Source organism: Vibrio sp. 10N.222.55.C6 (assembly GCF_041473395.1).
Classification (GTDB): domain Bacteria; phylum Pseudomonadota; class Gammaproteobacteria; order Enterobacterales; family Vibrionaceae; genus Vibrio; species Vibrio crassostreae_C.
In genome coordinates this window covers 1-89,988 of record NZ_JBFRSD010000024.1, presented here as the reverse complement: position 1 = coordinate 89,988, position 89,988 = coordinate 1, and the positions used below count along the sequence as shown (strand labels likewise).

Below are 89,988 nucleotides of genomic sequence, written 5' to 3'. Positions count from 1 at the left end.
GACCCGGTGGGTTTAACTCTTTATGCTGCTCAAATTTCTCCTTAAGCAGCATAGTTTTCATATTCTGTTTGATTGTGTAAAAGCGACCATATAATTCGTGCGTTCTTCGCGGCAAGTGCCACTATCGCTCGTTTCATTTCTCTTCGTTCTAGAGCGCCTCGACACCACTGACTTAACTTATCTTGCTTGTCGCCAAGGTTGGCAATCACGGTCCTTGCGCCGTGAACTAATAGTGTTCGCAAATATTTATCACCGTGTTTGGTTATTCGGACTAACTGGTATTCAGAAGCAGGATTTTTACCATTCGTTTTGTGTAACACTTTATTAATACCTCTTACTCAAAATAAAGGTAATCTTTATAATAAGTACTTCTAACTTATACACATTTAAGATATTTATGATTAAGCGTTTTGGTATTATTTTCGTTGTAGCATCAGTTACTGGTTGTGCTGGCTCTCCCACATATCAACAACCTGTACCTCAGAAGTTCAGCTATCCTCCTTTGGATCGTGAGGTAACGGTTTCTTTAGGGGAGAACTTGCTGCGTCAGGGGTTAAGTAGTGAAGTAAGAGCTATAGATGTATATAACGAGGTCTCGGTTTCATTGGCAACGTTAATGCCTAATAAATATATACAAACAGGTTATGTCGGAAACTCTAAAGACAGAGCCATTTTTGAACCCGTTGATGAAGATAGTGCGTTTTCGGGAGCTTTTTCTTCGGCAATGTTTGTTGTAAATGAAAAATCTGAACTAGCTTGCCTATACGACCCTAGTATGGGGTTGCTGTTAGAGGCAACTGATTGTAGTAGCCTCGACAATGTGAAGGTTCAAGGCCGCATTTACGATAAACAAATGTATGATTCAAGTGCATTTCAGCAAACTTTAATTTATACGGGGAAAATAGATAATCGTATTCGTTTTACCTATCGTGAATTTAGTGGAAACACAGCAAGAATGCCGTTCACCACTGACGTAGAGTACGATCTAAACGAAAGTCATTTTATTAGTTATCAAGGTGCAACGATTGAAGTGTTAGAAGCTAATAATCGCAGTATAACTTATAAAGTTAACAGTAATTTTAGGGATTACGATTAACGGAACTTTTCGAGTGATTCCTCAAGTGTGGCATTCCCAGTTAGTGTTTCCGCTAGATGTCTGCGTAAATCTACCTATAAGCAAAGAGGAATCATGACTAAAATCTATTTCGTATGTGGCTTTATTGGCTCAGGTAAAACTACTTACTCTAAAGCGCTTGCAGAAAAGCATGGCGCCTTTCGTTTCTCTATCGATGAGTGGATGATTCCTTTGTATGGCGAGCATATGGAGCGTGAGGTTTTTAATAGCCGACTGGCTACGTTACAAGGTTTATTCAAGGACTCTGCAATGCAGCTCTTTTCTTTGGGTGTTCCGGTGATTTTTGACTTGGGTTTTTGGCGTGAGTCCGACCGAGATTCTTTTATAAGCTGGGCATCAAACCTAGGCGTGGACAGCGAAATTCACTACCTTGATGTTCCGTTTGAGGCTTGTAAGGAGAGGGCATTTAACCGTAACTCGGAACTCAATGGCAAGTCTTATGAAGTGACACCTGAAATGTTAGATCTGTTTTGGTCTTGGTTTGAGGTTCCCACTTCAAATGAAAATGTTATTTGGGTTCAACAAGAAGCTCAAAAAGGTATGCAGTCAGGCGCGAAGGTGAGTGGCCTTTTTGCTATCTAGCTTATGTTCTAAGTCTCACGTTACATTGGGTTTATGAAAGTCTGAGTTGTCCATCGAATAGTCGTGTAACAAGGGCATTTCTCATGCCGTATTTTTGGTAATTAGTTCTTCCTGTCGATTATCGAATTTGTCCTAAACCCACTATTAAGGCAGGGAACCCCAATGAATAGAACGCTATGGTTCGCACTCATTTCGCTTTTGTTTTCAATGACAATGGTATTTTGTACATACAGTTATGGCATAGAGAGCCACGTTGAAGTAACCACACTCACTTTAGTATTGTCTGGCCCTCTGATTTTTACCTTTGCGCTTGTTGTCATTTTTTGTGGCGCACCAGTCATTAGCAAGTACAAGTTACTTGGAACCATCGCAATTTGTGTGCATGGATTTACAGCCTCACTGCATGTGCTGTGGAACGGTTTTATGTTTGTCGATGTGATTAATAAACAAGGCTTAGGTCCGGGACAAGGTTATTCTGGCTTGATACTTTGGGTTGGTAGTATCAAGGCGATGCTACTTGGTTTGGTTGTGGGAGTATGCCTGCATTACTTACTACGATTATTTAGAAAGGCTGCAGTAAGATAACTGTTGGCTAGTTAGTGGATTGTTCGTTGTCTATAGGAGTTGCCACTGTGTTTTATAGTAAGGAATCCAACAAGGGATTGCTGCTCATCCTTGTTGCGATAAGTGCTTTCATTGTCGTTACCTCGGATAATAACCCCGGGACATTAGTCGCTCACGCCATCAATGGTTTAATTGCTTTGCTCTTTTTTTCCATGACCATTGAGGTCAAAGACAATGTACTAAGTTGGTATTTCGGCTTTGGCTTTTTGCGTAAGAATGTAGAAGTGTCAGACATTACCGAGACATCGTTCTATCAAAGCAAGTGGTATCAAGGTATTGGCATCCGAATGCTGAGCGATGGCTGGTTGTATAATGCATCGATAGGTTCAGCGTTGAAGTTAAGCTTAAGTAATGGAAAGCATGTTTACATTGGTTGTAAGGATACGGACGGTTTAAAGCTGGCCTTGAAACCGCTAACGAACAGATAAACGAAAAATGATTTATTAGGCTTGGCACTTTTCGTTTAAAGTTGGGCTAATGTTTAAGGTTCTATGCTTTAAGTGAGCTGGACTTTAATATCACAACAAATGAATCGGAGGTTGAATGGACAGAGCAATCAAAACACATTTCGACGAGTATCCCGATGATGTTCGAGCTCGGCTTGAAGAGTTGCGTGCATTAATTTTTGAGCTTTGCTCTGATTTGGATTTAGGTGAAGTCGAAGAGTCTCTGAAATGGGGCGAGCCGAGTTACAGCGTTAAGACGGGCAGTCCAATTCGAATCGATTGGAAATTAAAATCGCCAAACAACTATTACTTGTTCTTTAACTGCCAAACGAAGCTAATCGACACATTCAGAGAATTGCACGATGGCACATTGGTATTTCAAGGTAATCGTGCAATCGTCTTGAAACTGACTGAACCACTTCCCAAGGCACCAATCAAGCAGTGCTTGGAGTTAGCCTTAACTTATCAGCAACGAAAACATCTCCCACTTCTTGGCGCGTAGTTCTTATATGTTGTCATTATATTTCTTAAACAGGTTTTCTGTGTTCTAGCTATCACTCTTTAAAGTGCTAAGACTGTACCCTCTTGATTAGTATCAAGAGGCTAGGGAATCTCTATAACCAACGCTGATTGTATTGCTTACCGTTTAAAAAGGTGTTCTAGTCACCTTGTATTTCAAACTTAAAAGGAAGTTGTATGAATTTAGATAAAGCCAAAAAACGTATCGCAAAGCAGGTTAAAAAAGGCGACCACGGATACCCAAAAATCACGTTAGCGTATTACGGGACGACCAAAGATCTCGCAACGGAAGTCGCGGTTCAATTTATGCTGGGTGAGGGCGATGGTGTTCAAGAAGAGCGTTTTTCTTGTGAAACCGAAATCCGAGATAATGAGTTAGTTCAAACGACGTTACTCAAGATAATCGAGCGAGCAAATGTTAACTCAGTGATTGAAGTTGAAGGCGTGGCTGTTCTTTAGTTTGCTTTAGCCTGGAAACGAAGCCAACACGAGAACTCAGGTGTATAATCCACATTTTTATCAAATTGGGCAGGACACATGGCGATCTCGTTTGAAACTCAAAGACTAAAAGTAGAAGAAGTCGCAGGTGAACTTACTGTTCCTGAACGTTCGGCTCTGCTTGAGCGAGTACCTGGCATTCTAATCCCGTCAGTCGTTGAAAACCTTCCACCATACTTTCATGGTATTGTGTCAGGTGAGCTGGCTGAAATTTGGCTCGACCGAATGTTGTCGGAGAGCCGCTTACTTCAAGTGAAATCCAACGATAATCAATTAATTGGTTTTCTGTTCGCTTATGTAGAAGACGAAAGTGATGCTCATATTGGCTACTTGCTTGCAGAAGAGTTCTGGGGCAAGGGTTTAGCGAGTGAGTTACTGAAGAGTTTCATCACAGAAGTCGCAAAAACGGAGTCATGGTCCACACTGATTGGCGGTGTCGATCGTTCAAACATAGCCTCTGCCAACTTACTTAAAAAGCTAGGTTTTGTTGAGCAAGCCTCTGACGAAAGTGCTGTGGTTTTCTATGAATATAAGCTTTCTCGTCTTAACTCTTAATTCTTAACTCTGAGCTCTCAGCTCTTAATTTCTAATCCCTAACTCAAGCCACATCTGCGTTATACATTCATTGCCAATGTTTACGTCAATTGATAGGGAAGAAACCTTATTACACCATTCAACTGAGAACCGAGAGCAGCGAGTCTAGTTAACGTGGGCTAATTCGGCACTATGTGTTTCATTAGCGACTTTCCAATCGCCCCCTAAGGCTTTATAGAAAACAGGCTTTGTATCCACATTAGACCATACTGTTTTAGCGACCTCTACCATCTACCATTACGATGATGGTTTTAGAGATGATGCTCAGATCAGCGGCAATCCAAGACTTAACAGAACATAGGCTTAGTGCGTAACTGTGGTCAAAACCTACTTTACGACGTACATCATCAATACAGGTGTCGTAACCTTGATTCACTTGTGCGAGCCCTGTAATACCAGGCATCACACCGTATGTGCGGTCGGCAAAGTAAGGTATTTCGTTCTCTAGTTTGGTGTAAAAAGTAGGGCGTTCAGGACGTGGGCCAATTAGAGACATTTCACCTTTCAATACATTGATCAGTTGTGGCAGCTCATCAAGACGTGTCTTTCTTAAAAAGCGGCCAACGGGTGTGATTCGTGGGTCATTCGCGGTAGCCCAAACTGCACCAGAGCGAGTTTCTGCATCTTCGTACATGCTACGGAACTTCATGATCTCAAAGATTGCCATTTTCTCCGGTGTCGATTTACCAACACGCAGTTGACGGTAGAAAATAGGACCACGAGACGTAAGTGCAATCGCCATCGCAATCAACGGAAATACGGGCGCTAGCAAAATCAAAGCAATCAGTGAGCTTACAAAATCGAAAGTACGTTTAGCACGTGAGATTTTGTATTGGTATAGGTTTTGGGTAGATAGCTGTTCGATGTTCATCATAATAAGTCCTTAATGATTTGCTCGTGTCCAAGGTGAGTTTTCTAGTCCGATTAGGTAACGAATGCCACCAATGAAGTTGGCGTAGTGTCCAACTATCAAATAAGAGATTAATGAAATAGGTTTGTTTACTAGACGCTTTGGCAAGATGCAGCCAAGGACGCCAATGGTATAAACGGCAACTTGAGCCCATAACAGCGCTTCAAATACCAAGTAGTTGCTAAGTAAGATTGAGCACACTAAGCACACAATCATTAAATATGGAGTGAGTAGGCGAAGCCCTTTTCCTGAAAAGAACGCAAACGCGATGCCTTTAAACTTCGGGCTGAACAAGGCAAATAATCGAATCGCTTGTTGCATGTTGCCCGCTGAAATACGAAGTCTTCTTTTGAAGTCTGTTTCTAGGTTCGATTCTTCTAGCTCTAATGCAACCATTTGGGTTTCGTATTCGGCGATGTAACCTTGTTTAACGATTTGCATCGGTAAGATGAAATCATCATTAATAGTGTTGAGTGGAAGCAGTTCAAACAGGTGTGTTCTAAACAAGTAGAAAGCGCCATGAGAACCCAAGCTAGAACCTAACGAAGCCTCAGACTCTTTAACCGCGGTTTGGTACTGCCAATACGTGTTTTCGCCTTCATTGCCTGTTGGACAAAGTTGATACGTTGCGTTTACCACTCCAACCTTGTCACTTTCAAAATGAGCGGCAGCTATAAGCAAAGCATCCAATGAAATAAGGGCAGAAACATCACTCATCGCCGTGATATCACTGGTTATACGTGTCACTTCTTCATTAACAACCGCGACTTTACCTCGGTTTACTTGATGGTCATGTATCTCAAAATAGACATCACTGCACATCGCTTCTTGTATGGTCATTTGTGCAATGGCGACTGTGTTATCAGTGCAACCATCGCAAGCGATAATGACTTCCAACTTCTTTTTTGGGTAATCGAGTGAAGCAAGGTTACGAATCTTGTCTGCGATCCACTGTTCTTCGTTAAATGCAGGAACAAGAACGGTGATGGTCGGCAACGTGCAATCTTGCTGCTCCTCTTTGTAGCAACGATGACTCTCTTCAACTTTGCGTGCGGGGTGGCTTTTCGCATACCAACGCAGTAACAAAGGGTAGGCTGCGTGATGATAGACAATCAACGCACCTGAAAACAAACAAAGTCCCGCAAGCAACCAATCAATCATGCGTAAGCTCCTTCTGATATATCGTTGTAAGACGAAACCATTTTGATGATGTCGAAGTTTTCGAGTACGTAACGACGAGGTGACAAAAAACGTTCATTTTGCTTTTCTAATAGCGCACTAGCTAACCCCACAATGCTGCCGCTTTTGACGAGGGCGCCGCTGACTGGACATAAGGTTTCATCGACGGCACCAACGTCCATTGCGACGGTTGGAATATTGCATGCTTGAGCTTCAAGTGTAGAAAGCGGTAGCCCTTCGTGGCGTGAAGGTAGGCAGAACGTATCCAACGCTCCGTAAAACGTGGTCATGTCTTCAACTAAGCCAAGAAAGATGACTCGGTCACTCAGATTCAAGCGGCTAGTCAGTTGCTCTAGTTGATTGCGTTTAGTACCGCCGCCAGCCAATGCGACAACCATGTTTGCAGGTAAAAGAGTCAGTGCTTTAATAAGTTGGTCTTGGCCTTTGACATGTTCTAGTCGACCTGCACAACCGATGATGTGTTTGTCTGTCGGCAGGTTTAGTTTTGCTCTCGCGTGTTCTTTCGACATTGGCTTAAACTTCTCACAATCAACGCCATTTTTGATGGTAATGATGTTCTCATAAGAAAAAGCAGTGCGTAGTTGGTTATAAACACGTGTCGCGTCGGCAACTAACGTTGGTTGAGCAGCTTTTAAAGCAAGCGCTTGTAATCGACGACGTTTGTTGTTGTTCAGATGCCAAGCGTCATGTTCGGTATGGATTCGAGTTGGAACCCCGGTTACGCGAGCGGCATAACCAGCGTATAACAGTGGGCCAATATGATGGGTATGAACCACATCAGGGCGAATCGCGTTGAAGGCTTTAATTAGCTTAATAATGATATTGAATTGTACGCCTGGTGCTTTATCCAAAAAGACGATTTGCTTTTTGTATGGCTCTAGCTTCGGCCAGTTGTTTATAGACTCTTGTTTAGTACCCTCTAAACTGACAATCAACACTTGGTCTGTTGGTTTAGCAAGGCGGAGCAAATCCAGAGTTAGGGTTTCTAATCCACCCGGTGCAAGGTGCTGAACAACGTGTATGATCTTTTTGCCATGCTTCGTTAAATGCGTATTCATAGTTTGGACCCTGCCTTTATAATTGTTGTTTCGCCTTTCTGACGTTTCTCTTGAAGTAACTTCTTTAAAACGTTTAACTACACAAGGAGATTGCAGGAGTTGTGCCAATTAAATAACCGTTATTTTTCAGTTGTTTAGATTATTTAATTCTAGGGCAGTTTTCATTTCTCAAAATGGGAATCAAAACAAAATACAATTGAATGGCAGTTTGAATCATAGGGCTTGGGTAAATCGAAAGTAGCATTAGAACTTGGGGCTCTAAATAAACAAAACGCCAACCGAGTGTTGGCGTTTTGCTCTAGGATGCACGAAACTAGAAAGCTAGAAAGCTAGAAAGCTAGAAAGCTAGAAAGCTAGGAAGCACGAAGCTAGGAAATTAGAAAGCTGTGAATCTAGCAAGTCAAAAATGGCTTTGAGGCTGACTAGCTCATTTTAGGGATCACCGTTATCACAGGGACACCCAAGATATCTTCGATTTCGTCTTTGCGTTTGATTGAAGAATCAAACAGTTCAAACAATACCGCTAAACCAATACCCAAACCGATACCTGCAACGAATCCAGCCAGAATAAAAACAAAAGTCGGCATGTTAGATTTGACACTCGGTGTGAAAGGCAAATCGATAATCTTCACACGTTTGTTTTGCTCGAATACACCAAGCGAACCCGTTAGTTGAGCCATTTCATAACGCTCTGTCAGTTCATCATATAGTTGACGTTTGATTTCAACTTGACGTTTAAGGCGGTACATCTCTTTTGCATTTTCGCCGAAGTTATTGGCCTTGTGTTCTAATTCGAAAATCATAGTTCGAAGGCTTTTGGTCTCTTCAGTTAAAGACTCAAAGCGAGCACGAACCAGCTGTAGGCTGTGTAATTGAGTGACCAGAAGAGGTTGGGTATCAGAAAGTTTGTTCAGTGTCGTACTACTTGCGATGTCCCAAAGCTGGTCGCTGTTCATCGTTGGCTGGGTTACCTCGAGCAAACTCTTACGTTCATTCTCTAGTCTGTCTAGCTCACGCACTTTAGCTTGCACAGCACTGTGCTTGTCCGTGTATTTAGCTTGTAACAAGGTAAGGTCGCTACGAATGTCGATGATCTGGTCTTCTAATTTACCGATCACAGGGTTGGTTCTTGAAAGTTGTTGGTCGATTGACCCTAAACTTTTTTCGACACCCGATAACTCGGCCTCTTTTTCTGCCAATGTTTGTTTGAGTGAAGCTAAGCGATTCAAACTTTGGCTCTGTACCTCAGGCGTCGAATGAACATTCTCATTCATGTATGCAGCTAGCGCTTCTTCTGCTTCTGCAAGCTCTGCGCTACGTTTGTCGATATGGATTTTCAAGAAGTTACTTGAATCTTCAATCGATGAACGTTCCGGTGCAAGTAACTGTTCAATGAAATGTTCACTTACCGAGCGCAGCGTCGCTTCCATTCCTTTTGGTGTGTTCGACGTTAGACTTATCTTTAGAAAATCTTTTCCAAGCTGAGTCACCGTTAGACGTTGAGACAGGTCAGTAATGATCTCTTGTTTCTCAATTTCAGGCATATCTGGCGTGGTTAATTGCAGTTCATCAGCGACCGAGTAAAGCACATGTCGACTGTGAAGCAGTGTTCTCAATGCGTTAAGTCGATCTTTGAGCATCGTCGAAACGGCAATGTCTTCCAAGAATGGATTCATCTTGGCCGTTTCTTGAATCAACATACTGGTATGCGCGTCATATTTAGTTGGAGCCAACTTGCTCACACCAAAGCCTACAAAGGGCAAAATAAGCATTGGCAGAACGATAACGTAGCGTTGGCGCCACATCGCATTGATGATGACTAATAACCGCAATTTCAGATTATTCATAATAGCTCCAACATCCAATGTACGAAGTTACCACGGTTCTGCCAGCTCTCTTGTTCGACGACAGAGATAGGTGAGTTGCTTAGCTCGCGTGCATGATCAAGCGCCCAAATCATTTGGTTGGCACTGCCAACCGTGGTTACGTGCCCTTGATATGGAACCAAAGCAGGGAACGGTGTTGTGACAATGGGTGTGCCCGCCGCAAGGTATTCCATTAGTTTGAGTGGGCTACACGCTCGGATCTGCTCGTTATCAACAAACGGCAACAAGCTCACATCCCAGTGTTGAGAATAGCTTGGTAGCGTGTGGTGTGGACGAGGACCAAGGTAATGTACGTTACTCAACTTAGGCAGCATGAGCGTATCAAGCTCGTTTGGACCTATGAAAACAAAGTCCCATTCCGGCATCGCATTCGCAACATGATCAATCATTTCATAATCAAGCCACTTAGAAAGGCTGCCATAAAAACCAGCAATAGGGCGGTGGTTGCTTGGTAAATCTTTTGCTCTTGGTGCGGGTGTTGAAAATAGGTCTACGTCGACACCATGTGGTAGCAAGTGCGCTTTATGCTTTGGAAATTTATCCATCAATTTTTTGCTAGCCGCGAATATAAGCGTTGATTTTTCGATTAGCTCTGATTCGTGCTGTGCAACGGTGTCATGATCAACACCAGCCAGCGCGCTAAAATCATCACCGCAGTAATAGACCACAGATGACTCGCCTAAGTGTCCGCACAAATCAACAGCGGTCGGAAGAGAAGTCCATAGGATAGGCGCGTTAAGATTAAGCTCTGCAATAACCGGTTTTAGTTGGTGCAACATCATTTGCTGAGCCAACTTTCTAGAAAATTTAGAAGCAGGCGCAGGGATTGTCTTTAAGTTAACGATAGTAATGTTGTCGTGTCCCTCAGAGTCGAGCATGTTTTGAGTTACGGCCTTGGTTTTACCAAACAACTTGTTGAACGCTCGGCTAACATCTTTGGCGGACAGCTTCGGTTGTCTTAAGCCAATTGAGTTGACCCATAAGACTTTGTGCTGCTTAGCAAGGTGACGAACTAAATGTTGAGTCGATGAAGGTAGGCCACCAAAGTCTTCACCAAATACGATTAAATCACGCATGGTCACCTCCATGAGTCTCTAACGAATCGAACATATCGGATTCTGTCACTTCAACGGGTTTGATGTGACCGACAACTCGAGCTGGGTTGCCACCTGCGATTGCGAAGGCAGGAATATTCTTTGTTACTACGCTGCCTGCGGCTATTACGGCACCTTCGCCGATGGTTACGCCACCTTTGACCGTCACATTCGTGCCCAACCAAACATCGGGTTCAAGAATGATGTCACCGATTTGCTGAGGGTCGTCACCTTCACCTAGCGCTCGGCGTTTTGCATCAAGCGGGTGTCCAGAGTATCCAAATAGAAAAGCGCCGCCTGCGATTCGTACGTTGTCAGAGATAACGACTTTACCGCCAACAGCGATAGTCGACTGCCAACCAATGTCGACGTTGTTGCCAATCGACAATAGTGGGTGTTCCAAGCCTTCAAGTGGCTGAGTACAACCAGAGAATGTCGTGTGGCCAGAGATACGGCAGTTGTCGCCAATCGTAATTTGCACCGGACCGCTGACGAAAGGCAGTCCACCATACAAATACAGGCGTTTGCCACATTGAGCCACACGACCTTTGAAAGCCGGAGTCCAGTAGAAGAATCGCGTAAAGCCAGAAACCAGATTCACCACTAGCTTGTGCGCTTGATATAGACAGCGATTAAATAGTTTAGGGGTAGGTAGCTCTGCGCTTCTGATGTTTTTCAAAATGAAAAACACATTTCTAATTCGAGAATTAGGATGAAACTTAAGCCAATGTTTGAATTGATGTATAGATACTGACGTCATAATGAAAATCCTCTTTTTTGTTATATAGAAGTACTTTCATATATTGTGCCATCTAATAAATATAATATTTTCAATAGGTTAAAATGTGTCTTTTAGGTTTTCTCATTTTGACAGGCAGTTTGAGATACATTTGAGACGCAAACTGTGAGTGCTGCGAGGATATAAATCGGCCAGTTGAAGCCTTGAGTCAAAAATGTACCCGACACGATTGTTCCAATCAGACCTGCATAGATCGCATAGGCGACCGCATTGAGTTCGGGGGCGATTTCTGTGGCCGAGTTTTTTAACCTCGTTAGCGTAGAGCGAGAGGTTTTGATCAAAGCAACGATAAGGCAGACAAAAATGATCAGACCAATAAAGCCTGTTTCTGCCAACACACCAAACCAGGTACTGTGAACGGCGTGATTCAGTCCGTCCCAATGCGAACTGTAAAAGAAGTAGTTCGAGAAGAAGTTGTTCAACCCTACGCCGGTCAGTGGATTCTCAACTGCCATCTTTATTGCTGCTTCCCAAGCATAGATTCGACCCATTGCAGATTCATCGATACCTTGTTCAGCGGCACCACCAGAAGATCTGTCTGAGATACCAGCAACTAAATAGAGCACCACGGCCGCGACAGTTCCCACTGAGATTAAGAGAACTTTAGAGCGCACTAGCTTCCACGCAAAAATACCAATCACCGCAATACAACCCAGTAATCCGCCACGGCTTTGAGTGGCAATAATGGCGGCGAGCAGTAACAGACAAACTAAGGCACTGATTAAACGTTTGGATCGTGAGATGCCAGTCGTGGTGGCTTGGCTTATTGTAAAGGCGAGTGGGAACATCAGTACCAGTGCTAGGTCGTTCGGGTCACCTAACATAGAGCCAAAATCGCGGCCAATAGTCACGCGTGAGCCCTCGACAAGCCCAATACCATTTACTGAGTTGTACACGGCAATAGAGCTGACTAAAGCGCCAGCGTAGATAATCGTCATCGCGGTTTTTGCGAGATTTTCCGTGGTGTTTACTAGCCAAGTAATCGCAAGCGTCATCACTATAATTTTCCAATAAACGCCCTTGAATTCTGCTAGTGCTATTGGCCTGTTGGACGCGAAGATAATACCAATGAAAACCAATACCCAAAATATGGCGAGCCAATTTAAACAAGGGTGCCAGAAGATTTTAAGTTCTTTACTGATTAATGCATGCCATAGAAGAGCCGACAGAGCGCCTAATGAAAGCATCAGCGGTATTTTTAGAGAATAGAGCTGAGGTATAGCTTCGTGAATTCGGAAAAATGAAAAGACAACGAACAGTAAAACTAACCAGAATGTTTTGTTTAACACGAATAACCCGGCCAATGGCACAAGAGCGAGCGCCACAATGACAGCAGGGTGAGGCACAAAGTACCAAACAACACCAAGCCCAACACACAAGGTGCTGATCGTGATGATGACTGGCAATCTATTGGCTTCAGGGTTGACCATTGTGACCTCTATTGGCAAATAAACTCTTTAGGACTCGGCTCGTAATCTTTTTAAGACGTAGTTACGCCTGATGTTAAAGATTGCAAAGTGAGTGCCAGTTATGCATTTTGTTTAACTTACTGATTTAATGTTGGATTATTAAGTGAGGGCGTAGCCTTGAGGTGAGTTTTGTCATTTTGAGAATCAGTATAAAACTGTCTAAAGTACTTAAATCATCAAGCCAAAATGAACAGTTAACTACAAAGACGAGTATTAACGGTCGAGTTGATAGATTTCCAACAACTGTGGGACAACGGCTTGTGGTGAGTATTGGTTTTTCACGGTTTCTATCGCGTGACTCTTGAGAGAGTCACGTTGTTCGCTCGTCAATGACATCCACAAAGATAAAAACTGTTCTAGCTCAGCTTCTGAATTTGCAAGGTAGCCGTTAACTTGATGCTCGATGAGTTGAGGCAAGTTACCAACTGAGGTGGCGAGAACGGGAATGCCACGAATCATGGCTTCTAATGCCGCCATAGGTAAGCCTTCAAAGCGAGAAGGGATGATTAACAGATCGATTTGGCTCCAGACGTCATCCATATTGGTTTGATGCCCATGAAAGGTCACATTATCAGGCTGCGATTTAACTAAGACGTCCATTTCTGGTCCGTCACCAAAAAGCTCAAACCAAACATCAGGAAACTGTTTGGCTAATGCAACAAATCGATCAGGCGCTTTTTCACGGCTTAATCGCCCCACAAAACCAACATGGAATGGGCTTGATGAACGGGAGTTTGTTAACCCTGTTGGGACTTTAACAAAGTTATTCAATTGATGGGTTTGACTCGGCACTTTCGCTTTAATCTTTTCACTGACCACGAGCGACTGATCAGAAAGAAAACTGCTGTAACGGTCGAGCCAATCATAAAGCCATACTTTGCCTGTTGGGGTTTCACCTGCGTGATAAGTGGTGATTTGCTTTGTGTTGTTGAAACGAGGCGGAAGCTTGATTAACTTGCTGACCAAACTGGCTTTGTAACCATGAGCATGGATAAGCCTTGGTTGATAATGTTGAACTGCACGTTTCAGCTGTGTCGCGCTATTGCCATTTGAATCTACAGAACATGAGGCTAAATCGGAGAGGTAACTAAAAGGGATGTTCAGCGCATTCAACTTTTCAACGATGATCGCTTCAGGATTAAACTTAGTCAAAAGAACGATACGAACAGCCTCTGAATACTGAGCGCTTTCCGATATCAGGCCTTGTGCTAATTCTAAAACATGCGTTTCTATGCCTCCAAAAGTTTGGCTGTCGATCAACAGCCAAATCTCATGAAGGTTTATGTCGAGTACACCTTGGTTAGGCTTGATTGTACTCATCTTCCGATTCCCAAGCCTGTTTCTTACGATAAACAGTAGAAGGGCTAAGTTCTAACAGCACAGCAGCGTTTAACACATTCCCATCGCAATGATTGATGGCATGTTGAATGGCTTCACGTTCTATTTGCCACATTGGACGAATAGCACCTTCGCTTGTGGTAAATGCAGGCGTCATCGGCTCATTGTGAGCTTGAGCAACTGACGATTGTTCCAACTCTTCCGGAGTAATCGGTGGCAACTTAGCTTCTGGTGCTTCAACAACTGCAGGTTGAGGCGCAGTTACTCGAATTGGTGTCACTGATTTAGATGATGGAGCGGCATCTACTTTATTAATCGGTGGCGGTAACATGTCTTTAGTCACGCTCGTTTCATTGTTCAACACCACTATGTTACGGATGATGTTTTGCAACTGACGCACATTGCCTGGCCACGCATAACGTTTAAGTAGATTCTGCGTTTCTTTGTCTATTGATTTAAACTTCTTCTTGTCTTGCTTCGCGTACAGCTTCAAGAAATGATTGCAAAGAGTGACAATGTCACTCCCTCGCTCGCGAAGCGGTGGCATCTCGATAGGCACAACGTGAACACGATAGTAAAGGTCTTCTCTAAAACGTCCTTCTTCTACTTCAACCAGTGGATCGCGGTTGGTCGCACAGATAATTCTGACATCCACTTTAATCTCGCGGTTGCCACCGAGTGGAGTAAACGTACCAGTTTGCAAAAATCTGAGGAGCTTCTTCTGCATCTCCAGTTCCATTTCACAAAGCTCATCGAGAAATAGGGTACCGCCATGCGCTTGCATTGCTGCACCTTTCCGGTCGGTTGTCGCACCGGTAAACGCACCTTTAACGTGACCGAAGATTTCACTCTCCATTAGGTCTCGAGGGATAGCGCCGCAGTTAATGGCCACGAAGGGTTTACCATTACGCTGACTCTCTTGGTGAATCGCTTCCGCACACACTTCTTTACCTGTACCACTTTCGCCGTTAATAAACACGCTGGCAGTGGTTGGTGCTACCGAATCAATGATCTTGTAAACCGCCTGCATGGGTAGGCAAGAGCCAATGAAATTATGAAAACGATCACGATCGAATTTGCTTTGCATGTTATCGACGAGGTTTTCGAGTTTCGCTCTTTTTAGATGCAAGCTAACAGAGGTCTTGAGTCGATCGGCTTGAATGGGTTTCTCTAAGAAGTCTTCTGCACCGCGTTGGATAAGGTCTACCGCGATGTTTACTGAACCATGCGCTGTCGCGATGATGACAGCGGCCGGTATTTCGTTAGCAGTAATCCAATCTAAGACTTCTTCGCCTGGCATGTCAGGAAGCTTAAGGTCGAGAATCACAAGCTGTGGAGAGTGCCTTTCAATGAAGGTCTTAGCTTCCGCGCCGGTTTCGACGTGGAAAATATCATAGGGCTCGTCTTTTACGTACTGCTTGTAGAGTACGGCGAGTGAGGTGGAGTCTTCAACTAACAATACTTTAGGGCGCATTGTGTATTCCTTTTGAAACTTTATCCTAACCAATCAATAACATAGTGATATGCAACCATCAATACGAGTCTTGTGTATTTGTTATCTACCACATGCAATCTTTTAAGAAGCGGCCTGTATAACTTCTCGCATTGCTGTTCATGATGGAGCCCATCTTATGGCGACTATATTAATAACGACTGTTTTGAGTTTTTAATCTGATACCGATAATGAACATGCAAAGCTAGCTGAAGCCTGCCTCTTTCCTTTCAAGCAAGGCTTTTATTGAACGCTCTGCGAGCTCTAGTAATTCATCAACTTGTCGAAATGCCGCATCATGACTCTGTTCTAAACATAGCTTTTCTAAAGCTCGAGCTAATTCACCCAAAGGGCGATTACCTAACGAAAGCGCTGTGCTGCCGAGAGTGTGGACCTCGAACTCAAGTGTTTGAGCGTCTTTCTGCGTGACTGCCTCTTTTATAGCGACCAAGCGTGTTTGTGATTCTTCGACATAATGGTCGATCAAGATAGGGATAATGTCCGCACTTGTATCGCGAATCATTTGCTCCAGAACGCTTTCATCGACAAGCTTGCTCACTTGTTGTGAGTTTAGATTTGTAGCTGCGTCTGACGCTAAAGTAGAATTCATCAAACTAAGTCCTTTTATTGAGCTTAATATCTGTTAATACTATTAAGTTTTAGTCATTTTCTAGAATAATTTCAACTGGTTGCCGTACAAATAGAGCATTTAATTGGCATCTCACTCATCTTGCTATTGGGTTTGTGACAAACCTAACGGACTGATTTTATTTTGTTTTCTCTTATGAAATATAAACTTAGGTGCCTATAAAGCCTAAGGTGCGGGTAGATCTCAGAAGAAAACGAGCCCGATACAAATAAAAAAGACCACTGCAGTGAAATAACAACAGTGGTCTTAGAGCGGTTTATGTAGTTTAGGCTAATCTAAATAGCAATAACTCAAATAACGATAACCCAAACAATGATAATTTAAACAGCCGTGCTTTAAATCACGAAAAGTAGGACTACGAAGCTTTATCAATTTTTGGCTTTGGGTCGGCTTCTACTTCTTCCTCGCTACTTTCTGAGAAGATATCAGCAACAGCGCTTCTCTCGAGTTCACCTTTTAGATTACCGTCTTCATCAACAACTGGAAGAGAGTAGTCACAAGACATAGTGTCCGGTAGCACTTCTTCAATCACCGCATCTGGTAAGATGGCAGGGACTTCTTCGTATATCTCATCACTAAAATCATGTACCGATGAATCTTCAACGGCGTCTTGTAGACTTTCTTGTGTGACTAGGCCTTGATAGCCGTCATCTGTTACGTGATAAGCGTAATCGTTTTTAAGCATCTTCATTTGTGCCAAAGCACCTTCAATTGTTTCTGATGTGATTCGATACAGAGGAGGCTGCATAACGGTTTCAACGGTCAGTGCACGAGCACGGTTTACGTCTTTCACGAACGCTTCCACGTAATCATCGGCTGGATTTAGCAGAATCTCATGTGGTGTGCCTTGTTGTACTAACTCGCCGTCTTTCAAAATTGCGATTCTATCGCCTAGGCGGAGTGCTTCGTCCAGATCATGTGTGATGAAAACAATCGTCTTATGAAGCTTCTCTTGAAGTTCAATAAGCTGGTCTTGCATTTCACTTCGAATCAAAGGGTCGAGTGCCGAAAAGGCTTCATCCATTAACAAGATTTCAGCGTTAGTACACAGAGCGCGCGAAAGCCCAACACGTTGTTGCTGACCACCTGAAAGTTGCGCTGGGTATTGCTTGCCGTAACCTTTTAAGCCCACCGTTTCTAACCATTCGTTGGCTTTCGCTAAACGGTCTTCTTTTTTGATGCCTTGTACTTCCAACCCGTACGCAACGTTTTCAACCACAGTGCGATGAGGCATTAAGCCAAAGCGTTGGAATACCATCGACATTTTATGACGACGGAACTCTTCTAGCTGTTTAGTGTTGAGGCTCATCACATCAATGCCTTCAACCATGATTTTACCTTGAGTCGGGTCAATCAAACGGTTGAAGTGGCGGATCAGCGTCGATTTACCCGAGCCAGAAAGCCCCATGATAACGAAGATTTCACCACGGTTAATCTCAAGGTTGATCTCTTTCAAACCAACGGTATGACCCGTATCCGCAAGAATCTGATCTTTGTGTTCGCCGTTTTGAACTCGATTCATAACAGACATTGGTTTCGGTCCAAACACCTTGTACAGACCACTAATTTCAATCAATGGTTTAGTCATGCTTGAATCCTCCTAAATGCGCATTAGTTCTTCTTGCGTACGCTTGTGAAGCGCGGTCAAAAAGGATTGCGAGGGCAACGATGGCGAAACCATTCATCAAGCCTAATGTGAAGTACTGGTTAGTAATCGATTTGAGAACCGGTTGTCCTAGGCCTTTCACACCAATCATGGATGCGATAACAACCATAGACAGTGCCATCATGATGGTTTGGTTAATACCCGCCATGATCGTTGGCATTGCTAGAGGAAGTTGAACACCCCATAAGCGTTGCTTTTTGCTCGCACCGAAAGCGGTAGCGGCTTCAAGGACTTCTTTATCAACTAAGCGTATGCCTAGGTTAGTTAGACGAATTACAGGTGGAATCGCGTAGATAACCACGGCGATTAGCCCTGGAATCTTACCGATGCCCAGTAGCATTACCACTGGAATCAAATAAACGAACGCAGGCATGGTTTGCATGATATCGAGCATCGGCGTAACAATTGACTGAGCTCGATTTGAACGAGCCATCGCAATACCAATCGGAATGCCCAAGAATATTGAAACCAAGGTACATACAGTGATGATACTGAGCGTCCGCATGGTGTCTTCCCACATTCCAAAGTAACCAATGAGAAGTAGAGAAGCAACACAGCCTAGAGCCAGTTTCCAAGAACGGCTTGCTGCGTAGACAAGGCTGGTACACACAGCCAGGACTATAATCCAAGGTGTTGAGATAAGGAGTTTTTCAAACCAAACGAGGAATGAAAGAAGAGGGTCAAAGAGAGATTCAATCATTTCGCCGTATTCACGGGAAAATTCACGGTATGCGCCATCTAGCGTCTTTTTTATGGTTCGTAAATCACCGCGTTCCATCTCTGGAAAGCTTGATAACCAATTGCTGTCAGCCATTTTATATCCTTATAGTTCGGAGCCACTTGTCCATGCGATAAGAAAATCGCTAATGAAAAGGGCTCCGAATCATGAATAACATCAAGTATAGCGACGTTATTTCTGTTTTATTGTTGAAGCGTAATTACTTGTTATTAAATCAAGCTCTTACAGCTGAGCTTCAACTTTCTTAGCCACTTCTTCAGAAACCCATGGGTGCCATACTTCTGGGAATTCACTTAAGAAATGCAGACTCGCTTCTTCGCCATCAGCTTGGTTGTCTTCCATCCAAGCAAGTAGCGAGTTCATTTTGTCGTTTGTGAAACCACGTTTAGTAAAGTAGTCGTACGCTTCAGGAGCACGTGACGCAAAACTTTCAGTGGTAATCGTGTGGACAGGTGAAGGCGGGTACATGGTTGCTTTTGGCGATTCACAATCTTCTTTGGTGGTACAGTTAAGGAACTCTTCCTCATTAACGCCACTGCCAAAGTCGACTTTAACCATGTCGTATTTACCTAGAACAGCGGTCGGTGCCCAGTAGTAACCAAACCAAGCTTCTTCACGTTCATAAGCTTTTGCGATAGAGCCAGATAAGCCGGCACTCGAGCCTGGATCAACAATCGTGAAACCGCTGTTTTCTAGCTCAAGAGCATTAAACAAGTTTCCGGCGCTGATCTGACAGTTCCAGCCTGCAGGGCAGCTGTAGAATGCAGATGTATCTGGGTCTTCAGGGTGTTTAAATAAGCTTGCGTTTTTGCGTACGCCTTCGATGGTTGCCATTTCAGGGTACTGTTTTACTAGGTAAGCTGGAACCCAAAAGCCTTCTTCGCCGCCGTTCACAAGTGCTTTACCTGCGTAGCGAAGACGTTTTTCTTCAACACCTTTATCTAATGCGTCTTTTAAGCTGTTGCTCCAAAGTTCAGGTGCAACATCAGGCTGGCCTTTTTCGATCATAGACGTGCCTGTTGGCATAGTGTCGCCAGGGATAAGTTCAGCATCACACCCATAACCATGTTCAAGGATGAATTGGTCGATATTGGCGATCAGTGTTGCAGAGTTCCAGTTCATATCTGCGATTGTTACGCTGCCACATTCTCCAGCGTTAGCATTACCGCTGGCTGCTGCTACTAACAAAAATACGGAGCTTAACTTGTATTTCATATTGAGTTTCCTTTCTCTTTAATAATACAACTAAGGTAACCAAGGTAAATTGATTATCTAAATTGCTCGATGGTGATCCTTTCCGTGTATTTGAACCATTTGAGCAGAAGGAGGGATGGGTGAAGTTTGAATAGATAAACGTGCAAAGTCAGTGAAGTGTGATTTGCCAATTCATCCACTGTGTTTCAACAGCCATCGGATAACTTTGTCAAACTATTACAAATTCGTCAAAAACCACCTCTATTTATAATCTTAGGGAATAATCGTACGAATTCCATCTTTGATGCGATTTACATGGCACTTTAACCGTCTGTGTCACATTACCGCTAAAGTTAGGCGTGGGGCTGTTGATTTTTGAAGGGATTTAAAGGGGGTAAGACCATGATTGATGTGTGTGAAATGCGTTGAATGGTTTTTAAAATCTTATTTTTAATAATAACTTCGCCAAAAATACCCAATTTGGTTTTGAGTTATTCAGAGCTTTTGGAGCTTGAAGTCTAATAGGATAGGTAGCTGTCATGGTTTAATGACAGCCAGAAAGTAGCAAAAGAAAGTTACATCGGAAGGTTCAAAAACTCATTTTGATACAGCTTGTTTGCCAAGCTATCGCGAAGCTTAGCGGGGATGAATTTCATTCGATTGATTTGTCTGACCATCTCTTGTGCAAAGCTAGGCTTTTGTTTCATGTTCATCACGCAGCCCATTAGGTTGATACTTTGTGCATCAAGCAGCTTTTTCGCTTGTTCTAGGTGGTGACTCGACGTTTCACCATAGGCGACAACCATCAATGTGCTGTCACAAGCACTCGCCACAGACTGAGCCGGAATGTTGCCTTTGTTTATGTTGAGAAGCGGTGAGGTATCAATGATGACTCTGTCGTATTTCTCTAACCATTTGTTGACCACGTTTTGTAACGTTGTCGGATCTTTATAAGCCAATTGCGTTGAAGCAACTTGTGGAGCAGGGACACCGATAAACGTACGCTGAGATTCAACATGTTCTATCAGTTGACCTTGCTGATTATCTTCTAGCATATTCAAATCTTTGAAAGCAGGGTTGAATAAGTTGAGATCAACATAAAGCGTTGAATGACCCGCAAGAAGAAAACGCTCGGCTAATGCGGTTGCAATAGATGTTACGCCGTCACCTGAATGGCAGGCGGTGACGCATATTGATTTTTGGCCGTTAAGTTCAGAAGCTAAATACAGTTGCTCGACTTCGGCATGGGTCGCTGAAATTGTCATTATAAAGCTCCTATTAATACGATGGTGGTGGTGATACGCAGTATGTCATCAAGTCCGACGCGTGCTTTTTCAATAAAGCTTTCGCGACGGTCTGGGATGTAAATCGTGTCACCAGCGCGTAGCACCGGCAAGTTGTAAATGTTCGCCGTTTTGCTGAATTCAACAAGGTCAAAAGTACGAGCCTGACCTTGGCAGCAAGACATATTGACGATGGTAATTTTTTCTACATAAGCATTGTCGGTAGGTCCTGCTGCTTCTGCCAGAATATCTAGAATGGTCATGTTGTCGTTGAACACATAACGCCCCGGATTGTTAATCGCACCAAGCACACGAACGGTTTCTTCTTTCGGTGTATCTAACCAGTTTTTGCCTTTCTCTGGGATGTAAATCGTGTCGCCAGTGGTTACGTTTGGCAGTAACGATTCGTCACCGGTTTCAAAGTACAGTGATAAGTTAAGTTTGCTTACTTGCGAATAGGTTTTGTCACGATGCGTTACTCGAACGTTGTGGATGTCGGCATCCTTTGTTGGACCGTCAGCCGCAGACAAGATATCAAGGAAGTGCATGTCTTTGGTGAAGCGGTAACGACCGGGTGCATTCACTTGTCCAAAGATGTAGATCGAAGCATCAGAGCTTTGACGAACCCATTGTGATTTATTGTCTGAAGGATCTTGTGGCAAGTCGTGAACACGCACGATAGAGCCCGCTCGAATTTGTGGCATTTGGTCACGTGGCGCACCATTTCGAATAAAATCATCAAGGTTAAACACAACTAGCTTTCTACCAGTAACAACTTCGATTTTCGATGTGTCAGCGCGTAGCGTAGGGCCACCGACGTGTGCCAATAATCCCATGAAATTCATTTCATCTGACCATTCAATACGACCAGGTCGATTCACCTCACCAATCACGTTAACTGCTCTGTCTGGCGTGATTTTCAACCAAGACTTCTCGTTCATGTCGGTTTTCTCAGGAACGAAAATCGCGTCACCAGCTTTGATGCTAGGAGGGTTAGAGTTAGGTAAGCCTTCAGTGTAAGCCGCTAAATCGAATTTAAGCACTCTGCCATCTGCTTTGATAACACGGATTTGTCGTGACTCTGCAAATCGAGTTGGGCCGCCCGCATTCGCCAAGATATCCATAAAGGTCGCGTCTCTTTTGCCTTCAAAAGCACCAGGGGCTGCGACTTCGCCCATTACGTAAACCATGTTGGCGCCGGATTTGATCTCTTCTTCTTGCTTGGGAACGAAAATGGTCGCACCCGGGCGTAAAATTGGAAGCAGACTTTCGTCACCAGAATCTAAGTAACGTTTTAGGTTGAATAGCGTTGGGGTGTTGTTCGAAATCACTCGGATTTGCTCAACACTGGCATAACGAGTTACGCCGCCCGAACGCATAAGTACGTCGACAAGGTCGGTGTTCTCTTTGTAAGTGAACGAACCCGGCGCGTTCACCTCACCAAACACTTTGATGGAGTTACGAGAATCAGCACTGTCACCTGAGTTAGCAAGCTTTGCTGCGTCAAACTCTTGCTCGATGTTACCGACTAATGGAGAAGCTGGAACGAATAGTGAATCCAGTGATTGAAGAGTAGGTAATGCTGACTCGTCTCCTGAATCAAGGAATCGTTTGTAGTTAAACTCTTTCTTATCTGCGCCTCGCTTAAGAATCAGCTTATCCAGTTGCGCGCCCGGGCGTAAACCACCCGCAGCGTAAAGTGCCATTTGGATGCTAGAACCTAATGAGAGCGTGTATTCGCCAGGCTGTTCTACATAACCTTGCACGTAGATGATGATTTGCTGCTCTTTTACATACACTGAAGCGTTCGAAAGATCTTTGTAAGCGGTTGCCAGCGACTCTAGAACGACTTTGTTAAGCTGTTCGCTGTCGTAACCCGCAACAAACACAGCGCCTACTTCAGGAAGGGTAATACGGCCACGCTTATCCACTTGGAAACCTGTGTTTAAGGTACTTTCACCGGGTACGTTAACTTGGATAAGGTCACCGACTTGAACTGCATCTGAAAACTCGTCGTTAGCATTGACAACATTCGCAAAGCATAACGATAGGGTGATGATAAAAGCGATCAAGGATTTCATAATCCACCTCCCATTTTCTCGGCATTCTTAGGCGAGACAATTTCAATACTTACTCGGCGGTTCGTTAAACGCGTGCCGTCGGATTCACCTTCAAAAAGAGGGACGGTTTCGCCAACAGAGACGGCTTTGATTCGTTGAGCGCCTAGTCCAAAAATAGTCAGGTAGCGTTCGACTTGTTTCGCTCGTCCAAGTGCTAACTTGTCGTTGTATTCTTCGGCACCCGTTGCATCAGCATGGCCGGTAACAACAAGGTCTAGGGATTTGTGTTCTTTAAGTAAAGTGGTCGCCTCGGCCAGTCTTCCCATATATTTAGGATTTACTTCAGTCGAGTTTTCCGCAAATTGGTTGTCAACATTAAGCAGGTCATACAACTGTTCAATAACCGACAGTTGCATTCTAAATTGATTTTCATTTTTTGGTGGCTCACAGCGGGCTTGTGAAGTTACGTAATCCAGTTGGACCTCAAGTTCATTTAGGCGTTTTCTTTGGATCACTAAGTCGTTGGCTGCATCCAGTAGTAGACCGCCTTGAAGTTCACGAGCAATACGATTTTGCTTTTCGATTGCTTGAACAACAGCAGCTGGGAAACACCAACGAGCACCTTCTTGGATCAAAGCATCAAGGTGCAATTTAGCGAGCTGCCAATCAAAGCGTAATCCATGTTCTGGACCAAGAGGCTCGTCTGGCATGACAGGAGAGAAGTCTGAGTTTTGATAGTTAATAGAATCGTAACTTTCAGCCAAACCCCCTGTGCCTTGTTCAGGATAGCTAGTACAGCCACCCAGAACGAGAGCGGACAGAGAAAGGGCTATGTAGTTTTTCAGTATTTTCATGCCAACGTCCTATGTTTCTAATTTTTCTTATTATTTTTTGTTACTTCTAGCTTAGTGGGTCTTCATGAATTTGCAGGATTTTTTGAATTTACTGGGATAGCGTGGCCAATACGTAGTAGGTTCATAATTTCAAGAGGCTGACCAGTCACATTTTCAAGTCGCATGTTGCGTTCGCGCTCAGTCAGACGTTTGAACATATAAACAATCGCGCCAACACCAGATGAATCTAAAAACTCAACCTGGCTAAAATCAACTTCGATTTCAGGGTGACCATCGTTAGAAATCACATCATCGATGTCGGTTTGTGCATCACGACTGCCTGCTGCATCCAGATCACCGAAAATAGAAAGTGTCAGTGTCGTTGTGTTTAAATCAGTCTTACGTAGTTCCATAGCGATATCTCCTTTTAAGTATGTATGGACAACTGCACTGAATGTGCCAACTTTTATGTTGTTATTTTTCAATAAGTTATGTTTAGTACGAATTCCTATCTCAAATTGAGAAAAGACGTTTCTCAATATGAGAACTAAAAACGGCGGAATATATGAGAGTTATAGGTCATTAATTTAATGAATAAATGAAAAGGTTAGATAAGGTTGATGAGTGGATCGCATCTTCTAGCAAAGGTTGTCTACCTACGTGTCAGAACGCTTAGGATTAAAGGCGTTTGTTGACCACTACAGATATCAATACGGAGCAGATGATGAGATTAACTAAATTGGCGATAGCAACTCTATGGGCGTGTTCGCTCTCTTCTCATTCATCCTATTTACCTCCCGACCATTTGGTACTGGCCAATACATACCAACAAGGCATTGATGTTTCTGAATACTGGAAGAGTGAAAAGCTTGATGGGATTCGGGCTCTTTGGGACGGACAACATCTTTATACACGCAATGGTAATCGCATTTACTCACCCAAGTGGTTTACTGAAAACTTGCCTAAGGTCCATCTCGAAGGAGAGTTGTGGGCAGGAAGGGGCAAGTTCCACCTTGTTCAATCTACCGTTCTCGATCATACGCCGAGTGACACAGCATGGCGCCAAATCGATTTCATGCTGTTTGATATGCCAGGCGCTGCGGGAGATTATCAAAAGCGCTATTACAACATTTTGCATTGGGTAAGCGTGATTGGAGAATCTCATGTCAGCTACATAGAACATGTACCAATTCACAGTGAAGAGGCTTTGTTTCATCAACTTGATAATGTCGATGAGCGTAATGGCGAAGGTTTGATGCTTAGAAAAATCACCAGTCGTTATCAAGCAGGCCGAAGTAATGATTTGTTAAAACTGAAAAGGCATCATGATGCCGAAGCCACAGTTATTGGCTACAAGGGTGGGACAGGGAAGTATAAAGGGATGATGGGTTCAATCTTGGTTCACACAGAAGAGGGTGTTGAATTTTATATAGGCAGCGGGTTCAGTGACCAAATGAGACTCGCACCGCCAGAGATCGGCAGCCGTATTACCTTTCGTTACAATGGTTTTACTCAAAACGGAAAACCCAAGTTTGCGCGCTTTGTTCGAGAGAAGAGTGAATATTAAGGCAGATACGATCTACCTGACCATTAAACGAAAAAGAGCCCTGAAAATCAGAGCTCTTTTTTTTATTCGAAATCAGATAGACCGACTTAGCGAGTACGAATCTAGCGAGAACTAAATTCTAACTGAACGTCATCGTCCTGCTTGTGCATCCAGTGTAGACGCATACCCAGCATAATCGCGGCTGACGTTAGACCGACGATGAAACCAATCCAGAAGCCGTGCGCACCCATAGGGTCAACAATCCAATCTTTCATACCCAAGATGTAACCGATAGGAAGACCAAGCAACCAGTAAGCCACAAAGGTGATGTTGAAGATTGAACGCATGTCTTTGTAGCCACGCAGAGCACCCGCAGCGATAACTTGGATGGCGTCAGTACATTGATAAACCGCCGCGAACAACAGCAACTGCATTGCAACCATAATTACTGCCGTGTTCTCTGTGTAAAGTAATGCAACCTGTTCTCTAAACAGAATCGTTAACGCCGCTGTCATAAGGGCTGTCACTAAACCAACAATGATACCCACGTGTGTCGCGATCTTCGCACCTTCGGTGTTGTTTTCGCCCAACTTATGGCCAACACGAATACTCACGGCTGCACCGATACTCATTGGAATCATGAAGACCAGCGAAGAGAAGTTGATCGCGACTTGGTGCGCGGCAACAATCAATGAACCCAATGGTGCAACTAACAGAGAAACCACCGCAAACAGAGTTACCTCGAAGAAGATAGCGGCCGCCACAGGGAAACCAAGTCTAAACAGACGAATTTGAGCTTTAAGTTGCGGTTTATGGAACGTACCGAAGATGTTGATTTTCGCCAAACGCTTTGATGTTAAAACGTAAGCGAACAGTAGTGCAAACATCACCCAATATACGATAGCCGTTGCAACGCCACAGCCAACACCACCCAGAGCAGGAGCACCAAGTTTTCCGTATACGAACATCCAGTTCAGCGGGATGTTTAATAGCAAGCCAATAAAACCAATCACCATCGCAGGCTTGGTTAAAGACATACCATCGGTAAAGCTTCGCAATGTTTGGAACAACAAAAACGCAGGTACAGCAAACATCACCGCATTCATATAGCCGATGGTCTTTTCCGCCATGAGTTGTTCAATGTCCATCCACTCCAATATCAATTGTGTTTGAAAAAGTACACCAATGATTGGAAGGGAGATGACGAGCGCTAAAAATGCGCCTTGTTGAATTTCGAATGGAATTTTTACTTGTCGACCAGAACCATTAAGTTGTGCAACGACAGGAACCAACGCCATCAATAGACCAACACCAAATAGGATTGATGGTAGCCAGATACTTGCTGCAATCGAAACCGCCGCCATATCGATAGCACTTACGCCACCGGCCATTACGGTATCAACAAAACCCATTCCAGTTTGTGCAACGGATGCGATCAATACTGGGGTCGCAAGTTTAATTAGATTCGAGGATTCTTCTTTGTAACGATGCACAAACAACTCCAAATAAGAGGGAAAATTAGAATAATAGTGTAGGAAAGGACATTCTGAAGGAATCAGAGACAATGATCTTAAGCTTCCACTGGACGAATCATAAAGAAATGTCACAATAACTGCTATGAAAAACTGTTATCAGAATGCTAAATAGGAATCTTATGTTTACAGGTATCGTTCAAGGCATGGCAACACTGGTTGCTATCAACAAAAAAGAGTCGTTTCAAACTCATACCATTGAGCTAAGCGATGAAATGGTTGAAGGATTAGCCATTGGTGCTTCAGTAGCTCATAACGGTTGTTGCTTAACGGTAACGGAAATTTCAGGTAACCAGATTGCTTTTGATTTAATGCAAGCGACATTGCGATTGACGAACTTAGGCCAACTGAATGTTGGTGACAAAGTGAATGTTGAGCGTGCAGCAAAGTTTGGTGACGAAATTGGCGGGCATAGCATGTCTGGCCACATTACTCTGATGGCTAACCTAGTCGATGTGATTAAAACAGAAAACAACCGTACGCTTTGGTTTGAGCTGCCTCAAGAATCAATGAAGTATGTGTTGAGTAAGGGTTACATCGGCGTTGATGGTTGTTCATTGACGATTGGTGAAGTGGAAGAGAACCGTTTCTCTGTTCACCTGATCCCAGAAACACTGAATCGTACTCTGTTTGGCGGCCGTGAAGTAGGCGGCCAAGTAAACATTGAGTTTGATCCTCAAACACAAGCGATTGTTGATACTGTTGAACGCGTACTAGCAAACCAAAAATAGTAGTAGCGGTTTATCAACAGCATTTACCTAAAAAACGCTGACTAAGTAAGAGTCGCAGACATTAAAAAAGAGCAAATTGAGTGCTCTTTTTCTATTTGTGTGTCTCTGCGTTTTTCTAGGCTAGCCTCAAAATCGAGGTGTAGAGCCAACTCGACAAGAGAGTAGGTGTTAGAAGACTTGTTCGTCGTCTGCATCAATCGAGAGATTAATCCTGTCTCTTACCTCATCTACCTGCATGTCGAGGTGAATGGCATTGCAACATGCTGGGCAATCGTCATAAAAATCTTGGCTCCCATTAGAAGCATCAAGCGTTATGCTGATGGCATGCCCACAGTGGGGGCAGGAGACATGTTTCTCTGTGTATTTATGCATGGCAAATTCTCCTCACTGTAACTGATACCAATCGTATTCGGTTATAAACAGCTGTAATTGGTATTAAACGGCCTGTATCTTCTGAATGCATGCTTCAGTGTGTGCTAAATATTCGCCGCCAAATTGATTGCAGTGGTTAAGAAGATGGTACAAGTTGTAAATGTCTTTCCGATCAGTATAGCCAACGTCGAGTGGATTGACGCTCTGGTAACCTTCATAAAACTCTTTAGGGAAACCTTCAAACAATTCAGTTAACGCCAAATCACACTCATGGTCCCCCCAGTAACAAGCAGGGTCGTAGCAAATTGGGCCAAACGCAGAGTTAGCAACATTGCCATTCCAAAGATCCCCATGAAGCAAAGAAGGGCGAGGGTTGTGGCCAGCAAGACGCATATTCACCACATCAACGATGTCATCGATATCACCAAACTCGATGCCTTTCTCTTTGAGCAGTTGCAGTTGGAAACCAATGCGTTGCTCAGAGAAAAAGCGACCCCATTTCTTATGCCAAGGGTTGGGTTGAAGTGTGCTGCCGATATAGTTGTCTTGGTCGCAACCAAACTCTTTTTGCTCGCCCCATTGATGAAGCCGCGCAAGCTGAACGCCGAAATCGAAGCTATTGTTGCCCGTCTCGAGCGGTTTGGTCGGCAAGTAATTCAGAATAATGAACGAGCACTCTTTGGTTTTGCCAATAAGCACCAACTCAGGAACGTAAACAGTGGAGGTTTCTCTTAACAAGCGTAAGTTCTCAGCTTCAATTTCAAACTTAGGTAAAAATTCTCGCTGATTCACTTTCACAAAGTAACGCTCATTACCATCGCTGATCATATAGCAATCGTTAATGTCGCCACCAGAAACCTTGGTACGTTCAGTAATCTGAAAGTTAAATAGAAGAGTATCTGAAAGTTGTTGAGAAATGGCCTGCCACATAGGAAATCCTCAAAGACTGAAAGTTAAAAAGATTGAAGGTTAGAAATACTGTTTGTTTAATAGCAATAGTTTAGGATAAATCTGAACAATTTATAGACGCACTCGTCAATGTTCTTAGCTCTTCTTCATCTTACGTAGAATCAATTGGCCGAATTGTGAACTCGAACTGATTCAAGCTCTTTGAAATACAAACATAAATTGAAAACCTGACGTGATGAAATAGTTTGGAACTGGTCTCACAATCGAAACGGTTTTGAACGCCACAAACTGGAAAAGAGGTTTGAGCTTGTTATTGTCTAGCGACTAAATCAAATGAGCTTTTAGAGTAAGTTGAAAGGGCTATTGTTAACTGGCGCAGAACTTTGCTTCAAAGTTTGTCTTACACTTCTTTAGCGTGAATTTACTTATGTCGTAAGTAGGCAGGTATACCACATAAAGCTATATCGATTTAATTTTAAGCTGAAATACTAACTAGGATCATTTAAATGTGGTTTTGGGCAATAAAGTGATGACAAATAGCTTCATTTACATAGTATTAGGCAAGTACGTATTAATCTGCTCTAGAGCTTAAAACGGAGAATTATTGTGGTTGTAGAAACCGATGGCTATTTGGCTTTAATCGAGCACCTATCATTCAACCTTGATGTGTTTACCAATAGTAATGGTGATACTGGAAACGAAAGTGTCGAAGACATTGTTACCGACATGATTTCAACAAACATCATGGCTATTTTCGAGCAAAACCCAGAGTTGCATTCGAGCGTTCGTTTTCAACTTTTGAAAGAAGCAGATGCCGTAGTAGCGGATCTTGGTGAAGTATTAGCGGGTGTGTGGGCTAAGAAAGCGACTAACGAACAAATTGTATTCCTCGATGAGTACATCGCGTTAGTGAAGAACCTGTTTGATACTGCTGTTGCTAAATACGATTAACGGTTTGTTTGCTCATTTATCGTCGTAATTAATCAGCATAATAACAACGGGCGTTTAAGTCGTATCTTTCTAGAGTTACCTCGCTCAGCGGTTTATCTTTCGAACCGCTATAAACGCCTAAAGTGCCAAAACTTGGATGCCCAGTAAGGGTTATCTAACCTAGAAATAATGACACCTTTCGATGTCGAGGCATGTAGAAATTGGTTGTTTCCTAAATAAACGCCTACATGTCGCACCGTCATCGAAGTCTTGAAAAACACCAAGTCACCGCTTGTTGCCTGCCCATACGCAATTTCTTTTCCCTTTTTACTCTGGTCTTTTGTGGTTCTTGGTAGAGCTTGTTGAGTCGCATTTTGCACGGCGATTTGAACAAAAGCAGAGCAATCTATACCTCGAAATGAGGTCCCACCGAAATGGTATGGCACGCCTTTCCACTGTTCATACACGCTCATATAAGCGTTTGTAGTCAATTGTTCTGACTTTGATAGGGGTTTCTGTGCGGTTTGACTAAGCTGAGAAGGCGAAGGTGACGAGCTACAAGCAGCCAATGTTGCTAAAGTTATTGTAACTACAGCCATTTTTCTGATTTTCATATGTAACTCTTCTGACAAAAAACTGAAATAAAAACGTCATCAAGGACTTCTAGTATACGACCTAACTTAAGGATATCTCTTTTCGTAGTCAAACTGGATTTCACATGCCCGACACAAATTTATCAATAAAACCCTCACGTTATACATTCTCGCTCATTCAAACCGTCACTGCTGTATTTATTTCCATTCTTTTACTTGTTACTTTTTTATCAATGGTTAGCATTCGGGGCGTTGAACGGGTCGGGGGACATTTTGATGCACTCTCGGAACAAGCATTACCCCTTGCTCTACATAACGCCGAATTAACGCAAAGCGTATTAGAACAAGTAAAACTTCTCACTTACAGCACCCAATCAACCGACTTAGATACACTGAATGCCACAAGGGGCTCAATTGACCAACTCGCGACAGAGAGCAATACCACGCTAGAGGAACTTCTTTTTATTTCCCAATCTTTTCCTGATGCGATCTCTTTAGAGCAACAACAAATCCTTGTCGATGACATGGCGCAACTGCAAGCTATGACCAACACGGTACTGCTGGCGCAGATTGAGATTCAAAGTAAGCAAAATCTGATCGACAGTAAAATGGGCGAGTTCCGTTATGGCGTTGGGTCTATCGGACCAGAAATGAATAGAATCAGCTCATTCTTGGTTGAAGACAACCCAGAAGCGAGCGATGCAGCGAACCGATTTACATCCAGCGCGTCTGCTATGGCGAACACCTTCTTGATGCTGATGATGCAATCTGACATTGATAAAGCACAAGACGAATACCGTCAATTGAGAAACCGAATCGCAGGTCTGAACTTGGCTTACAGCGATTTTGCCGATTGGCACCCAGACATCGCTGAGTTCGCGAGCTTGACGGCGCCTTACGAGATGGTGAAAGAAGGCTTTACCGAAGAAGGCGTAATCAAACAAATCCTCTTGAAACTCGAACTGGTTCAGCAGCAAGAGCAAAACTTAACGCAAGTCATTAACTTAGCGAACACCGTCATTAGCACATTGAATCAGCTGTCTTCCACCGCTTCCCACCTGATTGATGAAAGTGAACTGGTTGTAAATCAAACCATTACCAATATTGATCGTGTGTTGTTTATCAGCGGGCTAGTGATTGCCGTAATCATTGTGATTTCATGGTTCGTGTTACGCCGTTGGATGAATAAAGGGCTTAAAAACATAACTCAACAGTTGAGTTCACTGGCAGATCATGACTTCTCTAAACAGAGTGAATTACTGGGGCCGCTAGAGCTGCAAGTTATTACTTCAAAACTCAATACGGTCGTTGATTCAACCGCAGATTCGGTTCGTTTAGTAACGCGCAACTGTGAGACGCTTTATCAAACGGCAGAAGTAAGCCACGACGCTGCAGAGCAAACCAATTCGAGCTTGAACGAGCAGAACGAATCACTTCAGAATATGATCACCACCATTACGGAGCTGGAAGCATCGATTGGTGAGATTGCTCGTATCTCTAACGCATCGAACGACGATGCTCAAATAGCAGAAGATGAGTCAGTGAATGGCAGCCAAGTGGTTGGCCTTAACCACCAACGATTACAAGCGCTTGAGCACTCTCTTAGCATGAGTGAAGAGTCGATGGCTGACTTGGATGGTCGAGTGAAACAGATTCGTGAAATGGTCGACATGATCAGTGGTATCGCTGAAAACACCAACTTATTGGCACTGAACGCTGCGATAGAAGCGGCGCGAGCAGGTGAACAAGGTCGAGGTTTTGCGGTAGTTGCAGACGAAGTGCGTAAATTGGCGAGCGGCACATCCCAGCAAACCACCAATATTCGTAGCATGATGAACGAACTAGTAGCGGCAGCCGATCGCTCACGTGCTTCTGTAACGGAATCGAGAAGTGAGATGGCCAATGCACTGGAAACCAGTGGCGATGTAAGACAAGCCTTCGAGAAAATCGAATTTGCGGTTAGCCAGATTAAAGGACGTGTTGAACAAATCATGGTGGCAACCGAACAACAAGCACGTGCGACTGTCGATGTAACGCATTCTATCACTCGCGTGTCTGAGCAGGGTGAGAATACTAAACTGCAACTTGAATCTATGATCGAGAGTTCAGAGCAAGTCGGAGAGATAGCAGGGCACCAACAAGCTATGCTTCATAAATATGTACTGAAATAAACAAGCGCGCTGAAATAAACGTGCGTGAGAGTTAAGTTAGTGTGCGCAAGAGTTTAAGTACTAGCAGCACTTAGTCACTAACTACGCTTATAACGACTATCGATACAGAAATGCCCTTAGGTTCTCACAAGAATCTAAGGGCGTTTTGTTTTGGCATTCAGCTAAGTTTGTATTTAAGCTAACTTCGTTATTAAGATAAGTTTGGTCTCAAGATAAGCTTGAGCCTCAAACGAATTCAAACCTAGTTTTTCGTCGTCGGGAATTGAGTAAATGGCTGACGTAGCATCAGATCTAACCGTTGTTCTTTACCATCTTGAATCTCGGGAACGCCAATCTGAACGTTATCGTGACCAAGCTTTGGTTGAGCGCGGTAAGTCTTAAACCGGATGTCCCACACAGATAAAAAGAAACCGAAGTTTGAGTGGGTTTCTTTCACGATAACCGAGTGATGAACGCGGTGCATATCTGGTGTCACAATCACTTTTCTCAACCGCTTATCAATCCACAACGGTAGACGCGCATTGCTGTGGTTAAACATCGCACTCGCATTAAGAACAATTTCAAATATCACGACCGCAATTACGGGAACACCAAGTGCGATTACCAAACTCACTTTGATGAGCATTGAAAGAATCATCTCAATAGGGTGAAAGCGCGTTCCGGTTGTGACATCGATATCTAGGTCCGCATGGTGAACTCGATGTAACTTCCACAACCAAGGAACACGGTGAAACACCAAGTGCTGCAGGTAAATGGCGCAATCTAACAGTAATACGCAGATCAAAATGGTGAGTTCTTTAGGAAGTGACAGGGTATTGAACAGACCCCATTGGTTTTCTTGCGCAATGACCGCCGCTTGGAATGCTGCAATAGGAATTAGAGTGGCTAATAGAAAGCTGTTCAAAGCAACCAACGCAAAGTTATTCCCCCAACGAAACCATTTGCTTTGAGTCAGTGTTTTACGCGGGAAACGGTATTCCCAAAGCGCACACAATCCAAAAACGACAATAAAACAAACAAGGCGAAGCAGTGATGGGTCTTGCATGGGAATTCCTTCTATCATTCTAAGGACACTGTAAGTACAATCGTGCCACTTTTCTAGAGTTATCGTTATTGTCCATGAGAATCCACGCTTTTCACCGTTTATATCAACATCGTTTGTCCATTGCTACCAAACCGTTTAATGCGCGCGGGTGTAAAGTCGTGCGATGTGAATTCTGCAAAATCAAACAAGACAGCTGTATCTGTGAGCATCAACCTAACGTTGATACGAACGTCGCGACTATGTTGATCTTGTCAGACAACGAAATCTTAAAGCCAAGTAATACCGGCCGTTTGATTGTTGATACGGTTAAAGACAGTTACGCCTACCTTTGGCATCGTACTGAGCCAAATCAAGAGATGTTGGATGTCCTCAAAGATGACAAATACCAACCTGTGATCGTATTCCCTGAAGACTATACCGACGACAAAACGCGCGTAGTTCAAGATCTGCCACAAATGCGTGACCCAAACAAAACACTATTGCTGATTTTCATTGATGGCAGTTGGCGCGAAGCACGACGTATCTTCCGTCGCTCAGAGTATCTGCAAGATTTACCGGTGTTGTCGATTGAGCCGGAATCGGTTTCTCAATACATGATGCGTAAGTCAGACAACGAACAACATCTATCAACGGCCGAAGTAGCGAGCTTAGTTTTGAAACAAGCCGGTGAAGAACAGGGCGCTAAGACTTTACAGCTATGGTTTGAAGCATTTCGTGAAAGCTACATGTTGAGTAAGACGCGTTATAAGTCCGATCCAACCAAACCAAGCCTGAATGCTTTCATAGAGCATACTAAAAGTGAGACGTCACTCTAACCTTTAACCGCTTTGTGCTGACTTGTTGTTCAAACAGATTCGAACACGAGATAAGTTTGTTATCTATCACGGTTTGTAGGGGGAGTGTTATGGATAATGCTTCCTAGTTGTTTAATTTAAAAATTTTATTTGCCCGAATTTAGGGAAAAATTGGAGAGATTTCATGTATTACGGCTTTGATGTTGGCGGCACAAAAATTGAGTTTGGTGCGTTCAATGAAAAACTTGAGCGAGTAGCAACCGAACGCGTACCAACGCCTACTGAAGATTATCAACTGCTACTTGATACGATTGCCGGTTTGGTAAAAAAATACGATAGCGAATTCTCTTGCGAAGGCAAAATTGGCCTTGGTCTTCCAGGCATGGAAGATGCGGACGACGGCACTATGCTTGTTGTTAACGTACCGGCTTCAACAGGTAAGCCATTACGCAAAGACTTAGAAGCGCTGATTGGTCGTAGTGTTAAAATCGAGAACGATGCGAACTGTTTTGCGCTGTCTGAAGCGTGGGATGATGAATTGAAAGATGAACCATCAGTAGCTGGCCTAATTCTAGGTACTGGTTTTGGTGGTGGTTTGGTTTTTGATGGCAAAGTATTTTCAGGACGTAACCACGTTGCTGGCGAGCTCGGCCATATGCGTCTTCCTATTGATGCATGGTTCCACCTTGGCGACAACGCACCGTTACTAGGCTGTGGTTGTGGCAAGAAAGGTTGTTTAGACAGCTACCTATCTGGTCGCGGCTTTGAACTGATTTATGAGCACTACTTCGGTGAGAAAAAGAAAGCGATTGAAATCATCCAAGCGTACAACGAAGGCGAAGCAAAAGCAGCTGAGCACGTTGACCGTTTCATGGAACTATTGGCTATCTGTTTCGCAAACCTATTTACTGCACTTGACCCGCATGTTGTAGCACTAGGTGGTGGACTTTCAAACTTCGAACTTATCTACGAAGAGATGCCAAAGCGTGTTCCTAAATACCTATTGTCTGTAGCGAAATGTCCAAAGATCATCAAAGCGAAGCACGGTGATTCAGGTGGCGTTCGTGGCGCAGCATTCCTTAACATTAAGTAATCATTACTTACCGTTAAGCTAATTAAGGTTAGATAGTTAAAAGCATAAATAAAAATGCCGCAATCTCAAAAGAGGTTGCGGCATTTTTTATTGTTCGGTGTTTCCGTTTCTTTAGCTCTTAACTTCTTAGCTCTCAAGTGCAAACGAAAAGCAAGAAACTACAGAACGAGAAAAAGAAGCCAGAGGGCTTACTTCTTCTTTTTACCAACACCAAGGTTGTCTTTTTGCTTCAACGTAAGCTTAGTAAAGCCAAGCTTGCGGAAATAGTTGTCTTGGTAGTTACGAACCGCTTTAGTATCAGAAATAAACTCAAGCTGTTGCTCAGTTTTTAGGTACTCAGTGATGTCGATACCTTCGGCTGCAGCTACAGCTTCTTGGATCGTGCGGTGTTCTTGTTTCGAAAACAGTAACTCTTTGTCTTCGTCTTTGTAAGTGTACAGAATGGTACGAGCCATGATGCTCTCCAATAGAATTATTACTTTGCGCGCACTCTACATAAAAACAGTACGTGGCTCAAGGTTATGATAAGAAATCTTAAGATTATCGTTCTAACGTTTAGCGTAATTTAAGCTATTTGTCTTTTAGGCAACGAACAGGTTGTCTTTCACGAAACGAAAAGAACAAAAAGCCCCTTAACATCGAAAGCTCGATAGAAGGGGCTTCGTCTATGTCTTAGCAATGAGCTTCTAAGTCAATTAAAAAGCAGCTAAGTCAATTTAGGTGTTTGAGCTTTGAATCAAACACGACCTTGCAGAGGAATGATCGTCACTGTCTCGCCAACTTTCACAGTATCAACTGCTGGAGAGATTTCGATTAAGCAGTTCGCTTCACTCATTGAACGCAGAATACCTGAACCTTGCTTGCCCGTTGTTTTCACTTCAAGCACGCCAGATTCATTCATCGAGAACACACCACGGCTAAATTCAGTACGGCCTTGGCGTGAGCGCAGTTGTTCAGTTGCTACAGCATTTGCTTTTACTGGTGTCCAGTTCGTTTGACCTTGAAGCTTGCGGATCGCAGGCTCAACAAAGTTAATGAACGACACCATCACAGCAACAGGGTTACCCGGTAAACCAAAGAACGGCTTGTTCTCAATCTTACCGTAAGCCAATGGGCGACCTGGACGCATGTTGATACGCCAGAAGTTGATTTCACCCAGTTTATCTAACGCAAGCTTGATGTAATCCGCATCACCAACAGACACACCACCAGAAGTCAAAACCATATCGGTTTCAAGCGACGCAGAATGCAGCACATCCATCATCTTCTGCTCATCATCTTCAATGATGCCGTAATCGACGATGTCACAGCCGAGCTTTTGAAGCATGCCGATAATAGTAAAACGATTTGAGTCATAGATAGAGTTTGGTTTTTGCTCGTGCCCCGGCGCTTGAACTTCATCACCCGTAGAGAACACACCCACTTTCACTTTACGCAGAACAGGGCAGGTACCAAAACCTAACGACGCCATCATGCCCATTTCTGGCGCTTCAATGCGTGTGCCACGTGTAAAGACAGGTTGGCCGATTTCTAAATCTTCACCTGCCATACGGACATTTTGTCCAACCGAGATTTTAGCATCAGGGAAGCTAACTTTATCGCCATCTTGGACGGCTTGTTCACGCATCACGACAACATCAACGCCTTCTGGCATTGGTGCGCCGGTCATGATTTTAACTGCTTCACCTTGTTGAACAGTTTGCTCGTAGCTGTGACCAGCCATAACTTCAGCAACCAGTTGGTAACTATCCAGCTCTAAATCTTCACTACGAATTGCGTAGCCGTCCATTGCTGAGTTGGTGTTTTGAGGCACATTGATTGGCGAGATTATATCTTCAGCCAAAACACGACCGTAGCCCTGCAATAGTTCAATACTCTCTGTGAGATCAAGCGCGTCAATGCTATCAACAATCTTTTGTTGGCCTTGAGTAACGGTTAAACCAGCAGGAGAGAACGAATCACAACACACTGCGGGCGTGTTGTCTTTTGAAGACGAACAAGAAGCGGTTTCGCTTATTTTCGAGGAACCGTCAAACGACTGAGCATATTCAATGATGAAATCACGAATCGCTTCTAAGTCACTGATCGCCATTTGTGGCAGTTCGGATTCCACTTGGCTGTCTGCAGCAATGGCAATAATGTTGTCATCGTTCGGGTATAACCAAGGTTTACCGACTTCATCTCTGTGCAATTCAATTTTAGGGAAAGCAATGTTCTTGCAGCCTTCAACCAAAATCAGATCAAGCGTGTTGGTATCGAAACGTGTCAGAAGGTAATCAAAATTAGCTTCGGCTTCTGGCGTTTCTGTCATCATCACGTGACGATTACGCGATGCAATCAGCATTTGGTTTGCGCCCGCTTTACGTAAACGGTAGCTGTCTTTACCCGGCTTATCGACATCAAAATCGTGGTGAGCATGTTTTAACACACCCACTTTTAAACCCGCATTAGTCAGCAGAGGCAGTAACGCTTCAAGTACCGTTGTTTTACCTGTCCCGCTATAAGCAGCAAAGCCCAATAGAGGAAGGTTAGGGCGTTGTTTTGAATCTTTCATTATTGAAGCGTTCCGAATTGGGTGAGTTCTTCTGGCGTGTTCAGATTAACAAAGCAGTTAGGAGAATCGCTAAAATCGACATATTCCGTGACACATTCTTTGTATAACAAGATGATTTTACGATCACCACGCTCCAAAAACGCTTCTAACTTTGGCAGCACACGTTTGTGGAATAGGGTAAATACAGGTTGCTTAAATTCGCCATCATGCGCGACAAGAATGTCACTGTCTTCTTTAACTGCAGAACAAAAACGCTCAACAAGGTCGTCACTGATTTGTGGGCTGTCGCAAGGGACAAAGCCGACCCAGTCTGTGCTCGCGTTTTTAAGGCCAGCATGAATACCGCCCAATGGACCTGGATAGTCAGGGAAAGAATCGGAGACAACCGGAGCAAATGCTTGGTAACTGTCTAAGTTACGGTTGGCATTAATGGTGATGCTGACATCTTGTTGTGACAGCTTGTTTATAACGTATTGAATAAGCGGAGAACCGTTGAGCTCAACAAGTCCTTTATCTTTTCCGCCCATGCGGCTGGCCTGTCCGCCAGCCAAAATAACCCAACTAGTTTGCGTTGGAAGCAGCATAAATATTCTCTTGTGCTTTATCTTTCTGAATAACTTGCAGAAGCGGCGATTCGGTCAAAGTATTGTCTTTGATCCACCATTGCTTCTTACATAAGTCGGTTAACGCGTTAGTTTGGTGACTAGTGATGACTAAACTCGCGCCTCTTTGAAGAAGATCTTCGGCCATTATCACCAATCTTTCAATAGATTCTTTGTCTAAAGAGGCACTTGGTTCATCCATTAGCAAGATTGACGGCTTAAGAATCCAAGCTCGTGCCATTGCAACGCGTTGACGCTCACCACCAGACAACACAGAAATGTGTTCATCTGCCAAGGTTTCTAAACCTACCATTCTCAGCGCATTAATTATTTGAGCTCGCTTATCTTTTTGGCTCTCTTTGTTAAAGCGAATGCCATAAGCGACATTTTGGTACACCGAACCATCAAAAAGATAGGGGGTTTGATGCAGGTAGATAATGTCTTTGAACTTGAGCCTAGGGAATAAGATCTGCTGCCAGCTTTGTGTTGGAGACTGAATGCGGCCAGAGCTTGGCTGAATCAATCCAGACAATATTTTAAGTAGGGTCGTTTTACCCACACCATTATCTCCTTTGAGATAAATGGCATCGTTGGGGCCGATCGACAATTCGGGAATATGGAACAAAACACGCTCTTTGTAGCGCATTGAAATTTGCTGCGTTGTTATTTTTATACTCATGACAGCGTTCCTAAGTTCTTAAATAGCCTTTTCCTCTCACACTGGAAAGGAAAAAGTTAAGGGCTAATGCCAATGCTAATAACACCATACCGAGGGCGACGCCTTGAGCGAATGCGCCTTTGTGGCTTTCCATAGCGATAGCTGTTGGGATGTTTCTTGTCATCCCCATAATGTTGCCACCGACCATCATTGAACAACCAACCTCAGTGACGATACGAGAGAAGGCAGCAATGGTTGCAGCCAACAGAGGAAAACGCGTTTCCCAAATCAAGGTACACGCCACGCGTGTTGTTGATACGCCAAGTGTGCGCGCTGTTTCTACCGCACGGCGGTCACTGGCCTGCAGAGCGCCATGCATCATCGCAACTAGGATAGGGAAACAGATCACCATTTGACCTAGAATCATCGCCTTTTGGGTGAACAGCAATTGCCAATCACCTAACGGGCCAGAGCGAGAAAGCATCATGTACATCAACAAACCGATAACCACAGTAGGGATTGCTTGCAGGGTGTTGATCACTGAAAGCAGAGCCCATTTCCCGGGGAACTCGGTATAAGCCAATAAGAAAGCCATAAGGATTGCAGGAACAATCACCAATGAGATGGCGGACAAAGATACGCTGAAGGATACCGCGACGATTTTCCACAATTCGTGGTCAAAACTCACTAGTAGGTTCATTGCATCAATCGTTGTTTGCCATAGGGTCATGAAGTATCTCGTGTGAATCGATAATAGGTCTTTATCGGTAATGACTGATGTTAATCATAGCTGACACAATATTATTGAGCCTATATTGGCCAGCTATTGTTTCTTTAAATGCTTCAGTTAACTGGTTAGTTAAGCGTAGTGCTAATTGGAATTAGTACTTACAACAAACCATTCTCAGCTTGTTATAAACGAATCTACGCTGACGAAAAACTACTCTGCGCTCGCTACAAACAGCTGTTTGCCATGCAGTTTAAAGTCGTTAATCAGTTTCTGACCTTTAGGGTTAACCAACCAATCACTGAATACTTTCGCTGCTTGGTAGTTAATGCTTGGGTAGCGCTCAGGGTTAACCAGAATCACTTGGTAAGGGTTGAAGAGGTTCTTGTCACCTTGGAAAAGGATTTTTAGATCCAGTTTATTTTGGTAAGCCAACCAAGTACCACGGTCTGTCATGGTGTAGCCTTGCATCTCTGACGCCATGTTCAGAGTAGGGCCCATACCTTGACCAACACTGCGGTAACCACCAAAGTTTGGTTCAATTTTAGTTTGCGCCCAAATGCCCATCTCTTTCTTATGAGTACCAGAGTCGTCGCCACGAGACACAAACGTCACGTTATTAGTCGCGATCGCTTTGAACACATCTGCCACTGCTTTTTGAGATTCAATTTTTGCTGGGTCACTTTGAGGGCCCACAATCACAAAGTCGTTGTACATCAGCTTACGAGGTAAAACGCCGTAGCCTTTTTCTACGAAATTCGCTTCAGCTTTTGGTGCGTGAGTCATTACCAAATCAACATCACCATTTTCGCCCATGCGAAGTGATTTACCGGTACCCGCAGCTAGAACATCAACCTTGATACCAGAATCTTTTTCGAACTCAGGCAATAAGTAGTCCAGTAGACCAGAGTGATAAGTACTTGTGGTTGTCGCCAACTTAATATGAGTGGTGTCTTCCGCGCTGCTAGCCGTGTAACTGACGATAGATAGAGCTGCAATAGTTAGGGGAATTGCTTTCATTATTATTATGTCCATTCTGTTATAAATGAATGACATGCCTTCAATTTTAAAGGGCTCAAAGAGGGCATGTGCATAAGACGCTAATTGTTGTAATTAGAAATCTACACCTTATAAGCAATCTTAATGCCAACAAATAATGCATCAGATTTCATTAAATTGCTGTTATTTCGGACAAAACTGAGTCTTTTACCCCGTTAAAATGAATCAAAACATGAGCTAGGACAAAATGTCGCACATTGTCCCTGTTGGAGAAAAGGTTAATTGGTACACTCTGTCCCAACTTTTCTCACCGGCTAATCATTATGTCTTTACCTAGTTCATCTGCATCCAATCTCAACCCGAACACATTGACTCAGTATCAGGCCTTTTCCGTTTTGGTCGTCGATGATGAATTGGGTATGCAGGCTATCTTAAAGAAAGCACTAGGTAAGTTCTTTGGCAAGGTGTCGAGCGCAGGATCGGTTGAAGAGGCTGAAACGCTGCGTTCGAGCGAACATTTTGATCTGATTGTCCTTGATATCAACCTACCAGGCCGATCTGGCATTGAGTGGGAAGAGGCGTTTAACGACAACGACAAACGCGCCGATGTGATTTTCATGACGGGTTATGCCGATCTAGAGATGACCATATCCGCGCTTAAGCTTGGTGCTTCAGATTTTATTCTTAAGCCGTTCAACCTCGAACAGATGATACAAGCGGTTCTGCGTTGTATGGATAAGCGACTCGACCAAAGAATGCAGTACGCGTTGAAGCGTGATGTGAGTCGTCATATCAAGACTGAACTGATTGGCAATTCAGACAAGACCAAACAACTTAAATTGCTGATCAGTCAATTTGCACCGTCTCGAGCGTCCGTCTTGATAGAAGGTGAGTCGGGTACCGGCAAAGAGCTGGTTGCTCGTGGTGTACATGAAGCCAGTAAACGCACAGGTCCATTTGTGCCAATCAACTGTGGTGCGATTGCTCCAGAGCTTCTAGAAAGTGAACTGTTTGGACATACATCAGGCGCATTTACTGGTGCGAAGAAAAACCGTGAAGGTCTTTTCCGAGTCGCAAGTGGTGGCACCTTGTTCCTTGATGAAATTGGTGAAATGCCACTGCCAATGCAAGCTGCATTGCTACGCGTGTTAGAGCAAAGAACCATTCGTCCAGTCGGTAACGAAAAGGAAATTTCCGTTGACGTACGAGTGGTGGCGGCGACCAACCGAAATCTTCAAGAAGAGGTCGATAAAGGGCACTTCCGCCGCGATCTGTTCTACCGACTCAATGTACTTAAGATTGATGTGGTGCCATTGAGAGAGCGCCCGTCAGACCTGATTGAACTTGTTCCATACTTTACTCGTCTTTTATCGAGCGAGCTTGGCATGCCAGTTCCAAATTGGGCACATGAAGATATCTTGGCGTTGAACGAATACGAATGGCCGGGAAATATTCGTGAACTTAAAAACTTAGTCGAACGATGCATTCTTTTAGACAAGCCACCAGCACACTATTGGCGCGAGATTAATGGTGATCCTGTTCCCGCTAGCATTTCAGTGACGGTGTCACATGGTGCGGAAATGCCAAACTTGAATAATGCAGACGCTGCCGAGGGTTATCCAAACACTTGGACACTCAAAGAAGTAGAAAAATCTCATATAGAACAGCTGGTTAGTTTTCATGATGGCAATAAATCGGCAGCTGCAAGAGATCTTGGCGTCGCACGTAAAACGCTAGAGCGTAAGTACAAAGATTGGAACACAGAAGGCTCTGAATATGCCGATTAGACGTCGTTGGTGGTCAAAGTGGGCGTTCCGATTCAAAACCATGGTTCGCTACCGATTATTATTCCTAACATCAGCTCCGATCATTCTGACCTTGTGCGCGCTTGTGGCTATCACACTGTATTGGTCAATACGTTACACGTGGCAGGGCGCTCTGATTGATGTTGATGAACGCTTGGATGTTGCCGATAACAGTATTCACCTGATCCAAAATCAGCAAGCATACAACGTTCGTGCGTTCGCCGAGTCTTATAACTTTCGAACCAAACTCGCGAGTGATCTTTCACACGAAGAGCTAACTCGCTGGGTGTCTGAGAACAAATCTCGCTATGAGCTCGATTTTCTGCGCTGGCGCAGTGTCGAGAGCATGGAAAAGAAACTCGAATATCTAAACTTAACTCACAAGCCTTCATTTTTCAGTGTCTTAAGCCGTAATGAACTCAATTATCTCGATCGTGACCTCGCTAAAAAAGCGGAAGTTCCGATGCTCAACGGGCAAGAGGTCGAGACTCGCGGATTGGTAAGCCGAACCGTTGTATCCATCAAAGATGAACATGATCATGTGATTGGTTTTCTGGATGGTGGGATCTTACTGAATAACAGTACTCAACTTGTTGACCAAATCAGTAACCTTATCTATCCACAACGAGAAGGTTTTAATCGTCATATAGGAACGGTCACGGTTTTCCTTGATGATCTTCGTGTTAGCACCAACGTGCCTTTGAGCAGTGAAGACAGTGTAGGGCGCGCCATTGGTACACGTGTTTCTCACGAGGTTCACTCGAAAGTCTTGAATGAAGGTAAAGAGTGGCTAGATCGAGCGTATGTTTACGATGCTTGGTACATCACAGCTTACCAACCAATCCATGACCAGTTTAATAATGTGATTGGTATGCTTTACACCGGTTATTTGATTTGGCCGCTGATAGAAACGTACTTAACCAACCTTGGCGAAATTAGCATTACCATTGTGTTGCTTCTGTTGGCATCCGGTTTGATCGTTCACCGTGGCGCACGTGATCTTTTCAACCCAATCGAACGCATTCATAAAGTGGTGAAGCTAGTACAGATGGGGCAAGACAAGCGAATTGGTACGCTAGGTTTGGATGATCAACACGAACTGACACTGCTCGCTAAACAGTTCGATAAGATGTTGGATCTACTGCACGAGCGTAATCAAGAGATTCAACAAGCGGCGTCTGAACTAGAGTGCAAAGTGCATTCTCGTACCGCGAGTTTGAAAGAGAAAACTGAAGAACTTGAACTGCACATCAAGCTTCTCAATCAAGCCAGAGATAAGCTGGTGGTCAATGAAAAACTGGCCGCGTTAGGTGAATTAACGGCAGGTATTGCTCATGAGATCAATAATCCAACCGCCGTGATTCTTGGCAACGTTGAACTGATGAAGTTTGAACTGGGCGATGAAGTGAGCCGTGTAGATGAGGAAGTCCACGCGATCATGGAGCAGATTGACCGAATTCGAAATATCACACGAAGCCTGCTTCAATACAGCCGTCACGGCGGCGTACAAGACGAAATTACGTGGCAACATATCAACCCAATAGTGGATGAAAGTATTACGCTCGTAAAAACAGGTGCGAAGAAGAAAGGCATTGTGTACGTATCGCAGCTGAACGCTAAAACCTCAGTCGAGGTCAATCGAAACCAATTGCTACAGATTCTGGTTAACCTACAAATGAACGCGATTCATGCAATGGACGGTCAGGGCACGTTAACCATTTCGAGTGAAGACTGGGTTGAAAATGGTGTGTCTCATGGCGCTATCGTTCATGTTCAAGATGAAGGCTGCGGTATTAAGGAAGAACAACTGAAACGTATCTTCTCGCCTTTCTATACCACCAAACGAGATGGCACGGGCTTAGGGTTGTCAGTATCTCAGAGTATCTTGAGCCAAACTGGCGGCGAGATCCGAGTTGAATCTGAGGTAGGTAAGGGAAGTTGCTTTAGTATCTATCTTCAACAGAAAGCGACACCTCAATTGCTTGTATCAAACCTATAAGTTCTAAGAACTCATTCACTGATATTATCATCTGATAATATTTCTAACGCGCTTGGGCTATTACACGAACGTTTTAGCCCAAGCACGAAAATTCCGCACTACTAATCTATCGCAAACCAAATCTCAACTCGCTGCAAATGAGGTACTCCAAGCCTCACAATCGCTCGCAGAAGACAGTCAGAAAATGGCGAACACTACAGAACACCTTACTGAGCAATTGAAATACTTTAAGGTTTAGCATCAATAGGACTATTAGCTTAAAGATAAAAAGCTCATAAAAAACACCTCCGCACTTGCGATAAGTTCGGAGGTGTTTTTATTTATGGCTAGTCATTTGCTATAAGCAACAAACGTCTAAAGCATCAAGCCTAATGCGCCGCTACTGAAATTTTCGGTGGGTTGATGTTGTGCTTCTTAAACTCTTTCATCACACGCAAAGTAATGTCGGTTTCAAACAGCTTCTCATACGCAGTATCCACAACGTAAGCCTTACAAGTTAGCTGTATTGCTAGGTAGTTATCGGTAATCGTCTGTTTAACCAAAACCGTTACAGGTTTCGGCAAGTGGATATAACGACTTGAAGACGCCGCTTCTTGAATCAGATCGCGGGCTAGGGTGATGTCTTCATCCATACCAACGTAAAACGGAATCACCACCTGCATGTCCAACGCACCGTAGTTACCACTGGTGGTCACTTCATTTAAGAACTTGTTGTTAGGAATGGTAATGATGTCATCGTTCAGCGTTCTCATTCGCACTGAACGCAAACCGATGGTAATGATATCTCCGTAGTTGCCTTCGAACGTGACGCGGTCACCAACTTGAAAGGGTCTATCAATCATTACCGTGATGCCCGCGATGAATGAAGCTGCCAAATCTTTAAGCGCAAAGCCGACTGACACGGCGAGTGTACCACCAATCAAAGCCAGTATTTGGTCGTTGATTCTAAAGCTCATCATGAACACGATAAGACCGGTGCTCACATAGATGAAGAACTGAGTAAACGACTGCAGTTTTTGTAGTAGCATTCGATATTGCACGAACTGACTACCAAAGCTGGTCACTAACGAGTTGATGAACTTAAGCAATAACCACATCGCAGCAATAACGATCATGGAGAAGAACACGCCGCTCCATCGCACAAGGCTCGCTATTTTAGATATGTTTTCTACGTTAGCTAACTCTTCCGTCGCAAAGGTCGGGAAACTGACAGCACTTGCCAAGCCAACAAATAGTAGGATAAATAACTTCTTCATTTTACTTCACCAGTAGATGTTGACGGTCGAGAACGTTCGTAATATGGCGGAACCAGTGCTCAGAAATCCGAGCCTTTTCTTCATGCCAACCAATATAACCACGGCTTTCAAAGTAACGCAGAATCCCCGTTATCTCTGCCGTGCTCAGCTGTGTACATTCAGACAATACTTCCGGAGAAGCGATTTCCAGTTGTACGATAGAACGAAGTACAGCCAGCATAGGTTTCGGCATATTTTCCAGCTCCTGGGCTTCAGGAACATGGAACAGACGCACCACGGCTTGATCTGTCTCTTTGTTTCGGTTCAAAGAGAGTCGGAAGAAACGCAGCGCAACGGTAGGGTTGCCATCAGAATAGTGCCACAAAATTCGATAGAAACCTTGGCGTGCACGTTCTTCTTCACTCATATCATCTTGGTCCCATTGCTTAGGGACTACTAAACCATCAAAAGACAACGGCTTCTCAAGCTCCGTATTGATACGGCTATTTAGAAGTTCACCCACTTGTTTCTCTGTCCAACGCGGAAGGAAACACACCAAGTCAAACAGCAAACGTTCGCCACGCGCTCTATCCACAAATCGCCAGCTTGATTTGGCGATCGATATCACGACACGGTGGTTCTTTTTAGAACGACGCAGAAGGTTGGTCAAACGAATCAAATCAGACAGGCCACCGACCATTGGTTGCACCAGTCGTTGTGCGTTATCAATCGCGATAAGGTAAGTGGTATTGCTCTTACGAAGATGCGCTAATATTTGAATTTCAGTCGCTTCTTCGTCCAAGCCAATGCTCACGGCTAAATGCGCTAAAAGCTCTTGGTAACCCGCATAAGGGCAACTCACGTATACAGGCTCAGCGTTAGAGACTTTGTGCAGTAAGGTATATAGCAGCGTTGTCGCGCCGACACCACGTTCGCCAGACACAATACAGATAGCCGGGCTGTCTGACATTAAGTAGCGTGATAACTGCTTAATTTCATCTCCCGCGTAATCTATCAACGTACTGTCGATATTACCCGGAAGAATGTATTCATAGGTTTGATCGCCTTTGATTCGAACCAAGTTTTGCTGATTCTTATCAAGGTCAGACTGTTTAGCAACTTCAATTCTAAATAGATAAGCTAAGGCCTGGCTAAACAAAGTGTAATTGGATAGCAGGGCCATAATTCGATGTTGAAAGTTGTAAACACTCAACCACACGATGCCAATGGCCGTCGCCAATATATTAAGTAAGAAGGTATCCTTGCGGTTTACTGCCCAATTCACCCAAACCGGGCGATCAGAGATGTGTTGCAACGTATTGAAGACCTTCGCTCTCCATAGTCTGAGAACTGAGATCGTGACCAGCACAAACCAGAAAAACAGAGCGCTGTAAATCCAGCTGTAAATCGTACCTTTGCCTAGCGTAATACTTGATATCTGGAGAATCACACCCGCAACGATGAAGCTCCACACGTAACGACGAATAGTCGATAGGCGTAGTACTATCACTTCTTGATTTGATGTACGACCTAAACGGTAGGCAAATTCCAAAATAAAGCTGATGGCAATCGAACCACCTAGAATCCACCAAGTGAAGATCTCCAGGAAAATCAAATGTTGAAGACTAGGGATACTAGAAAGCACTCTCAATGACAATGTGATGGCAATTAGCCAAGCAATCGCACGATCAGCGCGGCTGATATACCAAATCACGCGAACCAGAAAAGGAGGGTTCGTTTTCGCTTCAAGAAAGTTAATTCGAAACAGTTCAATCAAGCGGGTGCTGTTGGCAAGCCACCACACTAAACCGAAGTAGATGAATAACACTTTTAGTGAGGCACCAATCACTGGCACTGGCGAAATAAAGATGTCTTTAACAAGCGCTTTAAAGCTACGAATTTGGAAATAAACAAGATACTCAATGTTGAGCTTGGTTAATTCCCACTCTTGCTTAAATTGAGTTACGCCGTAGGGGCCAAAACCCGTTAGGCGCTCTTTATTAGCGGAATTCGTCTGCTCTAACAGGTGTTGCTTGCTCACATTCAAGCTATTCAAAGTGACGTAACTGGTTTGAACGGCAAACCATTGATCGGCGTCGTTGTTCGCTCTGTAGGCTTTTATCTGTTGCTCGAAGGTTTTGATTTCCTGCTTTTGAACTTGTAGCACTTCAGCGAGCAATATATTGACTTGGCGTCTGTCCGACGGTTCCATAAAGAGGGGGTCGGGTAACGAATCAATTCGATCATCGAGATCAACAGCAGAATCGGATACCTGCGGCTGAGATTGTAAGTCATATTCCAAGTTGGCATGACTAGGCCAAGAGAGAATGGCCAAAGTGAGGATTAAGAAGCGCGATAGTGAACGCATAAAAGTCTCTTAGAATTATGAGGTTAGGATTACTATAGTTAGATAATCTGACTTTGTGAAATCCAACCCCGTGTCGGGGGCGAGTACTTTATTCCTGTTTCGAGCGATTTTGTCATGAAATTGTCAGGGATTAGGCTAGTATTTGAGCATCTTTATTATGTCTTCTGTTGCGTTGATCGGGTTGGCTTTTACTGTGACCAATCAGCATACGATATATTCAATGGTTGGCATGATTTGGGACGTTATATACCGCCCATTATGGTGCGCTGTTCGATATTTTGTTTTTCCTTAAAATCGACGGTTTTACGGCGATAAATAGAAAACCAAAAATGTGAGTCAGTTCAAACTATGATTTGGCTAGGTTATCACTCACTTAATGGCCAGTAATTGCAATCAATACTTGCAGTTAAAGCCCTGAACAAGTAACGTTGCGGCGTTTTTCACATTAAAAAGGTAATGGCATTGATCTCCACAGCAAATATCACCCAACAATTCGGCGCTAAGCCACTTTTCGAAAATATTTCAGTTAAGTTCGGCGAAGGCAACCGCTACGGTTTAATCGGCGCGAATGGCTGTGGTAAATCGACGTTCATGAAGATCCTATCTGGTGAACTTGAGCCAAGTGCTGGTAACGTAAGCTACGATCCAAACGAGCGCGTTGCTAAGCTAAACCAAGACCAGTTTGCTTACGAAGAATTCACGGTAATCGACACGGTTATCATGGGTCACAAAGAGCTTTGGGCTATTAAGCAAGAGCGTGACCGCATTTACTCTTTGCCAGAAATGAGCGAAGAAGACGGCATGAAAGTGGCTGACCTTGAAGTTCAGTTCGCTGAAATGGACGGTTACATGGCAGAAGCTAAAGCTGGTGAGCTTCTTCTAGCGGTAGGTATTGAAGAATCAATGCACTTCGGTCTGATGAGCGAAGTAGCACCGGGTTGGAAACTTCGTGTTCTATTGTCTCAAGTACTGTTTGCAGACCCGCATATCATGCTTCTTGACGAACCAACGAACAACCTGGACATGGACACCATCAAGTGGTTGGAAGACACGCTAAACCAACGTAACTGCACAATGATCATCATTTCGCACGACCGTCACTTCCTAAACTCTGTTTGTACACACATGGCTGACCTTGATTATGGCGAACTTCGTCTATTCCCAGGTAACTACGATGAGTACATGACGGCTGCGACTCAAGCTCGTGAGCGTCTACTGTCTGACAACGCTAAGAAGAAAGCACAAATTGCTGAACTTCAAACGTTCGTATCTCGTTTCTCTGCTAACGCATCTAAAGCGAAGCAAGCAACGTCACGTGCTAAGCAGATCGATAAGATCCAACTAGACGAAGTTAAAGCGTCTAGCCGTCAAAACCCATTCATCCGTTTCGAACAGTCTAAAGAGCTATTCCGTAACGCACTTGTGGTTGAAAACCTATCTCAAGGTTTTGAAGAAGACCTATACAACAAGTTCGACGGTATTTTCGAAGTAGGTGAGCGTGTTGCTATCATCGGTGAGAACGGTGTGGGTAAAACAACACTACTTAACACACTAGCTGGCGCTCTTGAGCCTCGCACAGGTGAGTACAAGTGGTCTGAAAACTCAAACATCGGTTACTACGCTCAAGATCACGCACACGATTTCGAGACAGACATGAACTTGTTTGATTGGATGAGCCAATGGCGCCAAGAAGGCGAAGACGAGCAAGTTGTTCGTGGCTTCCTAGGTCGTATGCTATTTGGTCAAGACGACATTAAGAAATCTGTAAAGGTTATCTCTGGTGGTGAGCAAGGTCGTATGCTTCTTGGTAAAATCATGATGCATAAACCAAACATCCTGCTAATGGATGAGCCAACAAACCACATGGATATGGAATCTATCGAAGCGCTTAACTTGGCTCTTGAGAACTACAAAGGCACATTGTTCTTCGTATCTCACGACCGTGTATTCGTAGACTCGCTTGCAACTCGTATCCTTGAAATCAAAGATGGCAAGATCAACGATTTCCGCGGTACTTACGCTGAGTTCTTGAAAGCACGCGGCTAAGCTTTAAGTTAGCCTTAGTTTTCAACTCTATGCGTTGGAAATTAAGCTATAAATTGAAAATTAAAAACGCCGTCATACTAAAAAGCATGACGGCGTTTTTGTATCTAGCTAAGTTTCTATGTATTTATCCTTGATGGGTCACTAACTATTTACATCAGAACTTTACAATTAGAAGCGGTTAGTGAATCACCAATCAAACCTACGCTTTTTTCCGACTGCTGATTATTCACCTTTCACATCAAAGTCAATCTTGTCTGCACCCGTGAACACTTGGAAGCGTAAACCTTTAGCGCGAGCAATCGTAGTGATGCCGAACTTCTGCGCTAAATCTAAGCCCATTTGTGTAACGCCAGAGCGTGACAGTAGAACAGGGATTCCCATCTGCGCAACCTTAATCACCATCTCAGACGTTAAACGGCCTGTGGTGTAGAAGATCTTATCTTCACCTGTCTCTTTGTTAAGCCACATCTCACCAGCCAATGTATCAACGGCATTGTGTCGGCCAACATCTTCAACAAACGATAGAACCTTGTCGTCTTTGCAAACAGCACAGCCATGAACCGCACCCGCTTTCTTGTAGGTGTCGTTATAATGAGTCAGCGCTTCTAGAGCCGTATAGATTTCAGATTGCTTAATCTTGGTTTGAGGCACTTGGTAATCTTCCAATTGCTTCATCACGTTGCCATACATGGTACCTTGGCCACAGCCAGAGGTAACTGTCTTCTTCTTAAGCGCTTGCTCAAGTTGGCTCGTATCTTCTTTGGTGATAACCGCTGCTGAGCTGGTTTCCCAGTCGATGATGATTGATTCAACGGCTTCTGGATCAGAAAGGAAGCTTTGGTTTTTCAAATAACCCAAGACTAATGCTTCCGGGCGTGAACCCAATGTCATTAGAGTTACGATCTCTTTCCAGTTCAACATAACGGTAAGAGGGCGCTCGCACGCAATTTGTTTCGTTAGCTTTTCGCCATATTCATCAAACACTTCAACTTCGATGGTCTGAAGTGGGTTTTCACTGGTTTTTATTATGTTTGGTTTTACCACAGTCATTTCCTACTTAATGAGATAGCGATTTTATGAGATAAGAAGTCAACAAGAGCAATAAGGCTCTCATTCATTAATGCGCTAGTTTGTTGATTCGCTATGGCCTAGATTTCGATTATCGTTCTCGAACATGCCATAGATCTGTGAATACATAGCTCTGTGAAGAACATTAGCGAATTAGCTAAAGCAAATCTTATTCCAAAATAACGGGGATTGATGGAAACATGAAGCATTAGATTAAAATAGCGCAAAATATGAGAGTTCACCGGGTGGAGTTGTCTGAAATAACCAGTATCGACTAACGTTATAGTGACAACTTGATAACGAACGCTATAGATACGCTCTCACAGTTAATCCGTATTGGCGTGTTTATTGCTTTATGGGGTGTATATGAATGCACACAGTACAAAATGTCCTAAGTGCATTCAGACCAAAGAAAATCAATTGGGTGAAGTATGTCTGAGATAAAAGAATTCAAAGAACAATATGAAAAAACAGAAGCAGCTTGGCCAATCGGTGTCCAAAGAATAGAGAAAGAGATCAAAACTGGCATTTGGGTAACAACTCAATGGGAACTCATCGGTTTTGAATTATCACCTGAACATGAAACCCCAGACGTATGTTTGCTTCAGTTGCACAAAGACGAACGTACCGACTACCGCTTCAATCTAAGCTCTCAGCAACCTAAGCTATTCTTAGTTATGGATAATGTTGACTCCGGTAAACCTATTATTCAATTACTGACAGCATCACAAACAGTCGCAGGCCAATACATGGACGGAGATAACCAAGTATTGTCTTACGACATGCCATTGCCTGTACAAGCTTGGATGGAAGCATTCATCGGTCGTCATGGCGAGTTATTAGAAGCAAGACGTAAGAAACGTAAAGGCGCGGGTCGATCAAATGGCAACTAACTTTTTTAGCCGTTGGTCTCAACGAAAGCTTGATGAATCAACCGACCAACCTTTAGAAGCGCAACAAACGCTTGAGGAAACTGAGCTTACTTCCACTGAGGCTTCGTCTGCTGCTTCATCTATAGACGCAGAAACATCGGAGTCACTAGAACGTGGAACTTTGGAAAAAGAGTCTCCAGAACACGCTGTCGATTCTCAAACTATTGACTCTCAGGAGATAGCATCAGAAACGACTGAAGACTTGTCTGTTGCTCAATTATTGGTGTCAGAAGCTTCAGAAAGCGTAAAAAAAGCCGCATTACGTAAGTTATTTCTCTCAGAAGAGTTTAACGTACGTGATGGCTTAGACGATTACGATGACGATTACAGTAATTTGAAGTCTCTTTCTGAAGGGGTTGCGGAAACCTTGCGTGATTGGGTTAAAGACAAAACGGAAGAAGAAACTGCGCCAGAAGAAGAGCAAATCATTGATAATAAAGACGAAGGTGAAGTTTTAGAAAATTCTGAAAGCGATCTTGAGGTATCTGATAATAAACTTGAAACGTCAGAAAGTGCCGAAATAACCGAACAAGAAAAAGAACTGTATAAAAACACAGTATCGGATAATAACGCTACAATGTCAGACGAAGCAGACCTGAAAGAGGTGGGACAAAATATACCACACAAAGAATAGGTACATTTTGACTAAACACTCAATGAACCGCTTGCGACAAAATGTCCCAAGCGGTTTTTTTATACGCACAATAAACGTTATATAGGATTAAATCACTGAAATATAAGGCATATTAAATTGGCATGGCATTTGCAAAATAACGTTCATTATCAACTTTTTTGTAGATAGACGAGTTCACGGTCTGACGAACGACACACTGGCTAAAGGGTTAGTTGTTAACGGATTACTCAGCAAGTTCTCTCTCGCTTACTACAATAAAGGTTGAACAGATTATCCATGTCCAAAGATGGAACTGAGCAATGCTTAAACAATTATTAGAACAAGCAAATTCAAATAACGCTAAAGCAAGACTGTATGCATTTGAAAATACAGTTGAGTTAACAAATCTGATTCCACCTACTGTTAGCTACGAAAGCGGCGGTAATACACTTGTTATTGGTCCAACTGCGATCATTGAAAGTGCTGCGGCTCAATTACCTCAGTTAACAAGCCTAACACTGCTTTCGACAGATGGTGTGAAGGCAACGAATACTGAGTCAGAGCTTTACTACGCAAATGCTGTTCAGGTTTCAGGGTTCCTTGGTACGTTCGAAGTTCTAATCGAAAACAAAGGCCGAACCAATAACCTTGCAAAAGTAGCAATCAATCATGACTGTTTTGATGTGGTTTTGGACTTATGTCTGAATAGCTGCATGACTGAAGAAGTGCCTGTTCCCGGTTATTACCCAGTAGGTCGTGGTTATCCAAAACTGGCTGAAGCGTTAGAAGAAATTCCTACGTTAATGGGCACGTTTGATAAGCCTAAGTTCTTCCGTCTAGACACTGACCTTTGTGCACACAGTTCTCGTGGTGTTAAAGGTTGTGAGCGTTGTGTTGATGCTTGTCCTGCTGGTGCACTTTCAAGTGAAGGCTCAGATAAGACGGGTCATAAGATCGAGATTAACCCTTACCTATGTCAAGGCGTGGGTACTTGTGCAACGAGCTGTCCGACAGAAGCTATCTCTTACGCATTACCTAACCCTGACGATACTCAAAAATTCATTGAACGTACGCTAGCTAACTACGAGCAAGCGGGTGGTCTGGATCCAATCGTACTTATCTGTAGCTCACGTCATGAGACTTACAACGTGATGGCTCTTAAAGCGCTACCAGATAACGTGATTCCAATTGTCGTAGAAGAACTGCCATCTATTGGTATCGATACTTGGTTTGCAGCTTTAGTTAATGGCGCAACTCAGGTTCTGTTTGCCGCATCTCGCTTTATGCCAGAAACGATCATTCGTGTTCTGAATAACGAAGTAGGGATTGCTCAAGAACTACTAGATCAAATCGGTATTCCAAAAGAAACCATCGATATTCTGTACTTAGAATCTCTACGTGAATGTCCTCCAACACTTTGTGTGGATTCATTCGACCTTGCACTTGGCGATCTTCAAGGCAACAAGCGCCAACGTCTATTTACAGCACTTGATGCGATGTCTTCAGCTCGTATTCCTGTTGAAAATATTGTTGAGCTTCCGTCAAACGCACCTTACGGCAACGTTTCGTGTGATAGCAAAGATTGTACGTTATGTATGAGCTGTGTGGCTGTGTGTCCGACACGTGCGCTTCATACCGACGGGGCTTCTCCATCACTTAAATTTGTAGAACAAGACTGTATTCAATGTGGCTTGTGTGAAAAGGCATGTCCTGAAAATGTTCTGACTCTTACGCCTCGTATGAACTGGGTAAAAGAAGAACGTCAAAAAGCAGTTGTGATTCATGAAGAGAAAGCTGCGGAATGTGTACGTTGCCATAAACCATTCGCACCTCAGTCTATGATTGACATGTTACAGAACAAGTTACGCGGTCACTCTCACTTTTCAGATGAAGCAGCGATTAATCGTATTGCTATGTGTGAAGACTGCCGTGTGGTGGATATGTTCGATTCAATGGCTCAAGACCCATTGAAACAATTGAAATACTAGGAGTTAGCCTTGGAAACGAATTTGGATCAGGCACAAGAACAGACACTAAGAACTGAGATCTATTTGGTTCTATCCGCACTGTTTCGCAGCGCACCTTCTGAAGAGGTGATCGACTTTCTAAAAACACTCGATATTGAAGCGTCTGAAAGCGCAATGCAAAAGGCTTGGATTGCCATTCAACAAGCGGCAACAGAATCAAACCGTGAAGCTCTTGAAGACGAATATCAAGATTTGTTCATCGGTATTGGGCGTGGAGAAGTCGTTCCATTTGGTTCTTGGCATCGCACTGGCGCCATGATGGAAAAACCATTGGCAGAGATTCGTCATGACTTAGAGCTTTTAGGCATTGAGCGTGACGATCAAGTGAAAGAGCCGGAAGATCATATCGCAGCACTGTGTGAAGTGATGGCGATGCTAACGGCTGAAGAAGAAGCACTGCAACAGGCGGTATTCAATAAGCACCTTGGCCCTTGGTTTAACTCTTTCACGCGTCAGCTTGAAGGGGCAGAAAGCGCGAACTTCTACAAATCGGCCGCTCAACTGTGTGAAGCATTCTTAACGTTAGAACAAGTGCGTTTTAGCGTGAATACAAAAAGCAGTAAGCACAAATTAAAGATTGATGTGAAAAACGTCACTGATTACGAGTAATCGAGCAGTACGCGATTATATCGATAGAGGGGCATTAAGCCTCCAAAAAAAGATCTACCGTAAGGTAAGGAAGCAATGATGAAAGATAATAAAGATATAAATACAAGCCGTAGGGATCTACTCAAAGGCTTGACGACTGCAGCCGTTGCTGGTGCCGTTGTCGCTGGTACAACTAAAGTGGCAACCGCTTCAGAAACTGTTGAAATTTCGAAAGAAGACGTGAAGAAGACAGGGTATCGTGAGACGCAACACATTCGCGATTACTACGACACACTTTAGGAGATAACGGATGAAACTTGTCAAACGCTCCGATAGTGTGAGCAAAGAAACCAATCAGCTAGGTGTGTCTCGACGTGCCTTCATGAAAAACACTTCATTAGCTGCTGGTGGCGCAGTGGTAGGCGCAAGTCTATTTGCACCAGGTATGATGAAGAAAGCACAGGCTAAATCAGTCGATCCAGAAGCGAAAACAGAAGTGAAACGTACTATCTGTTCTCACTGTTCTGTGGGTTGTGGTATCTACGCTGAAGTTCAAAATGGCGTATGGACAGGTCAAGAGCCTGCATTCGATCACCCATTCAACGCTGGTGGACACTGTGCGAAAGGTGCAGCACTTCGTGAGCACGGCCACGGTGAACGTCGTCTTAAGTACCCAATGAAATTGGAAGGCGGTAAGTGGAAGAAGCTTTCTTGGGAACAAGCGATTGAAGAGATCGGTAACAAAGCGCTAGAACTTCGTAAAGAGTCTGGCCCTGATTCAGTTTACTTCCTAGGTAGTGCGAAACACAGTAACGAGCAAGCTTATGCATTCCGTAAGATGGCTTCGCTTTGGGGCACCAACAACGTTGACCACCAAGCACGTATTTGTCACTCAACCACAGTAGCCGGTGTTGCGAACACTTGGGGTTACGGTGCAATGACAAACTCGTTCAATGACATGCACAACTGTAAATCGATGCTGTTCATTGGTTCAAACCCAGCAGAAGCTCACCCAGTAGCGATGCAACACATCTTGATCGCGAAAGAGAAGAACAACTGTAAGATCGTTGTTGCGGATCCTCGTCGTACGCGTACTGCTGCGAAATCAGATCACTACGTTTCTCTTCGTCCAGGTTCTGACGTTGCGTTTATCTGGGGTGTGTTATGGCACGTCTTTGCAAACCAATGGGAAGACAAAGAGTTCATTAAACAACGTGTATTCGGCATGGACGAGATCCGTGAAGAAGTCGCGAAGTGGAGCCCAGCTGAAGTTGAGCGCGTTACTGGCGTAAGTGAACAAGACGTATACCACACCGCGAAACTACTTTCTGAAAACCGTCCGGGTTGTATCGTTTGGTGTATGGGTGGTACTCAGCACACGACTGGTAACAACAACACACGCGCTTACTGTGTACTTGAGCTTGCGCTAGGTAACATCGGTAAATCAGGCGGCGGTGCAAACATCTTCCGTGGTCACGATAACGTACAGGGCGCAACTGACCTTGGCGTACTGTCAGACACACTTCCAGGCTACTACGGCTTGTCTGAAGGTTCTTGGCGTCACTGGTCAAAAGTTTGGGATATCGACTTTGACTGGGTGAAAGGCCGTTTCGACGACAACGCATACGGCGGTCAAAAACCAATGAACAGTGCAGGTATTCCTGTATCTCGTTGGGTTGATGGCGTACTTGAAGACAAAGACAAGATTCGCCAACGCGAAAACATCCGTGCCATGTTCTACTGGGGTCACGCGGTGAACTCTCAGACTCGTGGTCCAGAGATGAAAAAAGCGATGCAGAAGCTGGATATGATGGTTATTGTTGACCCATACCCAACGGTTGCAGCGGTAATGAATGATCGTACCGACGGCGTTTACCTGCTACCAGCAACGACTCAGTTTGAAACCTACGGCAGTGTAACGGCGTCAAACCGTTCTCTACAGTGGCGTGACAAGGTTGTTGATCCTCTATTCGAATCTAAACCTGACCACGAAATCATGTACCTGCTTTCTAAGAAGCTTGGTTTCTCTGATCAGCTGTTCAAAAACATCCGTGTTGAGAACAACCAACCACTGATTGAAGATATTACACGTGAATTCAACAAAGGTATGTGGACAATCGGCTACACAGGCCAAAGCCCTGAACGTTTGAAAGAACACCAACAGAATTGGCACACATTCCACAAAACGTCTCTAGAAGCAGAAGGCGGTCCAGCAAATGGCGAGACTTACGGTCTACCTTGGCCATGTTGGGGCACACCAGAGATGAAACATCCGGGTACACACATCCTTTACGATACGTCTAAGACGGTTGCTGAAGGTGGTGGTAACTTCCGTACTCGTTTTGGTGTTGAGTTTGAAGGTCAAAGCCTACTGGCAGAAGACAGCTACTCGAAAGGCTGTGAGATCAAAGACGGCTACCCAGAGTTCAGTGACAAACTGCTGAAACAACTGGGGTGGTGGGACGACCTAACAGCAGAAGAAAAAGCCTCTGCTGAAGGTAAAAACTGGAAGACTGACGTTTCTGGTGGCATCCAACGTGTGGCTATCAAGCATGGTTGTATCCCGTTTGGTAATGCGAAAGCGCGTGCGATTGTTTGGACATTCCCAGACCGCGTACCTCTACACCGTGAGCCACTTTACACGCCACGTCGTGATCTTGTTGCTGATTACCCAACTTGGGATGACAAAGAAGCGATTTTCCGTGTTCCTACGTTGTACAAGTCAATTCAAGACCAAGACAAGTCTGCTGAATACCCAATCATTTTGACTTCTGGTCGTCTGGTTGAGTACGAAGGTGGTGGTGAAGAAACCCGTTCTAACCCTTGGCTAGCAGAACTACAGCAAGAGATGTTTGTTGAAGTGAACCCGAAAGATGCAAACGACATCGGCTTTAAAGACGGTGACGATGTTTGGGTTGAGGGTGCAGAGAAGGGCCGTATTAAGGTGAAAGCGATGGTAACTCGTCGTGTGAAACCGGGTCTGGCATTCATCCCATTCCACTTCGGTGGTAAGTTCCAAGGCGAAGATTTGCGTTCTAAATACCCAGAAGGCACTGATCCTTACGTTATTGGTGAAGCTGCTAACACAGCAACCACATACGGTTACGACCCTGTCACGTTGATGCAGGAAACGAAAGTAACCCTTTGTAATATTCGTAAAGCGTAAGGAGTCTTAAAATGGCTAGAATGAAATTTCTTTGTGACACCAAGCGTTGTATCGAATGTAACGGTTGTGTCACTGCATGTAAGAATGAAAATGATGATGCTCTGGAATGGGGTATTCAACGTCGTCGCGTTGTGACACTGAACGATGGCGAACCAGGTGAAAACTCTATCTCAGTAGCGTGTATGCACTGTACTGATGCCCCTTGTATGGCAGTTTGCCCGGCAGACTGTTTTGAACATACGGAAGACGGCATCGTACTTCACAATAAAGATCTGTGTATCGGTTGTGGTTACTGCTTGTTTGCTTGTCCGTTTGGCGCACCTCAATTTCCTAAACAGGAAGCCTTTGGTGAGCGCGGTAAAATGGACAAATGTACCTTCTGTGCTGGCGGCCCAGAAACAGAGCCAGGTTCTGTGGAAGAACGTCAGAAGTACGGTGCGAACCGTATTGCTGAAGGCAAGCTACCAATGTGTGCTTCTTTATGTTCGACCAAAGCACTGCTAGCGGGTGATGCAGAGAAAGTCTCTGATGTATTCCGCCAGCGTGTTGTTGAACGTGGTGCGAAGGGTGCAGGCTGGACAGACGGCAATGACCTTTCTTACGATGCGATGAAGAGCTAGTTAGGAGAGACATATGCTTACAATGTTTAAGCGTCTCTTCCTTGTTGTGCTGCCAATGTTGGCAGCACTAACAATGCTGTCTCCTTTGAGTCATGCATCTGAGACGAACTCATCACAAACTCAATCGAGCTCTGCTGAAAGAGAAATCACACAACTTGCTGGCGCTGATTTTTGGCGACAAGTAAGAAACGGTGAAGAAGGTTACACCACATCTCAATCGGCTGAGCACGGTGTGTTGATCAGTACCCCAGGTCAAGCGTGGTACATATTGAAAGAGAAGTGGATGTCACCAGCCGGTGCTGTCGCTATCTTTGGCAGTATTGCTTTCGTTACTCTAATGTACGTTGTGATTGGCCCATTAATGCTGAGTGCGCCAAGAACAGGCCGCAAGATCAAACGTTGGTCTCGACTAGACCGTGCCTTGCACTGGAGTATGGCGTTTACCTTCTTAACACTGGCGTTCAGTGGTTTGATGTTGGTTTACGGTAAGCACTTCTTGAAGCCGTACATTCCAACAGACCTTTGGGGCTTCATCGTTCTATTGGCGAAGCAATACCACAACTACATCGGCCCGATTTTCTATGTGCTGTTGATGGCTGTTCTCATCAAGTGGTGGCGCAAGTCTATTTTCAAGATGGTCGATGTACAGTGGTTCATGAAACTGGGTGGTATGGTCGGGAAACATAAAGGTTCTCATCCATCTGCAGAGTTTTCGAACGCGGGTGAAAAAGCACTGTTCTGGCTATTGATTGTTATGGGTAGTGTGGCTGCGATCAGTGGCTTGGTTTTAGACTTCCCAATCTTCGGTCAAACCCGTCGAGATATGGAGCTCTCAAACCTAGTCCACATGTTGGCTGCTTTGATCCTTATCTGTGGTTTCGTGTTCCACATCTACATCGGCTTGTTCGGTATGGAAGGGGCACTAGAAGGCATGGTAACAGGCGAAGTTGATGAGACTTGGGCTAAAGAGCACCATGATCTTTGGTACAAAGAAGTGATGGAACAAGAGAAAAACGGCGTTGAACAAAGCGCTAACGCAGCAACAGAGAAAACGGAAGGGGTGAATAAGAATGAACAAACCTCATAAAGGTATTTGGGTCGCTTACATACTAAGCTGCTTTACGCCATTTACTTGTCTTCTCTCTGGTGTGGTTGCCATCATCTACGCGGGCTATCGTTTAGATAAAGGCGAAGATGGTGAAGTAGTGGATACCCATTACTACGGCTTGATTCGCTCGTTCTTCTTGAACTTGACGTTCTTTGTTGTACTTATCGTGACAGTAGCGACCTCTAATGGCGTGTTGATCGGTGTGAACGATTACTGGTATCAAAATCATATTATCGATGACATCGCTTACTACATACCGTATGTAGGCATGTTGTTCGGTGGTGTTGCGATTGTGGTTTGGTTTATTCGTATGTATCAAGGTATGCAGCGTTTAAGTCAAAACCTACCGCAAAACCCGACAACAGGTCCAAACTTGTAGTCGAGTATCGGCTCACTAGATAGCGAATTATCTAGCACAATAGTCCTTTTGAAAGCCCAATGATTTCGGTCATTGGGCTTTTTGTTTCTAATCAGCAACGAAACTTAATGAAGCATAGTATTGACCGCTTCAATATGGTGCAACTCCCTTAATTGGTGCAATTCTTGTTTCCATTTTCACGCTCATTAAGAACCAAGAAAGTGCACCGATAAATTTATTATCAATTAATCAGTAAGTTAAAAGCAAAAACTGTTGCACGAAAATTACACCACACACTTGGAACGCATCTTGCGTTCACTGTTGAGTCTTTAATTAATTACAACATTGAATCGCACGATATCAGTGCAAATCAAATAAAGCGAAGGAGAATGCTTTAATGAGTGAAACGGTGACTCAAGTTCATAGTGCAGTACAAACCCTTACCCAAAGTTCAGATACTTTATTCCTATTACTCGGCGCCATCATGGTTTTCTTGATGCACGCTGGCTTTGCATTTCTAGAAGTCGGTACCGTTCGAAAGAAGAACCAAGTCAACGCGCTGGTTAAGATCCTTTCCGACTTTGGTGTCTCCGCCATTGCTTACTTCTTTATCGGTTACTGGGTTGCTTACGGTGCACACTTTTTTGCAGACGCAGAAACACTTTCGCAAGGCAACGGATATGAACTGGTTAAGTTCTTCTTCCTAATGACATTCGCAGCGGCAATTCCTGCGATTGTTTCTGGTGGTATCGCAGAGCGTGCTCGTTTCTATCCAATTTTGATTGCGACACTGTTTACGGTTGGTTTCATCTATCCATTTTTTGAAGGCATCATTTGGAACGGCAACTTTGGATTCCAAGATTGGCTAGAAGGTCAGTTTGGTTACGTGTTCCATGACTTCGCAGGCTCGGTAGTGGTTCACGGCGTAGGTGGTTGGATTGCTTTGGTCGCAGTTTACTTCTTAGGGATGCGTAAAGGTCGAATCCGTGCAGGCAAACACACCAACTTCGCACCATCGAATATCCCATTCTTAGCACTAGGCTCTTGGATCTTATGTGTGGGTTGGTTTGGCTTTAACGTGATGTCAGCTCAAGCGATCAATGGCATCAGCGGTCTCGTGGCAATGAACTCTCTCATGGCCATGGTTGGCGGTATTCTTGCGGCTCTAATTGCAGGTAAAAATGACCCGGGCTTCATCCACAATGGTCCTTTGGCTGGTCTCGTCGCTATCTGTGCGGGCTCAGATTTGATGCACCCACTTGGCGCTTTGGTGACGGGCGGTGTGGCAGGTGCGCTGTTTGTTTACCTATTTACTTATATGCAAAACAAAACACAGATTGATGATGTATTAGGTGTATGGCCTCTACACGGCATATGTGGCGCTTGGGGTGGCATTGCAGCGGGTATCTTCGGCTCGCAAACATTCTGGGGGCTAGGGGGCGTGAGCTTTGCTTCTCAAGTTGTCGGTACACTAGCGGGCATTGCTGTGGCTTTGATTGGCGCAATGATTGTTTATGGTGTGTTGAGCAAACTAACAGGCCTACGCTTAAGTGAAGAAGATGAATTCAACGGTGCGGATCTTTCTATCCATAAGATCTCTTCTATCAACGAAGACTAACGTTGTTCACTTGGTGGGGTAAAGCACATCAAGTAGACAACTGTTGGACAGAACTAAGCGGCTTCGGTCGCTTTTTTGTTTCTATGGATAGCAAAACAGAGAATTTGAGTAACAACAACCACAACTATCAAGCGAGTTATGTCACAAATAGCCAATGAATTCAGTTGCCTAAGACTATGGTCTAATCCCCAAAACTATTGTTGGAATTTGAACAGTGCTAAGCTGTTACAAAGTGACATATCTAAAAGGACGTTATATGCATTTCCCATATCGAAATATCGTAATTCTTACTGGCGCTGGCATCTCTGCAGAGTCGGGGATACAAACATTCCGAGCACAAGACGGGCTATGGGAAAACCACAAAATCGAAGATGTAGCGACGCCTGAAGGGTTCGCAAAAGATCCTGACTTGGTACAAGCCTTCTATAACAAGCGTCGTCACGGCCTGCAAAGTGAGAGCATTCAGCCCAATTCAGCCCACAAGGCGCTAGGAGAGCTCGAAGACAAGCTTGATGGCAAAGTTACCATCATTACTCAAAACATCGACAATTTGCACGAGAGAGGCGGTAGCAACAACATTATTCACATGCATGGTGAACTTTTAAAAGCGCGTTGCAGTGAATCCAATCAAGTTGTAGAGCACAAAGGCGATATTGAAACGGGTGAACTTTGTCATTGCTGCCAAATCCCTGCACAAATGCGTCCACATATTGTTTGGTTTGGCGAAATGCCACTAAGAATGGGCGACATTTATTCCGCACTGGAAGAAGCGGATCTGTTTATCTCTATCGGAACTTCAGGTGTTGTTTATCCAGCGGCAGGCTTTGTTCACGATGCGAAAATGCATGGTGCACATACTATCGAGATAAACCTCGAACCAAGTGCGGTTGAAAGTGAATTTGAAGAGAAGCGCTACGGCAAGGCGAGTATCGAGGTGCCTAAACTGGTTGGCGAGTTATTATGTACAGAGAAAGGTTCTTTAACGGCCTAAGCCTTGTCTTTAATAACACACATCAGTTTCTGAATCTGAAAAAATAAAGCGGCTTACGCCGCTTTATTTACTTAACTTCTTAACTAACAATAACTTAGTTGTTTACTTTAAGTTTTTGGAAGTACTCGTCATAAATAACGCTCGCTTCACCAACTTCATCTTGCCACACACCGTTATCCATCACTGATTGTGGTGGGAAAACGTTCTTGTCTTCAGCAAATTCTTTAGGAAGAAGAGGGTAAGCGGTTTTAACTGGTGTCGGGTAACCGATCTCTAGAGCAATTTTCGCAGCGTTCTCTGGGCGAAGAAGGAAGTCGATCATCTTATGAGCCGCTTCAGTGTTCTTAGCGCCTGCTGGAATTGCTAGGCTGTCCATCCAGAAGATAGCGCCTTTTTCTGGCCAGATAATGTCAATCGTTGCGCCTTCTTGGCGTGCCATGTAAGCAGAACCATTCCAAAGCATACCAAGAGACACTTCACCTGCTAGGTAAGGGTTCGCTGGGAAATCTGAGTTAAATACCAATACGTTTGGCATTAGCTTACGAAGTTCTTCGTAGGCTTCTTTGATTTCTTCAGGGTTAGTCGTGTTTGGAGAGTAGCCCAGTTTAGATAGAGCGATATGGAAAACCTCACGAGAGTCATCCATCATCATCAGTTGACCTTCCCACTGCGTATCCCACAGATCGCCCCAGTTTTTAACTGAAGACTTGTCTAGCATGTCTGAGTTGATACCAATACCCGTCGCACCCCAGATGTATGGGATTGAGTAGTTGTTATTTGGGTCAAATGGCTTATCTAAGTAATTTGGATCCAAATCTGCAAAGTGGCTTAGCTTGGTTTTATCAAGCTCTTGAAGCATGCCTTCTTTACGCATCTTAGAAACGAAGTAAGTAGAAGGAACCACTAAGTCGTAACCCGTACCTTGAGTTTTTAACTTAGCGTACATGCTTTCGTTAGACTCATAAGTTGAGTAGTAGACTTTAATGCCCGTCTCTTCTGTGAAGTCTTCTAGTACTTCATTTGGAATATATTCAGACCAGTTGTAAAAATACAGTTCTTGGTCAGCTGCGAAAGAGGGTGTAGAAAGTAAAGTAGCAGCACACAATGCGCCGGTATACAGTGTTTTTTTCATTACTGTTCCGTTCATTTGTTTGATTTGGAGCTGGGTAGTGAACCCAAGGTAAAGGATTTCGAAAAATCGCGCTATATTATAGCAGCGATATAATAAAATAGGCAGCCTAAGCTGCCTATTCATTGATATTCTTATTTTTAACTTATTGATTATCTACGTTGACCTGTTAAGTAAACTGGTTACTTAGCCACAGTTAGATAATAAGCTAAATTACTGACCTGCTTTAAGTTTCATGAAGTAATCTTCGTACTTAACTGTCTTATCGCCAACCGCAGCTTGCCATTCAACACGATCAAGGTCTTCTTGCGATGGGAATAGCGCAGGGCTATCTTTGAACTTCTCGTTAGACGCTTTAACGGCCGTTAGGTAGCCTGTGTCACGAGAAATTTGCTCAGCAATTTCAGGGCGAAGTAGGAAATCAATCATCTTATGAGCTGCTTCTACGTTTACCGCACCAGAGCTAATCGCAAAGTTATCAACCCAACCGATACCGCCTTCTTTAGGGAAAACCAGTTTGATTGGTAGACCTTCGTTTTGCGCTGCAGCAGCAGAACCGTTCCACAGCATACCAAGACCCACTTCACCAGACATGTAAGGCGCGCCTGGGTTGTCTGAGTTAAATACTAGAACGTTTGGCATAAGCTTTTGTAGCTCAGCGTACGCTTCGTCGATCTCTTTTTCGTTGGTTGTGTTACCAGAGTAACCTAACTTACGCAGTGCGATGTGGAACACTTCACGAGTGTCGTCCATCATCATCAGTTGACCTTCAAGCTCTGGCTTCCATAGATCAGCCCAGCTTTGGAAATCTTCTGGATCGTACATGTCAGTGTTAACAGCAAGACCTGTGATCGCAACTACGTGTGGAATAGAGTAGTCGTTGCTTGGGTCGTACGGCTTATCTAGATAGTTAGTATCTAGATTCTTGAAGTTGTTCAGCTTAGTTTTGTCGATCTTTTGTAGCATACCTTCGTCACGCATCTTAGATACGAAGTAAGTCGACGGCACAACTAGGTCATAGCCTTTGTTGTGTGTTTTTAGCTTTGCGTACAGGGTTTCGTTCGACTCGTAAGTCGAGTAGATCACCTTGATACCAGTTTCATCAGTGAACTGTTCTAGAATCTCACTGTTGATGTAAGGTCCCCAATTCATGAATACCAATTCTTTGTTATCTTTTGCAAATGATGGTGCAGATAACATTGAAAGCGCACATGCACTACCAGCTAATAGAGTAGCCCATTTTTTCATTGACGTTAGCTCCAAACTAAACGTTGCCCGAAGGCAGTAGATAGAAAAACAGAATGGCAATTTACCATTCTGTTTATGATTAACACTTTTTTTGAACTTGAAGTCTCTTAACTTCTTAATCAAGCCAGTCTCTATAGAGTAGGAGACTTACTTGATTTTTTCTCTCGCTAATGACTGAGAAATGATCACCAGTATTAACGACACCACTAACATCACTGCTGCTAGGGCGTTTACCTCAGGAGAGATACCCACTTTAACCATTGAGTAAATCTTCAGTGGTAAGATTTCATACGTTGGGCCGGTTACGAAAGAGCTAATGATTACATCGTCCAAAGACAGAGTGAAGCTCAATAACCAACCCGCAGCAACCGCTGGCTTAGCAAGAGGCAGAATGATCTGTTTTAGAATCGTCCATTCACTTGCACCTAAGTCTTTTGCTGCTTCTAGCATCTTCACATCAAAGCCATTCAAGCGACTGTATACCGTTACTACAACAAACGGTAGACAGAAGGTAATGTGAGCAGCAAGTAGGGTAAAGAACCCAAGTTGAACACCCATTACCAAGAATAGCGCAAGAAGCGAAATCGCCATTACGATATCTGGAGACATCATTACGATGAACAGCATGCCATTTACGATGCCTTTACCTTTAAATTGGTAACGGAATAGGGCTACTGCTGTAAGGCTCCCGACAATCGTTGCGGCTGTTGCTGAGAACACCGCTACGTTGATCGAGTGCCACGCAGCCTGCATTAGGCTGTCGTTGTTAATAAGCGCGTCATACCATTTAGTGGTGAAGCCACCCCATTTCATACCAAACTTATTGGCATTAAACGAGTTAGCGATCAATACGATAATAGGTAGGTATAGAAAGGCGTATACCAGCGCCATAAAGCTGAACTTAACTGTGCGCCCCATTAGTCTAGCTCCACTTTCTTGTTCAATAGCTTACCTGCTCGGTAGTAGGCATACAGCATCACAGCCATTGCCATGGTCAGTGCGATACTCGTCGCTGCGCCAAACGGCCAGTCTCGAGCGTTGAGCACTTGGCTCTTAATCACGTTACCAATCAATAGGTTCTTAGCTCCGCCTAATAGGTCAGAGATGTAGAACATACCTAACGCTGGCAGTAGCACTAACAAACAGCCGCCAATAATGCCCGGCATTGTTAGTGGTAGTACCACTTTCAATAGCGTTTGCAGTTTGTTCGCACCTAAATCTTTAGCCGCTTCTAAATACGTATCGTCCAGTTTTTCAATCGCTGAATACAGCGGCAGAATCATAAACGGAAGTAGGATGTACACTAAACCGATCATTACTGCGGTTTCTGAGTACATGATACGTAGCGGTTTATCAATGATATCTAACGCTAACAAGCTTTTGTTCAAGACACCTTGCGTACCCAGTACAATTTTTAATCCGTATGTACGAATCAAAGAGTTCGTCCAGAATGGTACTATCACTAGGAACAACATGATTGGACGCCACTTCGCCGGCATTTTTGCCACGATGTAAGCGAATGGGTAACCAATAATCAAACAAAGTAGGGTTGCGACAATTGCCATATAGAAAGAGTGCATCAACACTTTAAAATACAGCGGGTCAGCCAAACGCACGTAGTTATCGAGAGTGAAGGTCATCTCGATCAAGTTCGCTTCATCACGAGTTAAGAAGCTAGTACCAATGATCATGATGTTTGGAATCATCACGAACAACACTAACCAACCTGTGATTAAAGCAACAATTGCGTTTTGTAAATTAAACTTCTTGCTCATCTTCTAATACCACTTCCCAGCTCTCAACCCAAGTTACTGCAACTTTTTGGCCCAGTGAGTGATCAACATCAGGGTCATCTTCGTTGAAGAATTCGCTAACCATGACACGCATACCAGATTCAAGTTCTACGACTGAATCTAATGTCATGCCTTTATAGGTTCGCTCGACAATGTGGCCAACAATACCGCGTTGCTCTGACTCTTTAATTTCTTCGATTCGAAGATCTTCAGGGCGAAGCAATACTTGCAGTTTTTGACCCGGTGTTACGTCTTTATCGTGATAGATAATGGACTCTTCACCTTCGATTGTCGCAACAATGCGTTTTTCATCTTGACGAGATTTCGCTGTCGCTTCGAATACGTTAATTTCACCAATGAAACGCGCTACAAATAGGTTCTTAGGCTCTTCGTAGATCTCTCTTGGTGTTCCGTCTTGTTCAATCACGCCATCACGCATAACAATAATACGGTCAGACATAGACAGCGCCTCTTCTTGGTCATGCGTTACAAAAATGAACGTGATACCAAGTTGGCGTTGTAATTGTTTCAGCTCGATTTGCATCTGTTTACGTAGTTTGTAATCCAGAGCAGATAGAGATTCATCCAACAAAAGAACTTTAGGCTTATTAACGACAGCACGAGCGATTGCGATACGTTGCTGTTGGCCACCAGATAGCTGGTGTGGCTTTCGTTGTGCCATTTGTTCTAGGCGCACCATTTTCAAAGCATCCATTACACGAGGTTCAATCTCGCTGTTTGGAACTTTCTGCATGCGTAAGCCAAATGCCACATTGTCGAAAACGGTCATATGCGGGAATAGGGCATAGCTTTGGAATACAGTGTTTACATGCCTTTGTTCAGCAGGAACTTGGGTTACGTTTTGTTCAGCTAATAGTATTTGACCACTATCTGCCGTTTCAAAACCCGCAATCATTCTTAGCACGGTTGTTTTACCACAACCTGATGGGCCTAAAATCGTGAGAAACTCACCATGATTTACGTTTAAATCCAGATTGCCGATGACTTCCTTACCATCGAAACTTTTACTGATGCCAGTTAGCTGTACTACTGGCTTTCCTACTGATTTTTTAGCGTTCAACGTCTGTTTTTCTCCACCTTGGTTCTATTTGAGACCTGTTGCTATACACCTTTAAGGCGCGCATCATAATCACCAAAAACGTGAATTCAAAGCATTTTTTACCTTTCGAAGATAAAAAATTTCGCAGGTAAAAGTAAACATCCTTTACCATACTGTTATTTACTGGGTTTACACCCTAACAAGTGTCTAATTATTAACCATCAAGACGCAAAAGCAAGCCTTGTTACAGATTCATATTTTAGTTTGTATCCGACATATGAGTATAATGAAGGTAATTTTTTATCAATAAGTTAGGTGGCTTCGCTTAATCGGCACACCTAGGTATCAATATGAACAACGACATCGAAAAAGATTTTAATTTGGGCGGTAGTATCAACCGTGCACTTTCTGGCGATTATGAGCTCAAAGCAACGGCTGTATTCCAAGAAGCTTGGAAACATACGATAAGTCACTTTCTTTCGTTTTCCCCAGCGATTATTGCTTTGATGTTTGTGCAGCTCGCTATCTTTTATATCGCACTAAAACTACAGCTTGGTGATCCCGCGGTTATCTTAGATGCAGTTATCGACCCTGAGTCGTTTACGCCACAAATCGTTGAATCGATTTTTATCGCGAACTTTAGCTATGAAGTGATCAGTGCGCCTATCTATGCGGGTATCTGTTTAATGGCAATGAGTCACGCCGCTGGCCTACAAACCAAAGTACGCCACATCGGTAAAGGTTTGCAGTTTACGGTTCCGGTTATTCTAGTGACTTTGTTTAGCCTAATGCTTCAAGGCATCGCAGGTATGATTCTGCCGTTCTTGTCTATCTACTTCTCACTGGCGTTCAGCCATTCGATTCTGCTGATTTGTGATAAGAAAGTGCCGCCAATGCAATCGCTGCTGCTTTCTCTGCGTGCTGTCAACAAAAAAATCTTCACCGTTGCTTCTATCTACCTATTAGTAATGCTGATGTTCATCGTCGCGGCAATGATGTACGGCATTGGCTTAATCTTCGTTCTTCCATTCTTCTTCCACGTGAAAGGTATCCTTTACCGTGAAATGTTTGGCATCAAGTTGAAACTGATTGCTTCAGATCGTCCAAAGAGTGATGACGATAACAACGACAGCAATAACGACGACAATAACAAAAACCCACAGGTGTTCGATGCATAAAGAAACACAGACAAGCGCAAGCAAATCACTTGCGCTTAAAGTGACGGCACTGGCTCTTGTTGGCTCTATTTCACTAATTGGTCCTTATATTTACCAAGAAGAGGAGCGTCGACGTACGACAGAGCAGAGCGCCAATTCCACTGACCAATTTGGTGACTTGACGGTTTCTTCGAGCACACCAAACTTTGCGGCCATCGAAGATGTGAACGAGAAAAAGGACACATTTTTTTCGTTCCTACGTCCAAGCATCAATATTGAAAACAAACGTATCACCAAAGAGCGCGCGTTTTTAACTAAGCTCTCTGAGTCTGGTTTAAACAAAATTGATTCTGAAGACGCATCTTATGCGAAAAGGTTAGGGAAGTTATACGGCTTACCTGTGCCTAGTGAAGGTTTAGATCAGGCATGGCTGACAGAGATGCTTAATCGCGTCAATGTACTGCCAGAAGCGCTCGTACTAACACAAGCAGCGAATGAGTCGGCTTGGGGAACGTCGCGTTTCGCCACCAAAGCGAACAACTATTTCGGACACTGGTGTTACACCAAAGGTTGTGGCCTTGTTCCGCTACAACGTAACGAAGGTAGCTCCCATGAAGTCGCAACATTCTCTTCAAGCCAAGAGTCTGTGCACCGTTACTTCATGAACCTAAACCGAAACCGTGCTTACGCAGACCTAAGAGCAATTCGCGCAAAACTAGCGGCACAGGGCGACGATCTGTTAACGACCGAAACCGCAACAGAGCTCACCAACGGCTTGCTAAAATATTCTGAGCGAGGTTCAGACTATGTGACTGATTTACAAGCTATGATCCGTCACAACGAGGTATACTGGAAAAAGTAACTCGATTTGATAGTCATTTGTTGAGCTTATACGATAAGTTTGAACAAATAACACCACATAAAGAGCAGCTCATTCGCTGCTCTTTCTATTTATAAACGCTCAACTTCGACAAGATTATAATAATGAAAAAGACAGCACTCGCTTTATTAGCCTCATTAAGCCTTGGGGTTTCTCTTCCAGCTTCCGCGCAAGAGTACATGTTCACGTATTCTAAGCTTTATACTCAGCTGAAAAACAACACCAAAGAAGGGCATGATGATGTCAAAGTTGCGGTCTTCTTTGTTGATCAACAAGCTCAGCAAACCTGTCACATCAGCAAAGCTTGGATGGAAAAAGAAGAGCACTACGAAGAGCTAAAAGTCTCTCCTGCGAATGAACTGCTTCTACCTGTAGATCAAAACCTGCGTTCAGCTAATCCTCTTATCTTTGTACAAACTCAAGAAGAAGAGTGTGCGTATTCTTTGGTTGTGATGACGCAAGAGCCTTTAGCTGGCACAGTAGAAGTAACTCAACTAGAAAACCTATTACCACAGATGCAGGCGATGCTTGAAGACGTCAGCGGCATGTTCTCTGGTTGGTTCACGCCAGATATCCAAGGGTTAACGCTAGAGTTCGCTAATAAGCTGGAAGGCAACATCGAGCTTTCAAATGGCAAGCAACTACCAATCAAAGAAGGACGTGCGAAATTCACCTTAGAAGAACTGAATGGAAGTGACAGCATCACGTTGCCAGAACCAACAGTTCGCGTATTGCCGTACATTCCCGCGCAATAATTTTTAACAGAATCATTGTTAGTGAAGTAAAAGCTTAGCGAAATCATCCCCCTAAGTTTTTGCGACATATCTTAAAGCAGCCTCATCGAATAAGATCAGGCTGCTTTTCTTTATCTATGATACCAACCGAGAGCTTGTGAAGCCGCGTTTCTCTGCCGTTTAGGCGCTTATCGAACAATAAAAGCAGAATCTTTCTATTACTCAGCTTGTTTATCCGGCCGTTACTATTTCAACATCAAATAAAAATCCGTATAATCCACGCCCTAAAACAGTCCCACTAGCAATCTACAGTCGGTAATACGACGGTGTGAGAGTCGCAATGAACCAAAACGATAATAGAAAAGAAACACTTGAATTCAACAAACTTCAGAAACGTCTGAGAAGAAATGTTGGAAATGCCATCATCGACTACAACATGATCGAAGAGAATGACGTAGTAATGGCATGTATTAGTGGCGGTAAAGATTCATTTGCGATGTTAGATATTTTGCTACGTTTACGTGAAGCAGCACCGATCAAATTTGATGTTGTGGCAGTAAACCTAGATCAAAAACAACCTGGGTTCCCTGAACACATTCTTCCTGAGTACTTTGAAACGCTGAACATTCCTTACTACATCGTAGATAAAGACACGTATTCAGTGGTTAAAGAGAAAGTGCCAGAAGGTAAAACAACGTGTGGCCTATGTTCTCGTCTTCGTCGTGGTACTTTGTACTCATTCGCAGAGAAGATTGGCGCAACTAAGATCGCACTGGGTCACCACCTAGACGACATCGTTGAAACCATGTTCCTAAACATGTTCCACGGTGCGCGCCTAAAGGCTATGCCACCAAAGCTTCGTTCAGATGATGGTCGTAACGTTGTTATTCGTCCACTGACTTACTGTCGTGAAACGGACCTAATCAAATACGCTGAACACAAAGAGTTCCCAATCATTCCTTGTAACCTATGTGGCTCTCAAGAGAATCTACAGCGTCAGAACATTAAAGCGATGCTAATTGATTGGGATAAGAAAACGCCCGGTCGTGTTGAGAAGATCTTCAAATCAATCCAGAACGTAAGTCCAAGCCAACTGGCTGACCGCGAGCTGTTTGACTTCGTGAACCTTCCACTGGACCGTAGTGAAGACCGCAAAGCATACGAATTCGAAGAAGCTGAAATCTCATCATCTAACATTGATGAGTCAATGTTCATCGACGTAACGAATGTTTAACCATTAGATTGGATAAAGATGATGTTTGCCATTCTGTGTTTGGAATGGCGTTGCTCTAGATAAACAAAAACGCCTCAAGCAATGCTTGAGGCGTTTTTTTATAAGTTAAACTTTTCTATGACTTAACCTTTCGAAAGGTTAGGGTCTAATGGGCTCACGTAACCAGACGGTTTAAGAGCCAACACATCACAGTTAATCTTGTCGATAACATGTTCCGCTGTATTACCAATAAATACGGCAGACAAGCCAGTACGACCCGTTGTACCCAGAATCACCATCGCAGCGTTATTTTCAGAAGCGACGCGAGGAATAACATCTTCAGGCAAGCCTTGCTCAACCACAGTTTGTTCTTCACACATACCATGCTTCTGGCGCAATGCTTTCATTGCCGTTAAGTGATGACCACGAACCGCGTCAGTATAAGACGTTGGGTCAAACTCTGGCAGTTCAATGGTGATATTCGCAGGTGTCACTGGGTAGGCATTCACCAAGAAAGGTTCAGCATCCAAACGACCGGTGATCTCTAGTAATCTGTCGACCATCGTATCGTTAAGCTCTAAATGAGCTTCTGTTTCAGAACCAACATGAACTGAAGCAAAAATCTTCGCGTGATCTGGCCAGAAATCGTTTTTAACCAATAGCACTGGGCTAGGGCACTTTCTCAATAAGTGCCAATCGGTTGGAGTGAAGATGACAGATTCCAAGGTATCGTGCTTACGCGTGCCTTTGATTAAGATGTCGTGCTCGCCGCTGTAAACCTCAGCAATGATCGCTTCGTACGGGCGGTTATGCCAAACCACTTGTACATTAAATTCAATAGAATCATCTAGGTAAGGTTCTGCGACTTTATTCATCCAAATTTCGCGTTGGTGAATTACGCCTTTGCGCATTGCGTCTCTTTCATCGATAGAGAGCATAGATGTCATTTCATACGAGAAGTCGTATATCGACAAAAAGAAAGTGATGTGGCTTGTTGAGGTGCTTTTCTTAGCAAGTTGGATAGCACGAACTAGAGCAGGTTGCTCATCGTGATTAATGTCTGCGACAACTAAAATTTTGTTATAGATACTCATAACTAAGCCTACTTTTCAGACCGAACATATAAATAATGTAGCGTAGTTATGGAGAGATTAAGAGAAATATAAGAGGTTTTAAGAGAGAAACATGATGTAGCTCATTATTGAACTACATCATTGATATCTAGACTATTCTTTTGAAACGCCAGCAAGTTCCATCAACGCATCGTGATCTTCGATAGTGATATATTTGCCTTTAACGCTCAAAATGTCTGCTTTTTGGAAACGACCTAGAAGACGGCTGATTGTTTCAACAGTCAAACCAAGGTAGTTACCAATATCGCCACGAGTCATCGTTAGGCGGAACTCACGCGGGCTGAAGCCACGTTGAGAGAAGCGAGTCGAAAGGTTGTAAAGGAATGCAGCAAGACGCTCTTCCGCGTTCTTCTTAGAAAGAAGCAGAATCATTTCTTGGTCACCTTTAATCTCGTTACTCATCAGGCGCATAATTTGCTGACGCAATTTAGGCATTTTTCCTGATAGGTCATCAAGAATCTCATATGGGATTTCACATACCATAGAAGTTTCTAGCGCTTGTGCAAAACTAGGGTGTTGGTCACCAGTAATCGCATCGAAGCCAACAAGATCGCCCGCTAGGTGGAATGCAGTAATCTGCTCATCACCTTGCTCGGTAATCGTGTAGCTCTTGATCGTTCCAGAGCGAATAGCATATAGAGATTTAAGCTCGTCACCGGCTTTAAATAACTCTTGGCCTTTTTGAATAGGCTTTTTTCTCTCAATGATCTGATCAAGTTGATCGAGTTCAGATTCATTCAAAGTAAACGGAATACAGAGCTGGCTAATACTACAATCCTGGCAATGGATCGCACAGCCACCAGACTGAACACGTTTCGTCACAGGCTTTTCAGAAATCATAACAATCTTTCACTATTTGATATACGTCAATATTTTAGCATTCCTTTATCCAGTTGGGTAGTAAAAAAACCGGATTTAAAGAATGGCTATACGGTATAAATAATGAGCTGTAGTGCCATATAACCGGTATAGAAACCGTAAATGAGGATTAAAATTGCGCCTAGTTGGCGAAATAAGTCAGCTTGTTGCAGTTTTTTGAGGAAATTAGCGCCCATGCCTACTGTGAGCATTGCTGGAAGCGTACCTAAACCGAAAGCAAGCATGATACCGGCACCGTTGTACCAACTTCCTGATACCGCCGCCCACGTAAGCATTGAGTAAACTAAGCCACATGGTAGCCAACCCCAAATAAAGCCAAACGGCAAAGCATGGCTAGGGTGCTTCAAGGGTAGAAATGATTTACCTAAAGGAGAGATATAGCGCCATAGTTTCTGCCCGACTTTTTCAAAGAACAACAAGCCGAACCACCATTTACCGATATACAAACCTAAGACGATCATAAAGCCAGCTGCAAATAATCGCAGCCAACCTAGCAGAGCGTTAAAATCGCTTAGCTGACCTATCGAAGAGATTGCACCGCCAATCACACCACCAATCACGGCATAACTTAGCAAGCGCCCTAGGTTATAAAGTAGGGGAATAACAGGGGAAGGTTTACTGTTGCCAATCGAAAGAAGCGACGCAATACCACCACACATTCCCATGCAATGGCCTGCGCCGATCAATCCAACAACAAAGGCTCCGATCCAATCAGGCGTCATCGTTCTTTTTGTCTACGTTAGTTTGGCTTTCGCTGTTAGCTTTCTCATTCTTGACAGGTTTACTATCAGAATGGTTGTGAGCCTTTTCGTCTTCATCAAACAGTATATTGTGACCTTGACGTTCTAGGTCTTCAAACTGTTCGCTCTTCACCGCCCATAGAAAAATACCAACAGCGATGCACACCAGTACAATCGCAATGGGGATCAGGATGTATAAACTTTCCATTATTTACCTTGCTCTTTTAAAAGCCTTAACGAGTTAGACACAACAATAATAGAGCTGGCAGACATGCCCACAACGGCAATGTATGGAGCAACCAAACCCGCGACAGCCAATGGAAGGATAAGTAAGTTATATCCTAATGACCAAGCTAGGTTTTCACGAATTATCTTACGTGTTTTTAACGCCAAAGTACGCGACTTAAGTAATCTATCGAGCTTATCACCCAGTAACACCATATCCGCAGAAGCTTTCGCCACGTCTGTACCGCCGCCCATAGCGACAGAAAGGTGGGCACCTGCAAGAATAGGGGCATCGTTAATGCCATCGCCAACCATCATGGTAATGTCACTTGCATCTCGAGAGTTCAGGTAAGCAAGTTTATCTTCAGGTTTCGCGTTAGCAACAATATCAGTAATACCAATCTCTTCAGCAACAGGCTTCGCGTTAATCAAAGAATCGCCAGTAAGCAGAGTTGTTTTGATGCCCGCTTCTTTAAACTGCTTAATAAACTCGATGCTTTCTTTACGGATTGGATCTTCATAAGTAAATGTAGCGATATGACGACCCGCCATCGACAAGTAAATACCGTTGCTTTCCGATGGTTGAGCTTCACCTAGAATGAATTCACTACTACCAATCGCAACTTCTTGGCCATTCCACTCACCAGTGATACCTGAACCAATCACGTTATTAACTGACTCTACTTCGATCTCATCAGAAAGATGAGTCTTGAACGCTTTAGCGATAGGGTGGTTAGCGTGTTGTTCCAGGCTCGCCGCTACTTTGAGACAAGTGTCTTTATCAAGTTCAGCGAAGGTTTCAACTTGGCTGATACGAATATCACCCTCAGTCAATGTACCTGTTTTATCGATGATCAAGTGATTCACTTTGCACAAGGTTTCGAATACGTGGCCTTTGCGCAGCAAAATACCGAAGTTACCCATGCGAGACGTTGAACAAGTAATCGCCGTCGGTGTTGCCAGTGACAGAGCACAAGGACACGTTGCTACCAATACCGAAAGCATGATCCAGAAAGCGTCTTCTGGTCGTGTTTGGTGCCAGTAAAACCAAGTACCGAATGAGATGATTAAGATCACCGCAACAAAGTATCGAGCCACAACATCAGCAATTTCTGCAATGCGGGGTTTAGACAATTGCGCTTCGTCTTGCAGGCGAACGATATTGGAAATAACCGAATCCGCTTTTGACGTCATTACTTCCAATTCAAATGATTCATCACCATTCAATGTACCAGCAAAGACGGTATCGCCTTCGTTTTTGACCACATGGATAGATTCGCCAGTCAGCATCGATTCATCGATATGAACTCTGCCAGACAATACTTTGCCATCGGCAGGAATGTGCTCACCCGGTAGAACGCGAATTTGGTCGCCAACTTTTAAGGTTTTTACCGGAACTTGTTCGCCATCTAACGTTGTTGCCATAGCAGGAACGAGCTTAAGCAGGTTACCACTAGCAGCGGCTGCTTTACGACGAGCGCGCATTTCAAGGAAACGACCAAGCAGTAGGAAGAAGGTAAACATCGAGATAGATTCGAAGAAGACTTCACCTTTCTCTGTCACCGTTGCGACCAAACTTGCAACATAGGCAAACAACAGAGCAATCGACACAGGTACATCCATACCCAATGTTCGACCTTTGAGGCTACGCCACGCGTTGATATAGAAAGGCAATGCAGAGTAGAGCAGAACCGGCGTTGCGAAGATTAAACTCACCCAACGGAAGTAGCTTTTGAATTCGGGCTCAAGGTTACCGAAGACTTCAAGGTAAAGCGCCACAGCCAGCATCATGACCTGCATGGTTGCTAAACCAGCAATACCAAGACGATAGAGATAATTCTTCATCGATCGATGATAGGCGGCTTCTTGTTGATCAGCCTCGAAAGGTGCGGCTTTGTAGCCTAGGGTATGGATTGCAGACAACAGCTCGCTCAGTTTTGTCTGAGTGCTGTCCCAACTGAGCAGGGCGCGGTTAGTGGTGGTATTAACACGAATACTAACAACCCCTAACTTTGAAGAGACTTGCTTCTCAATAAGCCATGCACAAGCAGCACAAGAGACACCTTCTAGTGACAATGTCACTTCAGAGGTGTTTTCAGAGTTACGGACGAACTCCAATTGAACATCTTCGTTGTCGTAATGACTGAGTGCCAGAAGTTGCTCTGGCACTAGATCCGCTTTTTCAGCTGGAGCGGTACGATATTGGTAGTATGAGACCAAACCGCTATCAACGATTGTCTGGGCTACGGTTTCGCAACCCGGACAACACATAGGTCGCACCGATCCTAAGATTTCTACTTTAAAATCCGTTTCCGCTGGTACATCTTCACCGCAGTGATAACAGGATTCACACATAAGCTTTAGTTCGTTAGTTGAGTAGGAGTATCAATAGGGAAGTTCATGCGACCTTGCACTAACCATTCAGAATCATGCGGAGAAAGCTCGATAAACCATGGACCTTGCATTTCATGATCCAGAGTCAACGTGTAGTTGCCTCTCGCATCAGCGGTCAGTAGCTGAGTAAAATCACGGTCAGGCAGCGTTCGGTGCACGAACATTGCGCTAATAGCAGGGAAGTGGTCTAGTTTGCCTTTGTCGAGAGTAATGATAACTGAGTTACCTTTCTCGCTAACTGAAGCTGATAAGCCAAGCTCTTTAGCAACATTTACTTTCGAAATGTCGACATTAATACCTTTACCTTTTTTATAGTAATCTTCAGTGACAACGTTAACTGAATGGTTGGTAAGTATCGCGACTCGAACCAATGTTAGCATAGAAACGCCAACGGTTAGGAAGATCAAAAACCACGGCCAAAACTGCTTATACCAAGGTTGTTCCATATTATTATTCTCAATATATACAATGAAATAAAACTAATTTTTACAAACACTTAAGGTTATAACTGTAAAAGAAAGACAGCCCCTTAAGAAGGGGCTGTTATTATTATGTTACTCTTTATCTGAGTTGCTGAGGCTCCAGACGTAGGCAGAGACGAGCTGAACCTTATCCTCACCGAGGATGTCCTTCCAAGCCGGCATTACACCAGAACGTCCGTACATGACTGTTTCCGTCACATCAGCGCGAGAATCGCCAAATAGCCAGTCGCGGTCAGTCAAGTCAGGTGCGCCAACAGCAGGGTTACCCTTACCATCAGTGCCGTGACAGGCTGCACACACTACAAAGCGCGCTTTACCAGCCTCTGCTTCACGTGCGTTTACGCTACGACCAGAAAGGCTAAGCGTGTAGCTAACTACTTCTTTTACGCCTTCTTCGCCAAGAGCGTCTTTCCAACCTGGCATTTGACCGACACGACCATGCATGATGGTAGTAACGATAGCTTGTGGTTCACCACCATATAGCCATGCGTCATCAGTTAGGTTCGGGAAACCTTTCTGACCACGTGCATCAGAGCCGTGACACTGAGAACAGTTTTGTAGGAACAAACGTTGGCCCACTTTGATTGCATCGGCATCTGATGCAATGTCAGGGACGGAACGTAGACCATTTTCGTCGTGAGCTAGCTTTCTGAATGCTTCACCAAAGTAGGTGTCTGCATCATCAAGCTCTTTCGCGTATGCGTCTAACTGTTTGTTTGCTTGCGCAGCAGCGATTGCAGAACGAGACTCTTCTACGCTACGAACTGTTTGGTTTGAACTCGTCCAACCTAGTAGACCTTTAAAGTTGCCAAGGCCTGGGTATAGAGCTAGATAAACAGCTGCAAACACAATTGTGCTAACGAAAAGGTATGTCCACCATTTAGGTAGCGGGTTATTAAGCTCACGAATACCATCGTATTCATGGCCCATATCCTGACCTTCTTCTACACCTGTTTTATCGTTGGAACACCAACGAAGTAAGGCTGCACAGCCAATCAATGTACCGATTGTGATTACTGTTACCCAAATACTCCAGAATGTACTCATTACTTCGTCACTCCTTGATTTTTATCTTTCGCAGGTGCTTCATCAGCGAACACTAGGTTTGCATCTTCGTCGAAGCGCGACTTACGATTTTTACCGAAAGCCCACCAAACGATGCCGATGAAACAAGCAAAAACAGTAACAGTCCAAACACTTTGAAATGTAATAATGTCCATAATTATTCCTTATTTCATTGCGTGGCCAAGCGATTGAAGGTAAGCGATGATTGCATCCATCTCTGTTTTTCCTTCAACATCTTGTTTAGCGTTAGCAATTTGTTCGTCTGTGTAAGGAACACCAAATTGATTACGGAAGATTTCAAGCTTCTGTTTAGTCAATTTGCCATCAAGTACATTCTCAGCAAGCCATGGGAAACCAGGCATGTTTGATTCAGGAACAAGTTCGCGAGGGTCGATAAGGTGAACGCGGTGCCACTCATCAGAGTAACGATCACCAACACGCGCTAAATCAGGACCAGTACGCTTAGAACCCCATAGGAATGGGTGTTCCCAAACGCTTTCGCCAGCTACAGAGTAGTGACCGTAACGTTCAGTTTCAGAGCGGAAAGGACGAATCATTTGGCTGTGACATACGTTACAACCTTCGCGAATGTAGATATCACGACCTTCCATTTCCAGAGCAGAGTAAACACGTAGATTTTCTACAGGTTCAGTAGTCTGCTTTTGGAAAATAAGTGGGGTAATTTCTACTAAAGCACCAAAACTGATAGCAATAACGATAAGAATCGCTAGTAGGCCAACATTCTTCTCTACCAACTCATGGCGATTATTTGAATTTGAGCTCATTCTAAATCTCCTTAAGCCGGTTGAGGGATAGCTTTAAGGCTATCTTTAGGTGCAGAAACAGTTTTGTACGTGTTGTATGCCATTAAGAACATACCAGATAGGAAGATGAAACCACCTAAGAAACGTACAAAGTAGAACGGGTAAGACGCTTCTACAGATTCAACGAAGCTGTAAGTTAATGTACCGTCAGAGTTAACTGCACGCCACATCAGACCTTGCATCACGCCAGAGATCCACATTGCTACAATGTAGAAAACCGTACCAATCGTTGCTAACCAGAAGTGAACATTGATTAGGGATACAGAGTACATACGCTCTTGACCAAATAGTTTAGGAACTAAGTGGTAAACCGAACCGATAGAAACCATTGCAACCCAACCTAACGCACCAGAGTGAACGTGACCGATAGTCCAGTCCGTGTAGTGAGATAGTGCGTTAACCGTTTTGATTGCCATCATTGGGCCTTCGAAAGTCGACATGCCGTAGAATGATAGAGAAACGATTAGGAAACGTAGGATTGGGTCGTAGCGAAGCTTATGCCACGCACCAGATAGAGTCATAATACCGTTGATCATGCCACCCCAAGATGGAGCAAACAGAACCAAAGACATAACCATACCTAGAGATTGAGTCCAGTCAGGAAGTGCAGTGTAGTGTAGGTGGTGAGGACCAGCCCAGATATACAGAGACACGAGAGCCCAGAAGTGAACAATCGACAAACGGTAAGAGTAAACAGGGCGACCAGCTTGTTTAGGAACGAAGTAGTACATCATGCCTAGGAAACCAGCTGTCAATAGGAAGCCTACCGCATTGTGTCCGTACCACCATTGCACCATTGCATCGATCGCTCCGGAATAAATCGAGTACGATTTAAACGCAGAGACAGGAACAGCTAGGCTGTTAACGATGTGCAACACGGCAACCGTGATAATGAAGGCTCCGAAGAACCAGTTTGCTACGTAAATGTGCGATGTCTTACGTTTAATCATGGTTCCGAAGAACACGACCGCATAAGCTACCCACACAAGAGTAATAGCAATATCGATTGGCCATTCAAGTTCTGCGTATTCTTTACCAGAGGTTAAACCTAACGGTAAAGTAATTGCAGCGGACAGGATAATCGCTTGCCAACCCCAAAAGGTAAAGGCTACGAGTGGGCCACCAAAGAGACGCGTCTGACAGGTACGTTGTACAACATAATATGATGTTGCAAACAGCGCACTTGTACCGAACGCAAAAATAACCGCATTAGTATGCAGGGGACGTAAACGACTGTACGTCAACCACGGCGTATCAAAGTTTAGCTGTGGCCAAACTAATTGAGCGGCAATCAAAACACCAACGCCCATACCGACAATACCCCACAAAATTGTAACTAGGGTAAATTGACGGACGACCGTATAGTTGTAGTTTTGTTCAAGCTGCTTTTCTTGGCTCATTTGCATGCTTCCAATTTCTTATTTACTACACTTTACTTCCAACACGACTCACGTCGTAATGCCACCCAAATTAGAAAAGGAAATTCAGCCTATTCAGGGCTTTATTTCCACTTGCTGATTTTAAAAAAAAGTGGCATTTTCAACGCGACACTATACTTGAATTAACAAATCAATGACAGAGTAGTAACCTTACGCTTGGTCTGGAATTGGATTTTTATTTAAAAACTTTGAACTTTGTAACAAGGAGTAAAGATTATAATGGCGGCACAAAAGCTAACAAAAGGCAGGCTTGTTCAAATTATCGTCATGTTGGTTATTTTAATAGCTGCATTTACTTGGAGAACAGTAACATACGATAATAACGAAACAGTAAACTGTATAGTTTCAAAACCTTGTAAATTTGGTATTGATAATCATAATGTTTCAGTTTCAAGCAATAACCTAGGGTATTCGATCGAAACATCTAAAACTGGCAAATTTATCATTAGCTATAATGAAAGCGGAATTCTGGAAGAAAAAGGACCATCAAATTGGCTGTTACAAACTAGTGATAAGACCTCCTCAATAACGGTTACATTTCCACAACAGGTGAGCACGTTTTCTGTAAACCTTTCTAAGGAGTAACAGAGAGAAACTGGGGCACACCTCGGTTCTTTTGATAGAAACATGTACCAAATCAGTGAAACACAATGCATTAAAGTGTTATAAAGAGAGCATTAATAAAGTTACCCAAAATCTATGAAATTTCTATCAAAAGTCTCTTACTCCCTAGACGATAAAATCGCAGTAGATGAGTTGCTCAGCGGGGTGGAAAACCCTGACGATATTGCTTGTCTTATTTGCTACTGCACAGAAGAGTATTCGACACTCGCTGTGCAGAGATATTTCGTAGATGCTCTCCCGAACACTCCCATACATGGCTGTACTACTTGTCACGGCATTATGACCGAAACTGGTTTTCATTCTGGTCCAGTCATTGGCGTCCTCATTATTCATGACTCGGGGATCAACGCCTATGGTACGGGAATCGAACATTTCAGCGACTCCATAGACCGCAGTACCTTCAGCGCGATAGACAAAGCACTCAAGAACGCCAACCGAGAAGGTGAAATTCCTGATCTTATCTTGCTGCATTCCACACCGGGTAACGAAGAAAAGGTGATGGCGGCTATCGATAAGAAATTTGGTACTGAAGTGCCAATTATTGGTGGCAGTGCTGCAGACAACCAGGTTTCCGGAAATTGGAGTATCTTCACCGAAGAGTCGCTGTCTATAAATGGTGTGTCTTTAACGGTAGTGTTTGCGTCTCAGTCCATCTATTCCTCTTTCAGCGCGGGTCATACGCCTACGCGGTATTCAGGCACCGTGACCAAAGTAAGAAACCGAATTTTGTTGGAGATAGACCACAGGCCAGCCGTCACCGTTTACAACGAATGGACTAATTTCCACTTAGATGGCAGTGATGATGGCTACATATTCGAAAAGTCGTCAGTCTACCCATTAGGCAGGAAAGTCGGCTCTTCTTACGATTACCCATATTTCAAATTGTCTCATTCGATCAGAGAGACGGAGTGTAATGGGATTGAGCTGTTCACAGACATCAGTGAAGGCGACACCATCTACCTGATGCAAGGGTCTAAGCAGCAGTTGATTAGCCGCGCCGCGAATATCATTCACTCCTCATACTACAACGACATGGATCTTGAAGAGAAACTAGGGGCGATCAATATCTTTTGTGCAGGCCCAATGTTGAACCTTAAACAAGATATGGATGAGGTTTGTGACCAAATAAATCAAGCACTTAATGGGCTCCCATACATATGTCCATTTACGTTTGGTGAACAAGGCAGGCTCTCTGGTGGCGAGAATGCACACGGGAATTTAATGGTATCGTCTGCAACGTTTTATAGGTTGAAAAAGTAATGGGTTCTGAAGGTCAAGAAGCGCTGCAAGAAGCACGTATTGAACTGCAAAAACTAAAAGCCCGTGAGCGAAAGCTGGCTGAAGAGAACAGGGTGATCTTATCAACCATCTCTGCGATCAGTAAGGCAAGTAACATATCTGAGATATTCTCCAGTCTCGAGTTCGTGCTCAAAAAATACATTAAGTTTGATGACTTTATCGTGGTATCAAGGGTAGGGAACGAAGGCAGTTTCAAAACCCTGCTAAGCAATAACAAAGTCTTCGAACAGATGAATTGGAGTGATTGTGGCAAGTTATCTCGAGTGATCAATGGAGAATGCGCCATCCTTTTTGAACCCAAGTCTCTGGGTGAATTCAATTCCTTACATCCCATTATCCTCGATCAAATCAACTCTGTTCTAATTACTGGTATCGATAGCGGACTAACACAATCCGTCATCATCTTTATCCACTCGAATACCAAGCACTTTAGTATTGAAACCAAGGCCACACTTAACCGTTTCCGACCGTTGATAGAGCGTGCTGTTTTCGATATTGAGAACAAAGAAAAGCTTGAAGCAACCGTTCGAGAGCGCACAGCAGAGCTTGTCACAGCAAGAAAAGACGCGGAAAGAGCCAACAAGGCCAAGTCTGAATTCTTAGCAATGATGAGTCATGAATTAAGAACACCACTAAATGCCATCATTGGCTTGATAGACGCCCTAAAATCCACATCACTGAACGAAGAGCAACAGTCTATACTGCTTAATATGAGCACATCATCTGAGCTTTTATTGGCAATTATCAGTGACGTATTGGATTTTTCTAAGATTGAATCTGGATGTTTCTCACTAGCACCTCAATGGAGCAACGTAAGAGACACTGTAACTTTTGTATTATCTGAACAAAAGAAGACAGCTGACGATAAAGGTTTGGCGCTAACAGTAACTAGCGATATCCCTGAAGGTGAACTTCATTACATCGACCCAAGTCGCTTGGCACAGATCCTATTTAATTTGATCGGTAACGCGATTAAGTTCACTGAGCGTGGGCATGTCCATGTTTCTATAAAGTACCAGCAGAGATCTTTCTATATAACGGTGGAAGACACAGGGATTGGCATTAGCTCGCAACAACTTTCGTCGCTGTTCAGTCCATTTGTGCAAGCTGATAGCACAATCACACGTAGATTTGGTGGCACAGGTTTAGGCTTGGCCATCACTAAAAGACTGGTTGAACTGATGCGCGGGCGCATATCGGTAGAGAGTGAGCCTGGAAAAGGCTCCAAATTCGAAGTACAGTTGCCAGTGCTTACTAGAGTTACGAATAATCTGGCTAACAAAGAAGACGAATCTTCACGAGAGTTAAGAAGCCGTTATTCCGTGTTAGTTGTCGAAGACAATCCAACGAATCAAATGGTGATAAAGTTAATCCTTACAAGACAAGGCCACGAGGTTTTCATCGCAAGTAATGGTGAAGAAGCGATTGGCTTTATTGAAAGAGGCAACGAATCAATAGACATTATCTTAATGGATGTGTCGATGCCGGTCATGGATGGATTAACCACAACCAAATACATGAGAGACGCAAACATCAAAACACCAATCGTTGCGCTAACAGCACACACATCAGTAGAAGACAAATGTTCGTGCTTAGATGTCGGCATGAATGATTTCGTGACCAAGCCAGTAAGAACTAAAGAGATCACAGAAGCAATTGATCGATTAATGCTTGAAGTCTAATAAACGTATTCTTAATCGAAGATTAGGAAATATGTTTATTAGGTATTTTATGGTAAATAGCCTTACTGTTAAATAGAACATCGATTTGGTAGATAAACAAGAGGCAGGGCATAGCACAAAGATACCTGCCTTATAAATACCAAACACCATTTAACATAATATACATAATACGCACTAATATAGTGATAAATTATAATCTTTTCAAACCCTTATCATTAGTCAATTTTTGCTTGTATGAGTCTCTAAAGGCATTGTTTTCCTTAATCTTTACTCTGAAATTATCCTATTAATTACTTTTTTAGTCGCTCAGCTTCGCTATAGTGTTCCAAACACAATATTTAATTTTCAAGAAATCGCCGCGTCTTGATAGCCAACAACTATCAAACCACCAAAGTAAAATAGGAACAAACTATCATTAACCACTAATATTTTTTGAGGTCGATCACATGAGAACCCCGCCATTTGCTGAGTTGGTGAACCAACATTTTGATTCTTTGCACGACGCTGCGGCGTTTTTTCATGTGACGGTACCGACCATTCGGCGTTGGTTGTCGGGCCAATACTCGATCAATCCCATCGCCGAAAAACTGATGAATGTCCATGCGCGTGGCTATTTGCCCTTAGATCATCGTTGGGACGGTTTTAAAATCAACGTTGACCGCGCCACCTTGATCACGCCAAAAAGACGCGAATTCAACCCCAAAGAATTGCTCAGTTTTGCCTACTGGCGTGATGAGCATCGTCAACTGGTTGAGCGCCACGGCAAGATTGATTCACCCAAATATTACCCACCTAAGGAGCATCCATTGCCGTTTCGTGGCGGTCGTCGTATGCCCGCCAAACCTTGGGTGCCCAGTAAATTCAAATAAAAGAAGCAAGATAAAAAAGGATTAGCGATGAAAGTGAGTGTCTATATCGATCAAGTGCTGTTCAACCAAGCGCTCAGAGCCGCCAAAGACTCTGGACTGACGCCGTCCCAAACCATCGCCCATTGGGCGGCAATGGGTCAATTCATGGAAACCAAATCCCTTGGCTCACTGAGACTGATACGAAGTGGTCAGAAAAAGAAGTGACTCGCCTGCCCGCTTTTATCGATTTGAGGAAAGCTCCCCAGTTAATATTAGTAACTAAAGACATAAATAAAGCCGAGTCAGTCCTCGGCCTTTCACTCACGTTTGATTATGGAACTTGAATGGTATCTTGAATTTCCGACACACAGATCGCCATTAACGCCATTCTCTTATGGGCTGTTTGAATTCTTGAGCTGTAACCGAACCCAGTGGCATACAAAAACTCTGAAGTGCCAGCGGATTGCGTGGTAAGAGCTGGTGCACTGTTACTCGACGTCCAAAAAGCGTAAAGCGTAGGAAACCCAAAGGCTGTATATAACTCACCATGATCCTGGACGAGCGCTGCGACTTCGTTGGCGGTGGCCCGACGCCAATTCACTCGGCTCGCGTACGCTAACTCTGCCAAATCCTGACAATAACGGTCGTATTGGCCACCAACGCCGTCATTTTCTCCCGCACCATCTTGCCGAAAACGCGCATAGAGCCCTGCTATCGGTGCGTGATACCCTAATCTGCCCACATTATCTGACGTATTATCAACACTATAATTGAGCTGCTTTAAAAACGCCAAACTGGGAGAAGAACTAAAATACTTGCCGTTCGCGTCGCCAGTTAACCCTTCTATCACCTTTAAACAGTCGCCTTTTGCATTATTCCGATCGGTATCATTGAGTGCGCCACACATTTTCAGCGCAGGTGTGATCGTAATGGTTAAAGAAGGGCTTGTGATCCCATAAGCCTCAACAGAAAGCGTCACTTCGCCCTGTTTTAGACCGATGATTTTCCCCGTCTCAGTCAGCCGTATTGCCGTGGGATCATTCATGTTTAAGGTAAACTGATCGCGCTTGAGTACTTCAATTGTGTCTTGAGATGTTTTGAGTTCAACGGTCAATTCAGTTGAGCTAAAGATGGGCATCTCGAGTTTACTGGCATAAAGCCTGAGAGACTGGATGTGTGGAGGCTCACTGTTTGAGGGCTCCAGATTTGACTCAGTCTCTCGACCTCCCTCATTTCTTGTCAGGACTTCCTCCGTCTCTTTCCTTTCATTGTTTTTGTTCTTAGGGTTGGGGCTCTCTCCCGTTGCGCTTTGGCTTGAGATGGCACCTGAAACTTCTGAATCCACTCCTTCTACGGTTTCAACGCCCCATACGACGTGCGTATCTTCGACTCCTATGAGTTCAGGCTCTTTGGGCTGCTCAATCTTTGAGTCTGAATTTGGGCACCCCATTAAACCACCCATCAGCGCTCCTAAAACAAGCACTCTCTTCATGTTCATGTTTAATCCTCTGGCTTTACACTTTTCAAAAATGAGCGCTGATATAAACATTTAGAAGGAAAGCGATTTGTCTAGGGGGTAAAAAATTCCGTTTTAATTATGATTAATTACTCAAAACCAAGAGCAATAACCAGTTAAGCTATTGTTTTTCTGAAGTTAATGTTAAGAATTCAATCATGTATAACCTGCTTTTTCTTCCCTCGATCGCGCCCTCAGTGGGTGTACTCGGCGCTTGTTATCACACAACATTGAGGCTAAAATGACCGAATTAGAGACCACTTTAGAGACCGATCATATGACTACTCGAATTTTAGCGGACGTCGCTGCCAGTATTACCGAGTTAAAAGCAAACCCAATGAAAGTGGCCAGCAGCGCCTACGGTGAGCCTGTGGCCGTGTTGAATCGCAATGAGCCTGCCTTTTACTGCGTACCAGCACAAGCGTACGAAATGATGATGGACAGACTGGAAGATTTGGAGTTGCTGGCAATTGCACAAGAGCGCGAATCGGAAGAAACAATTTCGGTCAACATCGATGAGTTATAAACTTAACTTCAAAAAGAGCGCACTGAAAGAGTGGCAGAAGTTAGGCGCGACACTGCAACAACAGTTTAAAAAGAAACTCATGGAGCACTTAGAAAACCCACACGTGCCCGCCTCCAAGCTTTCTGGTGCCGATAACCTCTATAAAATTAAACTACGTCAATCGGGTTACCGCTTAGTTTACAAGGTCGAAGACGACGTCATTATTGTCACCGTACTGGCGGTTGGTAAACGTGAGCGCAGCGATGTGTACCGCAAAGCGATGAAGCGGTTAGACGACTAATCACAGACTTAATCCTCGACTCTTAATACGACCTCACCCTGCTCTAGCAATTCGACAATGGCGTGTTGGTACGCTTCTTCAACAATGGTTTGCTCCCAAACACGTTCGTAATTGGGTAAGACTTGCTGCCTGGAGATGGTCGAAACCCCAAAGCTTAACGAGCCCTCGATACGGTGTCGTCGAATAGTGACCAATTTGGCCTCAGTCCATGAAGAAACTGGTTTGGGGAGACGTTTAGATTGAAGTGCTTTTTTCTTTTTAACCATACTCGTTCCCTATTCTATTTAGACCTACAACCTATCAAGCATATGGTTTACTGACCGACTCATAAAATGTTAAAGAAATGTACGAGCCCCTTTGTACCTTAAACACTTCTTATAAAGATCATCTCGGAATGTCAGGAAGTTCTGCACCCAAGTTAACTACTAAATTACCTGACATTTTATCATACTCAAGAAATGCAGGATTTGGGTAGATGTCCCCTGAGTAAAGCTCTTTTTGGTATAAATAAAGTAAAATAGTAAACAAACCGCATAACGCATTTTTTACGTTTTTCTGGTTAGCTTTATTTGCTTGAGTTGAGCGATTATGTTTGACTTTATTATAGTCAGTCCACCATTGAGGGTTTCTATCGCCACTCCAATCTGACCAAGGTTTAATCGTAAGGTCATATCGAGGTACCATACATTCAACCGTGTGAAAGTTTGGATATGCATCTTTGAGCTCGGCTCTATAATCATTCATATTTTTAGCTGAGCTTGTTAGATTAACTTTCTTACAAACTAACTTCGCTACAACATCAATTTCAGAGCATATAGCAAGGTATAATTTTGTGTATGCAATAGAGTAAGTTGAGTTATTATTTTCACTTAACTCAACATATTCTACCGTTTCGATAAAATCTTTCTCTAACGAAAGAAAGTGTTGCCAATGGGCTTTGTTGCGTAATTCA

Annotated in this window: 86 protein-coding genes and 2 pseudogenes; 38 read left to right on the top strand and 50 right to left on the bottom strand. The window is 43.8% G+C overall.

The features are described from left to right. Positions 1 to 41 precede the first annotated feature (41 nt). Positions 42 to 278 (bottom strand): annotated as a pseudogene (locus tag AB4486_RS15550) (IS110 family transposase); the annotation flags it as partial. A gap of 119 nt (positions 279 to 397) precedes the next feature. Here AB4486_RS15550 and AB4486_RS15545 point away from each other — a divergent pair. The 7 genes and pseudogenes from AB4486_RS15545 to AB4486_RS15515 all read left to right on the top strand — a co-directional run bounded on the left by AB4486_RS15545 (position 398) and on the right by AB4486_RS15515 (position 4,359). Beyond that, a complete protein-coding gene (locus AB4486_RS15545; RefSeq protein ID WP_372117659.1) occupies positions 398 to 1,096 on the top strand; it encodes a hypothetical protein in 699 nt (232 codons plus the stop codon). A gap of 93 nt (positions 1,097 to 1,189) precedes the next feature. Beyond that, the gene (locus tag AB4486_RS15540; protein ID WP_372117656.1) at positions 1,190 to 1,717 is read left to right on the top strand and encodes an AAA family ATPase; all 528 of its coding nucleotides are present in this window, start codon (positions 1,190 to 1,192) and stop codon (positions 1,715 to 1,717) included. Positions 1,718 to 1,879: 162 nt separating this feature from the next. After that, positions 1,880 to 2,302, top strand: coding sequence for a hypothetical protein (locus AB4486_RS15535; RefSeq protein WP_017063908.1), 423 nt, complete (start codon positions 1,880 to 1,882; stop codon positions 2,300 to 2,302). A gap of 26 nt (positions 2,303 to 2,328) precedes the next feature. Continuing rightward, positions 2,329 to 2,780, top strand: a pseudogene (locus AB4486_RS15530) (hypothetical protein). A gap of 104 nt (positions 2,781 to 2,884) precedes the next feature. Continuing rightward, positions 2,885 to 3,289 (top strand): DUF1801 domain-containing protein, encoded by a 405-nt coding sequence (locus AB4486_RS15525; protein ID WP_372117653.1) that lies wholly within the window; start codon positions 2,885 to 2,887, stop codon positions 3,287 to 3,289. A gap of 194 nt (positions 3,290 to 3,483) precedes the next feature. Beyond that, on the top strand, positions 3,484 to 3,765 hold the full coding sequence (locus AB4486_RS15520) for a hypothetical protein (protein ID WP_017059577.1): 282 nt from the start codon (positions 3,484 to 3,486) through the stop codon (positions 3,763 to 3,765). Positions 3,766 to 3,843: 78 nt separating this feature from the next. Further along, complete coding sequence (locus tag AB4486_RS15515) at positions 3,844 to 4,359, top strand: GNAT family N-acetyltransferase (protein ID WP_372117650.1); 516 nt, start codon at positions 3,844 to 3,846, stop codon at positions 4,357 to 4,359. Between the two features lie 253 nt (positions 4,360 to 4,612). Here AB4486_RS15515 and AB4486_RS15510 read toward each other — a convergent pair whose 3' ends face one another. The 17 genes from AB4486_RS15510 to AB4486_RS15430 form a co-directional block, all read right to left on the bottom strand. Beyond that, positions 4,613 to 5,272: a sugar transferase gene (locus AB4486_RS15510; RefSeq protein ID WP_017080501.1), complete on the bottom strand. Its 660-nt coding sequence runs from the start codon at positions 5,270 to 5,272 to the stop codon at positions 4,613 to 4,615. Positions 5,273 to 5,281: 9 nt separating this feature from the next. After that, a complete protein-coding gene (locus tag AB4486_RS15505; protein WP_017059581.1) occupies positions 5,282 to 6,469 on the bottom strand; it encodes a glycosyltransferase family 2 protein in 1,188 nt (395 codons plus the stop codon). Continuing rightward, positions 6,466 to 7,566 carry a glycosyltransferase gene (locus tag AB4486_RS15500; RefSeq protein WP_017070860.1) on the bottom strand — a complete coding sequence of 367 codons (1,101 nt, stop codon included), beginning with the start codon at positions 7,564 to 7,566 and terminating at the stop codon, positions 6,466 to 6,468. The genes AB4486_RS15505 and AB4486_RS15500 overlap by 4 nt, the downstream gene beginning before the upstream one ends. Positions 7,567 to 7,988: 422 nt before the next feature. Then, entirely contained in the window at positions 7,989 to 9,413 is a 1,425-nt protein-coding gene (locus AB4486_RS15495; RefSeq protein ID WP_372117648.1) for a GumC family protein, read from the bottom strand. Next, positions 9,410 to 10,528, bottom strand: a complete 1,119-nt coding sequence (locus tag AB4486_RS15490; RefSeq protein ID WP_372117645.1) for a glycosyltransferase — start codon at positions 10,526 to 10,528, stop codon at positions 9,410 to 9,412. The genes AB4486_RS15495 and AB4486_RS15490 overlap by 4 nt, the downstream gene beginning before the upstream one ends. Next, positions 10,521 to 11,306, bottom strand: coding sequence for a DapH/DapD/GlmU-related protein (locus AB4486_RS15485; RefSeq protein ID WP_017068359.1), 786 nt, complete (start codon positions 11,304 to 11,306; stop codon positions 10,521 to 10,523). The genes AB4486_RS15490 and AB4486_RS15485 overlap by 8 nt, the downstream gene beginning before the upstream one ends. A 92-nt stretch (positions 11,307 to 11,398) precedes the next feature. Then, positions 11,399 to 12,775: an O-antigen ligase family protein gene (locus AB4486_RS15480; protein WP_136982666.1), complete on the bottom strand. Its 1,377-nt coding sequence runs from the start codon at positions 12,773 to 12,775 to the stop codon at positions 11,399 to 11,401. Between the two features lie 252 nt (positions 12,776 to 13,027). After that, positions 13,028 to 14,134, bottom strand: coding sequence for a glycosyltransferase family 4 protein (locus AB4486_RS15475; RefSeq protein ID WP_372117642.1), 1,107 nt, complete (start codon positions 14,132 to 14,134; stop codon positions 13,028 to 13,030). Then, positions 14,115 to 15,626 carry a sigma-54-dependent transcriptional regulator gene (locus AB4486_RS15470; protein ID WP_372058643.1) on the bottom strand — a complete coding sequence of 504 codons (1,512 nt, stop codon included), beginning with the start codon at positions 15,624 to 15,626 and terminating at the stop codon, positions 14,115 to 14,117. The genes AB4486_RS15475 and AB4486_RS15470 overlap by 20 nt, the downstream gene beginning before the upstream one ends. 223 nt (positions 15,627 to 15,849) lie before the next feature. Next, positions 15,850 to 16,254, bottom strand: a complete 405-nt coding sequence (locus AB4486_RS15465) for an Hpt domain-containing protein (protein ID WP_017066737.1) — start codon at positions 16,252 to 16,254, stop codon at positions 15,850 to 15,852. A gap of 394 nt (positions 16,255 to 16,648) precedes the next feature. Beyond that, positions 16,649 to 17,881, bottom strand: a complete 1,233-nt coding sequence (locus tag AB4486_RS15460) for a glycine betaine/L-proline ABC transporter ATP-binding protein (protein WP_017059590.1) — start codon at positions 17,879 to 17,881, stop codon at positions 16,649 to 16,651. Next, positions 17,874 to 18,773, bottom strand: coding sequence for a proline/glycine betaine ABC transporter permease (locus AB4486_RS15455; RefSeq protein WP_017059591.1), 900 nt, complete (start codon positions 18,771 to 18,773; stop codon positions 17,874 to 17,876). Before AB4486_RS15455 ends, AB4486_RS15460 begins: the two co-directional genes overlap by 8 nt. 147 nt (positions 18,774 to 18,920) lie before the next feature. Then, on the bottom strand, positions 18,921 to 19,913 hold the full coding sequence (locus AB4486_RS15450) for an ABC transporter substrate-binding protein (protein WP_017059592.1): 993 nt from the start codon (positions 19,911 to 19,913) through the stop codon (positions 18,921 to 18,923). A gap of 554 nt (positions 19,914 to 20,467) precedes the next feature. After that, a complete protein-coding gene (locus tag AB4486_RS15445) occupies positions 20,468 to 21,157 on the bottom strand; it encodes a tyrosine-protein kinase family protein (protein WP_017059593.1) in 690 nt (229 codons plus the stop codon). Further along, positions 21,157 to 23,256 carry an SLBB domain-containing protein gene (locus AB4486_RS15440; RefSeq protein ID WP_017067079.1) on the bottom strand — a complete coding sequence of 700 codons (2,100 nt, stop codon included), beginning with the start codon at positions 23,254 to 23,256 and terminating at the stop codon, positions 21,157 to 21,159. Before AB4486_RS15440 ends, AB4486_RS15445 begins: the two co-directional genes overlap by 1 nt. Next, the gene (locus AB4486_RS15435) at positions 23,253 to 24,089 is read right to left on the bottom strand and encodes an OmpA family protein (protein WP_017067078.1); all 837 of its coding nucleotides are present in this window, start codon (positions 24,087 to 24,089) and stop codon (positions 23,253 to 23,255) included. Before AB4486_RS15435 ends, AB4486_RS15440 begins: the two co-directional genes overlap by 4 nt. Before the next feature lie 62 nt (positions 24,090 to 24,151). Next, a complete protein-coding gene (locus AB4486_RS15430) occupies positions 24,152 to 24,481 on the bottom strand; it encodes an STAS domain-containing protein (protein ID WP_017059596.1) in 330 nt (109 codons plus the stop codon). 311 nt (positions 24,482 to 24,792) lie between these two features. Between AB4486_RS15430 and AB4486_RS15425 the strand changes: the two genes are divergently transcribed. Next, positions 24,793 to 25,635 (top strand): DNA ligase, encoded by an 843-nt coding sequence (locus tag AB4486_RS15425; protein ID WP_065584423.1) that lies wholly within the window; start codon positions 24,793 to 24,795, stop codon positions 25,633 to 25,635. A gap of 101 nt (positions 25,636 to 25,736) precedes the next feature. On the opposite strand, the gene AB4486_RS15420 is transcribed toward AB4486_RS15425, so the two are convergent. Then, complete coding sequence (locus AB4486_RS15420; protein WP_017063888.1) at positions 25,737 to 27,107, bottom strand: MATE family efflux transporter; 1,371 nt, start codon at positions 27,105 to 27,107, stop codon at positions 25,737 to 25,739. A 161-nt stretch (positions 27,108 to 27,268) separates the two neighbouring features. On the opposite strand from AB4486_RS15420, the gene AB4486_RS15415 reads away from it, so the two are divergent. Then, on the top strand, positions 27,269 to 27,877 hold the full coding sequence (locus AB4486_RS15415; protein WP_372117638.1) for a riboflavin synthase subunit alpha: 609 nt from the start codon (positions 27,269 to 27,271) through the stop codon (positions 27,875 to 27,877). Positions 27,878 to 28,045: 168 nt separating this feature from the next. Here the strand turns inward: AB4486_RS15415 and AB4486_RS15410 are convergent, their stop codons facing one another. Further along, positions 28,046 to 28,249, bottom strand: a complete 204-nt coding sequence (locus AB4486_RS15410) for a CPXCG motif-containing cysteine-rich protein (RefSeq protein ID WP_004733789.1) — start codon at positions 28,247 to 28,249, stop codon at positions 28,046 to 28,048. 63 nt (positions 28,250 to 28,312) lie between these two features. Then, a complete protein-coding gene (locus tag AB4486_RS15405; protein WP_017059601.1) occupies positions 28,313 to 29,179 on the bottom strand; it encodes a fructosamine kinase family protein in 867 nt (288 codons plus the stop codon). Positions 29,180 to 29,764: 585 nt separating this feature from the next. Here AB4486_RS15405 and AB4486_RS15400 point away from each other — a divergent pair. Continuing rightward, the gene (locus tag AB4486_RS15400; protein WP_010440912.1) at positions 29,765 to 30,109 is read left to right on the top strand and encodes a DUF3802 family protein; all 345 of its coding nucleotides are present in this window, start codon (positions 29,765 to 29,767) and stop codon (positions 30,107 to 30,109) included. A gap of 107 nt (positions 30,110 to 30,216) precedes the next feature. On the opposite strand, the gene AB4486_RS15395 is transcribed toward AB4486_RS15400, so the two are convergent. Next, on the bottom strand, positions 30,217 to 30,702 hold the full coding sequence (locus tag AB4486_RS15395; protein WP_017059602.1) for a C40 family peptidase: 486 nt from the start codon (positions 30,700 to 30,702) through the stop codon (positions 30,217 to 30,219). 104 nt (positions 30,703 to 30,806) lie between these two features. On the opposite strand from AB4486_RS15395, the gene AB4486_RS15390 reads away from it, so the two are divergent. Beyond that, positions 30,807 to 32,852, top strand: coding sequence for a methyl-accepting chemotaxis protein (locus AB4486_RS15390; protein ID WP_372117635.1), 2,046 nt, complete (start codon positions 30,807 to 30,809; stop codon positions 32,850 to 32,852). Between the two features lie 241 nt (positions 32,853 to 33,093). Here AB4486_RS15390 and AB4486_RS15385 read toward each other — a convergent pair whose 3' ends face one another. Beyond that, positions 33,094 to 33,897 (bottom strand): sterol desaturase family protein, encoded by an 804-nt coding sequence (locus tag AB4486_RS15385; protein WP_372117632.1) that lies wholly within the window; start codon positions 33,895 to 33,897, stop codon positions 33,094 to 33,096. A gap of 68 nt (positions 33,898 to 33,965) precedes the next feature. Here AB4486_RS15385 and AB4486_RS15380 point away from each other — a divergent pair, with 68 nt between their 5' ends. Together AB4486_RS15380 and nagK are read left to right on the top strand one after the other, a co-directional pair. Then, a complete protein-coding gene (locus tag AB4486_RS15380; protein WP_017080483.1) occupies positions 33,966 to 34,712 on the top strand; it encodes a tRNA-uridine aminocarboxypropyltransferase in 747 nt (248 codons plus the stop codon). A 163-nt stretch (positions 34,713 to 34,875) separates the two neighbouring features. Further along, positions 34,876 to 35,784 (top strand): N-acetylglucosamine kinase, encoded by a 909-nt coding sequence (nagK, locus tag AB4486_RS15375; protein ID WP_004733781.1) that lies wholly within the window; start codon positions 34,876 to 34,878, stop codon positions 35,782 to 35,784. Positions 35,785 to 35,972: 188 nt separating this feature from the next. On the opposite strand, the gene AB4486_RS15370 is transcribed toward nagK, so the two are convergent. The 6 genes from AB4486_RS15370 to AB4486_RS15345 form a co-directional block, all read right to left on the bottom strand. After that, positions 35,973 to 36,239, bottom strand: a complete 267-nt coding sequence (locus tag AB4486_RS15370; RefSeq protein WP_004733780.1) for a DUF2960 family protein — start codon at positions 36,237 to 36,239, stop codon at positions 35,973 to 35,975. 281 nt (positions 36,240 to 36,520) lie between these two features. Beyond that, complete coding sequence (locus tag AB4486_RS15365; RefSeq protein WP_372117629.1) at positions 36,521 to 38,338, bottom strand: bifunctional molybdopterin-guanine dinucleotide biosynthesis adaptor protein MobB/molybdopterin molybdotransferase MoeA; 1,818 nt, start codon at positions 38,336 to 38,338, stop codon at positions 36,521 to 36,523. Next, positions 38,338 to 38,922, bottom strand: a complete 585-nt coding sequence (gene mobA, locus AB4486_RS15360) for a molybdenum cofactor guanylyltransferase MobA (protein WP_004733776.1) — start codon at positions 38,920 to 38,922, stop codon at positions 38,338 to 38,340. Before mobA ends, AB4486_RS15365 begins: the two co-directional genes overlap by 1 nt. Next, a complete protein-coding gene (locus tag AB4486_RS15355; protein ID WP_004733775.1) occupies positions 38,900 to 39,619 on the bottom strand; it encodes an energy-coupling factor ABC transporter ATP-binding protein in 720 nt (239 codons plus the stop codon). Before AB4486_RS15355 ends, mobA begins: the two co-directional genes overlap by 23 nt. Positions 39,620 to 39,629: 10 nt before the next feature. Next, positions 39,630 to 40,328, bottom strand: a complete 699-nt coding sequence (locus tag AB4486_RS15350) for an ABC transporter permease (RefSeq protein WP_017067174.1) — start codon at positions 40,326 to 40,328, stop codon at positions 39,630 to 39,632. Between the two features lie 210 nt (positions 40,329 to 40,538). After that, entirely contained in the window at positions 40,539 to 41,345 is an 807-nt protein-coding gene (locus tag AB4486_RS15345) for a substrate-binding domain-containing protein (RefSeq protein ID WP_017059611.1), read from the bottom strand. Between the two features lie 302 nt (positions 41,346 to 41,647). Between AB4486_RS15345 and AB4486_RS15340 the strand changes: the two genes are divergently transcribed. Together AB4486_RS15340 and AB4486_RS15335 are read left to right on the top strand one after the other, a co-directional pair. Beyond that, positions 41,648 to 43,111: a sigma-54 dependent transcriptional regulator gene (locus AB4486_RS15340; protein WP_065584417.1), complete on the top strand. Its 1,464-nt coding sequence runs from the start codon at positions 41,648 to 41,650 to the stop codon at positions 43,109 to 43,111. After that, positions 43,101 to 45,128, top strand: coding sequence for a cache domain-containing protein (locus tag AB4486_RS15335; protein WP_102333335.1), 2,028 nt, complete (start codon positions 43,101 to 43,103; stop codon positions 45,126 to 45,128). The genes AB4486_RS15340 and AB4486_RS15335 overlap by 11 nt, the downstream gene beginning before the upstream one ends. A 368-nt stretch (positions 45,129 to 45,496) precedes the next feature. On the opposite strand, the gene AB4486_RS15330 is transcribed toward AB4486_RS15335, so the two are convergent. Both AB4486_RS15330 and AB4486_RS15325 read right to left on the bottom strand, forming a co-directional pair. Next, a complete protein-coding gene (locus AB4486_RS15330) occupies positions 45,497 to 46,384 on the bottom strand; it encodes a mechanosensitive ion channel family protein (RefSeq protein WP_017063876.1) in 888 nt (295 codons plus the stop codon). A gap of 1 nt (position 46,385) precedes the next feature. Further along, entirely contained in the window at positions 46,386 to 48,731 is a 2,346-nt protein-coding gene (locus AB4486_RS15325) for an ATP-binding protein (protein WP_372102755.1), read from the bottom strand. Between the two features lie 462 nt (positions 48,732 to 49,193). On the opposite strand from AB4486_RS15325, the gene AB4486_RS15320 reads away from it, so the two are divergent. Beyond that, a complete protein-coding gene (locus AB4486_RS15320) occupies positions 49,194 to 50,777 on the top strand; it encodes an ABC-F family ATPase (protein ID WP_009846736.1) in 1,584 nt (527 codons plus the stop codon). A 222-nt stretch (positions 50,778 to 50,999) separates the two neighbouring features. On the opposite strand, the gene AB4486_RS15315 is transcribed toward AB4486_RS15320, so the two are convergent. Further along, the gene (locus AB4486_RS15315) at positions 51,000 to 51,821 is read right to left on the bottom strand and encodes a formate dehydrogenase accessory sulfurtransferase FdhD (protein WP_017068189.1); all 822 of its coding nucleotides are present in this window, start codon (positions 51,819 to 51,821) and stop codon (positions 51,000 to 51,002) included. Positions 51,822 to 52,276: 455 nt separating this feature from the next. Between AB4486_RS15315 and AB4486_RS15310 the strand changes: the two genes are divergently transcribed. The 11 genes from AB4486_RS15310 to cobB all read left to right on the top strand — a co-directional run bounded on the left by AB4486_RS15310 (position 52,277) and on the right by cobB (position 63,866). Beyond that, a complete protein-coding gene (locus tag AB4486_RS15310) occupies positions 52,277 to 52,738 on the top strand; it encodes a DUF3305 domain-containing protein (RefSeq protein WP_017059618.1) in 462 nt (153 codons plus the stop codon). Next, positions 52,728 to 53,411, top strand: a complete 684-nt coding sequence (locus AB4486_RS15305) for a DUF3306 domain-containing protein (RefSeq protein WP_102320204.1) — start codon at positions 52,728 to 52,730, stop codon at positions 53,409 to 53,411. Before AB4486_RS15310 ends, AB4486_RS15305 begins: the two co-directional genes overlap by 11 nt. Positions 53,412 to 53,710: 299 nt before the next feature. Then, the gene (locus AB4486_RS15300; protein ID WP_372058650.1) at positions 53,711 to 55,378 is read left to right on the top strand and encodes a 4Fe-4S dicluster domain-containing protein; all 1,668 of its coding nucleotides are present in this window, start codon (positions 53,711 to 53,713) and stop codon (positions 55,376 to 55,378) included. A 9-nt stretch (positions 55,379 to 55,387) separates the two neighbouring features. Beyond that, positions 55,388 to 56,026, top strand: coding sequence for a molecular chaperone (locus tag AB4486_RS15295; protein WP_017059621.1), 639 nt, complete (start codon positions 55,388 to 55,390; stop codon positions 56,024 to 56,026). 78 nt (positions 56,027 to 56,104) lie between these two features. After that, the gene (locus AB4486_RS15290) at positions 56,105 to 56,305 is read left to right on the top strand and encodes a twin-arginine translocation signal domain-containing protein (protein WP_008217926.1); all 201 of its coding nucleotides are present in this window, start codon (positions 56,105 to 56,107) and stop codon (positions 56,303 to 56,305) included. 10 nt (positions 56,306 to 56,315) lie between these two features. Continuing rightward, a complete protein-coding gene (locus AB4486_RS15285) occupies positions 56,316 to 59,171 on the top strand; it encodes a formate dehydrogenase subunit alpha (RefSeq protein ID WP_372117623.1) in 2,856 nt (951 codons plus the stop codon). Between the two features lie 11 nt (positions 59,172 to 59,182). Further along, a complete protein-coding gene (gene fdh3B, locus AB4486_RS15280; RefSeq protein ID WP_004733723.1) occupies positions 59,183 to 59,791 on the top strand; it encodes a formate dehydrogenase FDH3 subunit beta in 609 nt (202 codons plus the stop codon). Between the two features lie 13 nt (positions 59,792 to 59,804). Then, a complete protein-coding gene (locus tag AB4486_RS15275; protein WP_102333340.1) occupies positions 59,805 to 60,878 on the top strand; it encodes a formate dehydrogenase subunit gamma in 1,074 nt (357 codons plus the stop codon). Further along, the gene (locus tag AB4486_RS15270; protein ID WP_017059624.1) at positions 60,862 to 61,278 is read left to right on the top strand and encodes a hypothetical protein; all 417 of its coding nucleotides are present in this window, start codon (positions 60,862 to 60,864) and stop codon (positions 61,276 to 61,278) included. Before AB4486_RS15275 ends, AB4486_RS15270 begins: the two co-directional genes overlap by 17 nt. A 376-nt stretch (positions 61,279 to 61,654) precedes the next feature. Continuing rightward, positions 61,655 to 62,875: an ammonium transporter gene (locus tag AB4486_RS15265; RefSeq protein WP_102320202.1), complete on the top strand. Its 1,221-nt coding sequence runs from the start codon at positions 61,655 to 61,657 to the stop codon at positions 62,873 to 62,875. A gap of 256 nt (positions 62,876 to 63,131) precedes the next feature. Further along, the gene (gene cobB / locus AB4486_RS15260) at positions 63,132 to 63,866 is read left to right on the top strand and encodes a Sir2 family NAD+-dependent deacetylase (RefSeq protein WP_017063867.1); all 735 of its coding nucleotides are present in this window, start codon (positions 63,132 to 63,134) and stop codon (positions 63,864 to 63,866) included. 94 nt (positions 63,867 to 63,960) lie between these two features. On the opposite strand, the gene AB4486_RS15255 is transcribed toward cobB, so the two are convergent. The 5 genes from AB4486_RS15255 to potA form a co-directional block, all read right to left on the bottom strand. Further along, a complete protein-coding gene (locus AB4486_RS15255; protein WP_017059627.1) occupies positions 63,961 to 64,998 on the bottom strand; it encodes an extracellular solute-binding protein in 1,038 nt (345 codons plus the stop codon). Positions 64,999 to 65,208: 210 nt separating this feature from the next. Further along, positions 65,209 to 66,243, bottom strand: a complete 1,035-nt coding sequence (locus AB4486_RS15250) for an extracellular solute-binding protein (RefSeq protein WP_017059628.1) — start codon at positions 66,241 to 66,243, stop codon at positions 65,209 to 65,211. A 147-nt stretch (positions 66,244 to 66,390) separates the two neighbouring features. Beyond that, positions 66,391 to 67,161, bottom strand: coding sequence for a spermidine/putrescine ABC transporter permease PotC (gene potC, locus AB4486_RS15245; protein WP_372117617.1), 771 nt, complete (start codon positions 67,159 to 67,161; stop codon positions 66,391 to 66,393). Then, on the bottom strand, positions 67,161 to 68,018 hold the full coding sequence (gene potB, locus AB4486_RS15240) for a spermidine/putrescine ABC transporter permease PotB (RefSeq protein ID WP_017059630.1): 858 nt from the start codon (positions 68,016 to 68,018) through the stop codon (positions 67,161 to 67,163). The genes potC and potB overlap by 1 nt, the downstream gene beginning before the upstream one ends. Next, the gene (potA, locus tag AB4486_RS15235; protein WP_017059631.1) at positions 68,002 to 69,117 is read right to left on the bottom strand and encodes a spermidine/putrescine ABC transporter ATP-binding protein PotA; all 1,116 of its coding nucleotides are present in this window, start codon (positions 69,115 to 69,117) and stop codon (positions 68,002 to 68,004) included. Before potA ends, potB begins: the two co-directional genes overlap by 17 nt. Before the next feature lie 329 nt (positions 69,118 to 69,446). Here potA and AB4486_RS15230 point away from each other — a divergent pair, with 329 nt between their 5' ends. From AB4486_RS15230 to ttcA, 4 genes are all read left to right on the top strand, one after another. Next, positions 69,447 to 70,274, top strand: a complete 828-nt coding sequence (locus tag AB4486_RS15230; protein ID WP_017059632.1) for a hypothetical protein — start codon at positions 69,447 to 69,449, stop codon at positions 70,272 to 70,274. Next, entirely contained in the window at positions 70,267 to 71,115 is an 849-nt protein-coding gene (locus tag AB4486_RS15225) for a glucosaminidase domain-containing protein (protein WP_372117614.1), read from the top strand. Before AB4486_RS15230 ends, AB4486_RS15225 begins: the two co-directional genes overlap by 8 nt. Before the next feature lie 122 nt (positions 71,116 to 71,237). Further along, positions 71,238 to 71,888 (top strand): DUF2987 domain-containing protein, encoded by a 651-nt coding sequence (locus AB4486_RS15220; RefSeq protein ID WP_108082880.1) that lies wholly within the window; start codon positions 71,238 to 71,240, stop codon positions 71,886 to 71,888. 319 nt (positions 71,889 to 72,207) lie between these two features. Further along, positions 72,208 to 73,101: a tRNA 2-thiocytidine(32) synthetase TtcA gene (gene ttcA, locus AB4486_RS15215; protein WP_017059635.1), complete on the top strand. Its 894-nt coding sequence runs from the start codon at positions 72,208 to 72,210 to the stop codon at positions 73,099 to 73,101. 122 nt (positions 73,102 to 73,223) lie between these two features. Here the strand turns inward: ttcA and uspE are convergent, their stop codons facing one another. The 10 genes from uspE to ccoN form a co-directional block, all read right to left on the bottom strand. Then, on the bottom strand, positions 73,224 to 74,174 hold the full coding sequence (uspE, locus tag AB4486_RS15210) for a universal stress protein UspE (protein WP_017070547.1): 951 nt from the start codon (positions 74,172 to 74,174) through the stop codon (positions 73,224 to 73,226). 132 nt (positions 74,175 to 74,306) lie between these two features. Beyond that, entirely contained in the window at positions 74,307 to 75,053 is a 747-nt protein-coding gene (locus AB4486_RS15205; protein ID WP_017059637.1) for an FNR family transcription factor, read from the bottom strand. Positions 75,054 to 75,139: 86 nt separating this feature from the next. Next, the gene (locus AB4486_RS15200; RefSeq protein WP_017070548.1) at positions 75,140 to 75,814 is read right to left on the bottom strand and encodes a sulfite exporter TauE/SafE family protein; all 675 of its coding nucleotides are present in this window, start codon (positions 75,812 to 75,814) and stop codon (positions 75,140 to 75,142) included. Then, positions 75,804 to 76,040 carry a cbb3-type cytochrome oxidase assembly protein CcoS gene (gene ccoS / locus AB4486_RS15195; RefSeq protein WP_017059639.1) on the bottom strand — a complete coding sequence of 79 codons (237 nt, stop codon included), beginning with the start codon at positions 76,038 to 76,040 and terminating at the stop codon, positions 75,804 to 75,806. Before ccoS ends, AB4486_RS15200 begins: the two co-directional genes overlap by 11 nt. Next, positions 76,040 to 78,412, bottom strand: coding sequence for a heavy metal translocating P-type ATPase (locus AB4486_RS15190; RefSeq protein ID WP_372117610.1), 2,373 nt, complete (start codon positions 78,410 to 78,412; stop codon positions 76,040 to 76,042). Before AB4486_RS15190 ends, ccoS begins: the two co-directional genes overlap by 1 nt. 5 nt (positions 78,413 to 78,417) lie before the next feature. After that, entirely contained in the window at positions 78,418 to 78,897 is a 480-nt protein-coding gene (locus AB4486_RS15185; RefSeq protein WP_017059641.1) for a FixH family protein, read from the bottom strand. 108 nt (positions 78,898 to 79,005) lie between these two features. Continuing rightward, the gene (gene ccoP / locus AB4486_RS15180; RefSeq protein ID WP_017063857.1) at positions 79,006 to 79,980 is read right to left on the bottom strand and encodes a cytochrome-c oxidase, cbb3-type subunit III; all 975 of its coding nucleotides are present in this window, start codon (positions 79,978 to 79,980) and stop codon (positions 79,006 to 79,008) included. Further along, positions 79,980 to 80,153: a CcoQ/FixQ family Cbb3-type cytochrome c oxidase assembly chaperone gene (locus AB4486_RS15175; protein ID WP_004733679.1), complete on the bottom strand. Its 174-nt coding sequence runs from the start codon at positions 80,151 to 80,153 to the stop codon at positions 79,980 to 79,982. Before AB4486_RS15175 ends, ccoP begins: the two co-directional genes overlap by 1 nt. Before the next feature lie 9 nt (positions 80,154 to 80,162). After that, positions 80,163 to 80,783: a cytochrome-c oxidase, cbb3-type subunit II gene (gene ccoO / locus AB4486_RS15170; protein ID WP_017059643.1), complete on the bottom strand. Its 621-nt coding sequence runs from the start codon at positions 80,781 to 80,783 to the stop codon at positions 80,163 to 80,165. Positions 80,784 to 80,794: 11 nt separating this feature from the next. Beyond that, complete coding sequence (gene ccoN / locus AB4486_RS15165; protein ID WP_009846707.1) at positions 80,795 to 82,228, bottom strand: cytochrome-c oxidase, cbb3-type subunit I; 1,434 nt, start codon at positions 82,226 to 82,228, stop codon at positions 80,795 to 80,797. Positions 82,229 to 82,480: 252 nt separating this feature from the next. Between ccoN and AB4486_RS15160 the strand changes: the two genes are divergently transcribed. The 5 genes from AB4486_RS15160 to AB4486_RS15140 all read left to right on the top strand — a co-directional run bounded on the left by AB4486_RS15160 (position 82,481) and on the right by AB4486_RS15140 (position 86,939). After that, positions 82,481 to 82,846 (top strand): hypothetical protein, encoded by a 366-nt coding sequence (locus tag AB4486_RS15160; protein WP_017059645.1) that lies wholly within the window; start codon positions 82,481 to 82,483, stop codon positions 82,844 to 82,846. 114 nt (positions 82,847 to 82,960) lie between these two features. Beyond that, a complete protein-coding gene (locus AB4486_RS15155) occupies positions 82,961 to 84,145 on the top strand; it encodes an FIST signal transduction protein (protein ID WP_017063855.1) in 1,185 nt (394 codons plus the stop codon). Next, positions 84,145 to 85,866, top strand: coding sequence for an ATP-binding protein (locus tag AB4486_RS15150; RefSeq protein WP_372117608.1), 1,722 nt, complete (start codon positions 84,145 to 84,147; stop codon positions 85,864 to 85,866). Before AB4486_RS15155 ends, AB4486_RS15150 begins: the two co-directional genes overlap by 1 nt. Positions 85,867 to 86,312: 446 nt before the next feature. Beyond that, the gene (locus tag AB4486_RS15145) at positions 86,313 to 86,735 is read left to right on the top strand and encodes a phage protein (protein WP_372117606.1); all 423 of its coding nucleotides are present in this window, start codon (positions 86,313 to 86,315) and stop codon (positions 86,733 to 86,735) included. Between the two features lie 27 nt (positions 86,736 to 86,762). Then, complete coding sequence (locus tag AB4486_RS15140) at positions 86,763 to 86,939, top strand: hypothetical protein (RefSeq protein WP_181257358.1); 177 nt, start codon at positions 86,763 to 86,765, stop codon at positions 86,937 to 86,939. 106 nt (positions 86,940 to 87,045) lie between these two features. Here AB4486_RS15140 and AB4486_RS15135 read toward each other — a convergent pair whose 3' ends face one another. Continuing rightward, entirely contained in the window at positions 87,046 to 88,212 is a 1,167-nt protein-coding gene (locus AB4486_RS15135; protein WP_372117604.1) for a hypothetical protein, read from the bottom strand. Positions 88,213 to 88,507: 295 nt separating this feature from the next. Here AB4486_RS15135 and AB4486_RS15130 point away from each other — a divergent pair, with 295 nt between their 5' ends. Continuing rightward, positions 88,508 to 88,756, top strand: a complete 249-nt coding sequence (locus AB4486_RS15130; RefSeq protein WP_029224563.1) for a type II toxin-antitoxin system Phd/YefM family antitoxin — start codon at positions 88,508 to 88,510, stop codon at positions 88,754 to 88,756. Further along, entirely contained in the window at positions 88,746 to 89,036 is a 291-nt protein-coding gene (locus AB4486_RS15125; protein WP_372117602.1) for a type II toxin-antitoxin system RelE/ParE family toxin, read from the top strand. Before AB4486_RS15130 ends, AB4486_RS15125 begins: the two co-directional genes overlap by 11 nt. Positions 89,037 to 89,044: 8 nt before the next feature. On the opposite strand, the gene AB4486_RS15120 is transcribed toward AB4486_RS15125, so the two are convergent. Continuing rightward, positions 89,045 to 89,302: a hypothetical protein gene (locus AB4486_RS15120; RefSeq protein ID WP_372117599.1), complete on the bottom strand. Its 258-nt coding sequence runs from the start codon at positions 89,300 to 89,302 to the stop codon at positions 89,045 to 89,047. Between the two features lie 118 nt (positions 89,303 to 89,420). Beyond that, on the bottom strand, positions 89,421 to 89,988 hold a 568-nt coding region (locus AB4486_RS15115), incomplete at its 5' end, for a hypothetical protein (protein WP_372117596.1).

Excerpts from the sequence above, each read along its gene's own strand:
- AB4486_RS15205 (WP_017059637.1), bottom strand. The coding sequence starts at position 75,053 with ATGATTTCTGAAAAGCCTGTGACGAAACGTGTTCAGTCTGGTGGCTGT.
- AB4486_RS15540 (WP_372117656.1), top strand. The coding sequence starts at position 1,190 with ATGACTAAAATCTATTTCGTATGTGGCTTTATTGGCTCAGGTAAAACT.
- AB4486_RS15135 (WP_372117604.1), bottom strand. The coding sequence starts at position 88,212 with ATGAACATGAAGAGAGTGCTTGTTTTAGGAGCGCTGATGGGTGGTTTA.
- AB4486_RS15445 (WP_017059593.1), bottom strand. The coding sequence starts at position 21,157 with ATGACAATTTCAGCGACCCATGCCGAAGTCGAGCAACTGTATTTAGCT.
- AB4486_RS15335 (WP_102333335.1), top strand. The coding sequence starts at position 43,101 with ATGCCGATTAGACGTCGTTGGTGGTCAAAGTGGGCGTTCCGATTCAAA.
- nagK (WP_004733781.1), top strand. The coding sequence starts at position 34,876 with ATGTATTACGGCTTTGATGTTGGCGGCACAAAAATTGAGTTTGGTGCG.
- AB4486_RS15495 (WP_372117648.1), bottom strand. The coding sequence starts at position 9,413 with ATGAATAATCTGAAATTGCGGTTATTAGTCATCATCAATGCGATGTGG.
- AB4486_RS15265 (WP_102320202.1), top strand. The coding sequence starts at position 61,655 with ATGAGTGAAACGGTGACTCAAGTTCATAGTGCAGTACAAACCCTTACC.
- potB (WP_017059630.1), bottom strand. The coding sequence starts at position 68,018 with ATGAGCAAGAAGTTTAATTTACAAAACGCAATTGTTGCTTTAATCACA.
- AB4486_RS15175 (WP_004733679.1), bottom strand. The coding sequence starts at position 80,153 with ATGGACATTATTACATTTCAAAGTGTTTGGACTGTTACTGTTTTTGCT.
- AB4486_RS15310 (WP_017059618.1), top strand. The coding sequence starts at position 52,277 with ATGTCTGAGATAAAAGAATTCAAAGAACAATATGAAAAAACAGAAGCA.
- AB4486_RS15430 (WP_017059596.1), bottom strand. The coding sequence starts at position 24,481 with ATGGAACTACGTAAGACTGATTTAAACACAACGACACTGACACTTTCT.
- AB4486_RS15510 (WP_017080501.1), bottom strand. The coding sequence starts at position 5,272 with ATGATGAACATCGAACAGCTATCTACCCAAAACCTATACCAATACAAA.
- AB4486_RS15470 (WP_372058643.1), bottom strand. The coding sequence starts at position 15,626 with ATGCGCCCTAAAGTATTGTTAGTTGAAGACTCCACCTCACTCGCCGTA.
- AB4486_RS15365 (WP_372117629.1), bottom strand. The coding sequence starts at position 38,338 with ATGAAAGATTCAAAACAACGCCCTAACCTTCCTCTATTGGGCTTTGCT.
- AB4486_RS15160 (WP_017059645.1), top strand. The coding sequence starts at position 82,481 with ATGGCGGCACAAAAGCTAACAAAAGGCAGGCTTGTTCAAATTATCGTC.
- AB4486_RS15385 (WP_372117632.1), bottom strand. The coding sequence starts at position 33,897 with ATGCAAGACCCATCACTGCTTCGCCTTGTTTGTTTTATTGTCGTTTTT.
- AB4486_RS15140 (WP_181257358.1), top strand. The coding sequence starts at position 86,763 with ATGAAAGTGAGTGTCTATATCGATCAAGTGCTGTTCAACCAAGCGCTC.
- AB4486_RS15130 (WP_029224563.1), top strand. The coding sequence starts at position 88,508 with ATGACTACTCGAATTTTAGCGGACGTCGCTGCCAGTATTACCGAGTTA.
- AB4486_RS15480 (WP_136982666.1), bottom strand. The coding sequence starts at position 12,775 with ATGGTCAACCCTGAAGCCAATAGATTGCCAGTCATCATCACGATCAGC.
- mobA (WP_004733776.1), bottom strand. The coding sequence starts at position 38,922 with ATGCTGCTTCCAACGCAAACTAGTTGGGTTATTTTGGCTGGCGGACAG.
- AB4486_RS15455 (WP_017059591.1), bottom strand. The coding sequence starts at position 18,773 with ATGGCTGACAGCAATTGGTTATCAAGCTTTCCAGAGATGGAACGCGGT.
- AB4486_RS15325 (WP_372102755.1), bottom strand. The coding sequence starts at position 48,731 with ATGCGTTCACTATCGCGCTTCTTAATCCTCACTTTGGCCATTCTCTCT.
- AB4486_RS15515 (WP_372117650.1), top strand. The coding sequence starts at position 3,844 with ATGGCGATCTCGTTTGAAACTCAAAGACTAAAAGTAGAAGAAGTCGCA.
- AB4486_RS15340 (WP_065584417.1), top strand. The coding sequence starts at position 41,648 with ATGTCTTTACCTAGTTCATCTGCATCCAATCTCAACCCGAACACATTG.
- AB4486_RS15290 (WP_008217926.1), top strand. The coding sequence starts at position 56,105 with ATGAAAGATAATAAAGATATAAATACAAGCCGTAGGGATCTACTCAAA.
- AB4486_RS15305 (WP_102320204.1), top strand. The coding sequence starts at position 52,728 with ATGGCAACTAACTTTTTTAGCCGTTGGTCTCAACGAAAGCTTGATGAA.
- AB4486_RS15255 (WP_017059627.1), bottom strand. The coding sequence starts at position 64,998 with ATGAAAAAAACACTGTATACCGGCGCATTGTGTGCTGCTACTTTACTT.
- AB4486_RS15415 (WP_372117638.1), top strand. The coding sequence starts at position 27,269 with ATGTTTACAGGTATCGTTCAAGGCATGGCAACACTGGTTGCTATCAAC.
- AB4486_RS15250 (WP_017059628.1), bottom strand. The coding sequence starts at position 66,243 with ATGAAAAAATGGGCTACTCTATTAGCTGGTAGTGCATGTGCGCTTTCA.
- uspE (WP_017070547.1), bottom strand. The coding sequence starts at position 74,174 with ATGAGTATCTATAACAAAATTTTAGTTGTCGCAGACATTAATCACGAT.
- AB4486_RS15275 (WP_102333340.1), top strand. The coding sequence starts at position 59,805 with ATGCTTACAATGTTTAAGCGTCTCTTCCTTGTTGTGCTGCCAATGTTG.
- cobB (WP_017063867.1), top strand. The coding sequence starts at position 63,132 with ATGCATTTCCCATATCGAAATATCGTAATTCTTACTGGCGCTGGCATC.
- AB4486_RS15535 (WP_017063908.1), top strand. The coding sequence starts at position 1,880 with ATGAATAGAACGCTATGGTTCGCACTCATTTCGCTTTTGTTTTCAATG.
- AB4486_RS15200 (WP_017070548.1), bottom strand. The coding sequence starts at position 75,814 with ATGACGCCTGATTGGATCGGAGCCTTTGTTGTTGGATTGATCGGCGCA.
- ccoO (WP_017059643.1), bottom strand. The coding sequence starts at position 80,783 with ATGAGCTCAAATTCAAATAATCGCCATGAGTTGGTAGAGAAGAATGTT.
- AB4486_RS15190 (WP_372117610.1), bottom strand. The coding sequence starts at position 78,412 with ATGTGTGAATCCTGTTATCACTGCGGTGAAGATGTACCAGCGGAAACG.
- AB4486_RS15485 (WP_017068359.1), bottom strand. The coding sequence starts at position 11,306 with ATGACGTCAGTATCTATACATCAATTCAAACATTGGCTTAAGTTTCAT.
- AB4486_RS15425 (WP_065584423.1), top strand. The coding sequence starts at position 24,793 with ATGAGATTAACTAAATTGGCGATAGCAACTCTATGGGCGTGTTCGCTC.
- AB4486_RS15270 (WP_017059624.1), top strand. The coding sequence starts at position 60,862 with ATGAACAAACCTCATAAAGGTATTTGGGTCGCTTACATACTAAGCTGC.
- AB4486_RS15500 (WP_017070860.1), bottom strand. The coding sequence starts at position 7,566 with ATGAATACGCATTTAACGAAGCATGGCAAAAAGATCATACACGTTGTT.
- AB4486_RS15395 (WP_017059602.1), bottom strand. The coding sequence starts at position 30,702 with ATGAAAATCAGAAAAATGGCTGTAGTTACAATAACTTTAGCAACATTG.
- AB4486_RS15345 (WP_017059611.1), bottom strand. The coding sequence starts at position 41,345 with ATGAAAGCAATTCCCCTAACTATTGCAGCTCTATCTATCGTCAGTTAC.
- AB4486_RS15225 (WP_372117614.1), top strand. The coding sequence starts at position 70,267 with ATGCATAAAGAAACACAGACAAGCGCAAGCAAATCACTTGCGCTTAAA.
- AB4486_RS15520 (WP_017059577.1), top strand. The coding sequence starts at position 3,484 with ATGAATTTAGATAAAGCCAAAAAACGTATCGCAAAGCAGGTTAAAAAA.
- AB4486_RS15370 (WP_004733780.1), bottom strand. The coding sequence starts at position 36,239 with ATGGCTCGTACCATTCTGTACACTTACAAAGACGAAGACAAAGAGTTA.
- AB4486_RS15410 (WP_004733789.1), bottom strand. The coding sequence starts at position 28,249 with ATGCATAAATACACAGAGAAACATGTCTCCTGCCCCCACTGTGGGCAT.
- AB4486_RS15390 (WP_372117635.1), top strand. The coding sequence starts at position 30,807 with ATGCCCGACACAAATTTATCAATAAAACCCTCACGTTATACATTCTCG.
- AB4486_RS15505 (WP_017059581.1), bottom strand. The coding sequence starts at position 6,469 with ATGATTGATTGGTTGCTTGCGGGACTTTGTTTGTTTTCAGGTGCGTTG.
- AB4486_RS15435 (WP_017067078.1), bottom strand. The coding sequence starts at position 24,089 with ATGAAAATACTGAAAAACTACATAGCCCTTTCTCTGTCCGCTCTCGTT.
- AB4486_RS15490 (WP_372117645.1), bottom strand. The coding sequence starts at position 10,528 with ATGCGTGATTTAATCGTATTTGGTGAAGACTTTGGTGGCCTACCTTCA.
- AB4486_RS15525 (WP_372117653.1), top strand. The coding sequence starts at position 2,885 with ATGGACAGAGCAATCAAAACACATTTCGACGAGTATCCCGATGATGTT.
- AB4486_RS15300 (WP_372058650.1), top strand. The coding sequence starts at position 53,711 with ATGCTTAAACAATTATTAGAACAAGCAAATTCAAATAACGCTAAAGCA.
- AB4486_RS15465 (WP_017066737.1), bottom strand. The coding sequence starts at position 16,254 with ATGAATTCTACTTTAGCGTCAGACGCAGCTACAAATCTAAACTCACAA.
- fdh3B (WP_004733723.1), top strand. The coding sequence starts at position 59,183 with ATGGCTAGAATGAAATTTCTTTGTGACACCAAGCGTTGTATCGAATGT.
- AB4486_RS15150 (WP_372117608.1), top strand. The coding sequence starts at position 84,145 with ATGGGTTCTGAAGGTCAAGAAGCGCTGCAAGAAGCACGTATTGAACTG.
- AB4486_RS15440 (WP_017067079.1), bottom strand. The coding sequence starts at position 23,256 with ATGAAATCCTTGATCGCTTTTATCATCACCCTATCGTTATGCTTTGCG.
- AB4486_RS15350 (WP_017067174.1), bottom strand. The coding sequence starts at position 40,328 with ATGACCCTATGGCAAACAACGATTGATGCAATGAACCTACTAGTGAGT.
- AB4486_RS15405 (WP_017059601.1), bottom strand. The coding sequence starts at position 29,179 with ATGTGGCAGGCCATTTCTCAACAACTTTCAGATACTCTTCTATTTAAC.
- AB4486_RS15230 (WP_017059632.1), top strand. The coding sequence starts at position 69,447 with ATGAACAACGACATCGAAAAAGATTTTAATTTGGGCGGTAGTATCAAC.
- ccoP (WP_017063857.1), bottom strand. The coding sequence starts at position 79,980 with ATGAGTACATTCTGGAGTATTTGGGTAACAGTAATCACAATCGGTACA.
- AB4486_RS15125 (WP_372117602.1), top strand. The coding sequence starts at position 88,746 with ATGAGTTATAAACTTAACTTCAAAAAGAGCGCACTGAAAGAGTGGCAG.
- AB4486_RS15220 (WP_108082880.1), top strand. The coding sequence starts at position 71,238 with ATGAAAAAGACAGCACTCGCTTTATTAGCCTCATTAAGCCTTGGGGTT.
- AB4486_RS15355 (WP_004733775.1), bottom strand. The coding sequence starts at position 39,619 with ATGAGTATAAAAATAACAACGCAGCAAATTTCAATGCGCTACAAAGAG.
- ccoN (WP_009846707.1), bottom strand. The coding sequence starts at position 82,228 with ATGCAAATGAGCCAAGAAAAGCAGCTTGAACAAAACTACAACTATACG.
- AB4486_RS15285 (WP_372117623.1), top strand. The coding sequence starts at position 56,316 with ATGAAACTTGTCAAACGCTCCGATAGTGTGAGCAAAGAAACCAATCAG.
- AB4486_RS15330 (WP_017063876.1), bottom strand. The coding sequence starts at position 46,384 with ATGAAGAAGTTATTTATCCTACTATTTGTTGGCTTGGCAAGTGCTGTC.
- AB4486_RS15545 (WP_372117659.1), top strand. The coding sequence starts at position 398 with ATGATTAAGCGTTTTGGTATTATTTTCGTTGTAGCATCAGTTACTGGT.
- AB4486_RS15120 (WP_372117599.1), bottom strand. The coding sequence starts at position 89,302 with ATGGTTAAAAAGAAAAAAGCACTTCAATCTAAACGTCTCCCCAAACCA.
- AB4486_RS15450 (WP_017059592.1), bottom strand. The coding sequence starts at position 19,913 with ATGAAATACAAGTTAAGCTCCGTATTTTTGTTAGTAGCAGCAGCCAGC.
- AB4486_RS15475 (WP_372117642.1), bottom strand. The coding sequence starts at position 14,134 with ATGAGTACAATCAAGCCTAACCAAGGTGTACTCGACATAAACCTTCAT.
- AB4486_RS15155 (WP_017063855.1), top strand. The coding sequence starts at position 82,961 with ATGAAATTTCTATCAAAAGTCTCTTACTCCCTAGACGATAAAATCGCA.
- AB4486_RS15460 (WP_017059590.1), bottom strand. The coding sequence starts at position 17,881 with ATGACTAAACCATTGATTGAAATTAGTGGTCTGTACAAGGTGTTTGGA.
- AB4486_RS15145 (WP_372117606.1), top strand. The coding sequence starts at position 86,313 with ATGAGAACCCCGCCATTTGCTGAGTTGGTGAACCAACATTTTGATTCT.
- potC (WP_372117617.1), bottom strand. The coding sequence starts at position 67,161 with ATGGGGCGCACAGTTAAGTTCAGCTTTATGGCGCTGGTATACGCCTTT.
- AB4486_RS15185 (WP_017059641.1), bottom strand. The coding sequence starts at position 78,897 with ATGGAACAACCTTGGTATAAGCAGTTTTGGCCGTGGTTTTTGATCTTC.
- ttcA (WP_017059635.1), top strand. The coding sequence starts at position 72,208 with ATGAACCAAAACGATAATAGAAAAGAAACACTTGAATTCAACAAACTT.
- ccoS (WP_017059639.1), bottom strand. The coding sequence starts at position 76,040 with ATGGAAAGTTTATACATCCTGATCCCCATTGCGATTGTACTGGTGTGC.